Origin of the sequence: Compostibacter hankyongensis (genome assembly GCF_039541075.1) — a bacterium.
Lineage (GTDB): Bacteria > Bacteroidota > Bacteroidia > Chitinophagales > Chitinophagaceae > Compostibacter > Compostibacter hankyongensis.
Genome location: NZ_BAABFN010000002.1, coordinates 461,372 through 576,714, shown reverse-complemented (window position 1 = coordinate 576,714; position 115,343 = coordinate 461,372). Strand labels below are relative to the sequence as shown.

Sequence of the window (115,343 nt, the reverse complement as noted above, 5' to 3'; positions counted from 1 at the left end):
TACGGCAACCCTATTTCGGACATCAACCCCGATGATATCGCCTCCGTTTCGGTGCTCCGGGGCGCCGCCGCCTCTGCGCTTTACGGGAGCCGGGCCGGCAACGGGGTTATCCTGATCACTACCAAAAACGGTTCGGAAGCCAAGAAGGGGATCGGCGTAAACGTGAGCTCCAGCGTCATGTTCGACAAAGCCTGGCAGTTTCCGGAGTTCCAGAATGTATTCGGGGCGGGAGACCGGCCGGGAACGGACGACGTGATCTCCGACGCCACCTGGGGACCCCGGCTCAACGACGGGAGCAAGCGGGTACAGTGGGACAGCCCCCTGGACGCCGACGGCAACCCCGTACCGATACCCTGGGTGGCCTACCCGGACCGGGTGAAGAATTTTTACCGGACCGGGTCCACGATCACCAACAGCGTGGCGGTGACCGGGGCCAATAACAACGGCAACTTCCGCCTTTCCTACGGCAATATGCAAAACAAGGGCATCGTGCCCAATACCGATCTTTCCCGGAATAACCTGAGCCTGGCCGCCGGCTACAACCTGCGCCCGGGCATCAGGGTAAACGCCAATGTGGCTTATACGAATAACGGTTCCGATAACCGCCCCACCTACAACCGGGGCAGCGTGAACAATATCGTATACACCCTGACGCCCAACGTGGACACCCGCAAGCTGCGCAATTACTGGGTGCCCGGCCAGGAAGGTCTTCAGCAGTATGCGCCCGTGCCAGGCGGCAACGACAATCCTTACTTCGTGGCCTATGAATCCATCAACGGCTTCAAAAGGGACCGGCTTACAGGGAATGTGCAGGCTACGGTAGACATTACCCCGGAATTCAGCATCATGGGCCGTACCGGGCTCGACTACTACAACGAAGACCGGGAGAGCCGGAAGGCCTTCAGCTCCGACGGCTATCCCAACGGCGCCTATGCCTTCGAAAAGCTGTTTTTCAGCGAACAGAACACCGACGTGCTGCTGAGCTATAAGAAAAACGTCAGCAGCGACTGGTTTGTCTCCCTTTCGGCGGGGGCCAACCAGATGATCCAGCATTATAATAATATCCACATGTCCACCAATGAGCTGGTCTCGCCCAAGCTGTACAGCATCGGGAACGCCAAGGCGGGGACAGTGCAAAACCTCTCGGGTGCAGGGAAGTCGAAAAAACGGATCAACAGCGTATACGGCATGGGGCAGGTGGCCTACAAAAACATGGTCTTCCTGGACCTGACGGCCCGGAACGACTGGTCCAGCACGCTGCCGGCGGAAAGCCGTTCCTATTTCTATCCTTCCGCCTCCCTGAGCGCCGTCATCAGCGATATCTTCAAGTTCCGCACCGAAACGCTGTCCTTTGCCAAGCTGCGCGCCAACTGGTCGCGCGTGGGTAATGACGTAGGCCCTTACGAATTATACAATACCGTATCGCTTTCCGAATGGGGAAACGTGAATGTCGCCAATATTTCGTCAAGCCTCGCTAATAACCACCTGAAGCCGGAGCTCAGCACCTCCGTGGAGTTTGGCGCCGATCTGCGCTTCCTGTCCGACCGCCTCGGGGTTGATTTTACCTGGTACCGGACCAACACCGTCAACCAGCATCTCAACATCCCCGTTACCACAGCTACCGGCTATGCTTCCAAGTCGGTGAACGCCGGCAAGATCAGCAACGAAGGCGTGGAGATATCCCTCAATGCCGTGCCGGTAGACCGGGCCTTCAGGTGGGACCTCACGGCCAACTTTACGCGTAACCACAACAAGGTGGTCCGGCTTACGGAAGGGATCAGCCAGATATCGCTGGGCGGTGCGGAAGGGGTGACCTTCTATGTCAGCGAGGGCAACGAGATAGGGGACTTTTACGGTACCACCTGGATGACGGTTCCCGACGGTCCTTATAAAGGACAACCCTGGCTGGATGATGCCGGTAACTACCAGGATGCTACCGAAAAGGTAAAGATCGGGAATTATAACCCGGACTTCATGGTCGGCTTTACCAATAATTTCTCTTTCAAAGGCTTTACCCTCAGCGCGCTGCTCGACTGGCGGCAGGGAGGACAGTTTTTCTCCTATGTGGCCAAAAACCTGCTTTCCGACGGGCGGACCACCATTACCGTGCCCGGCAGGGACCCCCAATCGGGCGGACTAAGCTGGACGGACGACCAGGGCCGGCAACGCACCGACGGCAGCATCACCGATGGGTATGTACAGCAGGCGGACGGTTCATTTGTAAAGAATACCGCTATTCTGGATCCCGAATCTTATTACGGCAGCTACTACTGGGATTTTCCTTCACGCTCCACCTTCAGCGCCACCTACGTGAAGCTGAGGGAGGTGTCGCTCACCTATACCTTCAGCAAAAAGATGCTGGGAAGGGTGCCGGTTACGGGTATTTCAGTAGGGTTTATCGCCCGGAACCTTTTCAGCTGGACGGTGGCCGACGTGGGGTATGATCCGGAGACCTCCATGGTGATCCAGAATGGATCCTTTACCCCCGGCGTAGGCGGATGGACCCTTCCCAATACCCGCTCATACGGATTCAAAATAGGCCTTACTTTCTAAAACGACAGACCATGATATCCGGAAAAATAATTTCTGGCTCTTCCCTCATCGTTGTGCTTGCCCTGTCCTCCTGTACGGGCAACTTCGATGACATGAACACCGACCCCAACAACGCAAGGACCACCAGGGACATCTTTTATATGACCAAAGCCATCGTTTCCACCGCCTATGATTATCAGAAATCGGCTTATATGGATGAGCCGGCTTCCGCAGGCCGGTACATCACCATGGTGCGGAACGAAGGCAACGATACCTGGGGCTGGGATGCCGGCAGCTGGGACGCCGATTACCTGCGGCTGACTACGGTCAAAGAATTGCGGGATATCGCAGAAACGGAAAAAGCTGACCAGTACGTAGCCGTTGCCGATATACTCGAGGTCTTCAACTTTGCTTACATCACCGACCGCTGGGGTGATATACCTTATTTGGAAGCCCTGCAGCTCTCCGGCGACAAAGAAATAGTCCATCCCCAATATGACAAACAGGAGGATATCTATCCCGACCTGCTGAAGAAGCTGGAGGAGGCCAATAACCGGCTGGACACCGCTACCGGGGACATCGATGAAAATAACGATGCGCTTTACCAGGGCAGCAAGGAAGGCTGGCAGAAGCTGGCCAACTCCCTCCGGCTGAGACTGCTCCTGCGCTGCGCCAAGAAATATACCGATGCCATACCGCAGATCCAGGAGATCGTGTCCCATCCGGAAAAATACCCCATCTTCACCGGAAACGGAGACAACGCTGAAGTGCCCTATGTAGGTACCTTCAAATGGCCCGGCGGTCCCACCGGCGGAGGGGGCAACCTTACCGATCCTTTTGCAGAATTTATCAAGCGTAAGCCGAGCAAGGAGTTTGTAGACTTTCTCCAGCAGCGGAACGATCCCCGTCTCCCTATGCTGGTCGACAAGACCACCGGCGATCCCGCCCAGGCTACGGTGGATCATCACCCTTACGTCGGGGTTCCCAATGCCATCAATTCCCCGTACGACTATAACGGGGGCGATGAGCATATCTCCACCCTGGCGCTGGACCTGTTTTATAAGGATCAGGACGCGGCCGTCAGGGCCAGTCTCATGACCTATCCGGAAGTGTGCTTTATCCTGGCGGAGGCAGCGCAGCAGAACGGGGTGAACGTGCCCGGGGAAACAGCCGAATCGCTGTATTATAAAGGTATAAAAGCCGCCATGGACTATTGGGGGGTAAGCCGGGAAGCCGACGATGCCCATTATTATGACCAGCCTGCGGTAAAATACGACGGCACGCTCAAGCAGCTCATCGGGCAGAAATGGGCGGCCCTTTTCCTCAAAGGGCCCGAAGGCTGGTTCGACTACCGGCGTACCGGCGATATCCTGGACTTCAATTCCCGCATCGGACCGGCAGCCTCCCAGCACAATATTCCCTACCGGTTTATCTATCCCGATAATGAAAGAAACCTCAACCGGGAAGCCTATGATAAAGCCATAGCCGTCTTCGGCGAAGATACCCGGAACACAAAAATGTGGTACTTGAAATAAAAGGAGGTTTTTTATTGAAAATGAGAAGGTTGATTGTTCTTTTTTTGCTTTTTTTCACCGTCCGGCTATCGGCAGACGCACAAGGGCTGCGTACTCCTCCCGCCGGCATCACCGGCACCCTCATCTTCCCGCTGCAGGAACAGCATGCGCATGGCAGCAGCATGGTAAGCCTCCCCAACGGTGACCTGCTGGCCGCGTGGTTTCAGGGAAGCGGCGAGCGCAAGGCGGATGACGTAAAGATCATGGGCGCCCTCCTGCAAAAGGGAAAAACAACCTGGAGCAAGCCGTTCCTCCTGGCGGATACCCCGGGTCTGCCGGACTGCAACCCGGTGCTTTTCCTGAACCATCACGGAAAGCTTTTCCTCGTCTGGATCGCGGTATTGGCCAACCGCTGGGAATATTCCCTGCTTAAATATAAAACGGCAACAAACTTTGCAAAGGACGGAAAACCAGTTTGGAGTTGGCAGGATAATATCCTGCTGAAGCCGGATGACCGGTTCGCCTCCGCTGTGGAGGAACGTTTGAAAGCGCTACCGGGAACCGGAGCGGGCTGGGGCACTTATGCACCGCGGTACGACGATATGATCATCACGGCCAGTCAGGATCCTGCCAAGCGCAGCCTGGGCTGGATGACCCGCATCCGGCCCCTGCTGCTGCCGGATGACCGGATCCTGCTTCCCCTTTATTCGGATGGGTTCAACCTGTCGCTGGTGGCCATATCGGACGACGACGGGACTTCCTGGAAGGCCGGTCTTCCCATCGTGGGCCGGGGCAATGTGCAGCCCGCCCTCGCGCAGCGGAAGGATGGGTCGATCGTGGCTTTTATGCGGGATAACGGGGACGCCCCCTCGCGGATGCAGATAAGCCTGTCGCGGGACGGCGGGATGAGCTGGACGGCGGCAGCGAAAACCGATATACCCAGCACCGCCAGCGTGGCCGCCTGTGTGCTGCAGGATGGAAAATGGGCGCTGCTGCTCAATGATGCGGACGATGGCCGTTACCGGCTCAGTCTCTACCTGTCGGACGACGAAGGAAAGACCTGGCGCTGGAAAATACCCGTCGAGGATCATCCGCCCGGACAAGGTAGCTTTTCCTATCCCGCGCTGATTCAAACTCCGGACGGGCTGCTGCACATGACCTATTCCTTCAATCCCGTGCCGCACCGGGAATCCATCCGGCATGCCGTAGCGGATCCGGAAAAGCTGACCCGTTAAGTACAAGCCCATGACAAGGAACCGTATCATTATCCTATTGCTTTGCTGTGCCGTTTGCCGCGTTGCTGTGGCCGGCGGTCCTGATCCCGATACCGTCTTTCTGCAGCCGGTTTCGGTAAAGTATTATCCGGACAACACACCCGGCGCAGGCCGCCTGACCAAAGTGTTGGTAGACGGGGACGACAATGTGCATGTGCTGGGCGACAGCGGTCTTTACCGGATCAGCGGCCGCCGGCTGGTGAAGGATCTGCTATACCGCCCGCTGGCCGGAAAGGTACCCGTGGATATTGCCCTGCAGGACAGCACCGGCAGCCTGTATTACCTGTATGAAGACCGGTTCCTGAGCAATGCCCGGGCGGGAACGCCTTTCGGGATGCTGCCTCCCGGCCGCTTTTCCCGTATGGCCGTGGCGGCTGACGGAAGCGTGTTGCTGACCGGCGATCATGCCGCAGGGATATACCGGGATGGCCGTCTTACGGAAATCGCCGCCCCGCCGGAGCCGCTGCTTGATATCCTGGTTTATAAAAATGAATATTATGCACTGAGTAATAATTCAGTATATAGATTGTCGGATAAAAAACTAAAAGCGCTACACCACGGCAAAAACCTGCAGGCCTTTGCCGTCCGCGGCAAGGATATCCTCATCGGCACCGCCGGAGGATATTACGGCATCAGCCGGGTTACCGGCGATACCAGCCTGGCGCTGCAGACCCGGGTACCGGTGCCGGATATACGCCGGCTGATGATCGCCGGCGGAAAATGCTGGGCGGGTACCTCCCGGGGGGCTTTTATGGACGACGGGCCGGGCAGGTTCCGCTACTATGCCTCTGAAAGATGGCTGAACGACGAGGCGGTAGAGGACCTGGCGGCGGACAGCCGGGGCAATATCTACCTGCTGACGGGCACCGCCCTGAACGAGATCCGTTTTATCCGGCAGACCCTGCTGCAGAAAGCGCAGTATTTTCAGCGGGAGATAAGAAAGCGGCATATCCGCTATGGGTTGCTGGCCGAGCTGCGGCTGAAGACGCCGGGCGACCTCTCCACGGCGGAGATGATCGATACCGACAACGACGGGCTGTGGACCGCCTTTTATCTGGGCAGCCAGGCTTTTCGCTATGCGGTGACCGGGGAGGAAGAAGCTGCAAGGTATGCCTGGGAGTCCTTTGCCGCCTACGAGCGGCTGATTTCCGTAACCAGCGTCAGGGGCTTTCCGGCGCGAACCTTTGAACGGAGCGGCTATAAGGTGTCGGACCCCGCGGCCTGGCGTCCCTCGCCGGACAGCGGCTGGGAATGGAAAGGCACCACCAGCAGCGACGAATTTGTCGGGTACATCTTTGTGGCCGCCCTGATGGATCAGTTTGTGGCCAAAACGGCCGCGGAGAAAAAAAGGGTAGCGGACTTCATCGATAAGATCCTCACCCATATCGTCGCCCACAATTATTATCTGGTGGATGCCGACGGTCAGCCCACCCTTTGGGGACGGTGGAACCCGGAGTATATCAACAGCTATCCCGAAACGATCGGCGACCGCCGGCTGGGCAGCATTACCCTTATCGCCGGGCTGCAGCTGGGCTATGCCCTCACCGGCAGAGAGCTCTACAAAAAGGAAGCGACCCGGCTGATGGATCGATACGGGTATCTCCGCAATATCCTGATCGATCCGTACCGGATCAGGGCTACTCCCGGATATACATACCGGGGGCATGACATGGGCAACGGACACTGGAATCACTCCGACGACGAGATGGCCTTTCTGAGCTACTGGGTGCTGTACCGTTATGCCTTTACGAAAGCGCTGCAGCGGCAGTATGCCGGGACCATCCGGCGGCACTGGCAGATCGAACGGCCGGAAAAGAACCCGGTATGGAACCTGGTCACCCTTGCTACGGAAGGCTCTTTTGACAAGGCCGCCACCCTCTGGTACCTCCGGGAATTTGCGATGGACCGTATACGATGGACCGTAAAAAATTCATTCCGGAAAGACATTACGCTGCGGCAGGACCCCGGATTCCGGAACCAGTATACGGAGGAGGTGCTGCCGCCCGGCGAGCTGCCCGTCGCCCGCTTTAATGCAAACGCCTTTAACCTGGACGGGGGAGACGGAGGCAGGACAGCCCTCACCGGCGCCGAATACCTGCTGCCTTACTGGATGGCCCGTTATCTAAACGTGGTGGAGAAGGGAGGTGAAAGGTAAAAGGTAAAAGGTAAAAGGTAAAAGGTAAAAGGAGAAGGGTAAAAGGTAAAAGGAGTAAAGAGCGCTTGTGAGGTTTTGAAAATTGAAAACTTATTCCGATATTTAAATATCTGTTCACGGAATAAAAAGCGCTTATGCAACACCTAAATGAAGTCAGGGAAGGTGATTGGGTACTGGTACCCAACGAAGGCAGAATAACGGAAGGAGAAGTGGATAAGATCGGCATGGAAAAAGCGGGGGTGGATATCGGCGGGGAAATTTTCTGGTATGAGGCAAAAGATATGCAGCCCATACCGCTGACCGAGACATGGCTGTTCCGTCTCGGCTTTGAACGCAGCGAAGCTCCCGTACAGGACGGGGAAGGGCAGGCATATACCCATGGTCCCTTTACGCTGAAATACCGGAAACGGGGCAATGATAATCTCATTAACCTGAGCTGCCACGGAGAGCATGACCGTGATATCACGGACGGGCTGACGGTCCACGAGCTGCAGCATCATTACCATGGCATGACCAAGGTTTTTATCGAATAGGCCTTTCTGTATTGTTTTCTCTTTGCCCGTTCAGGGTAATATTCCGCCCCCGGCTGAAGATATCTTTTTAGCGGATATTCCGGTAAGTTCCCGGCGGGTACTTTTTCCTGCTCCGGAATATCCGGTCATAACTGTTCTCATGCCAAACCTCCAGATCCGCCATCTCATTCATGACCTGCAGAACACCTATGCGGGCGATCCCTGGTATGGCGACTCTGTAACCAAAATCCTCGGGGACATCACCCCGGATATCGCCTTTGCCAGGCCGCTGCCCGGCAGGCACGCTATTGCTGAGCTGCTCGCGCATCTGGTGGGCTGGCGTGAGTTCCTGAACAGGCGTCTGCAAGGCGACGCCCGGTTTGCCATAGCGCAAACGGAGAGCTTTGACTGGACCCGTACACACCCGGACCCGGAAAAAGCCTGGCCCATGCTGCTGGAAGCGCTGGAAAGCGGTCAGCAGCAGATTATCGCGGGGCTGGAACAAGCAGATGACACGCTGCTCGACACTCAGGTGCCGGGACGTAACTATGATTTCCGCCAGCTGATCCAGGGGGTCATTCACCACGATATCTATCACGCCGGGCAGATCGCGATCCTGAAAAAAGCGGAATCCTAACGAGCCCCGGACCGCTTTTTCTGCCCGGCGAATGACCGCTTTCCGGCGCCTTTGTCGCCCGATCCATACTTTTCTCCCTGATTTTTCGTTATTTTATGGGCCGGAAAACTTTAAATCCTTACACCTTGAAGAAAGTAATTTTCACCCTTGGCCTGCTGTTTGCTTTTTGTACCGGGTTATATGCCCAGGGCGGTATGGAGCTGGGCGCTTTTCTCGGCATGAGCACCTACAACGGCGACCTGCAGGGAGAACGCATCAACCTCGACGAGTCGCACCTGGCCGTGGGGGCCTTGTTCCGGAAATATGTGTACAAGGGACTGGATGTACGCCTGGGGGCCACCTTTACCACCCTTTCGGGAGCCGACCGCCATTCTTCCAGCGGTAGCACCCGCCTGCGTAACCTCGATTTCAAGACCTTTGTATCCGATTTTCAGCTGCTGGCCGAATATAATTTCATGGATATTACCGAAAGAAGGTTTACCCCCTATGTCTTTGCCGGCATCGGGGTTTATCACTTCAACCCCTATACGGCGGACAGCCTGTCCAACAAAGTCTACCTGCAGCCGCTGAGCACCGAAGGGCAGGGGCTGAGCGAATACCCGGACCGTGATCCCTATAAGCTGACCCAGCTGTCTATCCCCTTCGGCGTCGGCGTCAAATATGCGATTAACGACCAGATCAATATCGGGGCGGAGCTGAGCCTGCGGAAGACATTTACGGACTATCTGGACGATGTCAGCAATACCTATGTCGACAGAAATGTGCTGGAGAAAGAGCGGGGCGCCAACGCCGCCTATTTTGCATGGCGTACCAAGGAATTGCCCGGCCACGAAAACGATCCCTATCCAGCCGACGGTTCTTTCCGGGGTTCTCCCAAACACAAGGACTGGTATTATTTTGCAGGCCTGACCGTTACCTTTAACCTGGGCAGCGGCCGCTACGGCGGGGCCCTGCGCTCCCTGAACTGCCCTACCTATCAGTGATCTCCTGAGCCTTATTTTAGCTTCTTTTTGAAAACGATATCGTCCTGTCTATCTCTTTTTTTTCTTTTGTGCTGTACCGCTGCCATAGCACAGGACGCTTCGAAATCCGGAGTCGGCAGCATCTTCTCCGACATCAATACCTTCACCCAGCGGCAGCAGATTGAAAAACTTTATCTGCAGACAGACAAACCGGCTTACGCCGCCGGAGATACCCTTTGGTTCAAAGGTTATCTGCTGGAGGCCGACTACCTTTACGCCTGTGAAAAAAGCAGGCTGCTCTATGTTGAGATAACGGACGACAGCAACCACCTGGCCAGGCGGATTATGGTGCCGGTGATCAACGGGCTGGCTGCGGGCAGCATTGCGCTGGACCATAAAGATTTTCCCCAGGGCGGCTACGTCATCCGGGCCTATACCAACTGGATGCGGAATTTCGGGACGGACTATATTTTCAAAAAACATTTTTACCTCAGCGCGGCCGGGCGGCAGGACTGGCTGGTCAGCTACCGGTCCGGAACCGGGGAGAATGCCGGACGTACTCCTTTTGAATTGCAGTTGCGGCATACCGACGGTTCAGCGGTCGTTTTCCGGCAACTGCAGCTGCGGATAACCGACGGGAAGAAAACGGAGCTGAAGCAAAATGTCCGGACAGGCGTGGACGGCCGGCTTTCCGTGAATGCTGAGCTGCCAGGGGGAAACGGCCGGGGAACGCCCACCTTGTGGGTACAGGATCTGCAAAAGAACGGGGATCACCGGAAGATTGCCGTTCCCCTGCTGCTCAACCGGCCGGCCTTTACGGGTCTCCGGTTTATGCCCGAAGGAGGCAGCCTGGTCGCCGGCCTGCCTGCGCATGTAATCGTGCGGGCGGAGAATGAAGCCGGCCTGGCTGCCGCGGTGTCCGGACATATCCTGGACGACAGCTCGCGCGTGGTGGCGACCTTCCGGACAGGACCGCGCGGCACCGGCGCTTTTGACTTTGTTCCCCGCCCGGGTAAAACCTATACGGCACGGCTGCAACTGCCGGATAGCGTTTATAAGCGCTTCCCGCTGCCACCGGTAAAAAGCTCGGGAACGACCCTGGAGGTGCATGACCGGACTGATGATTCCTGCGAGATCGTTATCCGCGCCACGCCCGATGTGGCGGCGGCCGGCCATCCCTGTTTCCTGATCGGAATGGCAAGGGGAGTGCCCTGCTTTGGCGCTTCCTTTCCGATGGAGCGGGATACCATAGGCTTTACGGTCAGCAAAAAGGTTTTTCCCGATGGCATTGCCCGCATCCTACTGTCGGGACCCGGGAGGGCCTTGCTGAACGAGCGAAGTATCTTCATCAACCATAGCGACCATCTGCGGATCCGGATCCGTACCGATAAAACCGTTTACCGGCCCCGGGAACGTGTCGATCTCCATATAACGGTAACGGATAAACAGGGCAGCCCTGTGCAGGGCAGCTTTTCCCTCGCCGTGACAGACGACGGACAAGTAAAGACAGACCCTGTCCGGGACGGCACTATCCTGACCAGCATGTTGCTGACGTCCGATCTCAGAGAAAAGGTGGAAGATCCCGGTTATTACCTGCAGGACAGCGCGGGGCCCGTGCAGGAACAGGATTTGGACCGGCTGCTGCTGACTACTACCGTAACAGGGCCGCCCTGGGCGGATATTTCCGGACCGGAAAAACCTTTTGCCTATGCGGCGGAGCAGGAATTCCTGATCCGTGGAAAGGTAACCAATATGTTTAACAAACCGGTGGCCCGTTCGCCCGTCGCCCTGCTGTCCCGGAAGCCGCTGCTCGTTATGGATACGGTGACCGACAGGGAAGGTCTTTTTACCTTTAAAGGGATCGTTCCGGTGGATACGGCTTCATTTTTTATCCAGAGCCGGAATAAAAAGGGGAAGAGCTTTAACGTAGGCATCGAGATGGATGAGTTCAAACCGCCTGTCTTTACCGCTCCCCGACGACCGGAGCTGCCCTGGTATGTAAATGTGGATACCGTGCAGCTCACCCGGCTGAACCGGAAGCTCCGGATGCAGGAGCAGCAGGAGAAGATCAGCGGCGGCATCCTGCTGAAGCCGGTAGTGGTGAATGCCAAGAAGATAATTAAGGATTCGAAGAACCTCAACGGCCCCGGCGAAGCGGATATCACCGTCGATGAGCAGGAGCTGGAAAAGGCCGGCCGCACCACCCTCGGCGATCTGCTCGAAAAGCATATTCCTGGATTTGGCGTAACAGCCGATAAGCATGGGCGGCGATATTACCGGATCCAGGATAAACGGGCGCATCTGATCATCGACGGGACCGATGTCGAATTCTTTCTGCCGCCCGGCATTTCACTGTACGATTATTTCAAACAATACCTCGATTATTACGATGCCGAGGAGATCAAAGGCATAGAAGTAATGAGCAGCAGCCGGTACACCGGCAGCTACTTCAGTCAGTTTCTCAATCCGCTGGACGATCCGCTCGGTCATGCCTTTATCGAGATCACCACCCGCGGGGGGCGGGGGCCTTTTGTCAAAAAAAGTGTGGGCACTTATCTGTATAAACCAATGCCTTTTACCCTGCCGCAGCCATTCCACGCTCCCGAATATCCTGCCGGCAGCAGCGCCGACGGCACGGATATCCGTTCCACGATCTACTGGGCCCCCGACATCGTCACCGATACGGCAGGGCAGGCTACCCTTCATTTCTATACGGCAGACAGTCCCGGTACCTACTCGCTGATCCTGGAAGGAAGCGATATGCGGGGCGGGCTGGGCACAGGCCGGACCCGGATCACCGTTCAGCCCTGATGCCCGGGCGTATCCCTTTTCCCCCAGCGGCATAAACCGTATTTTTGCCAAAAAGCAAGGGAATGGCCTATAAGCATTTGCAGGATTTTATCAACGCGCTGGAGCGGGCCGGAGAGCTGGTAAGGATAAAAAGCCGGGTGAGCCCGCATCTTGAGATCGCAGAGATCACCGACCGGATCAGCAAATCCGGAGGCGGCGGAAAAGCGCTTTTGTTTGAGAACACCGGTTATGATTTTCCCCTGCTGATCAATGCCATGGGCAGCTACCGCCGCATGTGCATGGCCCTGGGCGTGAAGGAGCTGGATGATGTGGCCGGCGAGATCGAGTCCCTGATCCGGATGGTGACCCGGCCCCGGGAAAACATCCTGGACAAGCTGTCCCTGCTGCCCAAGCTGGGGACCTTTGCCTCCTGGATGCCAAAGGTAACGGGCGGGAGAGGAGCCTGCCAGGAGGTGGTGATGACCGATCCTGATCTGTACAGGCTGCCCGTGCTCACCTGCTGGCCTAAAGACGGCGGCCCCTTTATTACCCTGCCGGTGATCCACACCCGAGACCTGCATACGGGCATCCGCAACGTAGGCATGTACCGTATGCAGGTATTCTCAAAAGATATGACCGGCATGCACTGGCACAAGCATAAGGTATCTGCCCGCCATTTCGACGCTTACCGGGAGGCCGGCAAAAGGATGCCGGTAGCCGTAGCGCTGGGTGGCGACCCGGTATACACCTATGCCGCCACGGCGCCCCTGCCCGATAACGTGGACGAATATATGCTGGCCGGATTCCTGCGGAAGAAAAAGGTAGAGCTGGTCAAGTGCCTGACCCAGCCGGAGCTGGAGGTGCCGGCGGATGCCGACTTTATCATTGAAGGATATGTGGATCCCGCCGAAGAACCGGTATGGGAAGGACCTTTCGGCGATCATACGGGATATTATTCTTTGCCGGACTGGTATCCGCGCTTCCACGTCACCGCCGTCACCCATCGTCGCAATGCGGTATATCCCGCCACCATCGTCGGGATACCCCCGCAGGAAGACGCCTGGATCGGAAAGGCGACCGAACGCATTTTCCTGGCCCCGATCAAGATGACCCTCGTGCCGGAGATCGTCGATATGGAAATGCCGGTAGAGGGCGTATTTCACAACCTGGTGATCGCGCAGATCAAAAAAACCTATGCCGGGCAGGCGCAGAAAGTGATGAATGCGATGTGGGGCGCCGGCCAGATGATGTTCAATAAGATCCTGGTGGTGGTGGATGAAACGGCCGATATTCATGATTACCAAAAACTGGCGCAGCAGGTCTTCCGCAACCTGGATCCCGCCTCGGACGTCTATTTCAGTCAGGGCCCCATGGACGTGCTGGACCATTCCTGTTCCAAAATGGGCTTCGGCGGCAAGATGTGTATAGACGGCACGGTAAAATTTGAGGAGGAAAAGCCGGCAGGCGTTCGCACGGTAGCCATCGCTCCGGCAGTAAATACGGAAACCCTCCGAAAGGATTTTCCCGAAATCCGGGACGGCAACCTGTCCCTTGCCGCGGGCGGGATACCCTGCCTGCTGCTGGCCGTGGAAAAAAACCGGAAAGGACATATCGGGCAGCTGCATGTGGAGCTGGCGGCAAAGCCGGAGCTGCAGGGCATCCGCATGATACTCTATGTGGATGCGGCCGTGGATGTGCAGGATGTGGCGGATGCCTTGTGGCGTTTTTGCAATAACCTGGACCCGCGGCGGGATCATTATCTCAGCAGCGGCATCATGGGGCTGGACGGCACGCTGAAGACCAAAGCGTGGGACGATTTTCAGCGGGACTGGCCCAATATCATCGTTGCCGATAACGCTACCATCAGCGCGGTAGATCAGCGCTGGAATGAACTGGATCTGGGACCGTTTATTCCTTCTCCTTCCCTGAAATACCGGGATCAGCTCTATGGTGAAGATGCGGTAGCCAAAGCATAGCACGAGAAAGCTATCTTATTCCAACCGGGGGTAATGTGAGGGTATCTGACGGGGGCAATGCGCTGCTATCCACCGCTACCGGCTGCAGGAACATCGTATCCACCTCGGTGGTATTGCCCGAGGTTACCTGTATATTGCCCAGCGTATCGGGCCGATAGCCTTCTAAGCTGTCGGTCATAAAACGGAGCTCGTAGGTACCGGAGAGCGCAGTGGGGAAGAGATAGTTGCCCGAGCTGCTGTCAGGCAGGGCCAGCAGCGTATCGTTGCCGGTCAGCGCCAGCACTTGCGGGCATATGCCGGCTGGCGCAACCGTACCGCTCAGCTTGCCGTTGCTGCCCCTGGGGAAGGTGCGTATCACGGGATTCAGCGAATAGCTGCTGCTGTCCGCAGCAGGGATGATAGAACGGGGCAGGTTTATATCCAGCACCAGCTCGTATTGTCCGCCGGGAGAAAGCAGCAGGTTTACCTTGAGGTCAAGAACCGTTTCCTGCGCGTTGCCTCCCGGCAACACCAGCGGTTGCATGCTGCCGTCCTTCAGGACGATTTTATTGTCATTACCCAGTACGAGACGAACTTTTGAGATATTGGTGGCCGGCAGCTCTTTTGTGGTCAGCAGGGTATCCGTTCCGCCGGGCTGTCCCACCAGGTTATAGGCCCCTGTTTTCGTAAGGGGAAGATCCCAGAGGGCGCTGTCGGATCCGTTGCCCGTAACGATATACAGCTTTTGCAGATCGATCCACACGGCGCTGTAGCGCGACGCTCCGTCCGTAAGATAGATGCTCAGCCGCGAGGGTTGCGTATTGTTCGATGCCCGCTCACAGGCGGTAAAAAACAGGGTACACACCATCATCACACCTGCAGCGGCAGTAACCAGCCGTGAATTTTTTCTCCTCATTTCCGGGCACGCATAATTAAGGGATGACAAATATTCCGGATAATGCTCCGCCAACTTTTATGCCAAAAGGGAGGCATTTCAGAAGCGCTCCAGCCCGGAGAAAAAGAAGTCTCCTTCTATGCGGGCATTTTCATCGGAGTCGGACCCGTGTACGGCATTGCGTCCCAGGGATTCTGCATACAGCTTCCGGATCGTGCCTTCGTCGGCCTTTGCGGGATCGGTGGCGCCGATCAGCGTGCGGAAGTCCGCTACGGCATTGTCTTTTTCCAGGATGGCTGCAATGATGGGGCCGCTGCTCATAAACTCCACAAGCTCCCCGTAAAAGGGCCGTTCCCGGTGTACGGCGTAGAATGCGCCGGCGCTTTCGGGGCTGAGGCGGGTCTTTTTCAGGGCCACGAGGCGGAAGCCGGCCGCGGTGATCTTTTCCAGGATTGCGCCTTCATATCCGTTGGCTACGGCATCCGGTTTGACCATCGTAAAAGTTCGGTTGGACATGTATTTTCTACTGGTTTTGTTTTGGAGCGCAAAGGTAATGTAAGCCGTTTAAAGGCGGAAAAAATTTTGACTTTCCCCGATAATTAGAGAACTTCGCCTTTCTTTTGACCTGATGAGGCCTATCCTTGAAATAAAACCATTACTGGAAAATGCGCCGGGGAAAATCACCATCACCATGCACCAGAAGCCTGATGCGGATGCCATGGGGGCTTCATTGGCGCTGTATCACTACCTGCTGCAGAAGGGACATACGGTACAGGTAATCTCACCCACCAACTTTCCGGATTTTCTGAAATGGATGCCCGGCTGCGACCGTGTCATCAACTTTGAGGCAGACCAGGCCTTTGCCCTGGAAGCGCTGAAAGATACCCGTATTCTCTTTTGCCTGGATTTTAATACCTTCCGCCGGACGCATCAGCTTGCTCCTCACCTGGAGCAGCTGAACTGTGTGAAAGCGCTGATAGACCACCACCAGGAGCCCGATCCGGCATTTGATTACGGGATCAGCAATACCGCGGCGGCGGCCACAGCCCAGCTGATATACGAGTTCATCGTGGCGATGGGCGACAGCGCCCTGATCAACGGCGATATCGCCCGTTGCATTTATGCCGGCACCATGACGGATACCGGCTCCTTCCGTTTTGCCTCCACCTCAGCAGCCGTGCACCGCATGGTGGCTGATCTCATGGACCGCGGCCTGGAGCATGAGCCGATCCATCATTCCATTTATGATAATTACCTGGAAAACCGGTTCCGCTTTATCGGCTATGTGCTGCAAAACCGTTTCGAGGTTTTTTATGATTACAACACGGCCATGATCGCCATTCCCCATAAGGACATCAAGCGATTCGACCTGAAAACCGGCGATACCGAGGGCCTGGTGAATTATCCCCTGGCCATACAGGGCATCCGGCTGGCTGCGCTGATCATTGGCTGGGAAAACGATGTAAAGCTTTCATTCCGCTCAAAAGGCGATTTTGACGTCAACCGTTTTGCCCGCCGTTACTTCCAGGGCGGGGGACACAAAAATGCCGCGGGGGGCCATTCCCAGGATTCCCTGGCCGATACCGTGGAACGTTTTAAACAGGCCATCCGGGAAAACAAGGACCTGCTGAAATAACCCTGCGTTTTGCTGAAAAAATATTCCTGATCAAATAAGACGGAGAAATAATATCTTGCACCGCCATAGGGAAAACCCTTTGGATCATTTATACTCAAACAATCATCACAGAAACAGTATTATTTCATGAACAGAAAAGGGATCATATTCGCACTGGTTTGCGGGATCGTCGCAGCAGGCTGCCAGCAGGGCTATAAAAAAACAGCGGGCGGTCTGGAATACAAGATCATCGAATCGCATAACGGGCCCAAGCCGAAAGAGGGGGAATTCATCAAGATGCATATGCGTGTCACGGCAGATACCAATGTTATGAACGACACCTACGCTTCCGGAAGACCGGCTGTCATGCCGTTCAAGGCGAGCCACGAGCGCTTTGATATCATGGAAGTGCTGGCGCAGTTATCTGCCGGAGACAGCGCAGTATTCCAGGTGTCGGCAGATTCCGTACTGCCTGAAATGCAAAGACCTCCCTTTATAAAAAAAGGAGACATGCTCAAGGTGGGATTGAAAATCATAGCCATAGAGACCCAGGCACAGATGCAGGAAGACGCTAAGCGGGAACAGGAGGAGGCTGAGCAGAACCGGGAAAAGCAGAAAGGCATAGACGACAAGCTAATCCAGGACTATATCGCCAAGCATAACCTGAAAGCCACCAAAAAGGAATCCGGCGTATACGTGGTGGTAAAAGAGCCGGGAACCGGCGCTGAGATCAAGAACGGACATACCGTATCGTTGGACTACGTCGGCAAGGATATGGAAGGCAAGGTCTTTGACACGAATACTGACACTACCAAAGGGCAGCCGGCTGAGCCGTTCGAATTTACGATAGGTGCTACGCCCATGACGCCCGGCTTTGTGGACGGTGTGCTGGGGCTGAAAAAGAACGCCAGCGCTACCCTGCTGATCCCTTCGGGACTGGGCTACGGCGCCCAGGGCGCGCCGCCCCGTATACAACCCAACCAGATCCTGGTTTTTGACATCAATATCCGCGATGTAAAGGGAACGCCGAAGGAGGAGCCTGCGGGCGCGAAATAATAAGACCGGATGCGGAGCATCCGAACGGGGACATGTCCGAAAGGCGCATGTCCCCGTTTTTTATGGGCGGTCTTTTAATGGCCGGACCCCGTTCCGGGAGACGAGGTGCGGCTTAGCCCTTCTCAACCAATACTTCATAGAGCTTGGACTTCAGGTCCTCCAGCGAAACGTCCTGGAACAGGTGCCCGTCCTGGGCATAGGAGATCGTGCCCCGTTCTTCCGATACAATCACCGCCAGCACATTGGCCTGTTCGGTGACGCCCACGGCGGAGCGGTGCCGCAGCCCGATACGGGCCGGCAGGTCGGGATTTTCGGAGACGGGCAGCACCACCTTGGCGGCAATAAGCCGGTTGGCAGCGATGATGACGGCCCCGTCGTGGAGCGGACTGTTTTTCTTAAAGATGCTTTCCAGGAGCCGGGCGGTCACCTTTCCGTCGATCGGCACGCCCGTGGTGGTGCTGAAACGCAGTTTATACGTATCCGTTAAGATGATCAGTGCGCCGGTATAGGTGTTGGCCAGATTGTTCACCGCCATCGTAATATGCCGGATGGTATCTTCCTCGTCCCGGAATCCTTTCAGCTTATCGGACAGCAGGAAGCGCATCAGGGCGCTGTCGTGACTGAAGGGCGTTCGTCGCCCCAGCATCAGCAGAAAACGCCGGATCTCGGGCTGGAAGATGATGATGATGGCCAGGATGCCGACATTGATGAAATTCTGCAGGATATTGGTCAGCATCGGCATCTCGAGGAATTTAACCACGAAATAGGCGCCGTAGATCACCACCACGCCCCAGAAGATATTGAAGGCGATGCTTCCCCGGAGCAGGCGGTAGAGCTGGTAGATCAGAAAGGCCACGATAATGACGTCCAGGATATTCAGCCAGCGAAAGGTATAACCCCAGAGGTGAAACGTTCCGTACATGTGATGCGTAGTAAAGATAATTGCGAAAATAAGTAAAATCGGACATCACTACTGCTGTTCCCGGTAAAACTCCCAAAGCCGGATGACCTCCATGGCCGGTTTTACGTCGTGTACCCGCAGCAGGCGCACGCCTTTTTGGAGGAGCAGCATATGCAGGGCCGTCGTACCGTTGAGCGCTTCTTCGGGGGTATTTTCCAGCAGCCGGTAGATCATGGATTTGCGGGAAACGCCTGCCGCCAGCGGGGCATCCAGCAGTTGAAAATCTTCCAGATGTCCGAGCAGCCGGTAATTATGCGCAAGGGTTTTCCCGAATCCGAATCCCGGGTCGATGATCAGGTCCCCGATACCGGCTTCCCGGCAACGGGCCTTTTTGACGATAAAAAAATCAAGCAGCTCCCGCACCACATCGTCGTAATGCGGGTCCTGCTGCATGGTGGCCGGTCTGCCCTGCATGTGCATGGCAATATAAGGAACCCCCAGCGCAGCCACCGCTCCGAGCATGTCCGCATCCATCTCCCCGGCGCTGACATCGTTGATGATAACGGCTCCTTCGCCTGCGGCGGCGCGCGCTACCTCGGCATACCAGGTATCTACCGACAGCAACGCGTCCGGGAAGTGCCGCAGCAGACTCCTGACGGCGGGTACGATCTTGTCTTTTTCCGCCTCTGCGCCAAGCAGCGCAGCGCCCGGCCGGGTACTTTGTCCCCCGATGTCGAGGACGGCCGCTCCCGCCGAAAGCATTTCCTCCGCTTTTTCCAGCAAAAGCTTTTCGTCCGGATAACGGCTGCCGGCATAAAAGGAGTCGTCCGTAAGGTTGAGGATGCCCATTACCTGCGGATGGTCCAGCCAAAGCAGCCGGCCGCCACAGTTGATGGAGAAAGTTGCGGGTAATGATGTATTTTTGAAACCCATTGTCGCCATAAGACAAAGATAGGGGATTACGGGCGCCGGGCGCATCCCCGCGTAACATGACAGATAGCTATGCAAGCAACAAACCAGCAATACGACAGGGAGATCGAAAAATGCCGTGATATTTTCTTGAAAAAAGCAGCGGACTACGGAACCTCCTGGCGGGTATTGCGTCCGGTTTCCGTCGTGGACCAGATCTTTATCAAGGCCCAGCGCATCCGTACCATACAGGAGCAGGGCGTACAGCGGGTAGCGGAGCAAACGGACAATGAGTTCCGGGGCATTCTCAACTATGGCATCATCGGTCTTATCCAGCTGGAGCTGCAGGAAGACGATCCCTGGGAGATGCCGGTGGAGGAAGTACGACGGCGGTACGACGAAAAAGTGTTCGTGGCCCGGTCGCTGATGCTGGATAAGAACCACGATTACGGCGAAGCCTGGCGCAGCATGAGCCAGCAGTCTTTTACCGACCTTATCCTGATGAAGCTGCTGCGGATCCGGCAGATCCTTCGCAATGACGGGAAGACCCTTATCTCCGAAGGGATAGACGCCAATTTTAACGATATCGTAAACTATGCTGCATTTGCGCTGATCAAGATAGGGGAAGGCTGATTTGATGATGTGCTGATTTGATAATGTGCCGGTTGTTTTATTGTTAAATCATCAAATCTACAAATCATCAAATCACCAGATCAACCATGAAATACATCCTCGGTTTTTTCCGCATTGTTGTCGGCCTCCTGTTTATCTTTTCCGGGTTGGTAAAGGCCAATGATCCGCTGGGCCTTTGTTACAAGACCCAGGAGTTTTTCGATGTGCTGCACGTCAGCTTCCTGAATCCTGCCGCGCTGACGCTGGCGATCATCCTGATCGGGTTTGAGATCATTGCCGGCGTGGCCCTGCTGCTTGGCTGCTGGATGCGCGTCTTCGGCCTGCTGTTGCTGCTGGTGACCCTGCTGTTTACCTTCCTTACAGCCTTCGCCTATCTTACCGGCAAGATCAAGGAATGCGGCTGCTTCGGCGACTGCCTGCCCATTTCCAATACCGTCACCTTCTGGAAAGACGTGATCCTGCTGGCCCTGGTGATCTTCCTGTTTGTCTTCCGCAGGCAGATCAAACCCGTATTCAACAGGGTGGTCACGGGCATACTATTGTTTCTCGGCATCGTGGTGGCCTTCGGCTTCCAATGGTATACGCTCAACCACCTGCCGTTGGTGGACTGCCTGGCCTACAAGATGGGCAGCAATATTACCGAATCCATGAAGCCGCCCCCCGGCGCGATCCCGGACAAATACGAGACCCTGTTTATTTACGAAAAAGACGGGCAGCAGAAATCCTTTACCGCCGATAATATCCCTGCATGGCTGGACAGCACCTGGCAGTTTGTAGACCGGAAGGACAAACTGGTGAAAGAGGGCAATCATCTCGAGCCCAAGATCGTGGACTTTGTGGTTACCGACTCCAGCGGAAACGATGTCACGCAGGAGCTGCTCAGCGCGGCCGGTTATACCTTTCTATTCATGGTCCGGGATGTAAACGAAGCCGGCACCGGCTGGGATCAGAAGATGAGCGCGCTGCAGCGCGCCTGTGCGCAGTCCGGTATCCGGATATACGGTATTACAGCCTCTTCCCATGCCGCCGTAGCGCGCTTTACCGACACGCACCGGCTGGGCTTTCCCTTTTTCCAGATGGACGCTACCGTGATCAAGACGGCGGCCCGCAGCAACCCCTGTCTGATCCTGCTGCGTGAAGGCACGGTGCTGGGTAAATGGGCTTACCGGGACATGCCCGAAAGGGTAAGCCAGATACCGGGCTCCGATGCGCTCGATCTCAGGAAGTGATACCGGTATAATTGTGGGGCGTAATTTTTTTCAGCTCTTTCTTGAGCGCAGCATTCACCTTTAGCCCGTCGATAAACCGGTGCATGGTTTCCCGGGTGATGTGTGCCCCGCCCCGCGTGAGCGCCTTCAGCGCTTCGTAAGGCCGGGGGTACTGTTCCCGCCGCAGGACGGTCTGTACCGCTTCGGCCACCACCGCCCAGTTGTCTTCCAGGTCGGCTTCCAGCCTTTCTTTGTTGAGGATAAGCTTGCCGAGGCCTTTCCGGATGGAATTCAGCGCCAGCAGGGTATGGGCCAAAGGCACCCCGATATTCCGCAGGACGGTGGAGTCGGTCAGGTCGCGCTGCAGCCGCGATACCGGCAGCTTGGCAGAGAGGTGCTCATAGAGCGCATTGGCGATACCCAGGTTGCCTTCTGCATTTTCAAAGTCGATGGGGTTCACCTTATGCGGCATGGCGGAGGAGCCCACTTCGTCCTTCTTGATCTTTTGCTTGAAATAATCCATGGAGATGTAGGTCCAGATATCCCTGCAAAGATCCAGCAGGATGGTATTGATCCTTTTGAGGGCGTCGAACTGGGCCGCCAGGTTATCGTAATGCTCGATCTGGGTGGTATGCTGCATCCGCTGCAGGCCCAGATCGCGCTGTACAAAGCGGTTGGCGAACTTTATCCAGTCTACCTGCGGAAAGGCCACGTGGTGGGCGTTGAAATTGCCGGTGGCCCCGCCGAACTTGGCGGAGAAGGGGATCCGTTCCAGCTGCTCCAGCTGTCCTTCCAGCCGCTCGATAAAAACCCGGAATTCCTTGCCCAGGCGGGTGGGGGAGGCCGGCTGCCCATGGGTGCGCGCCAGCATGGGAATATTATCCCAGGCCCCCGCCTGCGCTTTCAGCAGCGCTATGGTATCCCGGAGGGCGGGGAGATAGGCTTCGCCGAGGGCTTCCTTCCACAGCAGCGGGATCGCCGTGTTGTTGATGTCCTGGGAGGTAAGACCGAAATGGACCCATTCCAGCTGCGCTTCCAGACCCAGCTCCTTCAGCCTGTCCTTAACGTAATACTCGACCGCTTTTACGTCGTGGTTGGTGATCTTTTCGATGTCTTTTACCTGCTGCGCCTGCTCCGGGGTAAAGCTTTCGTAGAGCGCGGGCAGCTTTTTCAGCCGGCCGGGGGGCAGGGTAAAGATCTTTTGCCCGGCCAGGGCGGCAAAATAAGCCACTTCCACCCGGATACGGTAACGGATAAGGGCATATTCGGAAAAATAGGCGGACAGCGATTCCAGCTGCCGGCGGTAGCGCCCGTCTACCGGGGAGATGGCGGTTAGCGGTTGTAATTCCATAGATGAAAAAATCAGCGACGCGTATGTAAACAGGTGAACGGGGCGGCCGGAAATCCTTCCGGATCCGTTAACTTTGCAGCGCAAAAATACACAAATCGGCAGTCCGTACAAATGCCTGCAGTGCTTTTGCACGGGTGAAAACAACAGGAGATCATACGATGGATAAGGTTAAGGTAGCAGCGGTGAGTTATTTGAATACCAAACCGTTATTATACGGGTTCCGGGATCATCCCGTATCGGGGCACATGCAGTTGTCCGTAGATTTTCCCTCCAGGATAGCCCAGCAGCTGATAGACGGAACGGTGGATCTGGGGCTGGTGCCGGTGGCCATTATTCCCTTTCTCCCGGAGCACTATATTATCTCCGATTACTGTATCGGGGCGGAAGGACCGGTGGCTTCGGTATGTCTGTTCAGCGATGTGCCGCTGGAAGAGATCCGGGAAGTCTATCTGGATTATCAGAGCCGCACCTCGGTAGTGCTGGCCCGGCTGCTGCTGCAGGATTTCTGGAAGATAACGCCCGCCTTGCTGCCGGCAGAGCCGGGGTACGAGGAAAAGATAGGCGGCACTACGGCCGGGGTCGTTATCGGCGACCGCGCCTTTGTCCAGCGGAAAAAACGGAAATATATATATGATCTTGCGGAAGCCTGGATCAACCATACGGGGCTTCCCTTTGTGTTTGCCGCCTGGATCAGCAACAAAGCGCTTCCCGCGCATTTCGAGCAGGCCTTTAATGAAGCTACGGGTGCGGGCTTACAGGGCCCGAGGCTGGAAAAGGTGATTGCGGAAAACCCTACCGATCTTTTTAGCCTTCATGATTATTATACCCGTCATATCAGCTTTGAGCTGAGCGTGCAGAAAAGGAGAGGGCTGGCGCATTTTCTCGAGAGCATAAAAAAGCTTTCCTGAGGCGGTGCCCCGGAAAGCTTGCAGTATAAATATATCAGGCTGTCGGCTTGTATCAGAACGGCTTGCGGTCCTCTCAGCCGGTCACCTCGTCCTTGAGGTTGCTGTAGGTATGCCGGCTTTCTTCAATAAGGGTAAGGATGCGCTGCTTTACATCGTCTTTGAGGCCGGTCACTTCATGTTCGAAGATGTGCTTTAGCTGATCCAGCTCCGTCTGGCCCTTGCCCATAAGCCGCTGGCATTTTTCCTTCCAGGCTTCCGCCGTATCGGCGATCTTTCTCCTGGTTTCGCTTCCTTTTTCCGGGGCGATCAGCAAACCGATCGCTACCCCGGCGGTCAATCCGGCAAAAGCGCCTGTAATCGTGCTCCCAAAACTCATAACATGTATTTTTAGCGGTTAAATAAAAGGTTTTTCCTATTAAATATACGTCATTATCAGAACAATAACTTTGCCAGTTTTCGGGTGGCCGTTTCACGGAATGGAACGCAGAAGCCCCGCTGTCTGCAGTCCCGGGAAGAATAGCCGCCGGAAGCCGGGAATAATTCCCGGTTTTTCGGTCAAAAGACCTACCTTTGCGGCATTTATAATCCAGCTACCACCCGGGCGTCGTTGCCGTAAACCATTACAGGGTTAGACGAAGGCAGGTTACGATCAGGGAGGGCCCAAAAGAGGTTTGTTACAGCATGACGGTTATCCTGGTATTTTTCTTCGCGCACTGGTTTTTTTCGCTGTTCTTCCATACTTTTTTCCTGCATCGTTATGCATCGCACCAGATGTATACCACCGGCAGGGGATGGGAGCACGTCTTTTATTTCTGCACCTGGTTTTTCCAGGGCTCCTCTTACCTGATTCCCCGGGCTTACGGTGTGATGCACCGGATGCATCATGAATACAGCGATACGGAAAAAGATCCGCACTCCCCTCATTTCTTCAAGGATGTATGGGGCATGATGGTGGAGACCCGGAAGATATATAACGGATTTGTCACCGAGAAGCATATCCCCGAGCCCCAGTTCACCCGGGAATACCTGCCTCGCTGGGATAGCCTGGACCGCTTCGGCGATCACATGATCACCCGCCTGGTATTCGCCGTCGGATATACCCTTATATATGTGTTTTTCGCCCCGCACTGGCTCTTTTTCCTGCTGCTGCCGATACATTTCCTGATGGGCCCCGTGCAGGGCGCCATCGTCAACTGGTGCGGTCATAAATACGGATACAGTAATTTCGACAACGGCGATCACAGCAAGAATACCACGCCTTTCGGCATCTTTCTGATGGGAGAGCTTTTTCAGAACAACCACCACAAATACAAAAACAGCCCCAATTTTGCAAAGCGCTGGTTCGAGGTGGATATCACTTATCCCGTTATGCGGCTCCTGCACGGGATGCGGATCATCCGGTTAAAGCCCGTGCAGCTCAAAGCATAGCCCTCCGGGTTGATGGCGGATGCCGCCGTCCGCTTAAGGGCTGTGCCGGTAAAGTATAATATCCTGTCCGGATCTTCGGACCATGCGGCTGTACTTCAGTCAAAACCCAAGCTACTGCCGCTTCAGCTCTTCTTTAAATACTTTCCTGAATTTTTCCAGCTTGGGACGGATCACCAGCTGACAGTAAGCCTGCGAGCTGTTGTGCTGGTAATAATCCTGATGATAATCTTCGGCGGGATAAAAATCCCCGTAGGGCGCGATCTCGGTAACGACGGGATCCTTCCAGGCCCCCGAGGCATCCAGCTTTTGCTTATAAGCTTCGGCTTTCTGCTTTTGCTCCTCATCGTGATAAAAGATGGCCGAGCGGTACTGGGTGCCCACATCATTGCCCTGTCTGTTGAGGGTAGTAGGGTCGTGGCTCTCCCAGAAGGCCTGCAGCAGCTGATCGTACGATATCTGGGAAGGATCATAGACGATGTTGCAGGCTTCGGCATGACCGGTAGTGCCGGTGCATACCTGTTCATAGGTCGGATGGGCCACATGGCCCCCGGTATAGCCGGATATGACCTTATCAACCCCTTTCAGCTGTTGGAACATCGTTTCGGTGCACCAGAAGCAGCCTTCGGCGAAGGTGGCGGTGCGGTGCTGCGGGGAAGCTGATCCGTTCATGAGCGGGTAATTTATGGGTATGACTTTATAGCGAAATACCGGCTGCCGGGCGGTTCGCTTTGGGAAGCAGGACCGGTAAAGACAGCGGAATGACACGAGGCAGATTTGGCTGGTGCTAAATTACGAATTTAATGTTTGCGGCAGCCTGACTGCTTTGGCCAGGATATGGGGCAACGATCCTTACGTAGCTGAGCAGGATAAAGACAAAGGGCGGTTATCCGAAGGATAAGAGGAAGTACAATGACGCCTGCCGGAGAAAAAAAGAAGAGGCGAAATGGGGCAGCGATATCCAAGAATAAAATTTGGATGATCAAAAAAGACTTTTTATATTTGGTTCGTGTACGTACCCATTAAGTTATCTTTCCAAAATTAGCCGAGGATCAAGTAAAGAACAGAAGATAAGATATCGCCTCTCACAGTTACGGTAACGTTACCGTTTTTAGAACGGGCTGGAGAAGTATTGAACAGCAGGCGGCAAAACCAGGATCCGCGTTTCTTCCCCCAATATATAATAAGGTCTTCAGGGACCTTAAGCAAGTTCTTTAAGTCTAAATATCTTCCGTTATGAGCATTTTCGCTTTTCCATCCAAAGGGCTTTGGGCGGCTTTGCCCGCCTGCCTGCTCTTTCTATCCCTCAACGCAGCCCGGGCGCAAAGCGTCTCCGGCACGGTCCGGTCGGCTTCGGAAAATGAGCCACTGCCGGGTGTCACCGTCCTGGTCAAAGGGAAGTCCCTCAACACCACCACTGATAACAAAGGACATTATGCGCTGTCCGGCGTGTCCGCAGCGGATTCGCTCTCCTTTTCCTATACCGGATTCCGGAGGGAGATGGTTTCTGTTGGCGGCCGGACTCAGATAGACGTCAGCCTGGAGACGACGGTTTCGGCGCTTGATCAGCTGGTCGTGATCGGGTACGGCACCCAGAAAAGGAGCTCCGTCACGGCTTCCATTTCAAAGATCCAGAATGAGAAGCTGGACCAGGTTCCCGCTACCCGCATTGAAACCGCCCTGGCCGGCCGGCTGGCCGGGGTTAATATATCCACAGACCGCAATATCCCCGGAGCGGCCCCTACCGTAAGCATAAGGGGGCAGGGATCCATCAGCGGCGGCAACGCTCCGCTGATCGTGATCGACGGCTTTCCGGGCGGCAGCCTGGGCCAGCTGGATATGAATGATGTGGAATCGGTGGAGGTGCTGAAAGATGCCTCCTCGGCCGCTATCTATGGCTCCCGCGGGGCCGGCGGGGTGATCCTGATCACCACCAAAAGGGGATCGACGGGCAAACCGGCGCTCAGTCTGAATGCTTATTACGGTTTTGCAAAGCCCATGGTATTCCATGACTGGCTGACCGGCGACGAATGGTACGATTACCTGGTCAAGTACCAGAACCGGGAATTTGCCTGGAACGGCGGGGACGTCTCTATTCCCATGTTCGGCGATCCGCGTCGCCCCACGACCTATCAGGTAAACCCGCTCACCAAAGAGCTGCCCCAGACCATATGGCAGGATGAAATAACACAGACCGCGCCCATACAGAGCTACAACCTTTCCGTGAAAGGCGGCACCGAAAATGTAAGATATTATGTTTCGGGAACCTACGAGAATGAAGAGGGGGCAATAAAAACTGCATTTTACCAGACCTACAGCTTCAGGGCCAACCTGGACGTCAGGATCAATAAGGTGGTCAGTCTGGGTATGGAGCTGAATCCCTACTTTTCAAAACGGCGGATCGCAGGCAGCAACATGGTCAGCCTGGTAAAATATCCTCCCTTCGTCAGCCCCGACAAGCTCAACGGAAAATACCCCAGAACATTTGATTATATCCCTACCGGCCATTCGGGTCAGGCCAGCCCCTATACCTTCCTCTACGGTACAAAGAACTATGTAAATGCCTTTTCAAATATCGGCAGGGCCTTTATCAACTTTAACCTGATGGAAGGGCTGAGCCTGAAATCCTCCGTGGGAACGGATATCGGATACAGCACGACCAACAATTTTCACAGCGGTATCGGGGACGTGCAGGAAACGGTAACCGGCAGCCTGGGCCAGACGCAAAGCATCAACCTGATCAACGAAAACGTGCTGAGCTATAATAAAACGATAAACGATGTGCACGACATCGAAGGTATATTGGGCGCCTCCTATCAGCGGAATTCTTCCCAGAACATCTCGATGGCTGCGGTCAACAATTCATTTAACAACGATATCATCGAAACGCTGAATAATGCCATCATCAATCCCTCCGCTTCAACCCAGACCAAGTCGAAATGGGGGCTGATCTCTTATTTTGCCCGCGTGAATTACGCCTACAAGGAAAAATACCTGCTTGCCGCCTCTTTCCGGAGCGACGGAAGCTCCCGCTTCGGCTCAAAGAACAAGTGGGGCTATTTCCCTTCGGCGTCGGCCGCTTGGCGCGTTTCCAATGAGAACTTCATGCAGTCCGTTAAGGCGGTCAGCGAGCTGAAGTTACGCGCCAGCTACGGGGTGACCGGTAATTTCAACATCGGCGACTTCCAGTATCTGGGCGCGGTAGGCAACGTCGTTTATTCACCCGATAACCAGACCGTGAACGGGATCGCCCAGACCACGATAGAAAACCCGCTGCTGTCCTGGGAAAAGGTGAAGGGATACGACCTGGGCCTTGAGCTGGGCATGTTCGACAACCGGCTGAACATCAATTTCGATTACTATGATAAGCGTACGGACGGTATGCTGTACAATGTGAACATACCCGCCATTACCGGGTTCACCAATACCATACAGAATATCGGCGTGGTCCGGAACCACGGTGTAGATGTGGAAATCAATACGAGGAACCTGACCGGAGAATTTAAATGGAATACGGCCTTTAACTTTTCCCATAACAAAAATGAGGTGGTCGACCTGGGCGGGGTGGATGAGCGGATCAACGAATTATGGTCCATGGGCTTCCTGCTGAGAAAAGGGGTTCCGATGTTCTCCTATTACGGCTATAAGATGATCGGGGTGTTTCAGAATCAGGAGCAGATCGATAAGCTTCCGCACCTGGCAGGCACCAAGCCGGGCAACCCGATCATAAAGGATGTGAACGGGGATGGAAAGATCGATACGGATCACGACAGGGTGGTATTGGGAAACTTTCAGCCCAAAATGCAGCTGGGCATGGCCAATGATTTTTACTGGAGAAAATTTGATCTGAGCATTGCAATACAGGCCTCCCTGGGCGCCAAGATATTCAATGCGGAAAGCCAGTATTACCAGGGGAATACGCTGGGCGCCATGCGCCGTTCCGTCGTCGAGAACCAATGGTGGTCGGAAGATGATCCGGGAGATGGCATGACCCCCGCGGCGGCGCTTTCCCAATTGTTTGGCTACAACACCAATACCGATTATTATATAGAGGATGCTTCCTTCGTCAACATCCGGAATGTGAACCTGGGATATAACCTATCTGACCTGGTCGGCCGGAAAGGCATCAAAAGTCTGAGGGTATATGTCTCCGTAGGCAATCTGCTGATCATCAAGAACAAGGATAATCATGCCTATAATCCCGAGGGCACCACGCAAGGCGATATATCAGGTATAAACAGCACGCCGGGTGTAAACTTTGGCTCGGAGCCCATCAACCGGACCATTGTACTCGGTGTTAATGTCGGATTCTGACTATTAGTGTAATAAAAAACTAAAAACGATGTCCAGAATTAATTTTTATATCGCAGGTTTATTGTTTTCAGCGCTGTTGCTGGGCTCCTGCGAGAAAGAGCTGCTGCATCCCGTTCCCGATTCGATCCAGACCACAGACAATACCTTTGGTTCTGCAAAGGATATCGACCTGGCCGTACTCGGGATATACAACAGCCTGCAATCCCGGGTGCCGACCGACTATACGCTGATGGAGATCCCGTCCGGCAATATGTGGGCCGCTTATTTTGCAACGGCTCCCGGAATGGATGAGATCAGCACGCTCACGGTAAGTCCGCAGAACGATAAGCTGAACAGCTTCTGGAAAACCACGTACAACGGGATTTTCCGGGCCAACCTGGTGCTGGCCAACATCGATAAGCCGGTCAACTATGCCGGTTCGGAGAAGGAACAGTATACCGGTGAGGCACGTTTCCTGAGGGCCATGTTCTATTTTGACCTGGTACGTATTTTCGGAGGCGTACCCGCCGTTACCAGCATCATCACGGTCGAAGAGTCCAAGAAGGTGCCCCGCGCCACTGAGCAGGAAATTTACAGCCTTATTATCAAAGACCTGGACACAGCAGTAAACACGCTGCCGCAGCCGGACGCCACTCCCTGGGGCCGGGCTTCCAAAGGTGCGGCGGTGGCGCTGCTGGCCAAGGTCTATGTATATCTTAAAGACTGGGACAACGCAAAAAAATACCTGGATCAGCTTTTCAGCGAATTCGATTACAGCCTGGTATCCCACTACGCCGATCTTTTCAGGTTAGAGACAGAGCAGAACAAGGAAGCCATATATTCCGTTCCTTATGTGGCGGGAACCAACGCGCAAACCCTGACCTATGATCTGGCTCCGCTCGGCGGAATATTCCAGACCATCACCAACGGGAACAGGGTAGGCCGGCCCACCTGGGATCTCCGGAAGGAATTTGTAGATGGAGATACCCGTCTCCCCGTAACCATCCAGGAAGAGTGGCTGCCTTATGCGCACAAGCCGAATGATGCGCCCATCTGGTTCCCCTACTTCAACAAATGGGTCGTTCCTTCCGATCCCAATAATTCCGGACTGGACATCCCCCTGCTTCGCCTGGCCGACATGATATTGCTGGATGCGGAGGTGCTGTATAACCTGAACCAGCCCGATGCGGCGCTGAAGCAGATCAACAAGGTCAGGGAGCGGGCCTTTGGAAATACCTCACATGACTATACGCTGGCCGATATTTCTACCCAGGAAACGTTTTATGATAAGCTCCTGCTGGAACGGAGGCTGGAGCTCGCCGTGGAAAACAACCGCTGGTTTGATCTGGTGCGCACGGGAAGGTTTACCACCGCTTTGCAGGGGATCAAGGGCGATTACAGCTCCGCCACCGGAGAGGGTGCGGTGACGGTGCCCATCTCTGCCAAGCCCTACATGAAATATTTTCCTATTCCTTATGAGCAGATCCAGCTCGCCGATCCCGGTGTGCTGGTCCAGAACGAAGGATACTGATCTTGTTTCCAAAATCTATATGATATGAAAAAGAAAGCGCTCTCCAGGCGTAAATTCATTACCGGCGTGGCAGGCGCTTCCCTGGCCACGGCCGCCGGTCCTCTTCAGGTGCTGGGATCGGTCACCATCCTGAACCGCCGGCAGGGCAAGCTGGCCCTGCTGGGCGGGGAGCCGGTCCGCCGGGCAGGCCCGATAGGACCGCCATGGCCTTATGTGGACGATCATCTTGTAGATACGGTGGTAAAGACGACGAAGAGCCGTATATGGAGCCGTGTTCAAGCTGCGAATGGAACGGTTCCCTCTTTTGAAAAGGAATTCGCCGCCCTGATCGGAACCGGCTACTGTGTGGCCACCGGTTCGGGCACGCAGGCGCTGAGCACCTGCGTGGAGGCGCTGGGTATCGGGCCGGGCGACGAGGTGATCACTTCCCCGTATACCGATATGGGTACCATATCCTCCATACTGACCAGCCGGGCGCTTCCGGTAATGGTTGATGTAGATCCCGATTCCTATCAGCTGGATCCGGATGAGGTCGAGAAAAGGATCAACAGCAATACCCGGGCCATCATGCCGGTCCATATTTTCGGCGTGGCCGCCGATATGGAACACATTATGGCGATAGCCCGGAAGCATGGCCTTAAAGTAATAGAAGATGCCTGCCAGTCCCACCTGGCGCGCTATCAGGGCAAAGGACTCGGAACGATAGGCGATCTGGGCTGCTTCAGCTTCCAGGCCAGCAAGCCGGTCGCCTGTGGCGAAGGGGGAGCAGTGGTCGGAAACGACCAGGCGCTGATGGATGAATGCTATACCGTCCAGAATCACGGCACATCCAGAAAGGGAAGCAACGAGACCATAGGACCAAAATACAGGATGAATGAATTTGAAGGCGCGGTGCTGATGGGTCAGTTTCCGGGTATCCGGGAGCGCTTCCGCATCCGCAATGAAAATGCCAACTACCTCCGCGACAAGCTGAAAGACCTTCCGGGACTGGTTCCCCAAAAACATTATCCGGGCACCGAGAGCGGAGCGTATTACCATTTCGGCATGACCTATCACAAGGATCATTTCAACGGCGCAGCCCGCAGCCTTTTCCTGAAGGCGGTGGCGGCCGAAGGCGTATCCCTCGGCTCCTATATCCGTACCGGCCTGCACCGTGAACCCTGGATAGATCATATTCTCGGACTTGAAAGCTATCAGAAGATGTATACTGCCGCCCGTCTGAAAGAATATAAGGAAGGCATGCATCTGCCGAACTGCGACCGTATCTCGGATGAGACCATGGTTTCCTTCTGGGGTTCCGGCACGCTGCTCGCCGGAAAAGACGAGATGGATAACATCGTCAATGCGATCATGAAGGTATACGAAAACAGAAATGCCCTGATAAAGAATCCATAATCCGAACGTAGCTTATTATGTCAAACCAGATAAACCGCAGAAAATTTGTTGCCCATACCGCCGCCACGGCAGCCGGTGTGCTGATCGGAAATCGTCTCAAAGGCATGAGCCGCTCAGCTGAAGCAGCGACCAGACCTCCCGATAAGTACGATATCATGAAGGAGACGATGAAATACCGGAAGATCGATGCCCATGCCCATATTTATTTCACGGACGACAGTCCCGGCACCCAGCTGGACTTCGGCGAGCGGCTGGGCATCGAAAAGCAGGTCATCTCCCGGTATTTAAGCATATTTCCCGGTACACCGGAACAATTCAGGAAGTACAACGATCTGACGATAAAAGCCATAAAAAAATACCCCGACCATCTTCTGGGCGGCTTCGTGCTGAATCCCGAATACCGCAAGGAATCGCTGGAAGAAATAAAACGCTGCATGGATGCGGGCATGATCGGACCGGGAGAATTGTATTACCAGGAAAAGATCAACAACCCCTTATATTTCCCGATCATCGAAAAGCTCATCGATCTGAAGATGATCATCTTCTCGCATGCGGAATGCCAGCTCGGCGTAGGGGGATACCGTATGAAAAAATATAACGGCTACAAGGCGCCGAACACGTCCATACCCGAAGACTTTGTGGATATTGCCAAGCGGTACCCGGAGGGGGTGTTTCAGTATGCCCATATCGGCGGGGGAGGCGACTGGGAATATGAATGTAAGCTGTTCCGCGATCATCCCAACATCTATGTGGATACTTCGGGCAGCAATAACGCCGAGAACATGATCGACTTTGCCGTCGGGCACCTGGGAGAGGACCGGTTGTTCTTTGCATCGGACAATTGTTATTACCAGAGCGTAGGCAAGATACTGGCATCCAATCTCACCGAGGTCCAGAAACGTAAGGTGTTTTTCGAAAACTATAATAACCTTTTAAGAAAAGGAGGCAGAAATGTGGATTGATATAAACGCCTATACCGGGCACTGGCCGTTCATGCAGCTGAAGTACAATACCTGCGAGGCATTGCTGAACCGGATGAACACCTATGGCGTCGATATTTCCGTGATCAGCAACCTGAACGGAATATTTTATAAAAATACCCAGTCGGCTAATCTCGAGCTGTATAACGAAATAAGATCGAACAGGCGGTTCGGCGACCGGTTTATACCCTTTGCCGTCATCAACCCCATTTATGCAGGCTGGCAGAAGGATATGGAGGAGTGTAAAAACAAGCTGGGGATGAAGGGCATCCGGCTCTATCCCAAGTATCACGACTATGACATCACCGATCCTGCCCTTGTAGAGCTGGCGAAGCGGGCCCGGGATATGGACATGGTAATGGCCTTTAATTTCCGTATGGTGGACAGTCGTCAGCGGTCCTGGATGGATATCGACTATGTGGTAGGAACGCCCAAAAAGGAATGGACGCTGAAGAATATCTTTCCGATCATGAAAGCCGTCCCCGATGCGAAATATATGATATTGAACGTTGCCAACGGCCTGGACCTGAATAAAGAGGATAATGCATCGTTCAAGAAGATGAATGTGCTCATGGATACGTCCGGCAGGACGCTTACCGATCTGGGGTCGCTGCTCAGGAGTTACGGAACGGATAAGTTCGCTTTCGGAACGCATTCCCCGATACTGGATTATCTCACCGGACAGCTGCGGATCGCCGCCCTGCGGGAAAACGAGGCGGGCGAAGCGGTCAAATCGCTCCTGAGGTCAGGGAATGCCCGAAAAATGCTGAAACTATAGACCGGTCATCGTTCAACCCCAAATTGCATGTCAATAAGATGTTACCTAACGGAAAGGCATATCTTCACCGGTCCCTGTATATGGATTGCCCTGTCCCTCATCGTCCTGCTCCTGGCCGGTTGCGGTGATCATACCGTTTTCACTGTCGATATAAAAGCCACCAATGAGCTGCAGTATGATGTGGTCCGGTTTAAAGTGAAGCCGGGGGCAAAAGTCAGGATCAACCTGCACAACGTGAGCGATATGAGCCATAATCTGCTCGTCACCCGGCCGGGGTCCCGGCTGGATGTGGTCAACGCCGCCCTGAAGCTGGCCGAAAAGGGACCGGAGCTGAACTATACCCCTCCCCTGGACGCCGTATTGTGGTCGATCCCCCTCGTATCGCCCGGTCAGACGAAGTCCGCTACTTTCACCGCACCGGATAAACCCGGCGTCTATCCGTATGTCTGCACGTATCCCGGCCACGGTTTCGTGATGTACGGCGCCATGTACGTCACCCGTGAGAATGCCCTTCCGGACATCAGCGGGGATATGAATATCCCGGAATCACGCAGAAACGACAGGGAAGCCGGAGGGAGTGAGCAGGAACATCATCAGCACCAGCCGGAGGCAAGCCCGCATCCGTATGCGCTCACACCCCCTTATCTGTACAATGCTTACCTCGAGGGGGCCAGCCCGGCCTCCGTTGCCGTATGTCTGCCCGGGGAGATATCCTACTGCTGGGACGAAACGGCCTGCCGGCTGCAGTTTGCATGGAAGGGAGGATTTCTTGACATGTCTGATTTATGGAAGGGTCATTTCAATGCCTCTGCAAAGATCCTCGGCGATATTTTCTTTCGGGACAATACCGACTTTCCCATCCGGTGGGGTGCAGATGCGGCTGTTCCGGAGGCCAGGTACAAAGGGTACCGGCTGGTTGACCGCTATCCCGAATTTCATTACACCCTCAATGGCACGGATGTATATGAGCTGATCCGGCCCGGAAAGGACAGTATGGGACTGATCCGTTCTTTCCGTATTCCGCATGCCGGGCAGACCGTCTGGTTCTTCACCAACCGGGAAGATGACGCGATCGAATATCAGGCTTCTGCGGGCCGTTGGGATGGTGGCAAGCTGAAGCTTTCCCCGGCGGAGGCCAGAAGCTTTTCCATCACCATGACCAGCCTGCATTGGGTATTTAAAAAGAAGAAAAAGTAATGAAACCAAGATCATACAGCATACTGCTCTCCCTGTTCTTTTTATCGCTTTTCCACTGCGCTGCCGTGGGACAGAAAGCGGCCGGGGAGGCCTACCGGGTCGAAACGGTAAAGATGCCGCAGGGACTGACCGCCCAGACCGGCGGGGTGGATTTCATGCCCGACGGAAGGCTGGTCGCCTGCTTTATGCGGGGAGAGGTGATGACCTATGACCTGCACACCCAGGCATGGAAGCGTTTTGCCGAGGGGCTGTTGCTTCCGCTGGGCATCCTGGCGGTAAACGATTCAGCGGTGCTTGTCATGCAGCTTTCAGGGCTGACCCGTATAAAAGATACGGATGGGGACGGACAGGCGGATCTTTATGAGAATGCTGCCAGCGACTTCGGCATGTCGGGCAACTATCATGAGTTTGCCTATGGCCCGGTACGGGACAAATCGGGCAACCTGTTCATTGCGCTGAATACCGCTTCTTCAGGAGACGGTATCCGGTCGATCGTAAGAGGAAAGATTAACCGGCGGGGCCGCGACGGAGCAGACGGGCATGCGGAAATGTTCTCCGTAGTACCGTACCGCGGCTGGGTAATGGAGCTTACACCCGACGGGAAGCTGCATCCTTTTGCATCCGGCTTCAGGTCGCCCAACGGCCTGGGCTTTGATCCGGACGGAAACCTGCTGGTCACCGATAACCAAAGCGACTGGGTGCCTACCAGCGCACTCTACCATGTGCGGGAAGGCCGGTTTTATGGGCATCCCGCCAGCTTGGTATGGCGGAAAGGCTGGGAGGACAGAGACCCTTTTAATGCACCGGTTGAGGAGCTGAACCGGATAAGGACGGTAGCTGCCGTACAGTTTCCACAGGGCATCATGGCCAATTCCCCTTCCCAGCCGCTGGCCGATGTTACGAAAGGAAAATTCGGACCCTTTGCGGGACAGCTGTTCGTGGGGGAAATGAACCGGGACCGCATTGTGCGGGTGATGCTGGAAAAAGTAGGCGGGGAGCTGCAGGGTGCCTGCATACCCTTCATAGACGGACACGGCCTCCGGGTGGGCAACAACCGGCTGGCCTTTGCGCCCGACGGCAGCCTGTGGGTAGGGCAGATCGGTTTCGGAGGATGGGTGGGTAAATCGGGCATACAGAAGATCGTTTTTACCGGAAAAATGCCGATGGACGTCTATACCATGCACCTTACCCGCACCGGTTTCGAATTGACGTTTACCCAACCGGTTGACCCGGCGTCGGCAGGGGATACGGCCAATTACAAGATGCGCCGCTACCGGTACGAATACCGAAAAAAAGATATCAGCGAAGGCATAGATGTCGCGCCCCAGGTAGACGTACGCGATATTCCGGTAACTGCCGTGACGCTTTCCGGGGATCACCGGAAAGTCTCTCTTACGCTGGGAAAGCTGGATCCGGGTTATATTTATGAGCTGAAGCTTGGGCCTATCAGTAATCCTTCCGGAGTGCCCCTGGCCAACAGGCTGGTTTGCTATACCCTTAATAAGCTTATACCATGATATTCGTATTTTAAAACTGCGCGCATACCGAAGATGAGAACACCGCTATGCATTATCCTCTCTGCCATGATAGCGCTGCAGGCCTGTCAGGGTTCCGGACCGGCAGATGGCGGGGGTAACCCGTCGGCTATCGATTCGATGGCCGGAAACGCCGATGTGGCAAGATACCTGAAATCCTTTCAGGGACTGGGCGCGCTCTCGGATTCCTCAAAGGCCACACCGGCCGCGGATGCGCTCGCCGGGTTCCGGTATCCTTCCGATCTGGCCATGGACCTGGTGCTGTCGGAGCCCGCGGTTACCCAGCCCGTTGAGATCAGCTTCGACCACCGCGGGAGACTCTGGGTGGTGCAATATAACCAATACCCCTATCCCAAAGGGCTGAAAATAACCAATGTCGACAATTATCTGCGCGTCACTTTTGACAAGGTACCGGATCCTCCTCCGGATGCGGTGAAGGGGGCGGATAAGATCACCTTCTTTGAAGATACGGACGGCGACGGGAAATACGACAAGGCCACGGATGCTATAAACGGTTTGAATATAGCCACCAGCGTAGCGCTGGGGCGGGGGCGTATCTGGGTACTGAACCCTCCTTATCTCCTGGCCTATCCCGACCCGGACGGGAACGGGATCCCGGACGGCCCTCCTGTTGTCCATCTGAGCGGCTTCGGCATACAGGATACCCACGCGGTCGCCAACAGTCTCACCTGGGGGCCCGACGGCTGGCTGTATGGCGCCCAGGGGAGTACCTGCACCTCAACGGTGAGCTCCTCCGTCACCAAAAATGTTTTCTTACAGGGACAGGCCATCTGGCGGTATAATCCCGTATCGCACGTCTTTGAAAGATTTGCCGAAGGGGGAGGGAACAACCCTTTTAATATCGAGATAGACGAGAAGGGGCGCATTTATTCCGGATCCAACGGAACGGACCGCGGTCCGGATTACAAGCAGGGAGGCTATTATATCAAGAGCTGGGGCAAACACGGGCCGCTCAGCAATCCCTATGCTTTCGGTTATCTGCCCAACATGGCCCATACCGGGGATAAGAAAAGATTTACCCATGCCTTTATCAAATACGAAGGTGGCGCTCTGCCGGAGCGCTATGAGGGCAAGATGATCGCCATAAATCCGCTGCTGAATTATGTGCAGCTTGCCCGGTTTGAGCCGGAAGGATCCTCTTTCCGGAACATAGATGAAGGGCATATCCTGGAAACGAAGGACCGTTGGTTCCGCCCTGTAGACATACAGGCCGGTCCCGACGGAGCCGTTTACCTGGCGGACTGGTGCGACAGCCGCCTGTCTCACGTAGACCCGCACGATACATGGAACAAGGTTACCGGCCGCATTTACCGGCTCCGCAACAAAGACAGCGCTGCCGCTGTTCCGGCATTTGATCTGCGCGCTTATTCGAATGAGCAGCTGATAGCGCTGCTCTCCGATAAGAATGAATGGTTCCGCCGGCAGGCTATCCTCCTGCTGGGCGACCGGAAAGACAGTACGGTGATCCCGGCCTTGCTGCGCCTGTTCGGATCGGATAACGGTCAGACCGCTTTAGAGGCACTTTGGGCCATAAACCTCAGCGGTGGTTTCAATGATAAGATCGCTGTCGAGGCGCTTCGCCACAAGGACCCTTATGTACGGATGTGGGGCGTGCGCCTGCTGGGGGATGCCGGTAAGGTCTCCCCGGCGATTGCTGCGCAGCTGGCCAGGCTGGCCGGTCATGAACGACATCCTGAGGTCCGGAGCCAGCTTGCTTCTACGGCTAAGCGGCTTCCGGGGCCCGATGCCGTGCCCATTATCAGAAACCTGCTCCGCAATGCCGGCGATATGGATGATCCGGATATACCGCTGCTCATCTGGTGGGCCGTTGAATCCAAGTCGGAGTCGGACAGAGCGGCCCTGTTGACCCTGTTCAGGGACCCTGCCGTCTGGAACAATGCCGTCGTCCGGGAAGTGGTGCTGAAGCGCCTCATGCAGCGTTATATCATGGCGGGAGGGAAAGACAATTACGATGCCGCCACACGGTTGTTAAAGCTATCCCCCTCGATGAAGCTGTCGCGCCTGCTTGTAGCCGGTCTGCAGGAAGGTCTTGTCGATAAGGACATTACCGAGCTGCCTCCTGATCTGATAAGTTTGTTGAAGCCTTTTCATGCCGTATTCGGGGAAGCGCCGCTGATACTGCCTTTACGGATGGGAGAGCCGAAGGCGGTGAAGGAGGCCCTTGGGGTCATCGCGGACGATAAGGCAGAGCTCGGGTATCGCCTCGCTTATGTTCGCCTGATGGGTGAAACTGAGCGGCCGGACGCCGTTCCTGTATTGCTCAGGCTGGTGGAGAGCGGTCAGACCCCGGGCACGCTGCGTGCCGCTGCCCTGTGGGCGTTGTCGGGTTATAACCTTCCTGAGATCGGTTCACGGATCATAAAGGCCTATCCTGTCTTTCACGCCGATTATTACGACAGGCTGGCGGCCTTAAATGTATTGGCCACCCGTGCCGAGTGGGCCCGTGGACTTTTGACAGAAATTGTAAAGACCCGTAAGATCAGTCCGAAGGAGATACCTGATGAAATAGTGCACCGCCTGAAGCTGCTTGGAGAGCAGGACATAAACGATGCCGTTGAAAAATTGTGGCCTGATGCAAGACCGTTGACCTCATCGGAGAAGGCGGGCACCATGAGCAGAGTTTCAAAACTGATCCGGTCCGCGCCGGGAGATACAACAAAGGGACATACGCTTTTCCTGAGTACCTGCGCCACCTGTCACCGGCTCAATGGAGAAGGCGGGAACATAGGTCCTGATCTCAGCGGATACGACAGGCACGACCTTCAAACCTTGCTGATCAACATCGTTGATCCGAATGCCGACATCCGGGAAGGTTTTGAGGTGCAGCGGATCATTATGGCCGACGGACGTACGCTGGAGGGCAGGATCGTTTCCCGGAGCGGAAAATCCGTTACCATCCGGCCGCCGCTGGGCGGGGAGCAGATGGTCCTTTCCGCGGATAAGATCAGGGAGATCCGGCCCCGGCTGACCTCCACGATGCCGGAGCGCCTGCTGGATAAAATGCCGGACCGGGATGTCCGGGATATCTTTGCCTACATCATGAAGATGAACTAAGCGCATACCCCGCCGGACAGGGCCGTTCCGCCCGGTGCAGGATAATTATTTTTGATTACCTTTGCGCCCGGAGAGTTGGCAGAGTGGTCGATTGCGGCGGTCTTGAAAACCGTTGAGGGTAACACCTCCGGGGGTTCGAATCCCTCACTCTCCGCAAGCACAAAAAAGCCTCATCAGAGGCATTTTTATTTTCAGGAGCGTGCAAAGTTCATTTTGCAACGCGGATGAAAATAAAAATGGAGGGCGCACAGCGCCGGCTTTTTTGTGCTTTAGCCCGCCCGCCGCAGGCGACAGGGATCACCCGAACGAAGTGAGGGTAATCCCAAGGCTTGGCGTGGCAAGCTTGCTTGACCAAGCTGATGGGAATAAAAATGAAGGGAGCGAAGCGAACAGCCATCGACGGACTTTAGCCCGCCCGCCGCAGGCGACAGGGATCACCCGAACGAAGTGAGGGTAATCCCTGCCAGAGAAGACGAGCTTGCTCACGCAATTGTTTATTTACCTGGCAGTGATTATCTGCGTGGATAGCCAACAAAATAGCCGTAAAATGAACAAAACAGACCGTAAGCAGGCCGGGACCAAACAGGCGGGCCCCACTTCGCTATCCTGTAAGCTGACTACTCCCGAACTTCGTCAAAGGAAAAAGACGGTTATCGCCAGTCTCAAAAAACAAGTGCTGGAAAAAAGGGAACTGGAAAACGGTTTCTCTTACCGGTTTACCGGCGCTGATGCCATGGTGAACGAACTGGCGGAATTCATAAAAACAGAGCGGATTTGCTGTGATTTTTTTGAATTCAGCCTGTCTGTGAGTGGTCGTCCGGACAACCCTCTATGGCTGACCATTACCGGCCCGGAAGGAGTAAAAGATTTTATCGCCAGAGAAATAGGCCTTTAGATCCGTACTATTCTGCTTCAGTAAATCCGTCCCAATAATAATGTCCCTCAACCTATTCTAAATATTTCACCGAATTTGCTTTCTATCGCTCTTATTTCATCTGATGTTAATACCTGGAATTCCTTACTTTACTCTTTCAGATAGATGTCCTTTTCCCTGCTTATCTGGAAGCGGAACCTGTAATTCGTATGTATTGATTATGGCGCCATATCCAGCCAGATATCCTTCTTCCGGAGTCATTCTGTCGTAAAAAACAGTTAATATTTGTGAAAAATGATTATTTTCCATTCCTTTTGTGCAATTCATGTAGATCAAATGTATGACATCTGACTATGAACTATGAAAAATAATTAATAACTGTCTTTCGCTCCTGATAACTTGCCTATGAAGATCTTCAGCCGGCCTGAGGCGGGCGGGATTACCCGAATGAAGTGAGGGTAATCCCTGTTACAAGCACGTTTACAAACTTTTTACCGGTATTAGTATCCCGGATTTTGTGTAAGGTTAGGGTCTTTGATTATTTCGTCTGCCGAAATGGGATACAATTTCATGTAACTTTTAAAATTGGCTGCCCCCACCGTATTTTCGTCTGCAACTGATTTAACAGCATCTTCAAGTTTACCCCATCGTACAAGGTCGTACCTGCGTTGAAACTCCCCTACAAACTCAATTGCCCGTTCTTTGAACAACTCTGTACGAATTCCCTCCTGAGATACACCGGAAAGGTCTGCCAGCCCGGCGCGTTCTCTTATCTGATTTATATATTTCAGGCTTTCCGTTGTATTGCCCTGCTCGTTATACGCTTCGGCCAGCATAAGCAATACATCTGCATAGCGTAATACATATAGGTCTTTGCCGCTGGCTGTGCTGTTGGCATTCAAGTCCCAGAATTTGGGACCGAACCAGGGGCGGCCGTCAGGTTTTGGCCACCGGTTGAACGTTTGCCCGTTATATCCGTATCCAAGCACTACATTCTTACGCAAATCATTGTCTTCAAACATGCTTACGAGTCTCATTGTAGGGATAAACACATACCAGCCTGTGATCACCACATTGCTACCAAAATCTACGCCGGCATAGGTGTTTGCTCCCGCATCCCTTGCCATCATATAGTAAGATACCAGGTTGTGGATTTTAACATTGGTACCCGAAGCGGCAATGCGCTGAAAATGCACTTCAAAGATGGATTCCTTATTGTCGTTATAACGCTCCTGCATATCGAACAGGTTAGAATAGTCCGTGAGCAGGGCATATTGATTGCTTTGAACAACCTGCAGGGCAGCTTTCTGCGCATTAGCCCAATCCTTATTGTACAGATATACTTTAGCTAAAAGCGTCAGTGCCGCACCTTTGGTTACTCTGCCTACATCAGCAGGATCATAGCTTAATGGCAATGCTGCCGCCGCATCTGTGAGGTCTTTAATCATTTGTGCGCGAACATCTGCTACTGAGCTGCGCGGGAGGCTGCTTACGGCATCTACATCCAGCTCATCTATCCACAAAGGAACATCTCCCCAGGTATTGGTTAAGGTAAAGTACCACAACGCTCTTAGAAATTTAGTTTCACCAATCAACCTTGCTTTCAGGCTCTCGTCAATAGGGGCTTTTGAAATGCGGTTAATTATCATGTTGTCATTTTTAATAGCGCTGTACATGCTACCCCAGAAACTCACAAACACGCTACCCGAGCTCATGGTATAGTTATTAGGAATGAGGTTATTAGCATCTGCCGTAATGGTCAGATCTGTGCCCTCTTCTGAAGATGCCCAGAAAGTGGTATTGGTGTACAGGTTGTACAAAGATGAATAAGCGCCATTTACAGCTTGCGTACATTGGTCTGCGGTAGTAAAAAACTGGTCGGGGGATATAAAGGTTTTGGGATTTTCTTCGAGCGCTTTTTTACATCCGCCTGCAAAGACTCCTCCAGTAAGCAACAGTACAAGTGCATATGCTTTCATGGATTTTATTTTTATTTTCATTGTCTGTTATTTATCGATTTGAGAAATAGCGGATTGGTCAGAAATTAAGATTTGCGCCAAAGGTGATAGTTCTGCTGTTAGGATAATTACCATTATCCGTAGCAACGATGGTTGAACTGCTGCCGCCACTGTTGGTTTCAGGGTCAAAGCCGTTGTACTTAGTCCACAACAGCAGGTTGTTTCCACTCACAAATACATTCAGGTCTTTGATTATATTCTTTGCAAACAGTCCTTTAAGGCTATAGCTAATCTGAGCTGTTTTCAGACGCAGCAGGGAAGCATTATGCAGAAGACGAGAGCCGGGTATATTGTCGCGTGATTCCACCGAAGGAATATCAGAGTTGGGGTTCTCGGCACTCCAGCGATTGACCATATACTCCATCTGATTGGTAAGACCTGTCCCCATGCCTGCGAAAAATTCCATCGCATTGAACTGCTTGTTGCCTGTATTAAATTGGAAGAAGAAATCAAGTGATAGGCGTTTATAGCTCAATGTACTACCGAAACCGCCATACATGGTAGGATTTGCCGGCGCGAGGTAGTGGTAATCTGTCGCGTCCAGATTTCCGTCATGGTTGTAATCTACATATTTAGGTCCGCCCGGTCTGTAGTTAGCAGGGACAGATACGTACTGTCGATCGCCTGTAGATTTGGCGAGTTCGTTGTCCACTTCGGCCTGGGTTTTCCATGTACCGGCGTAGTCAACACCATAATTGGCGCCAAGAGGCACTCCTTTTTCGAGGAAGCTGGTCTGGATGCCATACCCGATACCTCCATCAAGTAACACTTTTGTTAACGGACCGATATCGGTTACTGTTTGCTTGTTGGTAGATATGTTGATGCTGGCGGTCCATCTAAAGTCACGTCCTCTGATCACATCGCCGCTAACTGAAAAATCAAAACCTTCATTTAACGATTTACCCAGGTTCTCAAGTCTCGATCCATAACCGGTTTGAGCGGGAATCTGAACAGTCAACAATAGGTCTTTGCTAAGCATGTGATAATAGTCTGCCGTAAAATTTAGCCTGCCGTTGAGAAACTCGGCATCAAGACCGATATCCAGCTGTCCGGTGGTTTCCCAGGTAAGCGTGTTGTTGGCAACCTGTCCCTGCGTATAACCGAGTACCAGAGACTGCGAAGTACCGAATATATAAGCGCTGCTGTTAGAGGATAAAGATGCCAGCGACTGATAATCGGAAATACCTTGATTGCCCGACAAACCATAGCTTACACGGACAGCGAGGTCAGACATTACATCTTTTATTTTCGAGTTTTCATAGAATGATTCATTCGCTATACGCCACTTGACGGCACCTGAGGGAAAGAAGCCCCATTTTTTACTGTCGGCGAAGTTGGAAGCCCCATCCCTGCGGGCCGTAAAGGTTAAATAATATCTTTTCCGGTAATCATAGTTAGCGCGTCCCAGAAAGGAAACAACCGTATTTTCATCGAGGTTAGAAGCGATACCTCTGTTATCTTGCAAGGCTACTCCCAAGTTGTTGAACTGTGTAATATCATTGGTGAGCCCTGAAGCCGAAGCATACAAACGGTCTACTTTTTTTGTCTGATAACTGGTACCAAACAGGAAGTCCACATGATGGTCTTTAAAGCTCTTTGTATAGGTTGCCGTATTTTCGTTAATAATGCTGAGAGTATTGTAACTATCGGAAGAAGCAGATCCGATCATGTTGTTATTGGCAATCTTGCTGGGCATATCCGTGGGGCTGTAGTAATTTGTGCGCTGATTGATGAGGTTCACGCCGAGTGTTGACTTCAATTTTAAGCCGGCAAAGGGTTCGTACTGCAGATAGAAATTGCCGAGCATATTGTTAACCGCCGCTTTGTTGGTTATTTTATCTTCAATTGCTACCGGGTTGTCAATATTGCCACCTGTGTACCAAATGGGATTGTAGGTTTCGTAGCTTCCGTCTGCTTTATGAATGGGCATCGTGGGCGGAATGAACAGATATGAAATATACCATCCGGAGTTAGAACCCAGGTTAATATTGTTCAAGTTTTGGTTCGTGCCACTCACATTGAGATTGAGGCCGAGACTTACTTTTGAAGAGAAGTTCTTTGTAAAGTTAAAACGAGCCTGATAACGTTTGAAGTCGGTATTTCTGATGATACCCTCTTGGTCCACCACATTGCCAGATAGGAAATACGTATAGCCGTGGTTCCCTGCAATACCACCGGAGGTTGACAGTTCATAGCTGGAGAAGGAAGCTCTTTGAGTAGCAGCATCCATCCAGTTAGTGCCATTTGGGCCAACAATATTCAGAATTGAATCAATGGAATTTTGAGTGGGGTAAAGCAACGCTGTACCGCTATAAGTATGGTCTTCATTGATAAAATCAATAAATTCCTTAGCATTCATCATTTTGGGCTTCTTTACCAAATCGGAGAAACCTTGGTTGGTTGAAAAATGAAAGCTCTCCTTGCCGGGTGTGCCTTTTTTGGTGGTAATGAGTACCACACCGTTAGATGCCCGTGAACCATAGATAGCGGTGGTAGAAGCATCTTTCAACACATCGATGCTCTCAATATCGTCAGGATTAATGGAGTTAAGGTTGGTGCCGCCGGGGTCTACTACGCCATCAATAACATAGATGGGTTCGTTGGTGGCACTAATAGACCTTGAGCCCCTGATCCGAATTGTCGTAGGACTTCCGGGTGCTCCGTTAGTCGACTTGATATACACGCCGGGTGCACGGCCCTGTAGCATCTGGTCAATCCTTGTTGCGGGCTGATTTTGGAGGTCTTTGGTTGTAATGATACTTACAGAGCCGGTAATATCCGGCTTCTTTACCGTACCATAACCGATCACCACTACTTGACTTAAATCATTAGCGGTAGCCGAAAGGGTTATCTTTAACTTATTTTCACCAGAGGTATTTACTTTATAATTCTGAAGCGTGTATTTAGAATATCCGATATACGAAACCGAGATGTCATAAGCGCTATTGCTGCCTTTCAGGTTTTGAAAAGAAAAATGACCTTGTTCATTGGATATTGCATTGAACACCTGCTTGTCTTGTACGCCTGTAATTTTAATATATGCTCCGATTATAACAGCGCCGGAGTCGTTCATGACTGTTCCGCTGATGGACTGTGAAATGCCTCTTGCGCAAAAAAATAAAGCGAGTATTATGAACAACACTCGCTTTAAATAACCTGAATGTTTCATTTTAGAATTTTAGAGTTAATAAGAAAGACTTCTTGCACCATGCATGCTTCGGATGCAGGTGTGTACTATACATGAAACTTATCTCCCTGTCAGCAGATTTCGGCAGCAAAAGACAGAAATGATTATTATTTCAACGTTAAGGAATTAAAAAAATAACGTTTACTATCCAGGGGAGCCAACCTGACGGTGGTTTTACTTTCGATCTTTTCGGGGGATTTGTTGAGAGGACGGATGCCGGAATCGAAGACATATGACTGTCACCCTGCGCCTGAAACGCAGGTAACTACCTAATCCGGATATAAGGCAAATCTTTAGTTGGGAGCGAACTGAGTTTTAGAAATCCGGGTATTCCCAGGGCGTAGACATATAGTCCGGGCGCAGCGGCGGCTTCACTTCCTTCCACGGCATCGGGTAGACGTTGGTGCTGTGCGCCCATTTGTCCCACATGGCCGCCATCTTTTTGACGATATCCGGATGCTCTGCCGAGAGGTCTCTCATTTCGCTGCGGTCGTTCTCCATATCATAGAGCTGCCAGGGAAGGCTGACATAGGTCTTCCATTTGCCATAAGGGCCGTTCAGTATCCCGCCCGAAACGATCTTCCATTTACCCATCAGCATGGCGCGGTTGGCCTGGTGCGACCAATATATGGCCCGCTCGGGAGGCAGGGGCTTGTCCTCAAAAGTAGGGATGAGGCTTATGCCCGACACGGGGGTGATCTCATTTCCTTTGTAAACGGAAGGATATTTGGCCCCGGCCAGCTGGGCGATCGTCGGCATCAGATCGATTTCGTGTCCGGACTGGGTGCGCACCGCGCCCCGTTCTGCTTTTATGCCGTCCGGCCAGTGGATGATCAGGGGGGTGGCAACGCCGCCTTCGTATACAAAATTCTTGTATTTTCTAAAGGGTGTATTGGACAGGTTGCCCCAGGGCTTCAGATAAGCCAGGTAAGTATCTGCCGGCCCCGCCATGACGTTTTTGCCCTGCATGACCCGCTTGCCGTCGCGGGTGACCGGAGGATTGATGGCATATTGTACTTCATCTTTTCCCAGCGGCTTCAGCGCGGCTGCATTCTTGGGTACTACCGGCCTGGTTTCCCCCTCGGGACCGCCGAATCCCGTACCTTCCGCATTCCCGCCGTTATCCTGCAGGAACACAATGACGGTATTGTCGAAAATCCCTTCCTTCTTCAGCTCATCCACGATCTTCCCGATTCCCTGGTCCATGATCGTGATCATGGCCGCATAGGTCTCCATTCTCCTTGCCATCGCGGCCTTGTCTTTCTCTTCGGCCCAGGGATGCGTATCTGAAGGCGACAGGGTTGCGTCCTTGTCGATCACTCCCAAGGCCTTTTCCCGTTCGAACCGCTGCCGGCGCAGAACATCCCAGCCGGCGTCATATTTCCCCTTGTATTTCTCAATGGCTTCTTCGGGTGCCTGCATGGGCCAATGTGCCGTGGTGTAGGCGACATACATAAAAAACGGCTTGTCCTTCGGGCGCTCCTGCATAAACCGGACGGCATTGTCCGTAATGGCATTGGTAAAATAAAAATGCTGCGGATGGTATTCGGGATCGTTCAGCGGCGTGATCAGGGTGTTGTCGCGGCACAGGGATGCCGGATCATAATAGTTTCCGGCCCCGGTGAGGATGCCGTAAAATTTTTCAAAACCCCGTTGCAGCGGCCAGTCGTGCTGCGGACCGCCGGCATGGATATTATGCGATAAATGCCATTTCCCGGCCATTAGCGTCGCATAACCCGCCGTTTTTAACACTTCGGCTATGGTGACGCAATGCTCGTTCAGCTCGTCCGTAAAGCCGGGCAGGTGAAAATTCGTGCCCGTCATCCAGCCCAGTCCCGTCTGATGAGGGTAGAGGCCGGTCATCAGGGCGGCGCGTGAAGGACAGCAATGCCCCATGTTGTGAAACCGGGTGTAGCGAAGGCCTGTCATCGCCAGCGAATCCAGATTGGGGGTGGAGATTTCGCTGCCATAGCACCCCAGGTCCGAATAGCCCATATCGTCCGACATGATCAGGATGATATTGGGGCGGTTATGGGCGGGTCCCGTCTGTGCGGCGACGGGTTGCAGCAAAAGACCGCATAAAAGACCGGTCAGGATAAAAGCAGGTACTTTCATTTCTATATATTTATCTGTTGACGTCATCCGTTAATTTTATTTTTTAACGGCCGGCCGGAACGGGTACGGCGGCGTAACCGGTCTATTGTTCGCGGATTACGTCCTGATTCATTTTTCGTAAGGTGGTTTCATCAAATTTCATCACCTTCCGGTCGTAGGTCATGATCCCGTTTACCTCTACTTCCACATCGGTGGTCTGGGTATATACCGCTGCAGACAATCCCTGTTTTTTTAATATGCGCAGCGTATCCATCATCAGCCTGTATTTCTGATGCAGGGCATCGGATGATGTGGAGGTCTTATAATGCCGGGGCGCTTTGGCGAAATCGGTAAGCCACAGATGATCCTTTACCACCAGCGCCTGTCCGCCGAATTCGCCCAGTACCGATGCGCGGCCGGCTTCCACCGGAAACATGGCCGGTCCGGGATATTTATGCATATCGTGCATGTCTCCTACGCCGCGGTCGGCCCATCCCGTCGTGGCATCCACGAGCCGTGTGGGGTCCAGCTGCTTTACCAGCCTGGCAATTTCGGCGGTTTGAAACTGCCCCCATCCTTCGTTGAAGGGAACCCAGGTAACAATGGAAGGATGATTGTAATGTTCATCCATCATCTGCTTCAGCTCCTGCCTGTAATTATGCGCCGACTGGGCAACACGGTTAATATCGGGTTCGTCTTTCCGGATATGAGCGTCGCCGCTGGGCATATCCTGCCATACCAGCATGCCCAGCTTATCGCACCAGTAATACCAGCGCTGGGGTTCCACCTTCACATGCTTTCTGATCATGTTAAAGCCCCAGGCTTTTGTCTTTTCGATATCGAATTTCAGAGCTTCATCTGTCGGGGCGGTGTAAATTCCGTCGGGCCAGAATCCCTGATCCAACGGGCCAAACTGGAATACCGGCTTATTGTTCAGCAATAAGCGTGTTATGCCGGCCTCATCTTTTCCCATGCTGATCTTACGCATGCCGAAGTAGCTTTTTACTTCGTCTATTTTTTTGCCGTTTTTAAATAAGGTAACCGTAAGGTCGTACAGGAAGGGGTGTTCGGGCGACCATAGCTGCATATCATTTACCGCGAGCGTTATTTCCTTACCCGGCGCGCCTTTGGTTTCCGTTATCTTCCTGCCGCCGGCAAAGGCCGTGGCCGTTATCGTATAATCGCTGCTGTTATCGCTGGCATTTACCCGTAATTGCAGGGTCTTCCGGTCAATGTCGGGTGTCATTTTTAACCTTTCAATGGCGTTTTCCGGTACGGGTTCCAGCCATACGGTCTGCCAGATGCCGGAATTAGCCGTATACCAGATGCCGCGCGGATTCAGCGACTGTTTACCGACCGGCTGAAAACCGGAATCGCTGGGATCCCATACAGCTACTGTAAGCTGCTGTTTTCCGGTTTCCTTTAATGCCGGGGTAATGTCAAATGAGAAGGCATCGTATCCGCCCTGGTGTCCGCCGATCTTTTTGCCGTTGACCCATACGTCGGCTTTCCAGTCTGCCGCTCCGAAATGCAGTAATACCCGCTGTCCTCTCCAGGAAGCGGGCACAACAAAGGTGCGCTGATACCACAACCGTTCTTCAGGCGTCAATGTCTTCTTTACGCCGGACAGATCGGATTCTACGGGGAAAGGGACCAGTATTCCGCCGTCGGCTGTTTTAGCTCCGGCGGCATCATAATCCGCAATGGCCGGCAGTATCTTATAATCCCACAGCCCGTTCAGGTTTTCCCATTTCTCCCGCTGCATTTGGGGACGCGGGTATTCGGCATGCACGTTCACGGGAGTCACCTTATCCGTCCAGGGCGTAGTCAGGGGACCGTCCGCCGGTCGCCAGGCGCCGTTCTGCGCCATGAGCAGATGGGGTAATAACAGACAGCAGGCCGCCACCAGGGTTTTGATCGTCTTTCTCATGTAAATTGATTTAAGCTGTTTTTATCGTTCTCTTCGGAATTGTTATCAGGCATTATATGTATCTTTTCACGGCTTGCTGCGCATGGATTTCCACCAGCCGATCACTTTCTCGGACAACCGTTTTGCAATGTCCGGGTGCTGTGCGGACACGTTTTCCGATTCCGCAATATCGTTCTTCAGGTCATAGAGCTCCAGATGCGTACCGTTTCCGTTTACCAGCAGCTTCCACTGACCTTCCCGGATGGCGAGCTCAGGACTGCGGTAACGAGGATTTGCCGGTTTCAGGAAGCTGTCATTGAACCCGTATACCCACATCAGGTCTTCTTTCCGCTGCTGCGGCCGGCCGGCCCAGGCCCTGCTCATGTCCTCACCGTCAAGCCGGTCGCCGGGCACAGGTACATCTGCGAGGCGGCACAGCGTCGGAAACAGGTCTATGTTGCAGGTAATGGTGGTGGAATCGACCTTCCCGGGTCCGATATGTCCGGGCCATCTTACCAGCAAAGGTTCCCGGATACCGCCCTCATAGAGGCTCCATTTTCTGCCGCGGAAATAGCCTGCGCTGCCGGGGGGATAATAGTCGTCCCGGTAATAACGCGGCCAGTCGGTAGGTCCGTTGTCGCTGGCCAGCACCACGATGGTGTTTTTGGCCAACCCTGTTTTGTCCAGCATATCGAGCAGGCGTCCGACCTGTTCGTCTACTTCATATAAGGTTGCAAAATATTGCTGCTTGAACTTATCGTTGGCAAATTTTTTGAACTTTTTCATCAGGTCGGGCCGGGGCTCAAAAGGATCATGCACATCGTTGAACCATAGCTCCACATAAAAAGGCTCCTGTGCATGCTCTCGGATAAAGGCGATGGTGGTATCCACAAACAGCGGCGTTTTCTGCCAGTCGTGATCCACCCAGGTAATATGCCCGTTGCCCAGTTTTGCGCTGGCTGCATTCAGCCCGTCGTTACCCCTGATCAGCACCCGGTTGCCCAGGCCTTCGAAGGCGACCAGCGTTTTGTCGTACCCGTATTCTCCGGGTAGCGGCGCATTGCCGATATCCCGTCCGCCGCCCAGGTGCCACTTGCCGATATGCGCCGTCGCATAGCCGGCTTTTTTCATCGTTCTGGCGATGACGGGTGCATCAGGATCCAGCCAGTCGGCCATTTCCCGCTGCTGGTTTTTCCAGCGGCTGTCGATATACCCGTATAGCTTATTGCGCCCCGGATATTGACCCGTGATCGCTCCTGCTCTGGAGGGGGAGCAAACCGGGGAGGAAACGTAAAAGTCGGTGAACTTGATACCTTCCTTGGCCAGCCGGTCTATATTGGGCGTTTGCATCTCCGTATTGCCGTAGCAGCTCAGGTCTGCATAGCCCATATCGTCGATATAGATAAAGATAATGTTAGGACGGGAGACCTGCTGACCCCGGCAGATGAAAGCACTCAGCAAGAAGAACAGGATGATCGCCGGGATGCAGGATATTCTTTTCATAATTCTTTTGATTTAACATTTCCTTTTTCAGATAACGACATGGGCTTTTACAGCACGTCCGGATCGTTGTAGGGGGTCCAGTAATTACGCTTATCCCCTCTGTAAATATACCGTTGCCGCGGCAAGGGAAGCGGGTCCTGCGTCCGCAGCTCCCAGGCCATCATATCCTGCAGCAGCTCTGTTTTTTTATCCCGGTATCTTTCGTCATGATACAGATCATTTATCTCGGCAGGATCTTCTGTGAGGTGATACATCCTTCCGTTGCCCTGCATGTTATACACCAGCTTCCACTCATCTTTCCTCAGCATGCGCAATACGCCGCTTTGCGAATAGCTGTTCAGCTCGTCAAATTCATGCTTACCCTTTGCCAGCGCGCCTTCGGCATAAGGGTCCAGCTGGCTGATGCTGGTATAATCCCGTCCGCCGAAGCCCTGTTGCACCACAATGCTGGCAAATTCCGCTTTGGGGTATTCCTGCCCGGTAAGCAAGGGCCACAGGCTTCTTCCGATGACGCCGTCGGGGAGGGGGTAGCCCACGATATCGCAAATGGTGGGCATAATGTCGACATTGGACACATGCGCATCATGCGGCAGCCTGTTCTTTACGATCTGCGGACCGTGCCACAGCATGGGGATGCGGGTGAGGCAATCCGGAACGCCCGCTCCTTTTTTGATCAGCCCGTATTCTCCGGTATAATCGCCGTGATCCGCTACAAACAGCAGAATGGTATTTTCATATAAGTTGCGCTGTTTTAGGAAATCCATCAGCCGTTTCATCTGATCGTCGATCAGCCGCATCATACCGTAATAATTGCTTCGTATCCTGGCAATATGCTGATCAAATCCAGGGTATCCCATTTCTTCCAGCCGGCGCTGCATGGTGAATTTTTTGCCTTTCTTCCGGAGTGACTCCACGCCTGCCGGCAGCGGGGGCAGCTTCTCCGGAGGGAAAAGGGAATAGTAAGGCTCGGTGATCTGATAGGGGTTATGCGGCTCCGGGATGGAGAGGTATAAAAAGAAAGGATCATCCTGTGCCCTGATGGAATCTATCCATTGTATGCCGTCGGAAACGATGCGGGAAGACTGCTCCATTTCGGGCGGAAAAGGGGCCGGCTTGAAGTCGGCATAGAAATGTGTGCTGCGCAGGTAAGCGTTAAATTTCTTTTCCTGCGGATCGTCTGTGTCCGGCTCTCCGAGGTGGGTATAGGTTTTGAAATAATCAAACCTTTCGGGATGATACCGCAGATAGGAATGTCCTGTTTTGCCCACTATACCCGTTTTATACCCTTTTGCCTTTACCGCATCGATCATATCTTCGGAATAAGCGGCATCCTGGATGTTGAAATTGGACTTGACACGGGTGGCGCTGGGGAAGCGGCCGGTCAGCATGGCCGTTCTGCTGGGGACACAGGCGGGAAAAGCGCAATAGGATTTGTTGAACCATGTCCCGGACCGGGCCAGACTGTCCAGGAAAGGAGTGGTATCCAATCCGAAGCCTTCCCGCTTGCAGGCATCCGCCCGGTACTGATCGCACAGGACCATGATGATATTGGGCTTTTTCTGCGGCGGAAATGATTTTACAAATTTGGGGAGCATAGGGCTCAGGCCCAATAGTCCCATACGTTGGATAGCTTCTTTCCGGGTAATATTTTTCGGGTCCATAATTATTTTATAAACGGATTATAATTCCGGCTTTCTGGCCTTTTTATTTATTGCGCTTTCAGGATCCCCGGTATGAGTTTCCCGTCGGGCACATCGAAATCCAGCCCTAACAGTGTGGCAACTACAGGCGCTATATCCTTTATACCCATTCCGCTGATGTTCTTGTGCTTTCCTATTCCGGCGCCTGTGGCAATAAAAGTGGTATGCATGGAGGGATACGCCGGATCATAGCCGTGGGTGCTGCCCTTTTTGGCTACGGTTGCCATGGCCTTCCCGTCTGAGCGGTTGTTGGCGGTTATGCCTTCTTTCATCGCCAGGCCCAGGGCCACTTCCGGATTGACCCCCATTTTATCCAGAACGGTACGGTCCAGCATCCTGAAGTCCCCGTTCCGGTATTCCGCCGTGTTTTTCAGCACAGCGACCACGGAATCCAGCATGGCTTTGTCATTTTTGTTGCTAAGATATAAAAATGCGGCGCCACCGGCGGCATGGAACTTGGCTTTCCAGCGTTTCCCGACGGTCCATCCGTGCCCGGCCAGATAAACATTGGGGGCAAAGGTGGCCCGGGTATCGGCATGTCCATGATCTCCGGTAATAATGACCGCTGTATTTTTTTCGATGCCCGCCGCTTTTATAGCCTGCAATACCGTCCCTACCAGGCTGTCGGTCACGTGCACCATCTCCCTGACTTCGGGCCCGTCTGTTCCATGGGCATGTTCGGCATGGTCTATTCCGACAAAATGGATGGCCATCAGGTTGGGCTTGTAGGTCTGTATGATATAATTGGCGATGAGGGCTATGGTTTTGCTTTGCGCAAAGTCCTTTGTACCGAGATCCGCCGGGGTAAATTCCCGGCCGGTTTTCTGCGTTATTTCCGACAACAGGTCCCGGGGTGTGATGTACGGATATTTAACGGACAGCACGTCTGCCGTTTCGCCTTCTTCCGGACGGCGTACCGGGAAATTATAATCTATGGGAGCGCCGACCGTTACCGGCCACATCACTGCACCCGAGCTGAGGTGCGCCTCTTTTACCGCATCCCAGAGTGTCTTGCATTGTATGGCGCTTTCATTCCAGTACCAATGTCCCGGCTTCCCTCCGAAGGGGGCGTTATAATAGATGCCATGATGCGCAGGATAAGCCCCGGTAACCAGCGTAGTATGCGAGGGATAGGTCACCGACGGGAAGACGCTCTGTATACCTTCGGCGGCATATACGCCCTCGTTCTTCAGCCGTTGCAGATGGGGAGCATGCCAGGAAGTATCCATATAAAAATCTGGACGTGAGCCGTCGAGGCTGATCAGCACCACATGCTTCACCGGCTGGGCGGAGGTACAGCTATCCGTTAATGCAGCGATCAGTATTGCCCAAACCATCCATTTCAGCCCAGTTGTTTTCATCCGTTGGTTTTTACCTTTTTAAACGTCGTTCCTTATATTTTTTACCATCCCGGGTTTTGCTCTCCAAAATCGGGATTTTTTTGCAATTCATTGGTAGGTATGGGAAATAATAAAAATTTAGGTACGGAAACGTTGAGCGCCGGCTTGAATACGGCAAAATGCGTGCTCCATGAATGGGTAGCCGCCTTATATTTGGGCAATTCGGTGGTATACGCCGGCAGCACGTGCAGGAACTGGTATTCATACATGGTCTGGGTAGCGCTTACGGGGCTGCGCATACGCACCAGATCGAACCACCGCTGCCCTTCTCCGAACAGCTCTATACCCCGCTCATCAAATATTTTCATCCTGAACTGCTCTTTTGTCAATCCCTCGTCCAGAGTGATATCGGCCGGCAGGGCGCGACTTGTGCCGTCGGCCTTCCGGATACGCGCCCGCACCGCATTAAAAGCGTCGAGGGCTTCCTGCGTGGGGCCATGCAACTCGTTTTCAGCTTCCGCCTTGATCAGATATACTTCGGACAAGCGGATGATATAAAAATCATTGCCGTTGTTTCGTCCGTCTTTTCCGTTGGGATCGACATATTTTCCGCAAAGGGCCAAGGCGATGGTGCTCTCGTCCGGAGCCGGAATATTGGGATAGGTCACGCAAAACTGGCCGTTTTTATATCCGCCCATCGACAGGGATACCTGATTGCGGTAATCAAAGGTCGCTTCGCCGGTGACAATATCGGTATCGCCATAATCGCCCGTGCGGTAATAGTCGGCAAACCAGGGCATGGCGCGGAAGGATCCGTCGCCCTGTCCGTTGGGATTGTTGCCGCTGGTATTCCATTGGTTGGGCGCATTGCAGCGCAGGGCAAATTCAGAGCCGGCGGCCGGCTGCCCGCTTTGGGTAGGATCGGTCTGAAAACGGACGCCAAAGATCACCTCTTTGTAAGCGGCGGCTTCCTGCTTTACATCAAATACATCCGCGAAGTCGGGCAGCAGGTGATATTGCCCACTGTTCAACACGGAGTCGGCATATAATGCCGCGTTTTGAAAATAGGCGGTGCCGTCTTTGCCCTGTAACGACAGATGATCGCCATAGGTCAGGCAGGCCTCTGCCAGCAGGGCCTGGGCCGCCCCCTTGGAAGCGCGCCCCAGCTCGCCCCCGGGTATGCCGGCGGCCGGCGGCAACAGCGCCGAGGCATTTTTAAAATCGGTAAATATCTGCCGGTATACCGAATCCGCGCTGCTGCGGGGCAGGTAAAAATCGCTGCTGATACTGGTTGCCCCCGTCCTCAGCGGCACCCCTCCGAATAGCCTTACCAGATAATAATAGGCAAATGCACGCAGAAAATAGGCTTCGCCGTAGCCCCGGCTTTTTACGGTTGGGTCCAGCCCGGACCGGTCCAGCAACGCAATGAGGGAATTGGCATCGGAGATCACATAATACATCATGTTGAAAAACTCCGCAGTGTTGTTGCCGGTATAGGAACGGTCCGCATAAGGACCGAATTCGGAACCCGAGGTGGAATAGATATCATCCGCATTCAAAAACAGGATGAGCATGCCCAGGAACTTGAACCCGTTCCGGTTGTTCAGCCGGGCATAGATCCCTTCTTCCACTGCGGTAAGGTCCTGCTCCGTCTTGATGGAGGCGGGGGTGGGCACGTCCTTGAGCTCTTCTTTCAGCGAGCAGGACTGCCCGACGGTCAGGATGCCCGTCAATAAAGCGATCACGATATATTTGGATGTCTTCATCGTTTGGGATTTAACAGGTTCAGAATGTCAGTTCCAGGCCGAAGGAAAAGGTCCTGGGCTGCGGCAGCGTGCCGAAGTCGAGCCCCCTGCTGATGGAAGCATTACCGAAGGCGTTGATATTCGGGTCGTATCCCGAATAATCCGTCAGGGTGTACAGGTTGGTTCCGGAAGCAAACAGCCTCAGACTTTCCACGCCGAGGTGCTGCAGGGCATGCAGCGTATATCCGATCGTTACGCTTTGCAGCCTGACAAAGGAAGCGTCTTCCACCATCCAGTCCGGCATGCGCTGGTGAAGTCTTGTGCTTCTTGTGTTGAGCTTGGGATAGAGATCGCTTGTGCCCGGGCCGCGCCAGGCATGGTCATAAGCATCCTGCAGGGCATTGTAGTTGCCATGCGTATCGTTGACAGACAGGAGCCATTTGTTCAGGTTGAGCAGCTCATTGCCCTGACTGCCCAGGATGGACAGGCTGAGGGTAAATCTTTTATACGACAGGTTGGTATTGAATCCATAGGTAAAATCAGGCTGGGGATGGCCGATAAGGGTTCTGTCCTCATCCGTGATGCTGCCGTCGCCGTTGGTGTCTACCCATTTGATGTCGCCGGGTTTGGCTGTGGAGGCTTCCGGTCCTTTATCCACCTCCTCCTGGGTCTGGTAGATGCCGGCGGTCTTATACCCGAGAAAGGCGGAAATAGGATAGCCGGGCATGGCCACATTCAGGGGCTGGGCAAACAGGATCTGTCCTGCGGGAATATAGTTGCGGCCATAAATAACACTGAGGGGCCCCATATTGTCCACCTCGTTTTTGAAGGCGGAAAAGTTGGCCCCGATATCCCAGCGCACTTTTCCGGAGAGCACGTTGAAGTTGGCTTCCACGTCAACTCCTTTGTTGTTTACCTCGCCGACATTGGTAGCATAGCTTCCATAGCCCGCGGATCCGGGTAGCGAAAGGTTGATCAGCAGTCCGGTGGTCTTTTTTGAATAGGCGTCCACGGTAAGGGTGAGCCGGTCATTTATAAAGCCGAGGTCTATACCGGCATTATATTGACTTGTTTTTTCCCAGGTCAGGTCGGGGTTCTCGAATGAGCCGGTAACATAGCCGGGCACGATGTTTTCACCCATGACCACATAATCCACGCCGTATTTGGCCTGGGTAGCGCCTACACCGATGCTCGAGTTACCGGCGACGCCGTAGCTGCCCCGCAGCTTCAGCAGGGAAATGAAGCTGATGTTGTCCTTGAAGAAATCTTCGCCGGAGACGTTCCATCCTATGCCTACCGAAGGGAAGAAACCCCATTTCTGGCCCACCGCCAGCCTGCTGTCCCCGTCGTAACGCCCGGTTAATGTCAGCAGGTATTTGCTTTTATAGGCATAATTCACCCGGCCGATGATGGATTCCAGCGCACGCTCCTGATAATAATTATGCGTGGCGCCGGGGAAAGTGGCGGTCGCCAGGTCGTAATACGTCAGCGCATCGGAGGGAAAGCTGCGGTTGGTCACGCTGCTGCCTTCGTGATACCAGTGCTGATAGGAAAAGCCGAGCACGGCATTCAGCGAGTGGGTTTTCTGAAAGACCCGTTTATAGGTCAGCAGGTTATCCACCATATAATTATAGTTATGGTTATCGGCCTGTGTAGCGGAGCCGTTCGGCGCCTGGTTGCCGACAAAAGTGCCGGTAGGATAATAGACCTGCCGGGAGGTATAGAGGTCGTTCACTCCGCCCTTCAGCTGGTAGCTCAGCCCTTTGGCGATCCTGTAATCCAGGGTGGCGCTGGAGATGAGCGTCCGTACTTTTGACCGGTCCTTTACGCGGGTCATCACCAGCACCGGATTGTTCACCAGCGTTTCATCCGGATCTCCGCCGGGCTCATAAGCATTTTTCAAAGGACTTACGGCCAGCGCGCCCATGACCACGGAAGAACCGAGTATGCCGGTCCAGTTGGATTGCTGTCCGTGTGACAAGCCGGCCAGCGAGAAATAGTTCCGGGTAGTGAACTTAAGCCTGTCGGAGACATGACGCTCATAATTCACCCGCAGGCCTCCTTTTTTATAGTAAGCGTGGTTGATGACGCTGTTCTGGTCCGAAAAGCTCCCGGTAACATAATAGTTGCTTTTTGCGTCCCGGCCGGAGAGGGTCAGCTGATGATCCTGGGAAACAGCTGTATGGTATATAAGGTCCTGCCAGTTGGTGCCCGGTAATACCGATATGGAGTCGATCTGATGTTGCGTCCATGCGGAATCATTTCCGTCATTTAACGCCGCTTCATTCTGGAATTTCATAAAATCAAGCGGGCTCAATACCTTTTGCTTTTTGGGCAGCATGCTGATATCAAAGCGGGTGGTATAGGATATCCGGTCTTTACCGTTTTTGCCGTTCTGGCCCGATTTGGTAGTGATCAGCACCACCCCGTTGGCGCCCCGTGACCCGTATATGGCGGTTGCCGAGGCGTCTTTTAATACCTCAATAGAGGCGATGTCTGAAGGATCAAGGCTGGCCAGCGGGTCTACGGGAGGCTGATCATAGCCGCCGTCGTAATTGGAGCCCGCCATGGTGGCGCCGGCGCTTGTTTCGATGGGCTGCCCGTCGATAACGATCAGCGGCTGGCTGCTGCCCGTAATCGAGGTTTCTCCGCGGATGTTGAAGGTCATCCCCGAGCCGGGCGCTCCCGTATTGTTCAGTATCTGGACGCCCGCTATCTTACCCTGCAGGGCTTCGGGAACGGATATCACCCGGTTCTCGTTTACCTGCTGCAGCTTTACGCTGCTGATAGCGCCGGTGAGATCGCTTTTGGCCACGGTGCCATAGCCGACCACTACCAGATCCTGCAATGATCTTACATTCTCTTCCAGCGCTACGTTGATCACAGCCTGCTCGCCTACCGGGATCTGCCGGACCTTATACCCGATATACCGGAAGACAAGCACGTCGTTCCGCATGGCATTGATGGCATACCGCCCGTTTTCATTGGTGATGGTTTTTTTCTGAGATCCTTTTACCATGACGCTTACGCCGGCCACGGGCGCTCCTTTGACCGTTACCGATCCGCGGATCACCCTTTGTGCATAAGCCGGCTGAAAGAAAAGTCCCGACAGGAGAAGGACCGTCAGCCCGGTATATCGCCGGAAGCATGTGTAGGTAGTGTTATTTTTCATACAAAAGTCTTTTAGATGGAGAAAAGACGACACATAATATTACTTCCCCGGGCTTCCGATAGCTGTTACATTTGTATAAAACAGTATAAAATTTGTCGCTGCTATTCTTCGATCAGCCAGTCTTTGGGCGCTGCAAAGCCTTTTCTTCCTTCTCCGTATGGCGGCACACGATGAGTAGGTTGTATATCATCATACGGCTTTACCGCCGCTTTTAATCGTTCGTATATTTCCGGGTGGGCGGTCCTGACATTCTTTTTTTCGGACGGATCATTCAGTATGTTGAACAGGGCATCTTCTCCTTCTTTCATCTGCGGATTGCCGGCATGCGCCTTTACGAGCTTCCAGGGGCTGCCGATGATGGCCCCGTGACCCAAATAAAAATATCGGTCGATGCGGTCCTTTTTACCTTCCAGCACCGGCAGCATATTGATACCGTCAAAGGGTTTCCCGGAATGGGATTTTACACCGGCGACCGCCAGCAGGGTAGGAGCGATATCCACATAACCCATTACCTGCCTTACCATACCCGGCTCTTTCAGTCCTTCCGGCCAGCGGATGACTGCCGGGGCGCGGACCCCGCCCGACCATTCCTGAAATTTCCATCCCCGCAGATCGCCATGCGAGCCGCCGCCGTTCCGGGCGGCGCCGTTGTCGCTGAAGAAAAGCACGATGGTATTTTTGTCTATGTCCAGCTGCTGCAGGGTCTGCAGGATCTTCCCGATGCCCCGGTCCATACAGGTTACCATGGCGGCGTAGGTTTGCCGCGGGGTGTTGCCCCGGCCGGTCATCCCTTCCGCTCCTTTATGGGGAAACAACGGCTTGCTTTCATCAAAGCCGTAGCGCAGCAGGTCTTCTTTTTTGGCCTGCAAGGGTCCATGCGGCGCATTATAGGCCACATATAAGAAGAAAGGCGACTGCGCCGCGTATGTCCTTATACATTTCACCGCTTCGTCGGTGATCAGGTCGGTAGAGTAGCCTTTGTCGCGGGAGACGGCGGAATCATTGTGCCAATCCAGCTCTCCTTCGCGCTGATGGGTGAAATAATCAAAGGCGCCGTTGTACAGGCCGTAAAAATGGGTAAAGCCCCGGTGCAGGGGCAGATACTTTTTATAAGCCGCACCCAGGTGCCATTTGCCGATGGCAGCGCGGTTTTTATAACCGGCATCCGCCAGCATCTGCGGAAGAAATACTTCCGAGGTATCTACGCCGAACTTACTCCAGGGCGGGATCACGTTCTGCCGCAGCCCAAAGCGGTTGGGATACCGCCCGGTCATAATACCGGCCCGTGTCGGCGAGCAGATCGGCGCGGTATAAAACTGGTCCAGGACAACCCCTTCTTGCGCCAGGCGGTCAATGTTCGGCGTCCGTATCTCGCTTCCGTGAAAGCCCACATCGCCCCAGCCCATGTCGTCGGCCAGTATGATAATGATGTTGGGCTTTTTTGTCTGCTGCGCCTGGCAGAAAGCCTGTGCCGGAAGGCAGAACAGCAGCAGGATAAGGATGGGTCTATACATATGGGATCATGGTTTACGTTTTTTATGCGGCTTTTTTGCGTGCGCCGGGGGAATCGACGCTTCAAAATGTTCCGGAATATTTCCGGCAAGCTGTCCGATGACCGTTTTCATCTTCGGATCAGCGGCTAAATTGTTCCATTCATAGGGATCCTGCCGGTGATCATAGAGCTCCTGGGCGCCGTCGGGGTAACGGATATAGCGGTACGGTCCCTTCAGGACGGAAGAATATTGCACGCCCCAGGTGGTGAACCCTGCCCGTTCCCAGCTTATCTTCGGATCATTCAATATGGGCGTAAGGCTTTTCCCGTCCAGGGTATGGGCAGGCGGCTTCAGACGGCAATAGTCCGTCAGGGTCGGGAAGATGTCGATCAGCCCGACGGTCTGATAACAAACCGCGCCTGTTTTATCCGGGAGCCGGATCATAAAGGGGACCCTGTCCGCCTCGTCCCACAAAGTTTTTTTGGTCCAGTGGTCTTTTGTTCCGCAATGAAAGCCGTTATCGGCGCAGAAGACCACGATGGTGTTTTCCGCGTATCCGCTTTTATCCAGCGCATCCAGCACCCGGCCCACGTTCCAGTCGGCAAAGGAGATATTGGCGCGGTATCCGTTGAGCAGGGCCTTCCAGACCTGCGCTTTGCTCATTCCCTTTTTGAAATATTGCTTCATGGAATCCACCAATGCCCTGCCCATGGGCGGCACATCGTTCAGATCGCCGGGCTTGTATCCGGAAGGCAGCGGGATATCTTCATCTTTATAAAGGTCATAAAACCGCTTCGGGGCGGTATAGGGCGTGTGGGGGCGGAAAAGTCCGTAATACAGAAAGAAGGGCTTGTCGTGTTTTTCCTGTAAGAAGGCGATGGCATTGTCGGCATTCCTTACGTCGGGGAAGTCCGTATCCGGACCTGTCCATGGCTTAACCGAAGCCCAGCCCGTCTTGCCGTACCAATATGCCTTTTCTGCATAGGGACCGTAGCCGCCATGCTTAACCGGCGCATTCCCGAACATCTTATTTTCCCGGTCGTCGTTTACTTTCATGTGAAATGTCTTCCCGCCGCCCCAGGTCAGGTACCCGTTTCTTTGGAAACATTCCGGCAGCAGCTCGGCGTGTGACAGCACCGACGAATCGTAGATATCGCTGAAATTCCGGTACACTCCGGTTTTATATGGCGCTATGCCGCTGAAAAATGCCGCCCGGGAAGGCGCGCAGAGGGGTACCGCGCAGGATGCATGCAGAAAGTTGTATGATTCGGAAGCCAGCTTGTCCATATTGGGCGTTTTCAGCCCCGGGTAATTGTGCAGGACCGGAAACATGTTCATATCGTCCACTACGATGAATACCACATTGGGTCTTGAGGGCGGGGCATCGGGCTCATGTGCCGGTCTGTAGCCTGTAAAGGCGACCGTGCAGAGAAGGGATAAGAAAAGTACCGTTTTTCTCATATTGCCTGTTTTATTTTGTACAGCGTGAATATAATTTTCATAACCCCGTGGATTGCAGACACAAAATATTGTTTTGGAGCAAAGAACAAGGATACTTTTGTCGCCGATACTGTCAATTTTGTCGTTAACTATGCTTTATGTCGCCGCTTTGTGTAAATTAGCCGTCATTAGCGGTCCCCTATGCAATACGGCAAAGACAACGGACAGCCGGCCGGCGCCGGCCTCAGGAAGGCGTTGCCAAAGGTGAAATGGCTGACGGTACTGACGGGCATCCTCCTTTGCAGCCGGCTTTCCCCTGCGCAGCAGATACTTTTTAGAAATTACACGGTCAACGACGGGCTTTGTTCCAATACGGTCTGGGCCATCTCGCAGGACGAACAGGGATATATGTGGTTCGGGACCAAGGACGGGCTCAACCGGTTCGACGGGTACCGGTTCAAATCTTACCGTTTCGATAAAGATGATTCCATTTCGCTGGGAAATAACTGGGTCAGGATCATCACCAATTATAATGAGGACAGCTGTCTGATCGGAACGGAAAAGGGAGTTTATATCCTGGATCTTGCCCACGAGACATTTCATTTTTTTGACAAAACAGGGGAAAGATCGGTTTTTGACATGCTCCGGGACCGGTCCGGCGCTATATGGATAGCCACTGCGGGTGGCGTGTTCCGCTATGATCCGGAAAGCGGAAAGCTCAGACATTTTATACATGAAGAGGGGAATGTCCATTCCCTTTCCATCAATTTTGTACGCAAGCTGCTGCTGGATGGTGAGGGCAATATCTGGATGGGTACCTCGTGGAACGGCATAGATGTGCTTGATCCGCAAACCGGCATCTTCCGCCACTATACGGCGGGCGGAAGGCCGGGAGATATTTCCAGCAACTTTGTGACCGACCTGTACAAGGACCTTGAGGGGAATATCTGGGTAGGGACAGAGAAAGGAGGGCTGAACCGCTGGGATAAAAGTTCCGGCACCTTTATACATTATACACACAGCGGAAATAATTCCATCAGCGATAACATCGTTCACTCCATTTACCAGCCGGCGCCCGGTAAGCTCTATATCGGGACGGAAAAAGGACTGGACGTCCTGGATCTGGAGGAAGATACCTTTGTCAATTACGCTTACCGTTCAAATGACCCCCACAGCCTCAGCGATAACGCCGTCTATACTATCTTTAAGGATAGATCGGGCGGAGTTTGGGTCGGCACTTATTTCGGCGGTGTGGATTATTTTCATGAGGGCAATCCCGGTTTTGAGCTTTACTATCCCACCGGCGCGCCCGGCGCGCTTTCCGGCAAGGCGGTGAGCGCCATGCTGCAGGATGATTCCAGCCATATATGGATCGCTACGGAAGACAACGGGCTGAATTACTTCGATACCCGTACAAAAACCTTTCAGCATTTTCCGTTCAGGGCAGGACAGGACGATCTGTCTTATCATAATATACATACGCTGATCAGGGACCATGCCGGGAAGCTCTGGATCGGTACCTTCACCGGCGGCATAAATGTATATGATCCGCATACCCAAAGGGTAAAGGTCTATAAATTCGGTCAGGGTTCCCGGGTCTCCAGCTACAGCAACATGATCTATTCGTTGTATGAAGATACCGATCGGACCATCTGGGCAGGGACCGTGGGCGGATTGTATACCTATGCTCCGGAAAAGGACTCGTTTTACAGGGTGCATGAAATGCTCCTGGATAAAAGCTGGATCTATGATATATATGAAGACAGCCGGCATACCCTCTGGTTTGCCACGTATAACCACGGATTGATCGGAAAGAACAAACGTACGGGAGAATGGTATCGCTTTACCCGGAACGAAGGCCCCCATTCGCTCAGCTCAAATAAGATCATCTGCATGGCCGGCGGCGGCGATAGCCTGTGGCTGGGCACAGACGGAGGAGGGTTGAACCTCCTGGATACCCGGCGCGAAAAGATAACGGTGTTCGACGATAAAAAGATAGTCAATGCCGATATCATTTATGGTATCTTAAAAGATAAAAAAGGACACCTCTGGCTTTCTACCAATAACGGCATATTTGATCTGGACCCGGTACGCCGGAAAAGCCGCCATTATACCCAATGGGACCATCTGCAGGGAAAGGAGTTCAACTACAAATCGTATATGGCGGCCTCCAACGGGAAGTTTTACTTCGGCGGCGTGCACGGATTCAATGCTTTTTATCCCGACAGTCTCCGCAGCTCCGGCAACGCCCCCCGGGTCATCTTTACCAACTTTCAGCTGTTTAATAACGATGTCGCGGTGGATGCCGGAAAAAGTCCGCTGCACAGGAATATTACCTATACGGAAGCCCTGACGCTTTCCCACCGGCAATCCATGTTCAGCTTCGAGTATGCCGCTTTGAATTATACGGCGCCTCACAAAACACAGTATGCCTACAAGATGGAGGGCTACGACAAAAGCTGGAACTATGTGGGAGACCAGCGAAAAGCCACCTATACCAATTTACCGGCAGGCAGCTATACTTTCAAGGTAAAAGCGACGGGTAACAACGGCAGCTGGAGCAGCCGGCCGGCGCAGATAGCCGTTACCATCCTTCCGCCTTTTTATAAAACCACCCTCGCGTATATAATATATGCCCTGCTGTTAGTAACTATCGTGATGTGGATCAGGAAAACCGAGATGAAAAGGATCAGGCGGAAAAATGAGATCCGGCTGGAACGGCAGCAGACGAAAAGAGAGCGGGAGTTTTATAAACAAAAGATCGATTTCTTTACCTCCATGGCTCACGAGATCCGTACGCCGCTTTCCCTCATCATTGCACCGCTGGAAAGGCTCCTTGGCTCAGCGCACTGGCAGCCCGCCGCCCACAAGCAGCTGAAAGTAATGGAAGAAAATTCCAACCGGTTGCTGAGTCTTACCAACCAGCTGCTTGATTTCAGGAAAATGGAGAGCGACCTGTATGAAATACACCCTGAAAAGATAGAGCTGGTTTCATTTGTACAATCTTTATTCTCGAGGTTTTCTTCCATTTCCTACCAGAAAGGGATCCGGTTCTCGGTCAGCACCCATATTCCCAGGCTGGAGGTGCAGGCCGATCCCGAAGCGCTGACCAAGATCCTAAGCAATCTCCTTTTCAACGCCTTTAAGTTCACCCGCTCCAAGGTGGAGCTGAGTATCAACGAACCGGCGGCGAACACGGAAGGTTCTGCCTGCTTTTCCATCAGTGTGGAAGACGATGGTATCGGGATACCCAAAGAAGAGGTAGAGCATATTTTTGAAAAATTTTACCAGGTTTCCTCCGGAAGCCATGAATACAGCAACCTGGGCGGGAACGGAATCGGTCTGGCCCTGGCTAAGGCTTTGACGGAAAAACACGGGGGAGCATTGCTGGTAAAAAGCGAAGCGAAGGTAAAAACGGTCTTTACCGTGCTGATACCGCTGGGATGCGAAGGCGCCGGCAGCGAAAAAGACGACGGGGAGCCGTCAGGAGATATCCGGGAAGCCGTTCATAAGGATGCCCCCGCTATTTTGATCGTCGAAGACGATCCGGCGCTCGTGGATTTTATGTACGAAAGCCTGCAGGGCGACGGGTACAATGTCCGCAAAGCGCTCAACGGGTCGGCGGCGCTGGAGCTGCTGGGCCGGCATACCGTAGATCTGATCATCTCGGACGTAATGATGCCGGAAATGGATGGGATGGAGTTTTGCAGGAAAGTAAAGCAGGATGTCCATTTCAGCCATATTCCCCTGGTGCTGCTCACGGCCAAGGCAAACCCGGAAACGGAGATAGCCGGCATAGAGGAGGGGGCGGATGCTTACCTGACCAAGCCTTTCAAATGGAAGCATCTTGCCGCCGTGATCAAAAACCTGCTGGAGTCGCGGCAAAGACTAAAGCAGAAGTTCTCCCGGCAGCCTTTTGCGGACGCTTCCAGCCTGACCACGAACTCGGGCGATCAGCAATTTTTGAAAAGGATCACGGATATCATCGAGCAGCGCCTCGATGATCAGCAGCTGTCTGTGGAGGAGCTGAGCCGCGCGATGGCCATGAGCCGGTCCAGCCTGCATAAAAAATTAAAGGCCATCAGCGGGCATGTGCCGAACGAATTTATTCGGATCATCCGGCTGAAACAGGCGGCAAAGCTTCTGCTGCAGCATGAATACAGCATTTCCGAGATCGGCTACAGGACGGGCTTTAATTCTCCTTCCTATTTTTCCAGATGTTTTTACCAGCAATTCGGGGTAACCCCGCGCGAGTTTATGGAAAAGGAGGTCTCCGGGCGGGAGTGATCTCGACGCGGTGACTGACGGGCTTGTTGATGGCATAGATCTTATCGGTCAGCAATTTCATTTCTCCTTTCCAGGCTTCGCGAACGCTTTTAAAATGTCCTTCGATATAGGCCTGCATGTTTCCGCGTACAAAAATATTTTCCCGGGCCGCTTCCCTGATCGTATCCAGCGCGGCCACATCATCGTGGAACAGCAGGCCTTTGTCCTGCAGGAAGGAATATTCCATCCAGTAATAATCCCGGAACTTCTTTTCAATCTCCCAGCGGGTCTCATTCAGCGTCATAATGGCCAGCGCCTGCCGGTATTCCGGCGTATTCCGCTGCTCGGCCAGGTTGATGCCCCCCGCCAGCTCTTCGGCGGACCAGGTGCCTATCTTTTCCCCGTCCATCTTCAGTACATAGCTGCCGCTTTTTAGTCCGGCGACGGCCAGCCTTTCGTTATCGAATTCTTTCATGAAGGGGATGTAGGGCAGGGCATCCGATTGCGCTTTTATCTCGCCCCAGCCCCGCACAAGCGTATCGATGGGGAAGGGCAGGGAGTTCGCCAGGTAATCAAATCGTATCCCTGCAGGAGTCGCGCTCAGGTTGGATATCCTACAGTTATCCGACCGGCTTATCTTTCCGTTGCCGGCGTCAATATGCACATTGGCCACATCTTTCCCGGCCAGGCCTTGCTTCTTTAATATGAGATAAGCCATGACCAGGTGTCCGTCGTTGTCGGGATGGATACGTCCCTGGCCCTGCAGGGTAAATGTGCTGTCGCGTTGCTGTTCCCTTTCGTTGATGGCGGTCATCGGCCGGCTGAGATCAATAAATCCCCAGCCGTGTTTTTTGGCGGAAGCTTCCTGGAAATCGGCGATCCGGAGCATCGCCGCATTCTTTCCGGGGAAGACAGGGCTTTTGACCTTTGCCGTTTCATCAAAGGGGGGAGAGGTCAGCATTATCTTCTGCGCCGGCGTATAAGCGAGCAGCCGTTTTTCGATCTTCTGGTAATCGTCGTACGATTGCTGTACTTTTTTATCTGCCTGGGCTTTGGCATCCGGTTGCAGGTACTCGTAGTACCCGGCATCGTTCATGCCGAAGGTCAGGACAATGACGGTCGGATGTTTTGAAAAAACATCGGAATCCAGCCTTTTGTACATCCCTCCGGCTACGTCTCCGCCGATCCCGCAATTGAATATTTCAATGCGGCGGTCCGGGAAATGTGTCATATAGTACAGCCAGACGTAGGAATGATAATGACCGCCATGCGTAATGCTGTTGCCTTCAAAGACGATGCGGTCGCCTTTCTGAAAAGGACGGACATCCTGTGCCGTCAAACGGATGATGGCTGCTGATAAAATAACGAGCGTAAGCAGAATAATCTTTTTCATGGAATTGGTTTAGGCAGTTTTTGTTTTCCGGGTTTCCTGCCCAGGGCCTGTCCTGACGGGAACGGCAGCAACCAGAGAATGTTTCGAACAGCTATATCCCTTAAAGGTAATAATAGGAATTGAAGAATTCAGCTTCTGGGCTTCCTATACGAATGTATAAAAGGAGAGGAGAATAGTGTATATTACACAACCTTAATATTTTTATGATAACAAGCATGACGGCACGAAAAAAAACGTCTGGAATGCCAACGGAAAAGCACACAGGTCGGCAACAAGGCTTTTCATGCAAGGACTTCGGAGCTGCTTAAGAGCGCCCATCTCACATCTGCCTGGGTGCAATTCTTTATGTATATGTAGAAATCTGCGGGTTGGGTTATTTGCCCGGTCGGAGGTTTATAAATAGAAGATGTATGGATGTTCAAACCCTTAATGACCTCGAAATATTCCAGAGCGCCGGACAGAAAACGGTTTTCGGGCTCATGGATATGACCCTTACGGAAGAGGGGAGCGGCCGGCTGAAAGAGAGATTCCTCCACCCGCTTACCCACCGGGATGATATCCTTGAAATGCAGGAGATGGTGAGCTATTTTACCCGCCATATCAGCGACTGGGAGGGCCAGTTTACCCGAAATGAGGCCAAATATATATCCGGCTATCTGTACAGCACGATTGCACCGCTGAAATATAAAAACAAGCTCCGGGCGCGCTATGCGGGGATGTGGTATTTATTTCGGTACGCCTCGGATTATTACTACCTGGATAACTGCATCCGGAGGCTGGTTTCCTTTATTTCCCGGTTAAACGCCGTCCTGCCCGCTCACCTATCCGAAAAGGCTCCGGGTTTGGTCAGGGACGTTGCCCGCCGGCTGGCAACGCTTTATCAGGCGGATTCGAAACGGTTTTTACAGGAAGATTATGGCATTAAGAACCTAAAGGCCGATCATATTTATTATCTGGATGATTTTTTCCGCCGGAAATACCGCGAGCAGCTGCAGCAGTTGCTGGATCTGTTTTATGAGATGGATGCAGTATTGTCCATGGCAAAGGCAGGATTGAAATATGGGTTGACACGGCCTGCATTTGATCCGGAAGTCCGCGCTGTCTCTATAAAAGGGCTCTGGCATCCGTTTCTGTCCCAAAGCGTAAGAAATGATCTTGCGCTGGATGACGCGAAACATTTCCTTTTTCTTACCGGATCAAATATGTCGGGGAAGTCCACCTTCTTAAAGGCATCCGGCATTGCCGTCTACCTCGCCCATATCGGCATGGGCATACCTGCGGAAAGCGCCGTGCTTCCTGTGTTTGACGATATTTTTACCAATATATATCTTACCGATAATATAGCGGCAGGCTACAGCTATTTCTTCAGCGAGGTCCGTCGCATAGGTGAGCTGGGCACTTTGCTGAACGAGGGAAAGAAGGTCTTTGTGCTCATTGATGAGATGTTCCGGGGCACCAATCTCAAGGATGCGCAGGACTGCTCGCAGCTGGTGATCGAAAAGCTGCTGTTATGGAAAAAAAGCCGTTTTATCCTCTCTTCCCATTACACAGAGATCGCTGATCTGTTTGCTCAACATGCCGGGATGCAGTTCGGCTATTTTGAATCGGTTGTAGAAAACGGACGGCCTCATTTTACCCATCGCTTAAAAGAAGGGGTTTCACATGCGAGGCTGGGCATGCTGATCTTAAAAAGCAGCGAGGTGGAGACGCGCCTTTCGCTTCCCGGAACCGGCGGCGGATGACTGCAAAACCTCCTGTTAATCTTTGTTTGGTGATATAATTATTCCCGCACCCTCCTGTTTCTTCGGAGCAGCCTGTCGATGGAGAAAGCGCCGGCCCCGGTAAGCATCAGCGAGAGGAGGCCCGCTATGTATAGCAGGTTTATTTCATAACCCGGGGGACCGAATACCGGCCCTTCCGGCGTTAACCCGATGGTATTTACGGAACTGAATCCGTAATGAATATGGATGGTGAGCATGGCCACGAGCATGGTAGCGATGAGGGGAAGGGCGGCAACTGTTATGAATATACCCAGCAGTACGGCAAGTCCCCCGAGCAGCTCTACATAAGGCGCGACTACCGAACCCAGGTGAGGAAGGGGTATCCCTGTCCGGGCGAGCAGCCGCTCAAAACCCGCTGTACCCCGGCTTATCTTGGCCCAGCCATGCGCCATAAACCCGAAGCCGATAATCAGCCTTAAGCCCAGTGGGGCCATTTGCCGGAGATGATTTTGCATAGAAACGTTTTTGAAATGACTTATGAAGCTGTGCAGCAGCGCTTGCCGGCCTGTGAACACAAAGCTAAGCCTGTCTCCGCCCGCGGGGAATATCCGGATTTCCCGGGTTGTTGAGGATATTTCCTGTTTAATCCGATTCCGGCTGAAAACAGGCCGTTGACATGATTATTCGTAATTTTGCAGTATGTCACTTCACCTTTTCCATAAAGCGGTAAGGGACTGGTTTGAAACGACCTTTACGCTGCCGACGGCGGTACAGGAGCAGGCCTGGGAGGCGATCAAAGCCTCCGGCAATACCCTTATTGCCGCGCCGACCGGATCGGGAAAGACGCTGGCCGCTTTTCTTTCCGCGATCGACGACCTGGTACGGCAAAGTCTGGAAGGAAGATTACAGGCCGGAACACAGGTGATTTATATTTCCCCCCTGAAAGCGCTCGGCAATGATATTGAACGCAACCTGCAGTTTCCCCTCGGGGGCATCTGCGGGGAACTGCAAAAGCAGGGCCTTCCGGCAGCGGATATCCGGGTGGCGGTCCGGACAGGGGATACGCCGGCCGCCGAGCGCACCGCCATGACGCGGCAGCCGCCGCACATCCTGGTAACAACTCCCGAATCCCTTTATCTGCTGCTTACTGCCGCCGGCGGGCGGAAGATGCTGCAGACCGTACATACCCTGATCGTCGACGAGATACATGCCATGGTGGGCGATAAAAGGGGCGCTCATCTGGCCCTGTCGGTAGAGCGCCTGGAAGCCCTGGTAGGAAAAAAACTGCACCGCATCGGGCTTTCCGCCACCCAGAAACCGATAGCAGAAGTGGCGAAGTTTCTTTCCGGAAATGCTGCAGAACGGGCCTGCAGGATCATCGATACCGGTCATTCCCGCCGGCTGGACCTTTCCATCGCCATCCCGGATTCTCCGCTTACCGCGGTTATGCCCGGGGAGGTATGGACCGAAATATACGACCAGCTGATCCGGCTGATCGAAAGTCATGAGACCACCCTGATCTTTGTCAACACCCGCCGGCTGGCGGAGCGCCTGTCGCACAACCTGAACGAAAGGGTAGGGCCGGGTTACGTGCTGGCCCACCATGGCAGCATGTCTAAGGAGCAGCGTTTCGATGCGGAACGAAAGCTCAAATCCGGGTCGCTGAAGGCCCTGGTAGCCACGGCGTCCATGGAGCTGGGCATCGATGTGGGCAGCATCGACCTGGTCTGCCAGATCGGATCGCCCCGATCCATCTCCGCCTTTTTGCAAAGGGTCGGCCGTTCCGGGCACAGCGTTACCAAAACGCCGAAGGGAATTATTTTCCCGCTTACCCGAGACGAGCTGGTGGACTGCACAGCCATCCTGGATGCCGTCCGCCGCGGCGAGCTGGACAGGATCATCATGCCGGAAAAGCCGCTGGACATTCTTGCCCAGCAGATCGTGGCCGAAACCGCCTGCCGGGATTATACAGAAGACGAGCTGTTTGACCTCGTCACCAAAGCCTACCCTTACCGCGATCTTACCCGTAAGGAATTTGACGAGGTGATCCTGATGCTTGCCGAAGGCTTTACCGGCAGGAAGGGGCGGCGGGCGGCTTATCTTTATCATGACATGGTCAACGCGAAGCTAAAAGCCCGCAAAGGCGCCCGCCTTACCGCCGTTATCTCCGGGGGCGCCATCCCTGATAATTTTGAATACGATGTAATGCTGGAGCCCGGAGACATTTTTCTGGGTACCGTCAACGAAGATTTTGCCGTGGAAAGCCTCCCGGGAGATATTTTCCAGCTGGGCAACAATTCCTGGAAGATACTGCGCGTGGAAAGCGGCAAGGTAAGGGTTGAAGATGCCGCAGGGCAACCGCCCGGTATTCCCTTCTGGCTGGGAGAAGCCCCCGGCAGGACCGCCGAGCTGTCTTTTGCCGTATCGCGGCTGCGCGAGGAGATTGCGGCAAAGCTGGGCGACCTGGAAGACATCCCGGAAGATGATCCGGCTGCTGAAACGGTACCCGCCTGGAAAAAAGAGGCGATGGATTGGCTGATCAGCGAGACGGGTATTTTGCCCGCCGCTGCCGCTCAGCTCACCGATTACCTGGCTACCGCCAAGGCCGCCCTGAAAACGATGCCCTCGCAAAACAATATTGTGATGGAACGTTTTTTTGACGAGGCGGGCGACATGCACCTGGTCATACATGCTCCCTTCGGAAGCCGGCTGAACAAAGCCTGGGGGCTGGCCCTGCGCAAACGGTTTTGCCGGAAGTTCAACTTTGAGCTGCAGGCCGCTGCCAACGACGACGCCATTATTCTCTCCCTGGGGTCCACGCACAGCTTTCCGCTCGAGGAGGTATTCAGCTACCTGAATCCCAGGACAGTGCGGGGAGTACTGGTGCAGGCCATGCTCGATGCCCCCGTGTTTGGCATACGCTGGCGCTGGAATGCCTCCCGGGCGCTGGCGGTGATCCGGAGACGGGCTGACCATAAGGTGCCCGCCCAGCTGCAGCGGATGCAGTCCGAAGACCTCATTGCCCAGGTATTTCCCGATCAGCTGGCCTGCCTGGAGAATATACCCGGCGACCGTGAAGTGCCGGATCATCCGCTGGTGAACCAGACCATCCATGATTGCCTCTATGAGGCCATGGATATCGAGGCGCTCGAGGCGCTCCTGCGGAAGATGGGGAACGGGGAGGTCGGCCTTATTGCCCGGGATCTGAAAGAGCCTTCCCCGCTGGCCCACGAAATCCTGAATGCCCGGCCCTACGCTTTCCTGGACGACGCCCCGCTCGAGGAGCGCCGTACCCTCGCCGTAAAGAACAGGCGCTGGCTGTCCCCTGCAGAAGCCAATGATATCGGCCGGCTGGACCCCGGCGCCATCACGGCAGTGCAGACCGAGGCCTGGCCGGAAGCCACGAACGCCGATGAGCTGCACGACGCGCTGCTGCTCTCCGGGTTTATCACCGGCGACGAAGGAGAAGAAGGTCGCTGGATACGTTTTTTTGAAGAGCTAACCGCAAACGGGCGGGCCGCCGCCCTGGAGCTGGACGGAGGGCATGTGCTATGGGTGGCCACGGAACGGACGCCTTTTATCCGGGAGCTGTATCCGGGTAAAGCGCTAAAGCCGGCGGTAACCGTTCCGGACAAGTGGCTGGATAGCATGGTGGCAGGTAAAGACGCGCTGACGGAGCTGATCCGGGGCAGGCTGGAGGTGATGGGACCGGTAACGGCTATACGCCTCGCAACCCTGATGCAGCTTTCTCCCGAAGCCATTGAAGCGGCGCTGTGCCGTCTTGAGCAGGAAGGTTTTGTATTCCGCGGCACGTTTACCGGCGCTGCGGAGCAGGAGTGGTGCGACCGCCGGCTGCTGGCCCGCATCCACCGCTACACGGTAAAAAAGCTGCGTAGCGAGATCCGGCCGGTGTCGTCGGCCGATTTTATGCGTTTCCTTTTTTCCTGGCATCAGCTGGAGCAGGGCAACCAGGGTCAGGGACCTGCGGCGCTGGAGCAGGCTGTTCTGAAGCTCGAAGGATTTGAGGCGCCGGCAGCTGCCTGGGAAGGAGATATCTTTCCGGCGCGGGTAGGCGATTACGACCACCAGTGGCTGGACCTGCTTTGCATATCCGGCAAAGTGGCCTGGGGACGCTTTCGCCCGCCGGCTCCCACCAACGGGGAAAAGAAGGCCGGCGGCCCGGTCAGGACCACCCCGCTGACTTTTGTAAACCGTACGCACCTGGAAGTATGGAAAAAAGATTATCCCGCTACCCCCGGGGAAATCACCGTACAGCTTTCCCCCAGGGCGATAATGGTATGGGAAATGCTGCAGGGGCAGGGCGCTTCATTTTTTGATGATATCTGCAGCCATACCCGGTTGTTTCCCTCCCAGGCCGAAGACGCCCTGGCAGAGCTGATCGGCGCGGGACTGGTCAGCTCCGATTCCTTTACCGGTCTGCGGGCCTTGCTGATACCCGATAAATACAAAACCAACGCGGGAACGCGACGGAATACGGAGGTCTTCTCGATGAACTATGCGGGACGCTGGTCGCTGCTTGGCGAAAGGCGGCAGGCACAAGGCGCTTCCGGCGCAGCAGAAGATCAGACGGCAGTTGCCTGGGCACTTTTGAGAAGATACGGGGTCGTTTTCCGGAAGCTGGTCGAAAAAGAAAACCTGGCGCCGCCCTGGCGGGATATGGTCCGCATCTTCAGAACGCTGGAGGCGCGGGGTCAGATACGCGGCGGACGTTTTGTGGAAGGAGTATGGGGAGAGCAGTTTGCCCTGCCGGAGGTGATCATTGAGCTGCGGCGTCACAAAAAGGAGGGCGGCTCCGGTATGCTGGTGGCCGTCAGCGCAGCCGATCCGCTGAACCTCACAGGGATCATCACGCCCGGGAAGCGCATTCCCGCCTTTCAGGGCAATCGTATCCTGTATCGCGACGGCGTTCCCGTGGCCGTCAGCGAGGCAAAGACGGTCCGCTTTCTTGAAGAGCCTTCGGAAGGGCAGAAGTGGACCCTTCAGCACGCGCTTATACAACGGCCCCTTCCACCCCCCTTGCGGAAATACCTGGGCCGGGCATAGGGGAGCAGTAAAAATGTCGGGCAGCGGCCATGTAAGGGACCGCTTTTTTCTTCGGCTAAATTTGCCTGTTATCATTTGGATCAAATTCCACAACCCATTCAATACCATATTTGTCTCTAAACATTCCGGCGTATGTACTCCAAGGACTGTCGCCCATGGGCCCTTCAACCTCTCCTCCTGCCGATAATCCGTTAAATATTTTGTCGGCTTCTTCACGGCTTTCAGCGCTCACAAATATTTTAGATCTGTTTTCGTTTTCGTTTACTCGTCCCATAAATTCCGGAACATCATTGGCTATTAGTACATTGTGCTTGCCAATAGGTAAACCAATGTGCATTATTTTATTTGCTTCGTCTTCTGCAACCTGAAATTCAGGACCCGACAGATCCCTGAAGCGAATGATCTTTGTGAATTCTCCCCCAAAAACTGATTTGTAAAAGGTGAATGCCTCTTCGGCGTTGCCATTGAAGTTGATCCAAGGATTGATTGTTCTCATAATCTAATTTTTGGTGTTAATGCCTGGATAGCGATTAACGTTAAAATAGCCCTGCGCGTTGGGTCTCATATAGCCTGGAATATATCTTGTTTCATTCTTGATTATTAATTGAGCAACCTTCGGGTTACAAATATATGCAGCTTTTGGGTTGCGCAAATATATTTGCATCTTTATGTTGAGTATAATGACGGAAAGTTTAGTGATGAAGAGATTCGAACTTGCAAATCTTTATAATTATGCTGAGTTTATATAGGCTATTTATGAACGGCAGATAATTCAAAATGAAATAGCCTGCTAAAAATCATGTTTTAGCAGGCTATTGTATAACAAGGCGGAGAGGGAGGGATTAGCTTTGCTGATCCCATCGACCGGCGTTGCCGGATGCTTTTTATTTGCGGAGAGGGAGGGATTCGAACCCTCGGTACAGTTGCCCATACAACGGTTTTCGAGACCGTCCCGATCGACCACTCTGGCACCTCTCCAGGGCGGCAAAGGTAATTACTTGGCGGATTCCGGCAAAATATTCATCGTTCTTACCCGCTTTCAGGTATTTTGCGGACATTATCGGCAGAGAAAAGAATGATTAAATTTTCGATCTTTGCATTATTTCATAATTTTTGCCTATTTCGGTAAAAATGCCAATGTTTTGAGCGCCATGGAGCAAGAGTTCGAATTTTTTGCATATCCGGTAGTTCTATTACATTAGAAAAAAAGTTATAAATACTGATCATTTCAACAACATGACGGGCCGTTTTCTTTTTCACGGGCTATTGATAATCAGTAGACTGAATAATCGAAAATAAGAACCTGAGAGAAGATGAAGAAAATAGGATTTTTATCGTTTGGACATTGGTCTGAGCACCCTGCTTACCGAACCCGTACAGCAAGCGACACATTGCTGCAGTCTATTGATCTGGCGGTGGCTGCCGAAGAAATGGGTTTAGACGGCGCCTATTTTCGGGTACATCATTTTGCGGCCCAGCTGGCATCACCATTTCCGTTGCTTTCAGCGATCGGCACCAAAACAAGCAAAATAGAGATTGGTACGGGTGTAATTGATATGCGTTATGAAAATCCGCTGTATATGGTGGAAGATGCCGGAGCCGCCGATTTGATTTCGGGGGGGCGGTTGCAGTTGGGCATCAGCAGGGGTTCGCCGGAACAGGTAATCGATGGATGGCGCTATTTTGGATATGAGCTGGATGAAGGAGAGACCGATGCCGATATGGGACGCCGTAAAGCGCTGGAATTCCTGGACAAGCTAAAAGGTGTCGGATTTGCCCAGCCTAACCCATACCCGATGTTTCCGAATCCGCCGGGCCTGCTGCGTTTGGAGCCGCACTCGGAAGGATTGCGGGAACGTATTTGGTGGGGCGCCGCTTCCAATGCCACAGCCGTTTGGGCGGCTGAAAACGAAATGTATCTTCAAAGTTCTACCTTGAAATACGATGAGAGCGGCAAACCTTTTCATATGCAGCAAGCCGAGCAGATCAGGCTGTACAAAGAAGCGTGGAAAAAAGCGGGGCACCAGCGCGAACCGAGGGTCTCGGTAAGCCGGTCTATTTTTGCAATAGTAACCGATCAAGATCGCTATCTCTTCGGACAGGAATCCAATCGAGTCGATAAGATCGGAATGATTGAACAGGACAAACGCGCTATTTTCGGAAGAAGCTATGCTGCAGAACCAGATCAGCTCGTAAAAGAATTGGCTGAGGACGAAGCTATTCAGGAAGCGGATACGCTCCTTTTGACAATACCCAATACCTTGGGAGTTGATTACAATGTGCATCTCCTGTCTTCCATTTTGACGCATGTCGCGCCCGGATTAAATTGGCGTTAATTTTTATAATCAATTTCCAGCTTAAGCTCATAAGGAACAAATGAGGAACTTTGAATTGCCCGGATTGCCCGAAAGAAGTAATAAGCCACGGGAGCGTGGTATAACAATGGTAATGGACAAAGGGCTTAGCCTGCGTCAAGCCTCGGACCTGGTAGATGTTAGCGAAGAATTCACGGACATTGTCAAACTGGGTTTCGGCACTTCGCTTTTAACCAAGGATCTGAATAAGAAATTGGACCTATATCGTGAAGCCGGAATAAAAACCTATCTTGGAGGAACCCTTTTTGAAGCCTTCGTTGTGCGGGATATGTTTGACGAATACCGCCGTTTGCTTAACAGGCTTAAAATAGAATATGCAGAAGTATCTGATGGTTCATTGCATATACCGCACGAAGAAAAATGCCGCTACATAAAAGCGCTGTCAAAAGAATTTACCGTGCTGTCAGAGGTCGGCTCTAAAGAGGCGGGAGTAATCATCCATCCAAAGATCTGGATTTCTATGATGAACAAAGAGATAGAATCGGGCGCATGGAAGGTAATTACTGAATCGCGAGAAAGCGGGACTGTCGGCATATATCGCCCTAACGGGAATGCCCATGTTGCCCTGGTTAACAAAATATTGAAAAACATCCCTAAAGATAAAATACTTTGGGAGGCTCCGAATAAATCCCAGCAAGCGTGGTTTATAGGCCAGCTCGGGCCCAACGTAAACCTGGGCAATATATCGCCTGACGATGTTATTCCACTGGAAACGCTAAGAATCGGATTACGGGGTGACACATTCAAGCAATTTATGCCGAAGACAGCAAAAAAATGATCCCGATCAAGCCACTGTTGCAGGCCTCTTTACTTACAATACCGAAATATCTTTCTTATCCAGCTTTAATGCTTCGCCAAAAGCCATAGCTGCTTTGTGTACCTGTACTGTCCAGTCTTCCGCTGCGTTGCCATCGGCACCGTCCGAAATGTATTTGAGGCAAAGGAAAGGGATATTTTCTTTCATGGCTACCAGGGCCAGGGCATAGGCTTCCATATCTACAACATTATAAATCGTTGCAGAATGTGCCATTTCAAAATTATCGCCCGTTCCGCAAATCGTTTCCGGCAGCCCTTCCATCTGTAGACCATATTCCAGCACAAGGGGTAATCCCGATAATGGCGTTTCGTATTGTTCATATCCCAGCCCCCTGACGTCCATATCCCGTTGTACAAATTTTGTACAGCAAACCACTTCGCCCTTTTTATAGTAATTGCTGCCGGCAGAACCTAAATTAACGATCAATGACGGCTTTTTGTCCTGTATTGCTTTCAGAAGATTATAAGTTGCATTGACTTTTCCTATGCCACATATCAAATGGTTATATTCGGAGAATACCTCGGCAGCTTCAGATGCCAATGCAAATGTGAACAATACATTCCCGATCGGAAAAGAACGATTCTGATTTATTACTACCATCCGTCTTTTTAGCGGTTAATTTTTTACAAAAGCTTGTCAGGCGAGCACTATCAGCTTGGTTATTTACTGTCTGACAGTCCCGGGTGCAAAGTTATGTTTTTGCCTGATTTATTGATCAGCAAAGCCTTTTACCCCTATAAAATAAATCCAGACGGGCTCAGATTGCAATACCTGTGACAAGGCTGCCCTAAGCCCTGTTTAAGGCAAGTATTGCTCGATCATTCTCCAATCGTAATACTGGAATACTTTCCCATTGCTCATGGCAACAAAAAGCCCTTTGGGAAATTGCTTACCCAGATTCACATTGGTTACCTCAGAACCATCACTTTCAATGGTGGAAACGGGGATTTCAGCGATAAGATCGTGTTGGTGCGGGTTATTTTTTGCGCCTTCCCGGGGATACACCATGAAGGTATTGGCCTGCTGGTTAGATACCAGGATATAGCCTGTGCTGTCGCCTGTTTCATAAATAGAGATGCCTTCGTTATCTCCCTTAAATTGTCCCTGGCCAAATAAAGCCAGCTCTTTATTCCCTTTGGAGGGATCGGCGTAGTACTTGCGTACGCCTACTGTTTCATCGGAATAATAGATATAGCCTAATTTATCATCTACGGCAATAGATTCTATTTCCTTCTTTCCGCTGAACCTGCCGAACTTTCTTACCAGCTTTGCACTGACATTTCCTGTTCCGTCGTCTCCTAATTCATACTGCCACAAATAAGCGCCTTCCAGCGGGCCGGTTTTCCTGCCTACGATAGCGTAGATCTTTCCTTCAGGATCTTTATAAAGAGAAATGCCCATCACATCCCGGTATTCAGGTTGATCTTCTCCTTCAAAAACAGGTATGCCGCCATTATCAAGCGGCTTCATATCCGGCAGGCTGTAGATCCGGAGCTTATGTGTCATCCTTTCGGTTGCTACTGCAATATCCGTCGGCTTTCCGTTCAGCAAAAGACCATATTCAATATCCACGTTATTGGGTCTTTTCAGTCCTTTTACGGTTTTATCCTTTATTTCTTTTCCATCCAAATCAAAAACATACAAGCCACCCTGCTCGTTCTTGTCGGTGCCGATGATCAGGCTCTTGCTTTTATCCTCCGGGTTGATCCATATGGCCGGATCATCTGTATCAAACTCCACCATGTCTGTAATAAGGGTCGGCTTAAGCGGGGCTTGCATATTCTTGCCTTCAGCGCCTTGCTTGGGGGCATGGACTTCGCAACTGACAAGTGTTATAAGCGCCGACGCTGCAAATAACTGATAGGAATAATTTTTTAACATTATCATTGTCATTTATAAAGAAACCGTCCCATTGATCGGGAACGGTTTCTTCTGCTTTCAAAAATTCTTTTATTATTATTATAAGTACCGGTACGATTTAATTGGCGCCAAAAGCACCGAAGAATGCTGATGCGGCTGGTGATTTGTAGGTAGTGCCGTTTACCGTTACGCCGGTGCTGCTAAAGTAAGGAGTGATATCCGTTTTGGCGCCGGTAAGCGCCGGAGAACCTGCTTTCAAATGGAAATCCCAGGCAGTGTCAAAAGTGAAGTCCAGCAGGCCATTGGTAACAAACGGGAAGCTGACGAACATAGGATCTTTATCGCCGGGTCCGGTGCCAGAGATGTCATGAGCGCCATAAACAGCGTCCTTTACACCGGGTTTAAAACCATCGTAACCGCTGGCAGTACCGTTGGCAATATGTTGCGGAATGTTGCTTGTTTGCGGGCCAGCAGCGTAATAATTATAATCTATCTTACTGTTCAGGTCCGGCCCATCGGTAGCATTCTGCTGCCACTTCGGGGCTTTGGCGCGGAACATGGCGTTAATAACCAGGTTATTGTATACATTCACCAGCGCGCCTTTCTCCGCCCAGATAGATCCGCCTTTAGGCCCGTTAGGATCTCTTCTCCAGCCGGTAGCAACGATGGTATTGTTGTAAGCATTGATCTGGGCTTCTGCACGGGTAGGGGAAGAACCGGAGTTAGACAGTTTAAAGGCGTTAGTATTCGCGCTGTACATCAAATTATAAGCGGCATCCACTTTGCAGCCGGCTTTTACGTTGATGGCTTCACCACCGGCTTCACCTACGGCGTAGAACGTGTTGTTGGTAAATATGCAGCTGCCGCCCTGTACATAAATGGCATCTTCGCCGGTGCTGCGGAAGGTGGTGTGCTGGATCACATATTTCCCCTTGGGGTTGTTGGTGTTGAATGCCACCATGCCCTCGCCGCCGCCGGCTTTAAACAATCCTGCTGTTACCGATGGAGAGGTAGCCGTGGTGATGGCGCCGGTGTATTCAATAATAGCATTGTCGATCAGCATTTCAGGGCAGGTGGTGGAGCCAATAATGCCACCCCATAAACGCTTGAAAGTATTGGCTGTGGTTCTTTCTGCTGCCGGCACAGAAATAAGAACAGGATTAGCTGGAGTCCCTTTGATATAAAGGCTGCCGTCCACAATCCATTCTATTTTGGTGTTGTTGGCATCCTGACCCCCGGTGCTCACATTTACTTCCACGCCTTCTTCAATAGTCAGTGTTTTACCTGCCGGAACCTTAATGTGTCCGGTTACATTGATCACAGAATATTTAGCCCAGGTACCGTCCACATTGCCGCTTACATTGACGGCGTCGCTCCTGGTTACCGTCGCGGAGCAGGTGGCTTTTTCACCGCCGTCTTCCGTAGTAACGGTGATGACAGCGCTACCGGGTTTTACCGCGGTAACCACCCCTTTGTTATCAACAGTTGCCACTGTTTCATCGGAGGTTGACCATGTGACGTTCTTATTGGCTGCATTTTCGGGAAAAATGGTGTAGGTCAGGGTCGTGGATTCGCCTACTTTTAATGTAGCGGTCGATTTCGCCAGTGTGATCCCTTTTATGGAGTTATCAACCTTATCGTCTTTTTTACAGCCGATATTCATCAGGGTGATCCCTCCGATAACCAGGAGCAGTTTAAGTGTTAGCTGTTTCATGTTGTTTAATTATTGTGTTTTTTAATTTTTCATGTTTAAAATTTAAACCGGATGCCGATCATGACAGTCTGGCCATATATATCGCTACGGGTCATGGTGCCGTTATTGAAGGCTTCATAATCCGGTACATGGCTGTTTGCGGTATTGATACGTTTTACGTAATCTTTAACAGGGGTATTCAGGAGGTTGGTAGCCTTGGCAAATACAACGTATCGGCCGCCGATTTTTTTCTCCGCCGAAGCATCTAACTGTACAAATCCGCTTTCCCAGATATCATTATCAATGTAGCGGGATACGGCATACAGCCGGTCGCCGGTATAGGCCAGCGACAATTGCGCGTCAATACCGCTCCGGATGCCTTTATATAACAATATCAGGTTGGCTACATGTGCAGCCTGCCCGGCCAGTCTGCGGGTTTGGTTTACATTCTTTACCAGTACATGCTCGGTAGCGTTGGGATCAGGATTGTCATAGTAGAAAAGTTTGGTGGTGGTGATACTTGAATTGATATAGGTATAATTGATCTTGATCCCGAAGTTGTAAATGAATTTTGTATAATCCAGCTCCAGGCCATAGTTGGTGGCGTTCCCGAAATTTGCCGGCATATAAAAAGAGCCCTGTCCCTGCAATACCATCCCAAATTCAATAGGGTTCATTATCTTTTTATAGAAAACCCCCGCCATAAATTGCTCGGATGGCTTCGGAAATATCTCATAACGTATATCGGCATTATGTGCAACAGTATGCTTTAAGCCGGGATTGCCGGCCTCCGTGAAATCTTCATTTACAATACGGTAAGGGACGATCTCAAAAAAGCTTGGACGGTTAATGGCTTTGTAATAAGAAACCCTCAGGTTGGTGTTGCCGTTCAGCTTGTATTTCAGGTTGACACTGGGCAGTACATCGGTATATTTCTGATTTCCTTCATTTTGCAGGCCCTCTACCACATGCTCCAGATAATATCCCTGATCGGTATTTTCCACTCTCGCACCCGCCAGGATTTCGAATCTCCGGCTTGTTATTTTTCCCTGTAAATAGCCTGCTGCAACTTTTTCAGACGCTTGATAGTTTAGCGGATCGCCGGTCGAGCCGAGGGGATTGAAAACCATGAATTTTATGTCGCTGTAGTTGTTCCAGTCGGTACCTTCTATCAGATTGTTTTGCGTGCCTTCCGGCTTTGATTCATCCAGGGGCCGGAATTGGTATTCATTAAAAAAATTAGCTCTTTGTTTATCACGATACATGCCGCCGGCTGAAATGACGATCGGTGTATTTTCATGGCCAAGGTGGTATCTGAAGTTCATGTAACCGGCCTTATCTTCGTCCGAGTTATGTTCCCATCTTCTTTCTGCACCGCCTAATACCACTACGGATCTGGGGTTTTCTACACCGTTCCTTACTGTTGATGCCACATGTACTTCGCTGTTGTCCGGCACTTCATTGGTCGCTTTTGAGTAGACTGCCGACCAATCCATCTCAAATTGCTTGTTAAAGAAGCTGTGCTCGCCTTTCAGGGTGTTGTTAAATATCTGCTGATGGGTGTAACGGAACCTGGTATCGTAGCCTAAATTGTAATTGTCATTTTCGGGGTCGTAACCAACAGAGAGATCTGTTTTGTGCTCGTCCCTTACCTGATAGGTTTTGAAATCAAGAAAAGCGGTGTAGAACTGCAGCTTGTGGTTTTCTGAAAAACGATAGTCCAGTTTGGCATGCAGCCCTGCGCGGGTTTGCTCTTCTGAGAAGGTTCTGTGGTCGAGTCCGGTCAATACAGGCAGGTTGGAGGCGTCGCTGGTAGCGGTGTTAAAGGAAAAATAAGTGCTGTTGCTGCCCCTTAAGCTGTTCTGATAGCTACCGGCCACCAAAACGCCCAGCTTATCATCGAAAAAACGATCGCCTATTGAAATACCGCCATACAGATTGGGTTTAATCCCTATCTTTTTCATATCCAGCAAGCCCGGATTGAAATCCCTGGACTGTGCGGGATAAGCGCTGCCTAATAATTCGTAAGGCGACTTTGTTTGTATTTGTGATTTATCGAAGGTATAAAAGGGCCGGCCAAAAAACAGCGTGTTGAACCCGGTTGCAACATTGCCGGAGATCAGCAGCTTATTGGGAGCATCCTTCATCACCAGGTTGACGGCTCCGCCGATTCCGTCACCTTCCATGTCGGGGGTAAGGGACTTGGTTACTTCCAGCCGGTCAAGCAATTCTGCCGGGAAAATGTCAAGCGGCACAAACCTGTTCTTGTTATCAGGACTGGGAATTTTTACGCCGTTTACCAGGGTATAGTTGTAGCGCTTATCCATTCCCCTGAGCAAGGCGTATTGCCCGTCCCCGGTATTGTTTCTTTCCACGGTAACGCCGGAAACACGTTGTATTACATTGGCAACGGTTAAGTCCGGGGAAATCTGAATTGCCCTGGCCGACACTATATTCATCACCTGGTTGGCATTCTTTTCCAAATTCCGGGCCTGTGCGTCGTTATTTTTCTCCCGGTCGGCTGTCACTATTACGGTGGAAAGCTCTTTTTGGCCCGTTTTAAGCTCAATCACCGGCAGCACCGTACTGTTGTCTGTCAGCTTTACGTTCCGGATCTCCGTATTAAAACCGACCAGGGAAACGATTATTTGGTAATCGCCCGGGGGGATATCTTTAATCGTGAAACTGCCATCCAGCCCTGAAATGGCATGATAAGATCCGCCATCTGTCCTTATCACGGCGCCGGTAACTGCTTCCCCTGTCTGTTCAAAAATGATCTGACCCCTTAAGGCCTGGGACATCGCAGGCGCTCCCATAAACAGGAGTAACGATAAGAGTGGTAAAATTAGAATTAGGCGCATAAATTCGATACCTGTTTTTGCGGCCCAAAACTGAGGAAAGCCTTTTTAAAAATGAAAAAAGGCGCATAAACGAAAAGGCAACACCGTTAACAGCGGTCGTTACAAGCCATGATCAGGGTGAACAAAATGCAATTAAATAATTGATTATCAATATTGACTTCCGAAACAAAACCTCCAATTATCAAATTGTTACCCTAACATGAGCGCGGTCTCCAAAACGGTCTGAGGGGAGATGAAATAGCGCTTTTAAAGCGATTGCAGGAAAGTACTGAGGTTTTTTCCCTGCTCCAGCTTCAGCTTTTTGCGGAGGCGGTACCTGATCACCCGCAGGCTGTCGGCAGAGACCCCAAGCAGGGTGGTGATATCCGATGTGCTGAGATTCATTTTAAGTAATGCAATCAATCTTAAATCGTTGGCTGTCAGGTTAGCGCATATTCCTCTTACACTATCAAAGAAACTTTCGTGGACCTGTTCGAAAATTACCCTGAACTCTCTCCAATAAGTATCCTGGCTTACACTGATATTTATTTTATATAGCAGTTGCTTTAAATGCTTCTTATGGTCCCTTTTATCATCTTTCAGCAGCTCATTCAAGTCTGTTTTTATCGCTTGCAGCGCTTCATTTTTTTGTATCAGATGCAGGATATAAGAAGAGAGCTCTTTGCTTTTAACTTCCAGCTGCTGTTTTAATTTGGATTCTTCCAACGCTTTGTTTTTCAGTTCGGTTTCCAGCAACCCGTTTTCAGTTTGGAAGATATGCTGCTGTTTTTCCCTCATTTCCTGCTCTGTTCTGATCTTCAGCTTTTGCCGGAGGTAAATTAATACCGCAAGGAACAGCAGCAGGATAAGGATAATGACGGAAGCTGTGGTAATGATGATGTTTATTCTCTTTTCGGCATTGAGCCGGGTGATCTCCGAGTTCTTTTTTTCCGTATCAAAGAGTACCTGTATCAGCGCAATCTGCCGGGTATTCTCGGTTTCGTAAATTTTTTTTTGTGAAACGCGGGCCAGCTCGGTATAGTAGTAAGCACTGTCATATTGATTCATTAAGCCATAGCTCCTCCCGATATCCCGGTAGGCGCTGCTCAGCTGGTATTGCTCATTCAGTTGTTGCGACAAGGCCATGGCCCGTCTTGAATATTGCAGCCCCATAGCATACCGGCCTGTTTTACGGTATATGTCTCCCAGGTTATTGACTACCTCTATCTGGGCAATGCTATTGTGAAAACGTTCATTCAGCCGGAGAGAGGCCTGATAATAATATAAAGAGGAGTCGTACCGTTCCTGGTCTTCCATGATGCTGGCAATATTCTCATATATCTTGGCAAGGGAAGCGCTGTCGCCGATATGCACCAGGTGGTCCATCGCCAGTCGCTGGTACAGGTAGGCCGAGTCATAGATCGTTTTCTTTTCATAAAGATGGCCGATCTCACCATAGCTTCTGGCAATACCTTTATCATCTTTCAGCTTTCTGAATAGGCGAAGCGCTTCATTGAACTGCCGCATCGCCTGCCGGGGCTCTTTATTATAATAATACACATCGCCCAGGTAGTTAAGGGTTTGCCCGAGGTAGCGGGTTTGATTTTCTGCCCGGAAGATTTTTTCCGCCTCCAGGAGATTGCTGATAGCGGCAGCATAGTTACCCTCATGATGAAGCACCTGTCCCATTTGTTGCAAGCCGGTAGCCTCCGCTATGCGGTTTTTGTCTTGCCTGGCCTTAGCAATGAGCACTTTGAGCAGTGTATAGGCGGAATCGGGATACGCTGTAGATAGTTTAGAGACAGTATTTATCCCGGGCAACTCATTGCTGATTTGTGCCTTTATGGTTTTGGGGAGCAACCACGACAGCGCACAGACGAAACTTAATAACGGGTACGCCCTTAGTATAAAATATCTCATTCAATATTTAATTAATTGCAGATTAAAGCAGCAAAATGGAACAATTAGCTGATATAGCTGTATTGTTTACCAAAAGATAATATTGGGCGGGATGAAGTCTCCATTTAAAACGCTATTAAAAGAGTTAATGAAGGAATGCCATGCGTACGACCTGCCGAAAGATTTATATTCTATCATGAAAATGAAGGGGGCTTATCCCCTGGACAATACCCCGGCGTTGAGAGAAATTGTGCAGGAAAGTCTGAAAGCCGTCTTTGATTCCTCCCTGGTTTTGAAAGAAGATGTGCTGCTATCGGTAATGGATCCGAAGAATTTCACTACCTGGTCATTCATAACAAAAAGGCGGTATTCAAGAAGGAATGGATGCGGAAGGGAGACCCCACGCCCGGTCACTCCTGCAAGACATCAGAAGCCGTTATCTTATTTTTGGGCTTTCTCACCAATATTAACACGAACGGAACACATACCAGAAACAGCACGCCGATCCAAAGAAATATGTCCATATAAGAAAGTACTGTAGCCTGTATGTTTACTACGTTATCTTCTAACTGAAGGGCGGCCTTTTCGGCGGCATCCCAGGTCATTCCCCTGCTTTCAAAGCTTTTTTCCAAAAGCGCCAGCCTTTGTTGTGCAATAGGATTATAAGCAGAGATATTGCTTATCAGGTTAACCCGGTGAAACTGAATATCCCGCGTCAGGTAAGTTGAGATAAGCGCCACGCCAAAGGAACCGCCTAACTGCCTCATCATACCGGATAATGCCGCACCCTGACCGATCTCCGGGCCGTGCAGGGTAGACAGGGCCATCGTGGTCACAGGGACAGACAATAATCCGAGCCCGATACCCCGGATCACCAGGATCCAGAAGAAGGCATCGTCCCCTGTGTCGGGAGTAAGCACTTTATAAGCCATCAGGCTGTAGATAAAAAACAGGATCATTCCGGATGTAATCAGCCAGCGAAACGAAACTCCTTTCTCCATCATCTTGCCGACGAATGGCATCATAACTGCTGTAAAGATAGTGCTGGGTATCATAATCATCCCGGCCTGAAAAGCCGTCCATCCCATGATGGTTTGCGTATAGAGGGGAATGATAAAAGTAGATCCAAACAGGCCGAAGCCTAACACGAACGACAATATGCTGCCCAATGACAGGTTTACATTTCTTAAGACCCTGAGCTCAACGATCGGATATTTATAGACGAGCTCTCTCCAGATAAAAAAGAAAAAGCCAAAAAATGAGATCACCGCTGAAGTGGTGATCAATGAGCTGCTGAACCAAGCTTCTTCCTGGCCTTTTTCCAGGATAAACTGTAAAAGTCCCACCGCGATCGTCAGCAAGCCGATCCCCAGCCAGTCAACATGCCTTGAGCTCACTTTTTCGGCATATTTAGGGCTTTTAATATATTGGATGGTAAGCAGGGCTGCGATTATGCCGATCGGTATATTGATGTAAAAGATAAATGGCCACGAGTAGTTATCCACAATATACCCGCCCAGCGGCGGCCCCAGCGTAGGACCTACAATGACGCCAAGGACATAAATAGTCTGTGCCATGGCCCTCTTTTCTATAGGGTAGCTCTCAGTAATAATGGTTTGCGCGGTGACCAGGAGCGCGCCGCCGCCAATCCCCTGTAAAAAGCGGAATATGATCAGCTCGGTTATGCTGGTAGCATTGCCGCAAAGCAGGGAGCATAAGGTAAAAATAATAATGGACCCGGCAAAATAGTTACGGCGCCCGAATTGCTGGCTCAGCCAGCTTGTCATCGGCATGACCACAACATTTGCAATAGCATAAGCGGTGATCACCCATGTGATCTCTGAAAGAGAAGCGCCAAGGCCACCCTGCATGGTCGGTAATGCGATGTTAACTATAGTCGTATCGATGATCTGAAGCAGCGCGCAGGTCACCGCTGTGATCGTAATGATCACACGCCTTGCTCCATATTCCACTAATGAGCCATCAGCCATATCACAAAAAATTACCTTATGAGATCCTGTTATCCCGTTCATCGCCTGCCAGCCCGGATCAATTCAATACCGGGGCAGGGCGATGGCCTCCCGTTTCAGCCGAGATTTGTCGTCATTTTTTTTACCAGGGAAATGGCATCTCTGATCTCATCCTCACCCAGATCTCCCGCCGCCTGCCGGTAGAGCTCCAACACCCATGGAAATATGGTTTCCCGCTTTTTTCTGCCCCTTGGCGTGAGATATATCTGCTTATTCCTTCTGTCATCTTTATTTTCCACCCGTTTTACCAAGTCCCGCTTTACCAGACTGTTGATCAGATAGGTAACGCTTGACTTATCTTTACTGACGATATCGGCTATCTCCTGCTGGTTAATGCCATCCTGGCGCCAGAGCAGCCCGATAATTTCCAGCAATTCAAAGGAAAGGTCGGGATCGTATTCGCTGATCTTGGCCCGGATCTGCTGGCGCAAACGACTTTTCATCTCGGTCATTGCCCGTCCGAGCTCAAGGGCCAGCTCCTGGATGTTCTCTGGTTTTACGACCATCTTTTATCTTAAAACAAGTGACTGAGTAAAGGCGATATGTATCAAGTATACACCGGCATGCATCTCTTCCGCGATAGCGTATTCTTTCACAAAGATATAAAATTAGTTTGAATTCAAACTAATTTTGCCCTGGCGATCCGGACGGCGGCTGCCCGGAGCGTAGCTTTTATAAAATTTACATTATCTTTGTAACTAAGATATTTAGTAAATAAGATATAGGATGGAAAACGACGTTCTTAAAGGAATCAGGAGGCTGAGTCAGCAATATGCATACACCTCTATTCAGATGCACGAAGCCATTGCCAGGAAAGCAGGGATTACGGGGACCGACCATAAATACCTGGGATTTTTAATGGAAAAGGGGCAAATGACGGCGGGCGAGCTTTCCCATTTAACGGGTTTGACCACCGGCGCGGTTACCGGCTTAATAGACCGGTTTGAAAAGAAAAAGCTGGTGAAAAGACAGTTTGCCGCAGACGATCGACGAAAAGTCATCATTGTGCCCGACACGAAGAAGATAATGGCGCTTTTGGCCCCGCTTTACCGGGAATTCCGAAAAAAATCAGAAAAGCTTATGGCTTCCTTTTCAACCAGGGAAACCCGGATCATTGAGGCCTATTTTTTAAAAGCCATCGAAATAATGAATGAGACGACAAATAAGGTCAACGACAAGTGATCTCAAAAAAAGGTTGAAAATATGACTGCTTATCTAATGGATTTCCGGGAGATCGATAAAACAATGCTTTCCAGCGTCGGCGGCAAAGGCGCTGGTCTCGGCGAACTGTGCAGGATTCAGGGTATCCGGGTACCGGAAGGCTTTTGCATTACCACCGAAGCGTATAAGGAAATAACGGAAAATAACCGGGAACTGAACCGTTTACTGAATGAGTTGACGCGCCTCAAGCTGCCGGACCGGGAGAACATCGGTAAGATCAGCGCACAGATCCGGACCCGCATTGAAAGCATCCCTGTTCCCGATCATATCGCAGAAGAGATCGCCGGTCGTGTTACCGTCCTTGGTGAAAATACAGCCTTTGCCGTGCGGTCCAGCGCCACAGCGGAAGACCTGCCTACGGCATCCTTTGCAGGACAGCAGGATACTTACCTGAACATCACCGGGAAGGAAGCCATCCTTAAACATGTCAGCAGGTGCTGGGCCTCGCTGTTTACCGGGCGGGCCGTAACCTATCGTCTTCAAAACGGCTTTAACCACCATAAAGTGTGCCTGGCTGTGGTTGTTCAGAAGATGATTTTCCCGCAGGCAGCAGGCATTATGTTTACCGCCGATCCGGTTACTTCCAACCGGAAGGTATTATCCATTGATGCCGGCTTCGGGCTTGGCGAAGCCCTGGTCTCCGGTCTGGTGGATGCGGATAACTACAAAGTACGCGCCGGCAAGGTTATCGATAAGAAAATATCGGTCAAAAATCTCGCCGTTTATGCTCTGGAAGAAGGCGGCACAAAAGAGCAGGCGGTTGATCCGGGACAGCAGAACCGGCAGGCGCTGACGGATGATCAGATTTTACAGCTTGAACACACAGGCAGAAGGATCGAAACACATTTCGGTTGCCCCCAGGATATCGAGTGGTGCTTGGCCGGTGATACATTTTATATTGTCCAGAGCAGGCCGGTCACTACCTTATATCCTATCCCCGAAGCGGATGACGGGGAAAATCACGTTTATATATCGGTCGGTCATCAACAAATGATGACCGACGCCATGAAACCGTTGGGATTGTCTTTCTTCCTGTTAACAACGCGGGCACACATGCGTACTGCCGGGGGAAGGTTATTTGTTGATGTTACGCCTATGCTGGCTTCGCCCGCAGGCAGGGAAACTTTGGTAAATGTGCTTGGGAAATCCGATCCGGTCATAAAGGACGCGCTTACCACCATCTTAGAACGGGAAGGTTTTATAAAACCGTTGTCCGGTGATAAAAAAGAACCAGGTCCTGATAAAAGCGATAAAGCCGGGCCGCCTCCGGATTATCAGACGCTAAAAGATTACGATCCGGAAATCGTTTCTGACTTGATTAAAGCCAGTCAAACATCGATAGCAGCATTAAAACAAAACATCCTAACGAGATCGGGCCCGGATCTGTTTGATTTTATACTGGAAGATATTCAGCAATTAAAGAAAACAAATGCTGATCCGCAGAGTTTTGGTGTGATCATGACGGGCATGAATGCTGCATCCTGGATCAATGAAAAAATGAACGAATGGTTAGGGGAAAAGAATGCGGCGGACACGCTTGCTCAATCTGTACCCCACAACATCACTTCAGAAATGGGGCTGGCATTGCTGGATGTGGCAGATGCGATCCGTCCTTATCCGGAAGTGATCACTTATTTGCAACAGGCAAAAGAGGATGACTTCCCGGATGAGCTGGCGCAATTCGACGGCGGACAGGAAAGCCGGGATGCGATCAGCAGCTTTCTTGATAAATACGGCATGCGATGCGCGGGAGAGATCGATATTACCAAAACCCGCTGGAGCGAAAAGCCGACTATGCTTGTCCCGCTGATCCTCAGTAACCTCAGAAACTTCGCACCCGGTGAAGGTAAGCGGAAATTTGAGCAGGGGAGGCGGGAAGCTTTGAAAAAGGAAGAGGAGTTGCTGAACCGGCTGAAGCCATTACCCGATGGCGAACAAAAAGCCGGAGAAACCAAACGGATGATTGATCTGATCCGGAATTTTGCCGGTTATCGTGAATACCCCAAATACGGCATCGTCAGCCGCTATTTTGTTTATAAGCAGGCTTTACTGAAAGAAGCCGGAAAGCTTGTGCAAGCCCGGCTGATTCATGAAAAGGAAGATATCTATTATCTCACTTTTGAAGAATTCCGGGAAGCGGTCCGCACCCATACCCTGGATAACCGGATCATTGACAAACGAAAGGACGAGTACAAAACCTATGAAAAGCTGACCCCTCCGCGCGTCATGACATCCGATGGCGAAATCCTTTCCGGCCGGTACAAACGGGAGAACCTTCCGGCCGGAGCCATGGCGGGGCTGCCGGTTTCTTCCGGAGTTATCGAGGGCAGGGCACGTGTCATCTTAAAGATGGAGGATGCGGATCTCGAAGAAGGGGATATACTGGTCACCGCCTTCACCGACCCCAGCTGGACGCCCCTGTTCGTATCCGTAAAAGGCCTGGTCACCGAAGTGGGCGGACTGATGACCCACGGAGCGGTCATCGCCCGTGAATACGGTTTGCCGGCCGTTGTCGGGGTGGAGAAAGCCACTACGCTGATCAAAGACGGGCAACGCATCCGGGTGAACGGAACGGACGGGTATGTGGAAATACTGTAGCGAAACGTTATTTCATCCACTCTTCCACATTCACCACTTCGGCTTGCCGGGGGAAGACCTTGGCCGTCAGCACGCGATGTACCTCCTCTTCGGGATCGGCGCAGCAATCGGCGATGACGGTCAGCTGATAGTCTTTGTCCGCCGCTTCGCGCAGGGTAGACAGCACGACCCCGCTGGTGGAGATGCCCGTAAGCACGAGGTGCCGGATTTCCTGCCCGCGCAGCACAACTTCCAGATCGCTGCCGGTAAATGCGCTTACCCGTCTTTTGGTAATAATGACATCTTCTTCCCCGGGAGCCAGGCCGGGATGTATCTTTGTCCACTGATTGGCAAATTCTGCGGTCCATCTCTCTTTTCCGCCCATGGCAGAAAATCCTTTGTTATGGACACTGATCTCGGGGGCTCCCGGCCTGAACCCCACAACGACATAGATGACCGGGATATTACGGCTGCGGGCGGCCGCAATAGCTTTGGCTACATGGGATACAAAACCGGCGGCCCCGGGAAGCCTGCCGAGTATGGACGATTGCATATCCATGACAAGAAGAGCTGTTTTTTTTGTGTGTTCCATTTCAGCGTGTTTATAATGGGAATAAAGGTTTGATTCAGGCTTTTTCCATAACAAGTTTTTCGGTTGCCGCAGGGTGTTGCTTATCAGCCCGGTCCAATTTATGCCGGCTGAGAAGATAATAAAAGACCGCCGCGATAGCAAGACCGGTAATACCCTGACAAAGCAGGGTATTAGGAGCGCCTATCCTTTGGGATACGGCCCCTACGAGGAGACTGCCCAGGGGCAACATACCGAACATCGCCATGATCATGATGCTGATGGCCCGCCCCCGCATATGCGGCGCACTTTCAGACTGTACAATAATATTACTGATGGTGTTTTGGGCTACCGTTCCGAAGCCCGGAAGCATGACAAACAGCAGGGCCAGGGTGAAATTGCGGGTATGTGAAAACGCGATGAGACCGACGCCCAGCATAATGATGCTGATCAGCAAAAGCTTTTTCAGATCGGCGCCCTTTTTTAAGGATGCCAGGATGATGGTTCCGCCCACAGCGCCCAAGCCGATAAAGCTGGTAATGTATCCGAAGGTGGCGGCATTCCCTTTAAAGATATCCTTCGCATATACCGGCAGCAGGGTATCATAGGGAATGACCAGCAGGCTCACCAGCGCCAGTATAAGAATGGTCAGCCCGATGGTCGGCGCCTGTTTGAGGTAAGCGAATCCCTCCACCAGCTCCGACATCACTTTCTTTTTTATCGCAGGCGGAGCATAGGGTGGCAGCTTCATAAATACCAGCGAGAGGATCACACCGCCAAAACTGGCCGCATTCAGGAAAAAGCAAACTCCCGCACCGAATTTTTCCAGGATGATCCCCGATGCGGCAGGACCCAGCAGCCGCGCAAGGCTGGCCATCGCCGAATTGAGGGAAAGCGCGTTGGGCAGGTCCGCCTCGTCATGCAGTACTTCGTGGATCATGGACTGTCTTGCCGGCACGTCAAAGGCATTGATAATTCCCAGCACGGCGCTCAGTGTCAGTATTTCCCATACCCTGTAATGTCCCGAAATCATCAATACGGCAAGCAGGCTGGCCTGCACCATGGAAGCGGCCTGCGTTATTTTGATGATCTTGTAACGGTCGTACCGGTCGGCGGCAATACCGCCGAATATGGAAAGCAGGAATGAGGGAAACTGTTCTGCAAATACGGTGAGGCCCAGCATAAATGAAGAGTGGGTAAGGGTATAGATAACCCATACGACCGCCGTGCGCTGCATCCAGGTTCCGAATTGGGAAAACGACCGGCCGGTAAAATACAAGGTGTAATTGGGACTTCTGAATGCCCTGAAGGTATTCATCTTGCTAACGCTCCTCATATCATAAATCGCCATCCTTGCTATCTGATCAGCCCACCCACTTCATGATCATTTCCGTTAAAGTGTCTACTGTTATCTCAAGCCGGCTGAAATCGTTATCATGCCGCATTTCCCGCCTGATACCCCGGATACCGCTCAGCAGGATGAAGATCAGCATCTCCTGCTCTTTTGGTTTTAAAGGCCGGATATCCCCGTTTTTCGCGGCTTCCGAAAGCGCCTTTTTGAGGAGCGCGGCTTCCGATTTCATCATCCGCTTGTGTACCTCGCTCATCGTCCGGGTATGCCGGGATATTTCATCGGCATCCATGCCCGCTTCCATCGCGGTAAAGATGGCTTTCCGGTCCTCGGAAGTTTTTATTTTGGTGAGCCCGAAAGCGCGTATTTTATCTTTTACAGCGCCGGCATGGTCCATCGCCACAGCGATTTCGTCGATCACTTCGCGGATAAGCGTCTCCATGACCGCTTCAAATATCTCGTCCCGGTTCCTGTAATAGTAGTAAAGCGCGCTTCTGCTCTTCCCGATCACCTTCGACACGTCGTCCATCGTTACCTTTTTAAGCCCGTGCTTCAGGTAGAGCTGCAAGGCAGCCTGCAGGATCTGCTCGGGAAGTATCTCTTCCTGTATGGATGTGGTTGACGACATCTTTTCTTGAACGACGCGGCAAAGATACGACCCGGTCGACAAAAAATCAAATTTTGTCAATATGACGAATATTAACCTGCCGGATCGAGCGTGATTTCCCGTTCTATCTTTATCTGTTCCAGGAAATAGGCGTCATGCGACACTACTATCAGCGTTCCCTGGTATTCATTAATGGCCGAGGTCAGTATTTCCATATTCCGGATATCGAGGTTGTTCGTCGGCTCGTCCAGCACGATCATATCCGGAGCCTGGTTGGCAATGGTCAGGGTGCAGAGCATCAGCCGCATTCTTTCCCCGCCGCTGAGCGACCGGCAGGGTTTGTCCCAGTCTGCCCGGGTAAACAAGAACCGGTTGAGGCGCATCTTTATTTCATGCTCCTGCAAGCTTCCCGGGTTATGTTGCTGCGCTTGTCCGTAAACGCTGAGCGCATTGTCGATCAATGAATAGTCCTGGTCGATATAAACAGCGCCCGCGGCGGCCCGTTCCAATACGCCCGTTCCCGGTTGGAGGCTGCCCAGCATTATTTTTATTAACGTTGTCTTTCCCGATCCGTTTTGTCCTTTGAGCGCAATCCGTTCCCCGCTCCGGATATGAAAGCTCAGCCCCTGCTGCCAGAGCTGTTGCTCACCATACCCGAAATTGATATCCCTGGCGGTAAGCAGCACTTTGCCCTGATGAAGCGCAGCATGGTCGAGGTCTATCTTCATTTTGTCCGTATCCGGCAGCGCAGCGCGCAGCTGATCCAGCGCCCGGGAAATGCCGGCCACCTTTTCCGTATGCACATCCTTCATACGGGAAGTGCTTTTCTCGGCATTATTCCTGAAGGTGTTCATGGAAATAGTGGGCAAGCCGGCCTTTTCCTGTTTTTTCTTTCCGCGTGCATCCAGCTTCTGCTGACGCTCGAGCGCTTTTCTTTCCGTTTCCTTTGCCTTCCGGAGCTCCTTTTCCCGACCCTTCAGCTCCTGGCTCAGGGCATCGTCTTCGATCTCTTTTTGCGCGGTGTAAAAATCATAATTGCCTCCGTAGACGGTTATGCCCTGCCGGCTGAGCGCATACACCCTGTCCAGGAGGTTCAGCAGGGTCCTGTCATGACTGACCGCCATCAACGTATGGTGGGTGGATCGTATATAGTCGTACAGCAGGTCCCGTCCCGTAATGTCCAGGTGATTGCTGGGCTCGTCCAGCAGGACGATCTGCGGACGATGGATGGCGATACCGGAAAGAAAGACCTTCGTTTTTTGTCCCCCGCTCAGCGAACTCATCTTCTGCATCAGGTCCAGGCCATCCAGTTGCCAGTGGACAAACGCTTCCCGGCAACGCTCCTCGATGGTCCAGTCGTCGTCGAGCAGGGTGAGGTTGGCTTCCGTTACGTTTCCCCTGAGCACTTCGTTCAGGGCCTTTAGCTTATCTCCGAGGCGAAGGGCTGCAGCAACGGTGTCATCATTAAACTGCCCCAGATGCTGGGGTACATAGTAAGGCCTTGTATCGGTTTTGACCGATCCCGCCGTGGGCGGCAGATTACCGGATATGATTTTCAAAAGGGTGGACTTCCCTGTGCCGTTGTTGCCGATCAGGGCGATTTTCTCCTGTTTATGAACAGAAAGATGGATGTCGGAAAAAAGTAGATCCCGGTTGGGATGCGCATATGAAACGCCTTGAAGGATAAGCATAGTTTCTTTCTAAAAGATGAATACCACCGGCGGTTCGATGCCGGGTTTGTTTTCCTGAAAGAAACTATATTTTCATCGGAGTGTTTTTTGCTTGTGCAAAGGTAAAAAAAATTCTTGTTTGTTGCTTTTAATGAGGTTTCCGGAGGAGGAGTTGGCTGAGTCCGCTTTAAAAGCAAAGCGGAGTAAATATTTGAATTCCTTAACTTTGCAAATATGGAAACCATCGAAACGCTGGCGCAGTATTATGAAATGACCTGCCGTAAGCTCCCCGTTGACCTGCAGCGGGGCGACCGTCTTACGCGGCATTTCAATGTATTTCGCAGGAATAAATGTTTCGGCATCATGCCTTTCCGGCGGCGGGACTACTATAAGATCAGCCTTTGCCGGGGCGATGCTGTGCTGTACACGGATAAAGGAGAGGTGAAGATCGATTATCCCGCCATTTTCTTTTCCAATCCGGCCGTTAAATTCGGCTGGCATAATATCTCAAAAGAGCAGCAGGGCTTTGTCTGCCTGTTCAACGAGCTATATGTAAATGCGGAACTGAAGCAGGAGCTGAAAAGGCTGGACAGGCTCTTTGAAGGAGAAGTGTATTCGTTTGTAAAGCTGACTGATGAGCAGTACGGATTGCTTTCCCGCTATTTCACCATTATGCTTGATGAGTACAATGATGCTTTTGAATTTATTTATAAGGAAGATGTCATCCAGCATATCCTCAGGCTTATCCTTTATACTACGATGAAGATATATCTCTCATCGCGCCCGGGCCGTAAAGAAGAAAAACAACATATGATTGTGAGCCGCTTTATTGACCTGCTGGACGGGCAGTTCCCGGTAGATTCCCCCCGTCACCCCATCCAGCTGATCACCCCGAGCGATTTCGCCAGCCATCTGCATATTCACGTCAACCACCTCAACCATCTCATCAAACATTATTCCGGCAAGCCAACCAGCCGTCTTATCCTCGAGAAAAGGCTCTCGGAAGCCATATCCCTCCTGAGAAATACGGATTGGAGCATTGCAGAGATTGCCGAAAGCCTCGGATTTGCCTATCCGCAGTACTTCAATCATTTTTTCAAGACCCAGACCGGCATGAGCCCGCGCGAATACCGGAGGGTACCGGAAGGGAATATTTGATTTATTTAAGTATTAGTTTGAATTGTTTATCTTTTGAAGCCACAGGCTTGGTAATTTTGCGCTCATAATTTCTTATGAAAATGATGAGACGCATCAATGAGCACAATCTGCGGATCAGCACTATCCTGGCTTTTATCCTGATCCCCCTTTCGGGCCTGGCAACGGATGTTTACCTGCCTTCTTTTCCGGAAATGGCGGAAGTATTCCATACCTCTTCCGCCGGTATCCAGCAAACGCTGGTTTTTTTTCTGGTCAGTTATGGCATTGCCCAGTTTTTCGCGGGCAGTATCCTGGATAGCTTCGGCAGATACCGGCTCAATCTCCTGGCCTTGTTTATTTTGTCCGCCAGTAATTTTGTAATTATTTTTACACATCAGATCCACGTTGTTGACCTGATGCGTGCGATACAGGGAATATGTACCGCGTTTATCATGGTAGGGAAGCGCGCCCTTTTTGTAGATGCCTATACCGGCGAAAAACAAAGGCATTATACCAGTCTCTTGACTATTGTATGGTCTGTGGCCCCGATTGTTGCCCCTTTTCTGGGCGGATACCTGCAGAAGAACTTCGGATGGACCTCCAACTTTTATTTGCTGGGATTTTATGCATTGATCATGCTCCTGCTGGAAGCAATATTCAGCGGCGAGTCATTAAACGAGCCGCATCCCTTCCGGCTTCCGGTGATACTAAAAAATTATCGAAAGCTTCTCGGCACTCCAGATTTCAGCGCCGGCGTTTTCATACTGGGATCCATATATACCACTGTGATGGTATTCAATATGTCCGTCCCGTTTATCGTAGAACAGCGTTACCACCTTTCCCCGGTCGTTACCGGTTATTGCGCCCTGTTTTCAGGGGTAGCTATGTTCATCGGCGGGTTGGCGGGTAAAATGCTGCATTCGGGTTCCCTGTATAAGCGACTGGTCGCGGGTAACCTGATACAGGGCGGCCTGATCCTTCTTATGTTTATCTCTGCTTCCCTTTTTCCCAGCCTTATCATGATCATGGTATTTGTCCTGCTCATCCATATGACCGGTGGTTTCCTTTACAATCTGTTGTTTACCTATTGCATTACCAGATTCCCGAGAAATGCGGGTATGGCCGGCGGTATTACCAGCGGGGGATCATATATGATCACCTCGGTGGCCAGTTCCGGTATCCTGGGTCTGATCGCGGTTACTGACCAGCAAACACTGGCTATCAGTTACCTGGTTTTTGCGCTGCTGACCGCTGGTATTTTGGGGTTTTTAAGATATGTGCCTGCCGGACGGCTTTTGCAGGCCTGATTAAAAAGATATCATAAATTCCATTACGCTTCCAAAGCGTATCATCAGATCCATGAAAGGGAACTTGCGGCTTTGTCCATCAGCAGGCATCCAGGCTATACGCCCGTGGATACTGATCTCCTGCGTTAATAACCCATGCTTATTTTGTTCCTTTCCGCTTGAATATCCATGTAGCCAGCGGCGCTGCGATAACGATGGTAGCGATACACCAGGCAAAGGCCAGCCAGGCGGAGTTTCCGGAAGGCGTGCCGACCAGCCAGGATCGCATGGCATTGATCACATGGGTCAGGGGTTGGTTTTCGGCAAAAAAGCGGAGCGCTCCCGGCATGGTATCGGTAGGCACAAAAGCGCTTGAAGCAAAGGTCAGCGGGAAAATAACCACAAAGCCTACCCACTGCGCCGCCTCAAGACTTTTGACAAACAGCCCCAGGATGGCCGACAGCCAGGAGATGGCCAGCGTGAACAGCAGGGAAAGGAGAATGACCAGCAACCAGTCGGTAACGGTGGCGGTAGAACGGAAACCGATCAGAAAGCTTACGGCAAATACGATAATGGCCGACATGATGTTGCGGAGGAGGTCAGAAGCTACATGCCCGACGAGCAGGGCGCTGCTGGCCATGGGCAGCGAGCGGAGCCGGTCCACGATACCTTTCTGAAGATCAACCGCCAGGTTGATCGTGGTATAGTTGGCGCCAAAGGCCAGCATCTGCACCAGGATGCCGGCTACCAGAAAGTTCACATAGCTGATGTTGCCGGTATCTATGGCGCCGCCAAAAACATAGCGATTCAGGATCAGGAACATAATGGGAAACAGGGCTACGGAAAGCAGTTGATCGAGGCTCCTGATAATATGCATGATGCTGCGTTTGGCCATTATCCACGAGTCGCTCAGCAGCCAGAATAACGACGACTGCCCGGGAGAGGTCACGGAAGCCTGCGAGGGTATTTTATCCATTCCGGGTTTGTTTTTCAAGTTCGTTTTCTTCCGGTTCGTCTGTTGCCGAGTGACCGGTTAATGCCAGAAATACATCATCGAGGGTAGGACGGTTCAGGGAGACGTTTTCTACCTGCAGCCCTGCAGATTCAAAGCGCTGCAGAATTTCCCGCAACCGGGTAACGCCTCCCTGGGTGGTGATGCTGATGATGCGCCGGTTAAAGTCGGTATGCACAGCTTCCCCATCCATAACCCGGCACGCGGCCTGCATGTCGCTTTCTGCTGCCAGCTTAAGCGCTACACGGTCGCTGCCCACCCGGGCCTTCAGCTCATCGGCGGTACCTTCGGCGATCACCTGCCCGTTGTCGATCACTACGATCCGGTCGGCCAGCTGATCGGCTTCTTCCATATACTGCGTGGTCAGCAATATGCTGGTGCCTTCCGCCTTCAGCTGCCGTATCATTTCCCATACGGCCATACGGCTGCGTGGATCCAGGCCGGTAGTAGGCTCATCCAGGAAGATCACAGGGGGAGAGGCCACCAGGCTCATGGCCAGGTCTATGCGCCGTTTCATGCCGCCTGAATAGTTTTTTACCGGTCGCCTGGCCGCTTCTACCAGATCGAATTTTTCCAGCAATTCCCGGGTACGCGCTTTGATGGCGTTGTTGCTCATCCGGTAGAGCCGTCCCAGCATATGCAGGTTTTCTTCGGCGGTCAGGTATTCGTCTACCGCAGCAAACTGACCGGTAAGCCCAATGCTGCCCCGTACCTGCCTGGGTTGTTTTTGTACGTCAAACCCGTTTACCGTTGCTGTACCTCCGTCGGGAGACAGCAGCGTGCTGAGGATACGGACGGTGGTGGTTTTTCCCGCGCCGTTAGGGCCCAGGATGGCCAGTACCGTTCCCCGTTTTACCGAAAAATTGATCCCGCACAGCACCCGGAGGTCCTTAAACGATTTTTTCAGCTCTTTTACCACAATAGCGTCGTCAGTCGGCATTTTCCAAAATTTACTTTGCGAAGATATAGCGGACATTCCAAATTGACGCGACCATAATCCGACAAACTTAGGGGGCGTTTGCGACAACAGTGGAATCGACGTATAAACGTCATTACGGCTTGCAAACCGGGCAATATCCTGAGATAAAGCCGTTAAAATCTACCGCACGGTATCCCCTGGGAAGGCTCAGATCAATCTCGTGGTGCAGACATTCCACCTTTCCGCATTTGATACAGCGAAAGTGCAAATGGTTATGCCGGTGTTGCTTTTCGCTGCAATTCAGACAAAAGGCAAAATAATGTTTCCCGTCGTCTCCCAGCACCTTGTGCAGGATGCCGTCATCACAAAAGCTGTTCAGCACCCGGTAGATGGTTGCCCGGTTGACCGTTTTTCCCAATTCAGCCTGCAGATGATCATGGCTTACAGCCGTTCTTGCAGCTTTGAGGACATTCAGCACCAGGTCTTTTGTTTTTGTGTTCCGTTTCATCTTTGCTAACCTTTGTTTTCAAGGCCGGATGGCATGAAAGGTCCTGCAAAGATAAAATATTATTGCGACAAGGTCGCAATAATAAAAAATCCGTTTACCTTTGCGAAAAAAAGATGAGCAACCAGGACAGCTTTGAGGTAATCATCCTCGGGGGCAGCTATGCAGGACTTTCGGCTGCAATGAGCCTCGGCCGCGCTTTGCGCCGTGTGCTGATCATAGACAGCGACAAACCCTGCAACCGGCAGACCCCGCATTCGCATAACTTCATCACCCAGGACGGCAAAGCCCCAGCCGCCATTACGCTTTCAGCCCGGGAACAGGTGCTGGCTTATGACACGGTAAAGTTTCACCACGACCTGGCGGTAAAAGGAATCAGCGGACCGGACGGATTTGAGATCGTAACCGGGTCCGGCAGGAGCTTCTTTGCCAAAAAGCTGTTGTTTGCCACCGGGATAAAAGATCTGATGCCGGATATTGACCAGTTTTCCGCCTGCTGGGGCATATCCGTTATCCACTGTCCTTATTGCCATGGTTATGAATACCGTCATGAAAAAACGGGGATACTGGCCAACGGGGACTCCGCTTTTGAAATGGCAAAATTGATTTCCAACTGGACAAAGGACCTGACCGTTTTCACCAACGGGGCGCCGGATTTTACACCCGGACAAATCGAAAAGCTAAAAAGCCGTAACATCCCTGTTGTTTCTACCCTTGTCCGCGGGCTTGAGCATACGGACGGCCATCTCAGGAGCATTATATTTGAAGACGGCTCCCAGGCCGCCGCCAGTGCCCTGTATGCCAGGCTGCCCTTCGAGCAGCATTGCGATATACCGGCGCAGCTGGGTTGCGTGCTCAGCGAGCAGGGGTATCTGAAGGTAGACGCGATGCAGAAAACCACCGTTCCCGGCATCTGGGCTTGCGGCGACGGCACGTCGCCCATGCGGTCGGTAGCCAACGCCGTGTATACCGGTTCGTTTGCCGGAGCGGTAATAAACAAGGAACTGATCGATGAAAGTTTCTGACGGCTATACCAGGGCCTTTTCCAAGAGGGCTCCTGTCAACGGATTGAAACGGTAAGGAGCAATTTCGGTGAACCCGTAAGACCGGCTTCCGTTACCGGTTTTGCCCTATCTTTACCATTGGCGGCACTTACAGGCTGCCCCGGGAAAGACGGCATATAGCAGGCATCCCACGACCTAATTTCATGAGTATGTTCGAGAAATTTGCGGCGCATAACTTTCAACACACTTGCGATCAGCTGGCCAAACAGGACAAAGACATCTCCGCCATCCTGAAAGCCCACGGCTATCCGCCGATGTGGACGCGACCCAATACGTACGAAACCCTTGTTCACATCATCCTGGAGCAGCAGGTATCGCTGGCCTCCGCCCTGGCAGCGCTAAAAAAGCTGCAGGAGAAAACAGGCGGCATAACGCCCCGGAAAATACTCGCGCTCAGCGATGATACCTTAAAAGCCTGTTATGTAAGCCGCCAGAAGGCGGCATATATCCGGGCCCTGGCGGAGACAATAAGGAGCCGGCGGCTGAAGTTGACGGCGCTGGAGCAAATGCCGGATGAGGAGGTCCGCTCCCGGCTGACGGAGATAAAAGGCATCGGCAACTGGACGGCAGACGTCTACCTGATGTTTGTCTTACAGCGGGCGGATATCTTTCCGATCGGCGACCTGGCCGCGGTGAATGCCCTGAAGCGGGCCAAAAACCTGGACCGGGATACCTCCCGGGAACAGCTGCTGGAAATCGCCGGACGCTGGAGTCCCTATCGCACCGTGGCCACCATGATCCTATGGCATCACTATCTGTCTTCGCCTTTCAGGAGCAGGTTTCAGATACGGAAGGGAAAATAGAAAAAGAAGGTGCTGCCCTGTCCTTCTTCCGATTCAACACCGATACTTCCGCCCTGGGCTTCGATAAAATCCTTACTTATGGAAAGCCCCAGCCCGCTTCCCGATTTCGGGCTGCCGGGCACCTGGAAATAGCGGTCAAATATTTTTTCGATATACCGGCGGCCGATGCCTTTTCCGAAATCTTTTACCGAAAAAAACAGGGCATTTTCCCTTTTTTTCAGGGAAAGGATGATTTCGCTGTACTCCGGCGAATACCGGATAGCATTGGTGATAAAATTGGTAAGTACCCAGGCGGTCTTTTCGGCATCCATCTTCAGGTCGGGGACCGGCTCATCCGCATCTACGGTGATGCGGACATGTCTTTGCTCCGCCTGTGTCTTTGTAGCGTCAAGGGCATATTTCAGCACGGTATGGGCATTGTTTTTACGGATATCCAGCTGAATATTCCCGGTCTCGACCTGGGTCATGTTCAGCAGCTCTCCGGTGATCTTCAGCAACCGGTTGCTGTCGTCGCTGATACTGTCCAGCAGCTGCAGCTGTGTTGTATTGAGCGCCCCGGTCTGGTTGTGCCGCAATAGTTCCAGGCCCATCTGGATAGAAGAAATAGGCGTCTTCAGCTCATGGGAAACGGTGGCGATAAAATTGGTTTTGGCAAATTCAAGCTCTTTGAAGGGGGTTACGTTCTTCAGGATAATAACGTGCCCGATCTCTTTTTTTTCCGTTTCTCCCGTAGGGATAACGCTGATCCTGACCACTTCCTTTTCAAAATAGCTCTCTTTGTTATCGGCAAATATCTTCAGGGGGGGAGCCTTTTTTTGCGGCGGCGGGGTTTGTTCCCTGCCGATATCCCGGATCAGTATCCGTATCAGATCGTTACGCCCGGCGAGATCTGCCGCCTGTCCGCCCACAAGCTGTTCTTTGCGGAGACCGGTTATCCTGAGCGTTTCATCATTGGCGAACAGTACTTTTTCATTTTCATCCAGACCTATAACGGGGTCGCGCATGTTATTGATCAGCGTGTCGATGCGCTTTTTTTCCATCAGGACCTCATCCAGACGGCTTCCGACATATTCTTCCAGCTTTTCCGCCATGGCATTAAAAGATCCGGCCAGCTCCCCGAACTCGTTATGGCTTCCGAAATGCACCCTTTCATGATAATTCCCCGCCGAGATCTCCCGGATGCTCTGTATCAGCTCTTTTATGGGATCGGCTATGCTGCCCGGAAGGTTCACCATCAGCACAAAAGCGATCAGAAAACAAATCATTCCCGTAATGGCGATCCATACGGTGGCGGTGGATGCCGTATGTGAGGCGAGGTCGCTCTTTTCGCGGATGGCCTGCATATTCAGCAGCATGATCTTTGAAATATCGGCCCGGATGAGGGAGGGCATCGCCGGATCGGCGGGACCGGCCTGCAGCTGCCGGAAATGCCTTTCCAGTTGTTCGGTGGCGGCTTTCTCCCCCGGCTCTGTTTCATTCCCCTTCTGCTTCCGCAGGTTGTCCTCGAACCGCACGTTTGCGCCGGGGTCATCCTTCATCTCATCCAGCGACAGGATCATATTTCTCGAATATTCCAGGGTATTGTAGTTGGCGCTGAGGATATTGCTGGTGTCCTTTTTTAGCGCATTGATATACCAGGTACTTACCGCCGCCAGCAGAATAACGAGCAGGAAAAGCAGGCCGACCCCAAGGGTCAGTTTTGTCTTGATCTTCATGACAGGATGATTAAGTCAGTATCCCTGCGGGAAAGCTGTTTGAGCAGTTCGTTAAATACGCCGGTAGACAGGATGATACCGATAAGGCTGATATGCGGCTTTCCGATACAGACGGTGGTGATCTGCCGCTTGCCGGCCTCGGCTATAATGGCGGCGGGGATGTTCCTGTTCCGTACGCGGATTACCGTTCCCCCCAGCTCGGTGGCCATCTTGAGGTTATTGATCAGCATACGCTGTTTGTCCAGGGCTATCCGGTCCGGACTTTCTTTGGGGGCCTGTACGTAGAGCACGAACCATTCACCGCTGTAATAGCTGGCCAGGCGGGCGGTTTTCCGGATAATGTTCTTTGCTTTGTTGGCGTTGCTTCCGATGCAGGCCAGGAACCTTTCCCTTTTCAGACCGGAACTTTTCTGCACGATCGTTTCCACCTGACGCACCACTTGCCCGGCCACTTCCTTCAGGGCAAGCTCCCGTAGCTGGAGGATATGTTCGCTTTTGAAAAAATTATTCAACGCGGTCTGAATTTTGTTTGCGGGATAGATCTTCCCTTCTTTCAAACGGCTGATCAGCTCATCGGCAGTAAGGTCGATGTTCACCACTTCATCCGCCATGGCCAGCACCTTATCGGGGATGCGCTCGGATACCGCGATGCCGGTGATATCTTTTATTTCCCTGCTCAGGCTTTCAATGTGCTGGATATTGACGGCGCTGATCACATTGATGCCGGCTTCCAGTATATCGGCTACGTCCTGCCAGCGCTTTTCATTTTTACTTCCTTCGATATTGGAATGGGCCAGCTCATCGATGATCACGACTTCGGGTCTCAGGTTGATGACGGCCTGAAGATCCAGCTCATCGAGCTCTTTCCCTTTGTAAAAAAGCTTCCGTCTCGGAATAACAGGAAGGCCGTCCAGGAGGGCGGCCGTCTCTTTCCGGTTGTGGGTTTCGATATAGCCGATCTTTACGTCTATGCCGCTTTTCAGCAATGCCCCCGCTTCCTGGAGCATGCGGTACGTTTTACCCACCCCGGCGCTCATGCCGATATAGATCTTGAACTTTCCCCGCCTTGATCTTTTGATCAGGTCGATAAAATGCAGGGCATCGTTTTCTTTATCGCTCATCAAAAGAAGATTGCAAGGGCGGTGGTAGCGGCGGTAGTGTGGCCGGCTACCGAACCGTCCTTTTTTATAAAGATAGCATCTTTGCTGCTAAGATTGCGGGCTTCGGTCCGCCAGACCACATGGGATGTGATCGCATAATCCACATTGGCGGAAACCCCGGTCAACGCGGCCCCATGCGTCATACCGGTGGCCAGGATGACCCCGTTCTTATCCCGGTAATACTCGCCCCTTACGGCGATATGTATACGGGAGGACGGGCTGTACCGGAAGATCAGGACGGGTGCGTACCAGGTATGGAGATCTCCGCTGCCCTTTTCCTGCTGTTCCAGCCCGAAATCGATCCCCGCCGTGATCCCGAACCGGTCGCTGATCTGAAAAATGCCGTAAAGGTTGTTGAAATAGCGCATTTTCCGGAGGCTGTCCGGTTGGTCGCTTCCGGAAAAGCCGCTGTAGTTGAGTGTGACCTTTTCCGAGGGCCTGAAGGTGACCTCTGCTCCGAATGCCGGCGTATTGTTTTCCTCCGGTCGCTGGATGCGCTGCCAGCCGTTCAGGTAAAGTGCGGCCAGATACCATTTTCCGTTGAGCGTGGTATATCCTAACCTCAGACCGGTTTCAAAATACGGCGAATTCTCGGCGGCAAGCCCCCGCGTGAGCGTCCAGTTATCCTTGCCGACGGCGCTCTCAAAACCGATATGGGAGGGCAGGATGCCGGCGTCTATCCAGAGCTTCCGCTTACCGGAGAGCTTTACGCCTATATTGGCCTCATAGATATTTTTCAGCACACCTTCTTCGGCGGCATAGTTCGCATTCATATAAGTCCCCGCTGCCAATGCAAGGTTACCGCGCACCCGGCTGCTGCCGTAAGCCGCCTTCAGGTAACCGAGATTGAGGTTTATTTCACCGGTCCTGTTATGGCTGTACAGAAAAGCGGGGCGGGTATGATCTCCGGGGCGGTTGAAGTCATAAGTATAATAAACTTCCGCATAACCGCTGAAGGTAAGCGGTTTGTTTTCCGTCGTATCCTGGGCCAGACAGCTTCCGGCTGCCGCGCCGGTAAACAGCAGGATCATGATTAAATTCCTTACAGATCGTTTCATGGTAAAGGTTATCGGGTTAAAACAATAGCTTATCCGCCGGGACGGCGACAAGGCAGGGCTTACTTTTGCAGGCGGTCGAGCGCCAGGTTCAGCCGCAGCACATTTACCGAGGCCGGACCGAACAGGCCGAGCAAAGGCTTTTTCACCGATTGCTTCACCAGCTCCTCCAGGCGGGACTCGGGAATATCCCTGACCGCGGAAATGCGTTTCACCTGCACCATCGCCGCGGCTATCGAAATATCCGGATCCAGCCCGCTGCCGCTTGCCGTAACCAGGTCTACCGGTATCCTTGATTTATCGACGCCGGGGTTATGCACCAGGAAGGTGTCTATCCTTGCCTGCACGGTTTTCAGCAGATCGGGATTGTTGGGTCCCTTGTTGCTTCCGCCGCTGCCTGCGGCGTTGTAGTCCACCGCCGAAGGACGGGACCAGAAATACCTGTCCTCAGTGAAAGCCTGGCCGATATTGGCGTAATAAGTGCGGCCGTTCCCGGTGATCTTTTCACCATGGCCTTTACCCGGCACCATCCTGGCTATGCCCAGCAGGATCAGCACATAAAAGCCTGAAAGCAATACCAGGGAGAGCAGCGTCAGTTTTATGGCCGGCAAGAGATACTTTTTCATTTTTCTTTTGTTTTATGGGTTCAAACGGATCATACAAAAAGACCCACCACCAGATCGATGAGCTTGATCCCGATAAAGGGGATCAGGATACCGCCCAATCCGTAAATGAGCAGGTTCCTTCTGAGCAGGGCGCTGGCGCCGATGGGCTTATAGGCCACCCCCCTGAGCGCCAGCGGGATCAGCAGGGGGATAATGATGGCATTGAAGATCACCGCAGACAGTATGGCGCTTTGCGGGCTGTGCAGCTGCATGATGTTCAGCGCATCCAGGGCGGGAATAGCGGGAATGAACAAGGCCGGTATGATCGCGAAATATTTGGCCACGTCGTTGGCAATGGAGAAGGTGGTGAGCGTACCGCGGGTCATCAGGAGCTGCTTTCCGATCTCCACCACCTCGATCAGCTTGGTAGGATCATTGTCCAGGTCCACCATGTTGCCGGCTTCCTTTGCGGCTTGTGTTCCGCTGTTCATCGCTACTCCCACATCGGCCTGGGCCAGGGCGGGAGCGTCGTTGGTGCCGTCGCCCATCATCGCCACCAGCCGGCCTCCGGCCTGCTCTTTCCGGATATAGTTCATCTTATCCTCCGGCTTCGCTTCGGCAATAAAATCATCTACCCCTGCTTTATGCGCGATGTATTGGGCGGTAAGCGGGTTGTCACCCGTCACCATCACCGTTTTGATCCCCATCTTCCTGAGCCGTTCAAAACGTTCCTGTATGCCGGGTTTTATGATGTCCTGCAATTCGATAACGCCCAGTACGGCGGCGACGCCGGATCTCTCCTCGCTTACCACGAGGGGGGTGCCTCCGTTGCCGGCGATCTCTTTTACCCGCTCCGTTATTTCATCCGGAAAAACACCGCCGGCTTTTTCGACCAGCCCTCTTATGGCATCTGCCGCACCCTTGCGGATGCGGGTGCCGTTTCCGAGATCGACGCCCGAACTCCTTGTCTCTGCAGTAAAGCCGACGAATGCCGGACGGTCCGGCTGCAGTCCGGCGGGGTCGAGACCGGAGAGCTCGACGATGGATTTACCTTCGGGGGTATTATCGGCGATGGAGCCCAGCACAGCAGCATAGATAAACTGTCTTTCATCTACATTTTTTGCCGGAAAGAAATGCGTCGCCTTCCGGTTCCCGATGGTGATCGTCCCGGTCTTATCGAGCAGCAGCACGTCGATATCGCCGGCCGTCTCCACTGCCTTTCCGCTTTTGGTGATCACATTGGCCCTCAGCGCGCGGTCCATCCCCGCTATGCCGATAGCGGAAAGCAGTCCGCCGATGGTGGTCGGGATAAGACAGACGAACAGGGCGATAAAGGCCGCAATGGTGATCGGTACCCCTGCAAAATCCCCAAAGGGCTTCAGTGAAGTGCAGACAATGATGAATACCAGGGTAAAGCCGGCGAGCAGGATATTCAGCGCTATTTCGTTGGGCGTTTTCTGCCGGCTGGCCCCTTCCACCAGGGCGATCATCCTGTCCAGGAAGCTCTCCCCGGGGGCGGCGGTCACCTTTACCTTTATGTGGTCGGACAGCACTTTGGTACCGCCGGTGACGCTGCTTTTATCGCCGCCCGCCTCACGGATCACCGGCGCGCTTTCTCCGGTGATCGCGCTCTCGTCAATGGTGGCCAGCCCTTCGGTTATTTCCCCGTCCGTGGGAATGATGTCGCCTGCTTCGCAGATGAAATAGTCTCCCTTGCCCAGCAGGGAAGAAGGCACCATCCGGATTTCGTTGACAAAAACGCCGTCCATTACCGAAATCTTCTTGGCCGGGGTATCTTCCCTGGTTTTCCTGAGCGAGTTGGCCTGGGCTTTGCCCCGGGCCTCCGCGATGGCCTCGGCAAAATTGGCGAACAGGACGGTCAGCAGCAATACCCCAAAAACGACAAAGCTGTAGACAAAGCTGCCCTGTGTAGGCTCGCCGGCCAGTATCCAGCAGCATACCAGCAACATGACCAGCGTTCCGATCCATACGGTGAACATCACCGGATTGCGGAACATGCTCTTTGGATTCAGTTTGACAAACGACTGTTTTAACGCTTCAATTACGAGCCCTTTATCAAGAAGTGATTTATGATGTGATTTCATGTGGATCTTTTATTTAAAAGCGAAAAATTCGGCTATGGGTCCCAGGGTCAGGGCGGGGAAGAAGGCCAGCGCGGCTACGATAATGATGACCGCAAGGGTCATGAAACCGAAAGTAACCGTGTCGGTTTTCAGCGTACCGGCGCTCTCCGGGATATATTTTTTCCCGCCCAGGATACCGGCAATCGCCACGGGACCGATGATGGGCAGGAAACGTCCGAGGATGAGCACAAACCCGGTAGAGATATTCCACCAGGGAGTATTGTCGCCCAGTCCCTCGAAGCCGCTGCCGTTATTGGCCGCACTCGAGGTATATTCATAGAGCATCTCCGAGAATCCGTGAAACCCGGGGTTGGCCAGCGTACCGGCGGTAAGCCCTGGCAAGGCGGCGGCCAGCGCGGTACCGGCGAGGATCAGCAAAGGATGCAGCAGGGCGATGATCATCGCTATTTTCATCTCCCGCGCCTCCACTTTTTTCCCAAGGAATTCAGGAGTACGGCCCACCATCAGCCCGCTGACGAACACCGCAATGATGATGAATACAAAATAGTTGAGCAAGCCTACGCCCACTCCCCCATAGAAGCAGTTGATCATCATCGCCACCAGCTCGTTCATGCCGGACAGGGGCATGTAGCTGTCGTGCATCGAGTTGATGGATCCCGTGGAGATAACCGTAGTGGCTATACTCCAGTAGCCCGAAGCTGCTGCACCAAACCGGATTTCCTTGCCCTCCATGTTACCCGGGCTGTTGTCGATCCCCATCCTGGCTATGGCCGGATTGCCATGGCTTTCCGTTACAATATTAGGGATGGCCAGCGCGAGGAAGCCGGCCGTCATGACGCCAAATATGACCGCCGAAAGCCGCCTGCGCCGGATGAAAAAGCCGAGGGCAAAGATCATGGCGAAAGGAATGATCATCTGGGCACCCATTTCCAGCATGTTGCTGAAATAACCCGGGTTCTCCAAAGGATGGGCACTGTTGGCCCCGAAGAATCCTCCTCCGTTTGTGCCGAGGTGCTTTATCGGCACAAAGGCGGCCACCGGCCCGGTGGAGACCTGTACCGTGTCGCCCTGCAGGGTAATCATCTGCTGCTTTCCTTCAAAAGTCATGGGCGTGCCGCTAAACAGGAGCAGGACGCCGATGACAAGACATATGGGAAGCAGGATCCGGATACAGGTTCTCAGGTAATCATTAAAGAAATTGCCATACGTTTTGTGTATTCCCCCGCGCAGCGCCCGGAACAGGATGGCCGTGGCGGCCATACCCGTAGCAGCGGTGGTAAACTGCAGGAACATCAGGTAAAGCTGTCCGAGATAACTGACCCCGGACTCGCCGGAGTAATGCTGCAGGTTACAGTTTACCAGAAAAGAGATGGTGGTGTTAAAGGCCAGGTGGGGACTCTGGCTTGGGTTGTGATCAGGGTTCAGGGGGAGCCAGCCCATGTTCATAAAGATGAACATCCCCAGCAGGAACCAGATCAGGTTTATGGTCAGCAGGGCCACCAGGTTCTTCTGCCAGCTCCATGCTTCATGAGGATCGATGCCGCTAAGCCTGAAGAAGATGCTTTCCAGCGGGTTAAATACCGGATCCAAAAAGGTACGTTCCCCGCCATACACCTTTGCTATGTATTTCCCCAGCGGAAAGGCCAGCAAAAGCGTAAGGGTGAACATGGCGATAATGCCCAATGTTTCTGTATTCATTTCTTGTCTAAAATTTTTCCGGTTTTATCAATACGTAGCACATGTAGGCAAATACCAGCACGGCGATGATGAATAAGACGATCATGGTTTATGCTTTTTCAAAAAAGTCAATGGATTTAAAGAACAGTGCAAAACAGAGCAGGCCGGCTGCAAGAAGAAGAAGGATCATGGTATTTGTTTTTGGTTCGGTATCCGGATGCCAAATGCTGTTCCACACTCCATAGGATTGCATGTAAATGATTAACAGCCATTTTGTTGGATCAAGTTCCTGACGAAAAGGAAATAAAAAAAGCCTATCAAAATGATAGGCCGCTTATCAAAATGAAAAGGGGATAAACTGTGCCGGTCCCCACAGAAGGATCGGGTGGGAGAAGGGGAGACAGGACGTTATGATATCTTATATTCGTCGATTTTCCGGTAAAGCGTAGCTACGCCGATCTCGAGCAGGCGGGCCGCTTCGGCTTTGTTGCCCCGGGTATAATTGAGCACTTTCTGGATATGCAGCTTCTCGGCGCCCGCCATGGAGAAGGCCGAGATGGATGCGCCGTCCGGGCGGGCATGCAGGATCTCATAGGGGAGGCTTTCCTTATCCAGCGTATCGCCGTCGCTCAGGATCACGCTGCGTTCAATGACGTTTTTCAGTTCGCGGATATTGCCTTTCCAGGGGTTTTGTTCCAGGGCGGTGATATAGTCCGGATGGAGAGCGCTGATTTTCTTGTTCATCTTCAGGGCGAAGGTCCCGGCAAAGTGCTCCGCAAGCAGACGGATGTCCGGAGCCCTTTCCCGGAGCGGAGGCAGTGTGATCTGAAAAGCGGATAACCGGTAGAAGAGATCGCTCCGGAAGCGACCCTGCGCTATCTCCTCTTCCAGGTTCCTGTTGGTAGCGGCGATCACCCGTACATCCACGTTAATGGGTTGCGTAGTGCCCAGCCGGATCATTTCTCCGCTTTCCAGCACCCGCAGCAGCCGCGCCTGCAGGTCAGTGGCCATTTCTCCGATCTCGTCCAGGAACAGGGTGCCGGTATGCGCTTCTTCGAAGAAACCCTTCTTGTCTTTTACCGCACCAGTAAAGGCCCCTGCCGCATGCCCGAAAAGCTCGCTTTCCAGCAAGTCCCTGCTGAAGGTCGAGCAGTTCAGCGCAACAAACGGCTTGCTGCTCCTTTTACCGGCGTGATGAATAGCCTGTGCAAAAACCTCTTTCCCGGTGCCGGTTTCCCCCAGCAACAATACGGCCGTATCGGTCTGCGCTACCTTTTTGCCCAGCTCGATGGCTTCCAGGATATTTTTTGAAGTGCCCGTGATCTGTTCGAAGGAATATTTATGACCTACCTGCTGCTCCAGCCGGTGCAGCCGCTTGACCAGCTGTACCTTATCCATGGCCCTATGCAGCAACGGAATGATCTTGTTATTATCATCTCCCTTTACGATGTAGTCAAAGGCGCCGTTCTTTATGGCCTGAACGCTGTCCAGTATGTTGCCATAGGCGGTCAAAAGGATGACCTCCGATCCGGGTTGTTTTTCCCTGATCTCCCGTACCAGCTCAACACCATTCCCGTCGGGCAGCTTGACATCGCAGATGATCACGTCAAAATCTTCCTGGGCCAGCTTTTGCTGCGCCGTCTTTATACTCTCGGCCTGTGTGATCACAAAACCTTCCAGGCCGATGATCCTGGCCATGAGGGTACGGAGCTTTTCTTCGTCGTCAATGAGCAAAACGCGTCCCACTTTCGGATAGTTTAAGTAGGGCGAAATTAGCCATAAAATCTATATACCTTCCGGCGCTCTTTCATAACAAAGCAGCGTCACCCCGGACCCGAAGGTTTTTACCCGGGAGAGCTGCAGGGCAAAGCTATGCTGCAGGGGCGGGAAAAAGCGCTTCCCCTGATCCAGCAAAACCGGGTGCACCCAGAGGGCCAGCTCATCGGCCAGACCGGCCTGCATCAGCGCGGAAACAATGCTCCCGCTTCCCAATACGATCATGTCCTTGCCGGGAAGGGCCTTCAGCTGCATCACCGTGCGGGATACGGTTGTGCTGGCCAGCACGGCATTATTCCAGCCTGCCGTTTGCAGGCTCCGGGAAAAGACTATTTTCCGGTAGCTGTTCATCATGCCCGCAAAGGCGATCTCCTCCCGCGCAGCGCACAGCGACGCCGTTACACCGGGCCAGTACGCCGCCATGGCATTAAAAGTTCTACGGCCGAGCAGGATCGTATCTGCCCGGCACAGCTGCATGCCGGTATACATGGCCATCTCCTCGTTCCAGTAGCCGAAATGCCAGTCCAGCTCACAGTGAGATCCGGCCATAAAGCCGTTCAGCGTAACGTTCGTGGATATGATGACCTTTCTTGCGCCCATGCTCTGCCTTTTTACAAAAGTACGGCGGAGGCCGGGGAGCCGGCAGGGTTATCCGCGACTATATAAGGGGCCGGGTACGACTTTATCTTCGTATGAATGCCTTTTTCACAACAGAACGGCAGAACAGCAGGGACACATATAGGGAATTTCCCTTACATTTGAATGCCGGGAAACGGTGAACCGCCGCCGGGTATCCTACGGGGTTAAAAAAGATAAAAATCAACGGATGAAACAGGTATCTATTCTTGTACCCGAAAATGCCGTACTGGCCAGCATATATGATCCGCGGTATATGTTTACCGCGATAAACGATTTCCTGGAAGAAGCCGGAAAGCCGGCCTTGTTCCAGGTGCAGCTGGCCGGACTCTCGTCTGAAGTGCACCTGAATAAAGGCTCCTTTGCCGTACGGCCGGATGTGCTTTTGAAGCAGGTAAAGCAGACGGACCTTATTATCGTGCCGGCGGTGAGCGGGGATCTGAGAACGGCGCTGGATGTCAACCGCGATTTTATCCCCTGGATGGTAAAGCAATACCGGCAGGGCGCTGAAATAGCCAGCCTTTGCATCGGAGCCTTCCTGCTGGCGTCTACCGGTTTGCTAAACGGACGGAAATGTTCCACCCACTGGATCTATGCCAACGACTTCCGAGAGCTGTTTCCCGAAGTGGACCTTGTGGACGACAGGATCATCACCGAGGAGGACCGCCTTTATTCCAGCGGGGGCGCCAGCTCGTACTGGAACCTGCTGTTGTACCTGGTGGAGAAATATGCGGGACGGGAGCTGGCCATCCGGGCCTCTAAGTTCTTTGCAATAGAAATAGACCGCAAGAGCCAGTCGCCCTTCATCATGTTTAACGGTCAGAAAAAGCATGACGATCTGCCTATCCGGGAGGCCCAGACCTTTATTGAAAATAATGTAGCTGAAAAAATATCGGTAGAGGAGCTGGCGGTGAAGTTCGCCATCGGCAAACGGCATTTCGAACGGAGGTTTAAGAAAGCCACCAACAACACGCCGCTGGAATATATACAGCGGGTAAAAATAGAAGCGGCCAAAAAGCTGCTCGAAAGCGAACGGAAAAACGTAAACGAAGTCATGTACGATGTAGGCTACATGGATACCAAGGCTTTCAGGTCGGTCTTTAAAAAGATTACCGGCTTGTCCCCGGTAGATTACCGGAACAGGTTTCACAAAACCGCCGTCGTTTAAGCTTCCGCTATATTTGAGACTTCATTGATCTCGATAAGCCCCTGCTTTTGGCCACTCAGAACTGCAGCCTGAAGGCGGTGCCTTTGCCTTCGAGGGTATGTACCTGTATATTTCCCCGGTGCAGCATCATGATCTGTTTGCAGAGGCTCAGGCCGATGCCGTTGCCATTCTTACGCGTGCTGAAGAAGGGGATGAATATCTTATCCAGCAATGCCGCCGGGACGCCATTGCCGTTGTCGGCCACAGACAATACGGG

General features: G+C 52.6%; 82 protein-coding genes and 2 tRNA genes (2 of these 84 running past the window's edge). 37 read left to right on the top strand and 47 right to left on the bottom strand.

Translation table 11 applies throughout. The features are described 5' to 3' along the window. From ABD851_RS07185 to ABD851_RS07145, 9 genes are all read left to right on the top strand, one after another. Nucleotides 1-2,553, top strand: the 3' portion of a protein-coding gene (locus tag ABD851_RS07185) for a SusC/RagA family TonB-linked outer membrane protein (RefSeq protein ID WP_344977687.1). The gene continues 732 nt to the left of window position 1, outside the view; 2,553 of the gene's 3,285 nt are visible here — the last part of the coding sequence; its start codon lies beyond the left edge, outside the window; it ends in the stop codon at nt 2,551-2,553. An 11-nt stretch (nt 2,554-2,564) separates the two neighbouring features. Then, on the top strand, nt 2,565-4,067 hold the full coding sequence (locus ABD851_RS07180; protein ID WP_344977685.1) for a SusD/RagB family nutrient-binding outer membrane lipoprotein: 1,503 nt from the start codon (nt 2,565-2,567) through the stop codon (nt 4,065-4,067). Between the two features lie 44 nt (nt 4,068-4,111). Next, nucleotides 4,112-5,281: a sialidase family protein gene (locus ABD851_RS07175; protein WP_344977682.1), complete on the top strand. Its 1,170-nt coding sequence runs from the start codon at nt 4,112-4,114 to the stop codon at nt 5,279-5,281. Between the two features lie 10 nt (nt 5,282-5,291). Beyond that, entirely contained in the window at nt 5,292-7,475 is a 2,184-nt protein-coding gene (locus ABD851_RS07170; protein ID WP_344977679.1) for a ligand-binding sensor domain-containing protein, read from the top strand. Between the two features lie 134 nt (nt 7,476-7,609). Beyond that, on the top strand, nt 7,610-8,008 hold the full coding sequence (locus ABD851_RS07165) for a hypothetical protein (protein WP_344977676.1): 399 nt from the start codon (nt 7,610-7,612) through the stop codon (nt 8,006-8,008). A 139-nt stretch (nt 8,009-8,147) separates the two neighbouring features. Further along, nucleotides 8,148-8,624, top strand: a complete 477-nt coding sequence (locus tag ABD851_RS07160) for a DinB family protein (protein ID WP_344977673.1) — start codon at nt 8,148-8,150, stop codon at nt 8,622-8,624. A 125-nt stretch (nt 8,625-8,749) separates the two neighbouring features. Beyond that, nucleotides 8,750-9,607, top strand: coding sequence for a type IX secretion system protein PorG (gene porG / locus ABD851_RS07155; protein ID WP_344977670.1), 858 nt, complete (start codon nt 8,750-8,752; stop codon nt 9,605-9,607). Nucleotides 9,608-9,634: 27 nt separating this feature from the next. Next, entirely contained in the window at nt 9,635-12,397 is a 2,763-nt protein-coding gene (locus ABD851_RS07150; protein ID WP_344977667.1) for a hypothetical protein, read from the top strand. A gap of 62 nt (nt 12,398-12,459) precedes the next feature. Continuing rightward, nucleotides 12,460-14,352, top strand: a complete 1,893-nt coding sequence (locus ABD851_RS07145) for a menaquinone biosynthesis decarboxylase (RefSeq protein WP_344977665.1) — start codon at nt 12,460-12,462, stop codon at nt 14,350-14,352. A 10-nt stretch (nt 14,353-14,362) separates the two neighbouring features. On the opposite strand, the gene ABD851_RS07140 is transcribed toward ABD851_RS07145, so the two are convergent. Continuing rightward, the gene (locus ABD851_RS07140; RefSeq protein WP_344977662.1) at nt 14,363-15,247 is read right to left on the bottom strand and encodes a DUF4382 domain-containing protein; all 885 of its coding nucleotides are present in this window, start codon (nt 15,245-15,247) and stop codon (nt 14,363-14,365) included. Nucleotides 15,248-15,325: 78 nt separating this feature from the next. Further along, the gene (locus ABD851_RS07135; protein ID WP_344977659.1) at nt 15,326-15,742 is read right to left on the bottom strand and encodes a nucleoside-diphosphate kinase; all 417 of its coding nucleotides are present in this window, start codon (nt 15,740-15,742) and stop codon (nt 15,326-15,328) included. A gap of 112 nt (nt 15,743-15,854) precedes the next feature. On the opposite strand from ABD851_RS07135, the gene ABD851_RS07130 reads away from it, so the two are divergent. After that, on the top strand, nt 15,855-16,862 hold the full coding sequence (locus tag ABD851_RS07130) for a DHH family phosphoesterase (protein WP_344977656.1): 1,008 nt from the start codon (nt 15,855-15,857) through the stop codon (nt 16,860-16,862). Between the two features lie 126 nt (nt 16,863-16,988). Next, nucleotides 16,989-17,897: an FKBP-type peptidyl-prolyl cis-trans isomerase gene (locus ABD851_RS07125; RefSeq protein WP_344977653.1), complete on the top strand. Its 909-nt coding sequence runs from the start codon at nt 16,989-16,991 to the stop codon at nt 17,895-17,897. Between the two features lie 112 nt (nt 17,898-18,009). Here the strand turns inward: ABD851_RS07125 and cdaA are convergent, their stop codons facing one another. Then, entirely contained in the window at nt 18,010-18,819 is an 810-nt protein-coding gene (gene cdaA, locus ABD851_RS07120; RefSeq protein WP_344977650.1) for a diadenylate cyclase CdaA, read from the bottom strand. 48 nt (nt 18,820-18,867) lie between these two features. Next, entirely contained in the window at nt 18,868-19,740 is an 873-nt protein-coding gene (folP, locus tag ABD851_RS07115) for a dihydropteroate synthase (protein ID WP_344977647.1), read from the bottom strand. A 60-nt stretch (nt 19,741-19,800) separates the two neighbouring features. On the opposite strand from folP, the gene ABD851_RS07110 reads away from it, so the two are divergent. Both ABD851_RS07110 and ABD851_RS07105 read left to right on the top strand, forming a co-directional pair. Then, nucleotides 19,801-20,340: a DUF1599 domain-containing protein gene (locus ABD851_RS07110; RefSeq protein ID WP_344977643.1), complete on the top strand. Its 540-nt coding sequence runs from the start codon at nt 19,801-19,803 to the stop codon at nt 20,338-20,340. Nucleotides 20,341-20,426: 86 nt separating this feature from the next. Further along, nucleotides 20,427-21,569: a BT_3928 family protein gene (locus tag ABD851_RS07105; RefSeq protein ID WP_344977640.1), complete on the top strand. Its 1,143-nt coding sequence runs from the start codon at nt 20,427-20,429 to the stop codon at nt 21,567-21,569. Here ABD851_RS07105 and purB read toward each other — a convergent pair. Further along, nucleotides 21,559-22,899, bottom strand: a complete 1,341-nt coding sequence (gene purB / locus ABD851_RS07100; RefSeq protein WP_344977637.1) for an adenylosuccinate lyase — start codon at nt 22,897-22,899, stop codon at nt 21,559-21,561. The two genes, ABD851_RS07105 and purB, sit on opposite strands and share 11 nt — an antisense overlap. A gap of 158 nt (nt 22,900-23,057) precedes the next feature. On the opposite strand from purB, the gene ABD851_RS07095 reads away from it, so the two are divergent. After that, nucleotides 23,058-23,807, top strand: coding sequence for a menaquinone biosynthetic enzyme MqnA/MqnD family protein (locus tag ABD851_RS07095; RefSeq protein ID WP_344977634.1), 750 nt, complete (start codon nt 23,058-23,060; stop codon nt 23,805-23,807). A gap of 73 nt (nt 23,808-23,880) precedes the next feature. On the opposite strand, the gene ABD851_RS07090 is transcribed toward ABD851_RS07095, so the two are convergent. Then, complete coding sequence (locus ABD851_RS07090; protein WP_344977631.1) at nt 23,881-24,183, bottom strand: YtxH domain-containing protein; 303 nt, start codon at nt 24,181-24,183, stop codon at nt 23,881-23,883. A 305-nt stretch (nt 24,184-24,488) separates the two neighbouring features. On the opposite strand from ABD851_RS07090, the gene ABD851_RS07085 reads away from it, so the two are divergent. Next, nucleotides 24,489-25,235, top strand: coding sequence for an acyl-CoA desaturase (locus ABD851_RS07085; protein WP_344977628.1), 747 nt, complete (start codon nt 24,489-24,491; stop codon nt 25,233-25,235). A gap of 111 nt (nt 25,236-25,346) precedes the next feature. Here ABD851_RS07085 and msrA read toward each other — a convergent pair whose 3' ends face one another. Continuing rightward, complete coding sequence (msrA, locus tag ABD851_RS07080; RefSeq protein ID WP_344977625.1) at nt 25,347-25,904, bottom strand: peptide-methionine (S)-S-oxide reductase MsrA; 558 nt, start codon at nt 25,902-25,904, stop codon at nt 25,347-25,349. 564 nt (nt 25,905-26,468) lie between these two features. Between msrA and ABD851_RS07075 the strand changes: the two genes are divergently transcribed. The 9 genes from ABD851_RS07075 to ABD851_RS07035 all read left to right on the top strand — a co-directional run bounded on the left by ABD851_RS07075 (nt 26,469) and on the right by ABD851_RS07035 (nt 40,191). Then, nucleotides 26,469-29,546: a SusC/RagA family TonB-linked outer membrane protein gene (locus ABD851_RS07075; protein WP_344977622.1), complete on the top strand. Its 3,078-nt coding sequence runs from the start codon at nt 26,469-26,471 to the stop codon at nt 29,544-29,546. 28 nt (nt 29,547-29,574) lie between these two features. After that, on the top strand, nt 29,575-31,056 hold the full coding sequence (locus tag ABD851_RS07070) for a RagB/SusD family nutrient uptake outer membrane protein (RefSeq protein WP_344977619.1): 1,482 nt from the start codon (nt 29,575-29,577) through the stop codon (nt 31,054-31,056). A gap of 24 nt (nt 31,057-31,080) precedes the next feature. Next, a complete protein-coding gene (locus ABD851_RS07065) occupies nt 31,081-32,451 on the top strand; it encodes a DegT/DnrJ/EryC1/StrS family aminotransferase (RefSeq protein ID WP_344977616.1) in 1,371 nt (456 codons plus the stop codon). A 17-nt stretch (nt 32,452-32,468) separates the two neighbouring features. Continuing rightward, on the top strand, nt 32,469-33,413 hold the full coding sequence (locus tag ABD851_RS07060; protein ID WP_344977613.1) for an amidohydrolase family protein: 945 nt from the start codon (nt 32,469-32,471) through the stop codon (nt 33,411-33,413). Next, entirely contained in the window at nt 33,403-34,209 is an 807-nt protein-coding gene (locus ABD851_RS07055; protein ID WP_344977610.1) for an amidohydrolase family protein, read from the top strand. Before ABD851_RS07060 ends, ABD851_RS07055 begins: the two co-directional genes overlap by 11 nt. A gap of 27 nt (nt 34,210-34,236) precedes the next feature. Continuing rightward, nucleotides 34,237-35,406: a plastocyanin/azurin family copper-binding protein gene (locus ABD851_RS07050; protein ID WP_344977607.1), complete on the top strand. Its 1,170-nt coding sequence runs from the start codon at nt 34,237-34,239 to the stop codon at nt 35,404-35,406. After that, a complete protein-coding gene (locus tag ABD851_RS07045; RefSeq protein WP_344977604.1) occupies nt 35,406-36,923 on the top strand; it encodes a PQQ-dependent sugar dehydrogenase in 1,518 nt (505 codons plus the stop codon). Before ABD851_RS07050 ends, ABD851_RS07045 begins: the two co-directional genes overlap by 1 nt. A 33-nt stretch (nt 36,924-36,956) precedes the next feature. Continuing rightward, complete coding sequence (locus ABD851_RS07040) at nt 36,957-40,037, top strand: PVC-type heme-binding CxxCH protein (protein ID WP_344977601.1); 3,081 nt, start codon at nt 36,957-36,959, stop codon at nt 40,035-40,037. Nucleotides 40,038-40,106: 69 nt separating this feature from the next. Beyond that, nucleotides 40,107-40,191 (top strand) — tRNA-Ser (locus ABD851_RS07035). 54 nt (nt 40,192-40,245) lie between these two features. Here the strand turns inward: ABD851_RS07035 and ABD851_RS07030 are convergent. Continuing rightward, a complete protein-coding gene (locus ABD851_RS07030; RefSeq protein ID WP_344977598.1) occupies nt 40,246-40,434 on the bottom strand; it encodes a hypothetical protein in 189 nt (62 codons plus the stop codon). A gap of 150 nt (nt 40,435-40,584) precedes the next feature. Between ABD851_RS07030 and ABD851_RS07025 the strand changes: the two genes are divergently transcribed. Beyond that, a complete protein-coding gene (locus tag ABD851_RS07025) occupies nt 40,585-40,932 on the top strand; it encodes a hypothetical protein (RefSeq protein ID WP_344977595.1) in 348 nt (115 codons plus the stop codon). A 479-nt stretch (nt 40,933-41,411) separates the two neighbouring features. Here ABD851_RS07025 and ABD851_RS07020 read toward each other — a convergent pair whose 3' ends face one another. From ABD851_RS07020 to ABD851_RS06970, 11 genes are all read right to left on the bottom strand, one after another. Beyond that, nucleotides 41,412-42,890: a RagB/SusD family nutrient uptake outer membrane protein gene (locus ABD851_RS07020; RefSeq protein WP_344977592.1), complete on the bottom strand. Its 1,479-nt coding sequence runs from the start codon at nt 42,888-42,890 to the stop codon at nt 41,412-41,414. Between the two features lie 58 nt (nt 42,891-42,948). Next, on the bottom strand, nt 42,949-46,098 hold the full coding sequence (locus ABD851_RS07015; protein WP_344977589.1) for a SusC/RagA family TonB-linked outer membrane protein: 3,150 nt from the start codon (nt 46,096-46,098) through the stop codon (nt 42,949-42,951). Nucleotides 46,099-46,431: 333 nt separating this feature from the next. Next, nucleotides 46,432-48,231: an arylsulfatase gene (locus ABD851_RS07010; RefSeq protein ID WP_344977586.1), complete on the bottom strand. Its 1,800-nt coding sequence runs from the start codon at nt 48,229-48,231 to the stop codon at nt 46,432-46,434. Nucleotides 48,232-48,313: 82 nt separating this feature from the next. Then, nucleotides 48,314-50,140 carry a glycoside hydrolase family 2 protein gene (locus ABD851_RS07005; protein WP_344977583.1) on the bottom strand — a complete coding sequence of 609 codons (1,827 nt, stop codon included), beginning with the start codon at nt 50,138-50,140 and terminating at the stop codon, nt 48,314-48,316. Nucleotides 50,141-50,206: 66 nt separating this feature from the next. Beyond that, nucleotides 50,207-51,622: a sulfatase-like hydrolase/transferase gene (locus ABD851_RS07000; RefSeq protein WP_344977580.1), complete on the bottom strand. Its 1,416-nt coding sequence runs from the start codon at nt 51,620-51,622 to the stop codon at nt 50,207-50,209. Between the two features lie 47 nt (nt 51,623-51,669). Beyond that, nucleotides 51,670-53,283, bottom strand: a complete 1,614-nt coding sequence (locus tag ABD851_RS06995) for a sulfatase family protein (RefSeq protein WP_344977577.1) — start codon at nt 53,281-53,283, stop codon at nt 51,670-51,672. A gap of 47 nt (nt 53,284-53,330) precedes the next feature. Next, nucleotides 53,331-54,683 (bottom strand): alkaline phosphatase family protein, encoded by a 1,353-nt coding sequence (locus ABD851_RS06990; RefSeq protein WP_344977573.1) that lies wholly within the window; start codon nt 54,681-54,683, stop codon nt 53,331-53,333. A 41-nt stretch (nt 54,684-54,724) separates the two neighbouring features. Further along, nucleotides 54,725-56,428: a RagB/SusD family nutrient uptake outer membrane protein gene (locus ABD851_RS06985; RefSeq protein ID WP_344977570.1), complete on the bottom strand. Its 1,704-nt coding sequence runs from the start codon at nt 56,426-56,428 to the stop codon at nt 54,725-54,727. A 19-nt stretch (nt 56,429-56,447) separates the two neighbouring features. Next, nucleotides 56,448-59,579: a SusC/RagA family TonB-linked outer membrane protein gene (locus ABD851_RS06980; protein ID WP_344977567.1), complete on the bottom strand. Its 3,132-nt coding sequence runs from the start codon at nt 59,577-59,579 to the stop codon at nt 56,448-56,450. 101 nt (nt 59,580-59,680) lie between these two features. After that, nucleotides 59,681-61,093, bottom strand: a complete 1,413-nt coding sequence (locus ABD851_RS06975) for an arylsulfatase B (RefSeq protein ID WP_344977564.1) — start codon at nt 61,091-61,093, stop codon at nt 59,681-59,683. Between the two features lie 6 nt (nt 61,094-61,099). Continuing rightward, nucleotides 61,100-62,533, bottom strand: coding sequence for a sulfatase (locus ABD851_RS06970; RefSeq protein ID WP_344977561.1), 1,434 nt, complete (start codon nt 62,531-62,533; stop codon nt 61,100-61,102). Nucleotides 62,534-62,713: 180 nt separating this feature from the next. Here ABD851_RS06970 and ABD851_RS06965 point away from each other — a divergent pair, with 180 nt between their 5' ends. Next, nucleotides 62,714-66,799, top strand: coding sequence for a hybrid sensor histidine kinase/response regulator transcription factor (locus ABD851_RS06965; protein WP_344977558.1), 4,086 nt, complete (start codon nt 62,714-62,716; stop codon nt 66,797-66,799). Here the strand turns inward: ABD851_RS06965 and ABD851_RS06960 are convergent. Further along, nucleotides 66,768-68,171, bottom strand: coding sequence for an SGNH/GDSL hydrolase family protein (locus tag ABD851_RS06960; RefSeq protein WP_344977555.1), 1,404 nt, complete (start codon nt 68,169-68,171; stop codon nt 66,768-66,770). The two genes, ABD851_RS06965 and ABD851_RS06960, sit on opposite strands and share 32 nt — an antisense overlap. Before the next feature lie 410 nt (nt 68,172-68,581). Here ABD851_RS06960 and ABD851_RS06955 point away from each other — a divergent pair, with 410 nt between their 5' ends. Continuing rightward, the gene (locus ABD851_RS06955) at nt 68,582-69,913 is read left to right on the top strand and encodes a MutS-related protein (RefSeq protein ID WP_344977552.1); all 1,332 of its coding nucleotides are present in this window, start codon (nt 68,582-68,584) and stop codon (nt 69,911-69,913) included. 38 nt (nt 69,914-69,951) lie between these two features. Here the strand turns inward: ABD851_RS06955 and ABD851_RS06950 are convergent, their stop codons facing one another. Next, entirely contained in the window at nt 69,952-70,407 is a 456-nt protein-coding gene (locus ABD851_RS06950; protein WP_344977549.1) for a DoxX family protein, read from the bottom strand. A gap of 184 nt (nt 70,408-70,591) precedes the next feature. Here ABD851_RS06950 and ABD851_RS06945 point away from each other — a divergent pair, with 184 nt between their 5' ends. Next, nucleotides 70,592-74,956 carry a DEAD/DEAH box helicase gene (locus tag ABD851_RS06945; RefSeq protein ID WP_344977546.1) on the top strand — a complete coding sequence of 1,455 codons (4,365 nt, stop codon included), beginning with the start codon at nt 70,592-70,594 and terminating at the stop codon, nt 74,954-74,956. A gap of 55 nt (nt 74,957-75,011) precedes the next feature. Here ABD851_RS06945 and ABD851_RS06940 read toward each other — a convergent pair whose 3' ends face one another. Beyond that, complete coding sequence (locus tag ABD851_RS06940) at nt 75,012-75,452, bottom strand: VOC family protein (protein WP_344977543.1); 441 nt, start codon at nt 75,450-75,452, stop codon at nt 75,012-75,014. Between the two features lie 395 nt (nt 75,453-75,847). After that, a tRNA-Ser gene (locus ABD851_RS06935) sits at nt 75,848-75,934 on the bottom strand. A 335-nt stretch (nt 75,935-76,269) separates the two neighbouring features. Between ABD851_RS06935 and ABD851_RS06930 the strand changes: the two genes are divergently transcribed. Together ABD851_RS06930 and ABD851_RS06925 are read left to right on the top strand one after the other, a co-directional pair. After that, entirely contained in the window at nt 76,270-77,292 is a 1,023-nt protein-coding gene (locus tag ABD851_RS06930; protein ID WP_344977540.1) for an LLM class flavin-dependent oxidoreductase, read from the top strand. A 40-nt stretch (nt 77,293-77,332) separates the two neighbouring features. Then, entirely contained in the window at nt 77,333-78,109 is a 777-nt protein-coding gene (locus ABD851_RS06925) for a phosphosulfolactate synthase (protein ID WP_344977537.1), read from the top strand. A gap of 33 nt (nt 78,110-78,142) precedes the next feature. On the opposite strand, the gene ABD851_RS06920 is transcribed toward ABD851_RS06925, so the two are convergent. From ABD851_RS06920 to ABD851_RS06890, 7 genes are all read right to left on the bottom strand, one after another. After that, the gene (locus ABD851_RS06920; RefSeq protein WP_344977534.1) at nt 78,143-78,748 is read right to left on the bottom strand and encodes a 5'-methylthioadenosine/S-adenosylhomocysteine nucleosidase family protein; all 606 of its coding nucleotides are present in this window, start codon (nt 78,746-78,748) and stop codon (nt 78,143-78,145) included. A 198-nt stretch (nt 78,749-78,946) separates the two neighbouring features. After that, on the bottom strand, nt 78,947-79,927 hold the full coding sequence (locus ABD851_RS06915; RefSeq protein WP_344977531.1) for a phytase: 981 nt from the start codon (nt 79,925-79,927) through the stop codon (nt 78,947-78,949). A gap of 199 nt (nt 79,928-80,126) precedes the next feature. Then, complete coding sequence (locus ABD851_RS06910; protein WP_344977528.1) at nt 80,127-81,722, bottom strand: Ig-like domain-containing protein; 1,596 nt, start codon at nt 81,720-81,722, stop codon at nt 80,127-80,129. A 35-nt stretch (nt 81,723-81,757) separates the two neighbouring features. Further along, on the bottom strand, nt 81,758-84,562 hold the full coding sequence (locus ABD851_RS06905) for a TonB-dependent receptor (protein ID WP_344977525.1): 2,805 nt from the start codon (nt 84,560-84,562) through the stop codon (nt 81,758-81,760). A 246-nt stretch (nt 84,563-84,808) separates the two neighbouring features. Next, nucleotides 84,809-86,293, bottom strand: coding sequence for a tetratricopeptide repeat protein (locus tag ABD851_RS06900; protein WP_344977522.1), 1,485 nt, complete (start codon nt 86,291-86,293; stop codon nt 84,809-84,811). A 557-nt stretch (nt 86,294-86,850) separates the two neighbouring features. Further along, the gene (locus tag ABD851_RS06895; RefSeq protein WP_344977519.1) at nt 86,851-88,431 is read right to left on the bottom strand and encodes a DHA2 family efflux MFS transporter permease subunit; all 1,581 of its coding nucleotides are present in this window, start codon (nt 88,429-88,431) and stop codon (nt 86,851-86,853) included. Between the two features lie 95 nt (nt 88,432-88,526). Continuing rightward, on the bottom strand, nt 88,527-88,976 hold the full coding sequence (locus ABD851_RS06890) for a MarR family winged helix-turn-helix transcriptional regulator (protein ID WP_344977516.1): 450 nt from the start codon (nt 88,974-88,976) through the stop codon (nt 88,527-88,529). Nucleotides 88,977-89,196: 220 nt separating this feature from the next. On the opposite strand from ABD851_RS06890, the gene ABD851_RS06885 reads away from it, so the two are divergent. After that, nucleotides 89,197-89,652 carry a MarR family winged helix-turn-helix transcriptional regulator gene (locus ABD851_RS06885; protein ID WP_344977513.1) on the top strand — a complete coding sequence of 152 codons (456 nt, stop codon included), beginning with the start codon at nt 89,197-89,199 and terminating at the stop codon, nt 89,650-89,652. 21 nt (nt 89,653-89,673) lie between these two features. Continuing rightward, nucleotides 89,674-92,289, top strand: a complete 2,616-nt coding sequence (ppsA, locus tag ABD851_RS06880) for a phosphoenolpyruvate synthase (protein WP_344977510.1) — start codon at nt 89,674-89,676, stop codon at nt 92,287-92,289. Between the two features lie 7 nt (nt 92,290-92,296). On the opposite strand, the gene ABD851_RS06875 is transcribed toward ppsA, so the two are convergent. The 4 genes from ABD851_RS06875 to abc-f form a co-directional block, all read right to left on the bottom strand. Continuing rightward, entirely contained in the window at nt 92,297-92,860 is a 564-nt protein-coding gene (locus ABD851_RS06875; protein ID WP_344977507.1) for a cysteine hydrolase family protein, read from the bottom strand. A 34-nt stretch (nt 92,861-92,894) separates the two neighbouring features. Next, a complete protein-coding gene (locus ABD851_RS06870; RefSeq protein ID WP_344977504.1) occupies nt 92,895-94,154 on the bottom strand; it encodes an MFS transporter in 1,260 nt (419 codons plus the stop codon). Between the two features lie 46 nt (nt 94,155-94,200). Further along, entirely contained in the window at nt 94,201-94,815 is a 615-nt protein-coding gene (locus ABD851_RS06865; protein ID WP_344977501.1) for a TetR/AcrR family transcriptional regulator, read from the bottom strand. A gap of 71 nt (nt 94,816-94,886) precedes the next feature. Beyond that, nucleotides 94,887-96,485: a ribosomal protection-like ABC-F family protein gene (abc-f, locus tag ABD851_RS06860; RefSeq protein WP_344977498.1), complete on the bottom strand. Its 1,599-nt coding sequence runs from the start codon at nt 96,483-96,485 to the stop codon at nt 94,887-94,889. A 213-nt stretch (nt 96,486-96,698) separates the two neighbouring features. Between abc-f and ABD851_RS06855 the strand changes: the two genes are divergently transcribed. After that, entirely contained in the window at nt 96,699-97,622 is a 924-nt protein-coding gene (locus tag ABD851_RS06855) for a helix-turn-helix domain-containing protein (protein ID WP_344977496.1), read from the top strand. 80 nt (nt 97,623-97,702) lie between these two features. Further along, nucleotides 97,703-98,908: an MFS transporter gene (locus tag ABD851_RS06850; RefSeq protein WP_344977493.1), complete on the top strand. Its 1,206-nt coding sequence runs from the start codon at nt 97,703-97,705 to the stop codon at nt 98,906-98,908. Between the two features lie 139 nt (nt 98,909-99,047). Here ABD851_RS06850 and ABD851_RS06845 read toward each other — a convergent pair whose 3' ends face one another. From ABD851_RS06845 to ABD851_RS06835, 3 genes are all read right to left on the bottom strand, one after another. Then, nucleotides 99,048-99,863, bottom strand: a complete 816-nt coding sequence (locus ABD851_RS06845) for an ABC transporter permease (protein WP_344977491.1) — start codon at nt 99,861-99,863, stop codon at nt 99,048-99,050. Continuing rightward, entirely contained in the window at nt 99,856-100,839 is a 984-nt protein-coding gene (locus ABD851_RS06840) for an ATP-binding cassette domain-containing protein (protein ID WP_344977488.1), read from the bottom strand. The genes ABD851_RS06845 and ABD851_RS06840 overlap by 8 nt, the downstream gene beginning before the upstream one ends. A gap of 112 nt (nt 100,840-100,951) precedes the next feature. Beyond that, nucleotides 100,952-101,326 (bottom strand): Fur family transcriptional regulator, encoded by a 375-nt coding sequence (locus ABD851_RS06835; protein WP_344977485.1) that lies wholly within the window; start codon nt 101,324-101,326, stop codon nt 100,952-100,954. Nucleotides 101,327-101,439: 113 nt separating this feature from the next. Between ABD851_RS06835 and ABD851_RS06830 the strand changes: the two genes are divergently transcribed. Continuing rightward, nucleotides 101,440-102,348, top strand: a complete 909-nt coding sequence (locus ABD851_RS06830; protein WP_344977482.1) for an NAD(P)/FAD-dependent oxidoreductase — start codon at nt 101,440-101,442, stop codon at nt 102,346-102,348. Between the two features lie 188 nt (nt 102,349-102,536). Continuing rightward, on the top strand, nt 102,537-103,190 hold the full coding sequence (locus ABD851_RS06825; protein ID WP_344977479.1) for a DNA-3-methyladenine glycosylase family protein: 654 nt from the start codon (nt 102,537-102,539) through the stop codon (nt 103,188-103,190). On the opposite strand, the gene ABD851_RS06820 is transcribed toward ABD851_RS06825, so the two are convergent. From ABD851_RS06820 to ABD851_RS06780, 9 genes are all read right to left on the bottom strand, one after another. Next, nucleotides 103,169-104,905 (bottom strand): ATP-binding protein, encoded by a 1,737-nt coding sequence (locus ABD851_RS06820; protein ID WP_344977476.1) that lies wholly within the window; start codon nt 104,903-104,905, stop codon nt 103,169-103,171. The two genes, ABD851_RS06825 and ABD851_RS06820, sit on opposite strands and share 22 nt — an antisense overlap. After that, complete coding sequence (locus ABD851_RS06815) at nt 104,902-106,026, bottom strand: sensor protein KdpD (protein ID WP_344977473.1); 1,125 nt, start codon at nt 106,024-106,026, stop codon at nt 104,902-104,904. Before ABD851_RS06815 ends, ABD851_RS06820 begins: the two co-directional genes overlap by 4 nt. Further along, nucleotides 106,026-107,123: a porin gene (locus ABD851_RS06810; RefSeq protein WP_344977471.1), complete on the bottom strand. Its 1,098-nt coding sequence runs from the start codon at nt 107,121-107,123 to the stop codon at nt 106,026-106,028. The genes ABD851_RS06815 and ABD851_RS06810 overlap by 1 nt, the downstream gene beginning before the upstream one ends. Before the next feature lie 59 nt (nt 107,124-107,182). Beyond that, nucleotides 107,183-107,746 carry a K(+)-transporting ATPase subunit C gene (locus ABD851_RS06805; RefSeq protein ID WP_344977468.1) on the bottom strand — a complete coding sequence of 188 codons (564 nt, stop codon included), beginning with the start codon at nt 107,744-107,746 and terminating at the stop codon, nt 107,183-107,185. A gap of 29 nt (nt 107,747-107,775) precedes the next feature. Continuing rightward, nucleotides 107,776-109,830 (bottom strand): potassium-transporting ATPase subunit KdpB, encoded by a 2,055-nt coding sequence (gene kdpB, locus ABD851_RS06800; protein ID WP_344977465.1) that lies wholly within the window; start codon nt 109,828-109,830, stop codon nt 107,776-107,778. Nucleotides 109,831-109,839: 9 nt separating this feature from the next. Next, nucleotides 109,840-111,528 (bottom strand): potassium-transporting ATPase subunit KdpA, encoded by a 1,689-nt coding sequence (kdpA, locus tag ABD851_RS06795; protein ID WP_344977462.1) that lies wholly within the window; start codon nt 111,526-111,528, stop codon nt 109,840-109,842. Between the two features lie 7 nt (nt 111,529-111,535). Continuing rightward, entirely contained in the window at nt 111,536-111,613 is a 78-nt protein-coding gene (kdpF, locus tag ABD851_RS06790) for a K(+)-transporting ATPase subunit F (RefSeq protein WP_344978366.1), read from the bottom strand. 302 nt (nt 111,614-111,915) lie between these two features. Further along, nucleotides 111,916-113,253 carry a sigma-54-dependent transcriptional regulator gene (locus tag ABD851_RS06785; RefSeq protein WP_344977459.1) on the bottom strand — a complete coding sequence of 446 codons (1,338 nt, stop codon included), beginning with the start codon at nt 113,251-113,253 and terminating at the stop codon, nt 111,916-111,918. A 39-nt stretch (nt 113,254-113,292) separates the two neighbouring features. After that, nucleotides 113,293-113,883 (bottom strand): dihydrofolate reductase family protein, encoded by a 591-nt coding sequence (locus ABD851_RS06780; protein WP_344977456.1) that lies wholly within the window; start codon nt 113,881-113,883, stop codon nt 113,293-113,295. A gap of 226 nt (nt 113,884-114,109) precedes the next feature. On the opposite strand from ABD851_RS06780, the gene ABD851_RS06775 reads away from it, so the two are divergent. Continuing rightward, nucleotides 114,110-115,087 carry a GlxA family transcriptional regulator gene (locus ABD851_RS06775; protein ID WP_344977452.1) on the top strand — a complete coding sequence of 326 codons (978 nt, stop codon included), beginning with the start codon at nt 114,110-114,112 and terminating at the stop codon, nt 115,085-115,087. A 55-nt stretch (nt 115,088-115,142) separates the two neighbouring features. On the opposite strand, the gene ABD851_RS06770 is transcribed toward ABD851_RS06775, so the two are convergent. Further along, on the bottom strand, nt 115,143-115,343 hold the final stretch of the coding sequence (locus ABD851_RS06770) for a sensor histidine kinase (RefSeq protein ID WP_344977449.1). The gene runs 1,146 nt beyond the window's last position; only the last 201 of its 1,347 coding nucleotides appear in the window; the start codon falls outside the window, past its right edge — the gene reads right to left on this strand; the stop codon is at nt 115,143-115,145.

Bases quoted from the DNA above. Each gene is read 5' to 3' on its own strand.
- ABD851_RS07070 (WP_344977619.1), top strand. From the start codon at position 29,575: ATGTCCAGAATTAATTTTTATATCGCAGGTTTATTGTTTTCAGCGCTG.
- ABD851_RS07140 (WP_344977662.1), bottom strand. From the start codon at position 15,247: ATGAGGAGAAAAAATTCACGGCTGGTTACTGCCGCTGCAGGTGTGATG.
- msrA (WP_344977625.1), bottom strand. From the start codon at position 25,904: ATGAACGGATCAGCTTCCCCGCAGCACCGCACCGCCACCTTCGCCGAA.
- ABD851_RS06915 (WP_344977531.1), bottom strand. From the start codon at position 79,927: ATGCAAGCCCCGCTTAAGCCGACCCTTATTACAGACATGGTGGAGTTT.
- ABD851_RS06990 (WP_344977573.1), bottom strand. From the start codon at position 54,683: ATGAAAACAACTGGGCTGAAATGGATGGTTTGGGCAATACTGATCGCT.
- ABD851_RS06970 (WP_344977561.1), bottom strand. From the start codon at position 62,533: ATGAGAAAAACGGTACTTTTCTTATCCCTTCTCTGCACGGTCGCCTTT.
- ABD851_RS06945 (WP_344977546.1), top strand. From the start codon at position 70,592: ATGTCACTTCACCTTTTCCATAAAGCGGTAAGGGACTGGTTTGAAACG.
- ABD851_RS07180 (WP_344977685.1), top strand. From the start codon at position 2,565: ATGATATCCGGAAAAATAATTTCTGGCTCTTCCCTCATCGTTGTGCTT.
- ABD851_RS07105 (WP_344977640.1), top strand. From the start codon at position 20,427: ATGAAATACATCCTCGGTTTTTTCCGCATTGTTGTCGGCCTCCTGTTT.
- ABD851_RS06865 (WP_344977501.1), bottom strand. From the start codon at position 94,815: ATGTCGTCAACCACATCCATACAGGAAGAGATACTTCCCGAGCAGATC.
- ABD851_RS07005 (WP_344977583.1), bottom strand. From the start codon at position 50,140: ATGAGAAAGACGATCAAAACCCTGGTGGCGGCCTGCTGTCTGTTATTA.
- ABD851_RS07075 (WP_344977622.1), top strand. From the start codon at position 26,469: ATGAGCATTTTCGCTTTTCCATCCAAAGGGCTTTGGGCGGCTTTGCCC.
- ABD851_RS06815 (WP_344977473.1), bottom strand. From the start codon at position 106,026: ATGAGCGATAAAGAAAACGATGCCCTGCATTTTATCGACCTGATCAAA.
- ABD851_RS06850 (WP_344977493.1), top strand. From the start codon at position 97,703: ATGATGAGACGCATCAATGAGCACAATCTGCGGATCAGCACTATCCTG.
- ABD851_RS07000 (WP_344977580.1), bottom strand. From the start codon at position 51,622: ATGAAAAGAATATCCTGCATCCCGGCGATCATCCTGTTCTTCTTGCTG.
- ABD851_RS06885 (WP_344977513.1), top strand. From the start codon at position 89,197: ATGGAAAACGACGTTCTTAAAGGAATCAGGAGGCTGAGTCAGCAATAT.
- ABD851_RS07090 (WP_344977631.1), bottom strand. From the start codon at position 24,183: ATGAGTTTTGGGAGCACGATTACAGGCGCTTTTGCCGGATTGACCGCC.
- purB (WP_344977637.1), bottom strand. From the start codon at position 22,899: ATGGAATTACAACCGCTAACCGCCATCTCCCCGGTAGACGGGCGCTAC.
- ABD851_RS07045 (WP_344977604.1), top strand. From the start codon at position 35,406: ATGAAACCAAGATCATACAGCATACTGCTCTCCCTGTTCTTTTTATCG.
- ABD851_RS06960 (WP_344977555.1), bottom strand. From the start codon at position 68,171: ATGAAAAAGATTATTCTGCTTACGCTCGTTATTTTATCAGCAGCCATC.
- ABD851_RS06835 (WP_344977485.1), bottom strand. From the start codon at position 101,326: ATGAAACGGAACACAAAAACAAAAGACCTGGTGCTGAATGTCCTCAAA.
- ABD851_RS06870 (WP_344977504.1), bottom strand. From the start codon at position 94,154: ATGAATACCTTCAGGGCATTCAGAAGTCCCAATTACACCTTGTATTTT.
- folP (WP_344977647.1), bottom strand. From the start codon at position 19,740: ATGGCGACAATGGGTTTCAAAAATACATCATTACCCGCAACTTTCTCC.
- ABD851_RS07050 (WP_344977607.1), top strand. From the start codon at position 34,237: ATGTCAATAAGATGTTACCTAACGGAAAGGCATATCTTCACCGGTCCC.
- ABD851_RS06775 (WP_344977452.1), top strand. From the start codon at position 114,110: ATGAAACAGGTATCTATTCTTGTACCCGAAAATGCCGTACTGGCCAGC.
- ABD851_RS07165 (WP_344977676.1), top strand. From the start codon at position 7,610: ATGCAACACCTAAATGAAGTCAGGGAAGGTGATTGGGTACTGGTACCC.
- ABD851_RS07025 (WP_344977595.1), top strand. From the start codon at position 40,585: ATGAACAAAACAGACCGTAAGCAGGCCGGGACCAAACAGGCGGGCCCC.
- ABD851_RS07015 (WP_344977589.1), bottom strand. From the start codon at position 46,098: ATGAAACATTCAGGTTATTTAAAGCGAGTGTTGTTCATAATACTCGCT.
- ABD851_RS06845 (WP_344977491.1), bottom strand. From the start codon at position 99,863: ATGGATAAAATACCCTCGCAGGCTTCCGTGACCTCTCCCGGGCAGTCG.
- ABD851_RS06950 (WP_344977549.1), bottom strand. From the start codon at position 70,407: ATGCAAAATCATCTCCGGCAAATGGCCCCACTGGGCTTAAGGCTGATT.
- ABD851_RS06820 (WP_344977476.1), bottom strand. From the start codon at position 104,905: ATGAAGATCAAGACAAAACTGACCCTTGGGGTCGGCCTGCTTTTCCTG.
- ABD851_RS06940 (WP_344977543.1), bottom strand. From the start codon at position 75,452: ATGAGAACAATCAATCCTTGGATCAACTTCAATGGCAACGCCGAAGAG.
- ABD851_RS07160 (WP_344977673.1), top strand. From the start codon at position 8,148: ATGCCAAACCTCCAGATCCGCCATCTCATTCATGACCTGCAGAACACC.
- ABD851_RS06780 (WP_344977456.1), bottom strand. From the start codon at position 113,883: ATGGGCGCAAGAAAGGTCATCATATCCACGAACGTTACGCTGAACGGC.
- cdaA (WP_344977650.1), bottom strand. From the start codon at position 18,819: ATGTACGGAACGTTTCACCTCTGGGGTTATACCTTTCGCTGGCTGAAT.
- ABD851_RS07060 (WP_344977613.1), top strand. From the start codon at position 32,469: ATGTCAAACCAGATAAACCGCAGAAAATTTGTTGCCCATACCGCCGCC.
- ABD851_RS06920 (WP_344977534.1), bottom strand. From the start codon at position 78,748: ATGGTAGTAATAAATCAGAATCGTTCTTTTCCGATCGGGAATGTATTG.
- ABD851_RS06930 (WP_344977540.1), top strand. From the start codon at position 76,270: ATGAAGAAAATAGGATTTTTATCGTTTGGACATTGGTCTGAGCACCCT.
- ABD851_RS07170 (WP_344977679.1), top strand. From the start codon at position 5,292: ATGACAAGGAACCGTATCATTATCCTATTGCTTTGCTGTGCCGTTTGC.
- abc-f (WP_344977498.1), bottom strand. From the start codon at position 96,485: ATGCTTATCCTTCAAGGCGTTTCATATGCGCATCCCAACCGGGATCTA.
- ABD851_RS06825 (WP_344977479.1), top strand. From the start codon at position 102,537: ATGTTCGAGAAATTTGCGGCGCATAACTTTCAACACACTTGCGATCAG.
- ABD851_RS07095 (WP_344977634.1), top strand. From the start codon at position 23,058: ATGGATAAGGTTAAGGTAGCAGCGGTGAGTTATTTGAATACCAAACCG.
- ABD851_RS06810 (WP_344977471.1), bottom strand. From the start codon at position 107,123: ATGAAACGATCTGTAAGGAATTTAATCATGATCCTGCTGTTTACCGGC.
- kdpA (WP_344977462.1), bottom strand. From the start codon at position 111,528: ATGAATACAGAAACATTGGGCATTATCGCCATGTTCACCCTTACGCTT.
- ABD851_RS06855 (WP_344977496.1), top strand. From the start codon at position 96,699: ATGGAAACCATCGAAACGCTGGCGCAGTATTATGAAATGACCTGCCGT.
- ABD851_RS07130 (WP_344977656.1), top strand. From the start codon at position 15,855: ATGAGGCCTATCCTTGAAATAAAACCATTACTGGAAAATGCGCCGGGG.
- ABD851_RS06840 (WP_344977488.1), bottom strand. From the start codon at position 100,839: ATGCCGACTGACGACGCTATTGTGGTAAAAGAGCTGAAAAAATCGTTT.
- ABD851_RS07135 (WP_344977659.1), bottom strand. From the start codon at position 15,742: ATGTCCAACCGAACTTTTACGATGGTCAAACCGGATGCCGTAGCCAAC.
- ABD851_RS06905 (WP_344977525.1), bottom strand. From the start codon at position 84,562: ATGCGCCTAATTCTAATTTTACCACTCTTATCGTTACTCCTGTTTATG.
- ppsA (WP_344977510.1), top strand. From the start codon at position 89,674: ATGACTGCTTATCTAATGGATTTCCGGGAGATCGATAAAACAATGCTT.
- ABD851_RS07145 (WP_344977665.1), top strand. From the start codon at position 12,460: ATGGCCTATAAGCATTTGCAGGATTTTATCAACGCGCTGGAGCGGGCC.
- ABD851_RS06995 (WP_344977577.1), bottom strand. From the start codon at position 53,283: ATGGACCCGAAAAATATTACCCGGAAAGAAGCTATCCAACGTATGGGA.
- ABD851_RS06890 (WP_344977516.1), bottom strand. From the start codon at position 88,976: ATGGTCGTAAAACCAGAGAACATCCAGGAGCTGGCCCTTGAGCTCGGA.
- ABD851_RS06955 (WP_344977552.1), top strand. From the start codon at position 68,582: ATGGATGTTCAAACCCTTAATGACCTCGAAATATTCCAGAGCGCCGGA.
- ABD851_RS07055 (WP_344977610.1), top strand. From the start codon at position 33,403: ATGTGGATTGATATAAACGCCTATACCGGGCACTGGCCGTTCATGCAG.
- ABD851_RS06805 (WP_344977468.1), bottom strand. From the start codon at position 107,746: ATGAAAAAGTATCTCTTGCCGGCCATAAAACTGACGCTGCTCTCCCTG.
- ABD851_RS07125 (WP_344977653.1), top strand. From the start codon at position 16,989: ATGAACAGAAAAGGGATCATATTCGCACTGGTTTGCGGGATCGTCGCA.
- ABD851_RS06830 (WP_344977482.1), top strand. From the start codon at position 101,440: ATGAGCAACCAGGACAGCTTTGAGGTAATCATCCTCGGGGGCAGCTAT.
- ABD851_RS07020 (WP_344977592.1), bottom strand. From the start codon at position 42,890: ATGAAAGCATATGCACTTGTACTGTTGCTTACTGGAGGAGTCTTTGCA.
- ABD851_RS07110 (WP_344977643.1), top strand. From the start codon at position 19,801: ATGCAAGCAACAAACCAGCAATACGACAGGGAGATCGAAAAATGCCGT.
- ABD851_RS06925 (WP_344977537.1), top strand. From the start codon at position 77,333: ATGAGGAACTTTGAATTGCCCGGATTGCCCGAAAGAAGTAATAAGCCA.
- kdpB (WP_344977465.1), bottom strand. From the start codon at position 109,830: ATGAAATCACATCATAAATCACTTCTTGATAAAGGGCTCGTAATTGAA.
- kdpF (WP_344978366.1), bottom strand. From the start codon at position 111,613: ATGATCGTCTTATTCATCATCGCCGTGCTGGTATTTGCCTACATGTGC.
- ABD851_RS06965 (WP_344977558.1), top strand. From the start codon at position 62,714: ATGCAATACGGCAAAGACAACGGACAGCCGGCCGGCGCCGGCCTCAGG.
- ABD851_RS07030 (WP_344977598.1), bottom strand. From the start codon at position 40,434: ATGGCTGTTCGCTTCGCTCCCTTCATTTTTATTCCCATCAGCTTGGTC.
- ABD851_RS06910 (WP_344977528.1), bottom strand. From the start codon at position 81,722: ATGAAACAGCTAACACTTAAACTGCTCCTGGTTATCGGAGGGATCACC.
- ABD851_RS06980 (WP_344977567.1), bottom strand. From the start codon at position 59,579: ATGAAAAATAACACTACCTACACATGCTTCCGGCGATATACCGGGCTG.
- ABD851_RS07085 (WP_344977628.1), top strand. From the start codon at position 24,489: ATGACGGTTATCCTGGTATTTTTCTTCGCGCACTGGTTTTTTTCGCTG.
- ABD851_RS07040 (WP_344977601.1), top strand. From the start codon at position 36,957: ATGAGAACACCGCTATGCATTATCCTCTCTGCCATGATAGCGCTGCAG.
- ABD851_RS07065 (WP_344977616.1), top strand. From the start codon at position 31,081: ATGAAAAAGAAAGCGCTCTCCAGGCGTAAATTCATTACCGGCGTGGCA.
- ABD851_RS06985 (WP_344977570.1), bottom strand. From the start codon at position 56,428: ATGAAGACATCCAAATATATCGTGATCGCTTTATTGACGGGCATCCTG.
- ABD851_RS06895 (WP_344977519.1), bottom strand. From the start codon at position 88,431: ATGGCTGATGGCTCATTAGTGGAATATGGAGCAAGGCGTGTGATCATT.
- ABD851_RS07010 (WP_344977586.1), bottom strand. From the start codon at position 48,231: ATGAAAGTACCTGCTTTTATCCTGACCGGTCTTTTATGCGGTCTTTTG.
- ABD851_RS06975 (WP_344977564.1), bottom strand. From the start codon at position 61,093: ATGTATAGACCCATCCTTATCCTGCTGCTGTTCTGCCTTCCGGCACAG.
- ABD851_RS06875 (WP_344977507.1), bottom strand. From the start codon at position 92,860: ATGGAACACACAAAAAAAACAGCTCTTCTTGTCATGGATATGCAATCG.